Below are 115,343 nucleotides of genomic sequence, written 5' to 3' on the forward strand. Positions count from 1 at the left end.
TAAAACAAGCGGAATACTTGATGACCTTGAAGCCATGGGAATTGAGGAGGGCGATACAGTTGCAATGTATGACCTTCAGTTTGATTATTATAAATAAGAAGGTAGAATGTGAAAAGACTGATATTGGAGATTGTAATATGTCTGGTTGCTGCAGTACTTTTGATGGTCTTACACGAACTGTTTAAGGCTGTCATATTTGTACTGCTGCGTGTAAAAGAAAACAATAAGCAAAGCATAAAACGCAGAGGAATATGGAAGCTGTGGCGTTATATAGACCCAGTGGGACTTGTACTGGCTGTTACCTGCTATGTTCCGGTTTCTAAGCCGTTTATGTTCAGGATAAGGGATAAGAAAACAAATCTTATAATAGGAATAAGCGGTCTGGTGTTTCTTGCAGTAATATTTTTCGGGTCGGTTCAGATGCTTCACATTATTTACGGTACAAATGCAAATGTCACCGCTGCACTAAATAGTTCCGGGACTCGCAGGGCAGGCATATTGTTCTGGCAGTATATGCAGATGCTCAGTTTTGATTATTTTATCGTAAATCTGTTTCCGGTATCGACCTTTGATATGGGGCACATCATAGCCGGAAAATCTGCAAGGATATATCTAGGGATAATAAAAGCTGATACTCAGATAAAACTTCTTCTAATCCTGACGCTTTTTCTTAATCTGATAAATGCAGGCTATATGGGTTTTATAAAATTTTTGTCGCTGTTTATAGCTGTTTTGTGACTGAAAAATAAACTGTCTATAGTATTAAAAGGAGATATGAGAAAATGAGTAGTATATCTGTAAAACTGGAAGTGTTTGACGGACCTCTTGATCTGTTATTACATCTGATAGAAAAAAATAAAATAGATATTTTTGACATACCTATCGCAGAGATAACAAGACAGTATATGGAGATATTGTCGGCGTCAGAGACTGATGATATGGATGTTATGAGTGATTTCCTTGTTATGGCGGCAACACTTCTTAAGATAAAATCTAAGATGCTTCTTCCAGTTCAAGTTGATGAGGACGGAGAAGAGATAGATCCGAGGGCAGAACTTGTCGAAAGACTTTTGGAATACAAGACATTTAAATATGCGTCATATGAGCTTAAAGATAAACAGATGGACGCAGAAAAAATACTTTATAAAAAATCTACGATTCCAAAGGGAATAGCAGACTATAAGGAGACAGTAGATGTATCTGAACTTTTAGGGGATGTTACTCTGGCAAGGCTTCGCAGCATATTTAATGATGTTATGAAGAAGCAGATAGACAAGATAGACCCTATAAGGAGTAAGTTTGGGCAGATAAAAAAAGAAACGGTAAGTTTGCAGGACAGGATGCTCTATATTGAGGAGTATGCTATGAGACATAAAAGTTTCAGCTTCAGGACAATGCTTGAGAAAAATCCGGGCAAGACTATGGTGATAGTAACTTTTCTTGGAATACTTGAGCTTATGAAAGTTGGAAAGCTGCTTATCGTTCAGGAAAGGATTTTTGACGATATAAAGATAACATACAATAGTCTTGCACCTGATGTTGAGTATATACCGTCAAGTGCAGGGTAAGTTTGCACTTTAACAGGCATGGAGATTAGCGCGAAAAATCCATATATGTGAAAAATGTGTGCAGAAATGAGGGATAATATGGCTGTAGAAATGACTTTGCCGGAGCTGGAGGCAAATATAGAGGCGATTTTGTTTGTAATGGGTGAGGCAGTTGAACTAGAGAGGATAGCACTTGCGACCGGACAGGATGAAGATACCTGCCGCAAAGTTATACATAATATGATGGACAATTATTCAGAGAGAAACAGAGGAATACAGATAATAGAACTTGACGGAGCTTTTCAAATGTGTTCAAAACCTGAGACATATGAATCACTTGTCCGTATAGCTCATGTACCGAAAAAACATGTGCTCACTGATGTTTTATTGGAAACTTTATCTATTATAGCATACAAACAGCCTGTTACAAAGATGGAGATAGAGCATATAAGAGGGGTAAAGACCGATCATGCCGTAAATAAACTTGTTGAATATAATCTCGTGTGCGAAGCGGGCAGGCTTGATGCTCCGGGAAAACCTATTCTTTTTGCAACTACGGAAGAATTTTTGAGAAATTTTGGAATTGAGTCACTTGAAGATCTTCCGGTTGTAAATCCGGAAAAAATCGAAGATTTTAAACTTGAAGCCGAGGACGAAGTTCAGCTTCGGCTAGAACTTGAACAAGGATAAACCACCACTGGCAGAACGCAAAGCGGATTGTGATGAATGTTGTACCCGTGTGATAAAATATAGACTGCACATAAAATTAAACTCCAAAAAACATCTGTGATAAATATTATCACAGATGTTTTTGGAGTTTTTTAATCTGTTTATTTGTTTTTTTTGGCTTTTTTGTTTGAGGAGTTTGACGAAACAGTATTTTTTTTCTTGCCAAGTGTATCATCGACAAGATTTTCAATAATAGTTTTTTTGACCCATACATCAAAACTCAGCATACATATGAAAGCAAATTTTGAGAGAGTCTTTTTCTCATCTTCGTCACTTAATTCGGAGTACAATTTATTTGATTTGTTTGATTTTCTAATTATATCCCTAAGCTGTGAATCCATGTTTTCAAGTATGAGATTTACAATATCTGAATATATGTCATCCATTTTTTTTGAACCGTTTCCGTCAAAAAAGAGATTGCTTACCGGGTCTAATATATCCTTTATATCATTTATGGCAAGAAAATTTTTAAAATAATATATATATATCAGAAGAAGCATATGTTCTTTGGAGTATTTCTTTTTATTTGGCGGAGGCAGGAGATTATTTTTGGTATAATTGTTTATCATGGTCTTTGTGAGTATCTTATCGTCGTCAAATCTCTTGGAAGATACGAGATGTTCATCCATGAAAGTAGTCACCTGATCCATATAGAGGTCTATGTTTGGAATGTCCTCAGGTGTGATAAAATCTATATTCTGCATACTGCGAATAAGATCAAGTATTTCGCGGTTGTATTTTTCTTTTTCACGCATAATGCTCCTCGTTTCTGTTTTGTTCACCGATTTTGCCTGGTGTACTGTTTCAATGTTTTATTTTATTTTGAACTTTGCATTATTATATATTATTTGGCATATTATAGCAAGTAAAATGGAAATGGGACGTTTGTGATGTGTGTGACCGAATACGAAGCTGCTGCATATAAATAATATAAGATTAGTGTATGCAGGAGGCTTATCATGCATAAACATAAACATGGAAATAAAATGCAGACAAAGCCGGAGGCGAGAGAGCCTGTAGTATCAAAAAGACTTTCTGAACGATTTGACATACCGCAGGATATAATAGCAAAAGCACCGATGCTTCTGGCATACGGCAATAACAGATTATGTATAGATAATTACCGGAGCATCATAGAATATACAGAGGAGAGCGTAAAAATTCAGACAAAGCAGAAAAAGATATATGTAAAAGGAAGCAGGCTTGTTATAGCTTATTTCAGGGAAGATGAGATGTGTGTTCTGGGAAATATAAGCTCAATAGAATATCACTAAAAGTCTTATGAAAAACAAAAAATGCAGAAATGAGGAGTTGTATGGTACATAAAATAACCGGATGGATATTTGGGTTTTTAAATGTTTACATGGAATACGGTGAGTCAAGAAGGTTTATAAACCTTTGCAGGAATAACGGGATTGAGATATGGAATATAAGAGCAGATCGTGAAAAAGGAATAATATGGTTTTGCATAAGGCTTTCGGATTTCTGGAAATTACATCATATAGCAAAAAAATGTCATGTGTTTCCAAGAGTTTACAGGAGAATAGGTTTTCCTTTTCTTTTGACGGCAGCAAAGAAAAATATAAATATGGTTATGGGAATTGCCATTTTTTTTATTATGCTGATAGTGTTTTCGTCACGGATATGGGGTATAGAGATAAGTGGACAAAGCTATTATACAGAGGAAAATATAGTAGATTATCTCGATACTAAGAATATTTACTGTGGGATGTATGGTGGAAATATCGACCATGAAAAGATAGAGAAACAGATAAGAAAGCATTATGATGGCATAGGCTGGGTGTCAGTCAACAAGAAAGGAAGCAGGCTTTTAGTAAATGTAAGGGAAATGACAAAGGATAAGATTATAACAAAGAAGAAACCAGCGGATCTGGTCGCGTCGGATGATGGAAAAGTTATTTCAATAGTTACAAGTGCGGGAACTGCTAAAGTAAGAAAAGGCAAAAAAGTAAAAAAGGGAAAAGTGCTCATATCAGGGATAGTGCCGGTTGTCGGAGATAATGATGAAGTGATAAGAAAGTTAAAGGTAAGAGCAGATGGTATAGTTTTGCTTAAAAATGAAGAACTATATACGGATTATTATAAAAGAGTGCAGAAAATAAAGGAATATACCGGCAGAAAAAAGGTTGTTTATAAGATAACTGCATTTAAAAAGGATTTTTTTATACATAATCCATTAAATGATTTGGAAACTTCAAAAAAATGTGCTATACTTTATGATGGTGGATGCGTATGCCCTTTTTTGACAAAAAGATTTCCTGTTTCGTTTCGGAGAGTGACATTTGCAAAATATGCATATGTCAGGAAAAAATATTCACCTGATGAAGCTGCAGCAGAGCTTAAATATAAATATAAAGATTATATCCGCAAAAAAGAAAAAACAGGGTATAAGCTTGTTGACAGCAGTTTTATGGTTGATAGTGAAGGTACGGGATATAAGGCGACGGGAAAACTCGTGTGGCTTAAAAGACAGACGCATTATGAGAAAATCAGACAAAAAAGGAATATGAAAAATGGCAATAATGGAAACAGTTCTGGAAATACCGGCTGAACATGAGAGAAATATATTTGGAAATTTTGATTCAAATATAAAAAAGATAGAAAAAAATCTTAATGTGACTATGGTTGCAAGAGATGGAAATTTAAAACTTGTTGGAGAGGCTGCAAGCGTAAAGCAGGCAGAGAGCATCCTTATGGAACTGCTCGAACTTTCTAAGAGAGGAAATACCATAACAGAACAGAATATTAATTATATACTTGCCCTTTCGATGGAACACAGGGAGGGCGAGGTTGTTGAGCTTGACTCAGATATAGTGTGCAGGACGATACAGGGCAAACCGATAAAGCCTAAGACATCCGGACAGAAAAATTATATAGAGCTTATAAGAAAAAAGATGATCGTATTTGGAATAGGTCCTGCCGGAACAGGAAAAACATATCTTGCAATGGCTATGGCGATAGAAGCTTTTAAAAAGGATGAGGTCAATAAGATAATTCTTACAAGACCGGCTATCGAAGCGGGCGAAAAATTGGGATTTCTGCCGGGTGATTTACAAAGCAAGGTAGATCCGTATTTACGACCGTTATATGATGCCTTATATCAGATAATGGGTGCAGAAAGCTATCTTAGAAATACGGAAAAAGGTCTTATTGAAGTTGCTCCACTTGCGTATATGCGAGGAAGAACGCTTGACAATTCATTTATAATACTTGACGAAGCCCAGAATACAACACCGGCTCAGATGAAGATGTTCCTTACACGAATCGGCTTTGGCTCAAAAGTCATTATTACAGGGGATCTTACGCAGAAAGATTTGCCGGGAACTACAAAATCAGGGCTTGAACAGGCACTGGAGGTACTTGGAAAAGTTGAGGATATAGGATTTGCTTATCTGACAAATAAAGATGTCGTGAGACATCCTTTGGTACAGAAGATTGTATCTGCTTATGATGATTACGAGAAAAAGATGGAAAGAAGAAAGAAGATAAATGAATCAAAAGAAAATGAGCACAGAACGAACAGAAGGAAATAAATTTTCAAGAAGTAAAATTGTTTTTTGTGTCATATATGCAGCAATCCTTTTAGAAGCTGTCCTGATGGGAAAAATACAAGGTTTGGATTTTACGCAAAATCTTGTAAATATTGTGACGGCTGTTATATGTATTATACTTTTGCAATCATTTTATGAGCATGAAATTTTCAGGTGTACGAAAAGTAGAAACAGGGAAAATATATATTCAAATGTTCTTTATGCTTTTAATATAATCCTTTCGATATTACTAATCATTATAAACGAATATCTGTTTATAGGTTGTCTGTGGCTGGTATCAGTTGCAGTTATATCAGCTATTGATGGCATGAAGCACGGAACAGTATGCTATATTTTGTGCATTGTTCAATATTTATTGTATTCGGGTGAGTATGCGGGTGACAAAAATATACTTTTGTATTATGTGATAATCGGGGCAGCTATGGTTCTGATGTTTGCCGATAACACAATGCGGGAACTCGTATTTTCAGGCTTGTCACTGCCGGTATTTTCTGCTGTGTTTGTCATGGTAAGATATGGATTTGATATGCGAAAGATAAGTGCCGGTAAAGCATATGCGATAATACAGATTTTATCGGCAGTCGTTGTTGTGCTGATAACACTCGTAGTAAGGCAAACCATAGAGCAGCTTGAAAATGCCGGTGTATGTACAGTTTATGGCATAAAAAACAAAGAAACGGTGATACCAAAGGAAATTTTGAACGAGGACTGTGAGCTTATGTCAGAGCTTAAGAGTTTTTCTGAAAGGCTGTATATACATTCGGTGGCAGTAGGCAGAATGTCAGAAGGTGTCGCCAAGAAAATGGGATATGACAGTGCTCTTGCAAAAGCCGGAGGAATGTATCACGAGATTGGCAGGATAAAAAAGGATGAATTTGAAGATTTTGTAAAAATGACGGCTGAAAAGTATGATTTTTGCAATGCCCTGACCGGACTTATCATACAAAATTACAGAAAAAAACCTGAAAATAAAGAAACGGCGGTTGTTATGCTTTCAGACAGTATTGTCTCAATGGTGGATTATTTTGAAAAAAATACGGACAAGACCATGCCTGCAAAAGAAAAGATAATAGAAGGAATATTTCTAAACCGTTTAAAGAAAGGCAATCTTTCAGAATGTGATATTAGTGATGACGAGTTAAAGAAATTAAAGAAAGTATATGAAAACATTATGTAAAAATCGCAAGTATAAGATAATGATAGCGGAGGAATAAATGACTATATTAATGGAAGACGAACAGGAACTTGATATTGGTTTCGATTATGAAAATGTACTCAGGCAGGTTATAGAAAAGGCTTTAGAACTTGAAAAATGTCCATACGAGTGCGAAGTAAATGTGACTTTCACTGACAATGAGGGAATAAGAAATATCAACAGGGAGTTCAGGGAACTGGATGTTCCTACGGATGTACTTTCATTTCCTATGGTTGATTATGAGGCACCGGCTGACTATGGAATCCTTGAAAGTGACGATGCACTTGCAATGTATTTTAATCCTGAAAGCGGTGAACTATTGCTTGGCGATATTGTCATATCTGTAGAGAGGGCTTTTGAACAGGCAGAAAATTACGGTCATTCTATAAAAAGAGAAATATGTTTTTTGACGGCACATAGTATGCTTCACCTTCTCGGATATGACCATATGGAAGATGAAGAACGCATTGTCATGGAGAAAAAACAGGAAGAAATTCTTAATGCACTTGGGATAAAAAGAGATTGTTAAAGGGGAAAACGGTAATGGAAACAAGTAAGAACAATAAAGTGGCAAGCGGATTTCTTAAACAGGGAAGTATTTTGGCAGTTGCGTCAATACTTGTAAGACTTATAGGTATGATATATAGGATACCGATGGCAAATATAATCGGAGATGAGGGAAATGGTGTATATTCAGCGGCTTTTGAGATATACAATATTCTTTTGATAATTTCATCATATGGTATGCCTATGGCTGTTTCAAAAATGGTTTCGGCAAAAATCTCTCAGAAGCGTTATAAAAGTGCATATAAAATATTCAGATGTTCTATGACAGTTTCGATATGTACCGGCGGAATAGCGGCATTATTTGTATATTTCGGAGCAGACTGGATAGAGGCAAAATTCTTTTCTAAATACAGTGGTATAGCTGTACCTCTCAGGGTTTTGGCTCCTACAATATTTATAGTTGCGGTAATGGGTGTGTTCAGAGGTCTTTTCCAGGGGCACAGGACTATGCTTCCGACAGCAATATCGCAGATATTTGAACAGGTTGTAAATGCATTTGTAAGTGTCGGTGCAGCATATTTCTTTATGCGTGCACACAGTGCATCGCCAAAGCTGCCGGCATGGGGAGCTGCCGGTGGAACACTCGGAACCTGTATAGGTGCAGTGACGGCACTTATAATACTCTTATTTATATATATGATGTATCGTCCGGTTATGAGAAAGCAGGCAAAAAGGGACAGGGTTACAACAGGAGAGTCTCTTGTTCAGACATACAAAATAATTTTTGTGACGGTCGTGCCTATAATACTCAGTCAGACGGTTTATCAGTTAAGCGGAATAATAGATGTGACCATCTTTAACAATGTAATGGGAACACTTGGATATTCTGATAAAGTGGTTAAGACATTACAGGGAATATACAGTACAAAATACAGACTGCTTGTAAGTGTGCCTATTGCTGTTTCTACTGCGATAGCGTCCTCAATGATACCAAATCTTGTATCATCGGTGGCGGCGGGAGATATGGCAGATGCCAGAAAAAAAACAGATATGGCGATAAAGTTCAATATGATAATAGCATTTCCGTCAGCTATGGGACTTGCGGTTCTTGCAAGACCTATAATTACACTTCTTTTCCCGTCATCTGATATAAATACGGGAAGCATGATGATGCTGATAGGTTCATCATGTGTCATATTTTATGCATTGTCAACCGTGACGAGCGGAGTATTACAGAGTATAGATAAAATGGGACTTCCGGTAATTCATTCGCTTGTATCACTTATCATTCATATTGTGTTCGTATATGTGCTGCTTAGATGGACAAGTCTTGGAGTATATGCACTTGTTCTTGGCAATGTCACATATCCGCTTGTGGTGTGCTTCCTCAATGGAAGGTCAGTTGCAAAATATATGAAGTACAAACAGGAAACTACAAGGACATTCTGTGTTCCGCTGCTTGCTTCATTTGTTATGGGTATAGCAACATATGCGGTCTATAAAGTGTTTGTGATACTAACAAGTAAAGTATATATAGCGATATTTCCGGCACTTGTCGTGGCAGTTTCGATTTATTTTGCACTTGTACTTAAAATGCATGGGCTTAGCAGAAAAGAATTATATGAATTCCCTATGGGAAGAAGAATGGCGAAAGTTGCAGATAAATTTCATTTGTTAGGATAATTCCGGTGAAAGGCAGGTGACGTGTTATGAGAAAGATAACAAGGGAGGCAATAAAACAGTATGCGTCCTCCGACAGGGTTTATTACAGGGGAATGCGTTACTATGCTGCTCATGCCGTTTCAAATGTAACATGGAATGACAATTTAAAGCAGTATAAAGGAGTCGTAAAGGGCAGTAACCAGTATATAGTTACTGTTGCGGTTGAGGATGACGGAGACATACAGTATTCATGTAATTGTCCGTCGCATGTTAAATTGTCAGGAGCATGTAAGCATGTTATAGCTATGATGCTTTTTGTTGCTGACTATCAGCAGCGTGAAAATGCAAAAGTTAATTTCAACGAAGAAGACAGAGTGGCGTACAATGTGGTTGAATATTTCAGAAAAAGAGAATATAACCATCTTACACCAAACTATTTTCAACTAAAATTAAATATATCTATACCTGAATTTATGAAAAGTACAAATTCCAGGGCATATGTAAGTTTTGAAGCCGGTGAACATAAGATGTATAAGGTTTCAAATACGAAGAAATTTATAAATGAATATTATAATGAAGAGACAATAGAACTCGGCAAGGAGTTTCACTATGTGCCGGGTGAGAGTGCGTTTGAGGAAAACTCAGCAAAGATACTTGATTATCTTACGGATATATATGAGATACAGGAGACACTTGGAAAGACATATTATTCAAGTCTTTTTAAGCGGCAGGAACTTATATTGTCAAAAAAGATGCTGCAAAAGCTTCTCGACCTTTCAGAGAACATTGAGTGTGACATAAATATTTTTGGAAAAGAGTTTAAAAACATAAATATAGTAAAGGGAAATCCGGAATTGTCAATAGATATGCTGTTAGACAATAATATGCTGACTTTAAAAAAATCTGCTGACAATAAACTGATTTCTTTGTGTGAGGACGGAAGCATACTTTTTTATGATAATGCACTTTATCTGCCTGAAAAAGAGTTTGTAAGCTGCCTGTTGCCGTTTTATGTGCCACTCTTTATGCAGAACGGCAAAGAGATAGAGTTTAGAAGTGACAATAAGAACGGGTTTATTGAAAAAGTCCTTCCGGTAGTAAAAAAACATATGAATATTAATGTGCCGGATGAGATTAAAGATATGTATATAGTTGAACCGCTTGTTCCAAAACTTTATCTTGATATATATCACAACAGAAAAAAAGTATCGGTTACGGCGGTAGTCAAATTTCAGTATGGCGATTATGCAATAAATCCGCTTGAAGAAAATTATTCGGGAAAATATATTCTTGTCCGTGATAAAGAGGAGGAAGAAAGACTTACAAGAGTTTTATATGACCTTAATTTTAAGATAAATGACAGTTCTTTTATATTGAGGAATGAGGAAGATATTTTCAGTATGATGACTGACAACAGAAGCATACTGACCGATAATTTTGAAGTATTTTACTCAAAAGAATATAAAAACATAAATGTTAAAAAGATAGGCCATATGTCAGCGAACATAAGACTTAATACTGATATAAACCTGCTCGAAATGGATATGGAATATTCGCAGGTGCCAAAGGATGAATTGGAAGAATTTTTTAGGGCTGTTCATCTTAAGAAAAAGTATTACCGCTTAAAAAATGGTGCATTTATAAGCCTTGAGGATGATAAACAGAAAAAGACGATTGAATGGCTGGTTGAAAACAGCGTTGGGGATAGCAACGGGATTTTGAAATTCCAGGAAAATGCAGCGGTGTATATAGATGAAATAATGCCTGACAGCCAGAGCGTGGAGAGAGACGATGGATTTAAAAAACTGATTCGGGAGATAAAGAATCCGGGTGTTAGTGAGTATGAAGTGCCTGAATGTGTTCAGGCAAAAATGAGAGAGTACCAGGTGGTCGGCTACAGATGGCTTAAAAATCTTGCAAGATATAGTATGGGAGGTATTCTTGCAGACGATATGGGACTTGGAAAGACTTTACAGACCATAGTATATATATGTTCTGAACCCGGAAGTAAATCGCTTATCGTATGCCCTACATCTCTGTCATACAACTGGCAGGAGGAGTTTGAAAAGTTCGCTCCTCATATAAGGACAAGGATAATAAGCGGCGACCCAGAGGAGAGAAAAAGACTTCTGTGTGAGGACAGGGATGATTATGATGTGTGGATAACAACATATCCTCTTATAAGGAAAGATGCAGATTTTTTCAAAGACATAAGATATGACAATATGTTTATCGATGAAGCACAGTTTATAAAAAATCCGGCTTCACTTGGAGCAAAAGCTGTAAAATCGGTTGTCGCAGAGCATAGATTTGCACTTACCGGAACTCCTATCGAAAATACATTGTCAGAGCTGTGGTCTATCTTTGATTTTATAATGCCGGGATTTTTGTCAAGATATTCAAAGTTTGCCGAGCATTATGAAAAGCCTATTCTCAAAGAAAAAAATGAGAGCAGGATGCAGGAGTTAAAAAGACGCATACAGCCTTTTATACTCAGAAGAATGAAGAAAGATGTGCTTAAGGATCTTCCTGATAAGATAGAAACAAAACGTATATCTGAGATGACTGCAAAACAGAAAAAGATATATGGTTCTTATCTGTCAAGGATTCAGAGTGAGATAATGGATAACTCTGATATTCAGAGCGGAAAGGACAGGATACAGGTACTTGCGGCATTGACAAGGCTTAGACAGATATGCTGCCATCCGGGTACATTTATTGAAAATTATCATGGCGGCAGCGGTAAGCTTGAGCTTCTTATGGAACAGCTTCCCGATATAATAGAGGGTGGACACAGTGTTATCATATTCTCGCAGTTTACTTCAATGCTTTCGATTATTGCGGATGAACTGAGAAAAAGTGAGATACCATATTTTTATCTTGTCGGTGCGACAAAACCGGAGGAAAGAAAAAAATATGTAAAGGAATTTAACCGTGGAGAAGTCAAGGTATTTTTGATTTCCTTAAAGGCCGGTGGAACCGGTTTAAACCTTACAGGTGCGGACACCGTTATACATTTTGACCCGTGGTGGAATCCGGCTGTTGAGGAACAGGCAACAGACAGGGCATACAGGATAGGACAAAAGAGAAAAGTCCAGGTGATAAAGTATGTGACAAAAGACTCAATAGAAGAAAAAATATACGAGCTTCAAAAGAGGAAAAAAGTGTTGTCTGACTCGGTTATCGAAGCTGATGAACTGTTCGTGAACAATCTGACAAAAGATGAGATATTAGAGCTGTTTAAGTGATAGTCAGATTGATGCAGGATAAAAATTTAAAAAATGCTTGCAATAGATGATAAGCTGTGATAAAATATTGAATGTTGTTTGTGAATAGAGATATTCCTCTGTTACGGTTGTAGATATTACACAGAAGTATTAAGAATGTCAAAATAATTAAGGAGGTCACAAAATGAACGATATTATTAAAGCAATCGAAGATGCACAGTTAAAGTCAGAAGTAGCAGACTTTAGAGTAGGTGATACTGTTAAAGTTTATGCTAAAGTTATTGAGGGCTCGAGAGAGCGTATCCAGGTATTCGAGGGTACAGTACTTAAGAGACAGAATGGTGGAGCGAGAGAGACATTTACAGTTAGAAAGTTCTCTAATGGTGTAGGTGTAGAGAAAACTTGGCCGGTTCATTCACCAATCATTGACAAGATTGAAGTAGTACGCAGAGGTAAGGCAAGACGTGCTAAATTATTCTATCTTCGTGACAGAGTTGGTAAAGCTGCTAAGGTTAAAGAAATCGTTAAATAATAAAGATTGTCTTTTAAAGTGCACTTATCAAAGTGAAATAGCGAAAAAATTTAAAAGGGTTGTCCTAAGGACAGCCCTTTTTGGTTGTTGAAAAGAAAATTCAGCATATAATGAACAAACTAACCGAATGTTAAAACCTCTTTTGCTGCGATAAAAAAGAAAGTGCCCTATCGGGAGAATATGTAATAATCCCGATAGGGCGAGGTAAAAACTTATAAAAAAATAAAAAGTAATGAATGCGGAAAATGGGACTTGAACCCACACGTCGTTGCCGACACATGAACCTGAATCATGCCTGTCTGCCAATTCCAGCACTTCCGCATATATGTAATATTATACACAACACTTGTAAATCATATCAATTAATGACATAAATGTCAATAAAAAAAATAAAAAAAGCAGAAAAATGTAAAAGTTCAAAGAGTTATCACATTTGCAGTCTTGACTTATATTTTTTTTAAGATAGAATAGAAAGTAGCGTTTTATCACTTTGAAAGTGATTTGTGCGTAGAATACTTTTGGAGGAGCAACAATGAATTCAGCAAAGAAAGTTATGAATCAGCAGAAAGATAACAGTGAAAAAAAAGAAAATGTTACTGTTAAAGCTGCAACAGGCAAAAAGAAATTAGGTGTAAGTTCAGGCAGAAATGTCAAGGCAATCGTATTGAGTGCCATATGTATAGTTTTGGTACTTGTATTATGTATAGGTGTTGGCATACAGCAGTTAGGTCCTGAAGTTGCATTTACGGTCAACGGAACAAAAGTTACCATGGATGACATGATGTATCCTATTTATGAGAAAGAATCTTATTATCTTCCTTACGATGAGATGTATCAGGCATATATGGGAACTTCAGTATGGGAGTCATCATATCAGGGAAGTGATTCTAATGTACCATCAAGTGTATCAAACAAGATAGGTATCAAACAGGAAATCTTGGACAATGAAGAAGAATATGTGGTTCTTTATAAAGAAGCTGTAAAAGCCGGTTACAAGCTTACTTCTGCAGAAGAGAAAAAGGCTGAGAGCCAGGCGAAAAAAGCAATGAAAGGACTTTCATGGGTTCAGAAATTCCGTCTTAGTATGTCAAAGAAAAGACTTACAAAGAGATTTGAGAAAACTATTCTTGCAGACAGATATAAGTCAGACAGGCAGAAAGAGTTAAACAAAAAGGTTGATGAAACTTCGGTTATAAAGAAGATTTCAAAGAAAGATTACAGAGAGTATGATATTCAGTATTATGCAGTAGCACTTTCAAAAACAGACAGCAGTGGAAATACAAAGAAAGTATCTGCAAAAAAGAAACAGGAATATAAAACTGAGATAAACAAATACGCAAAGAAAGCTGCACAGGCAAAAGACTTTACAAAGCTTATCGGAAGCAAAGATAAGACAGATGTAAAATATGATAAGGCAGAATTTACAGAAAAGGCAGGCTGGTCATATCTTTCAACTGCAAATCTTAAAAAGGTTAAGGCTATGAAGAACGGAACTGTTTCACCGGTATTCTATGATGAAAAAGCCGGATATTATGTATTTGTAAAAATGATTGATAACAATTCAACATCAAGCTATCAGAAAGCCTGTGATGATGCAGTTAAATCTGCACAGACAGAAAAATATACAGAGTGGCTTAACAAACTTAAAGAATCTTATAAGATTAAAGTAAATGCAAGTGTATGGAACAATGTCGAGATAGGTTCTATGACAACTGAGATAGTAACTGCCGAGGATCTCCAGAAGATGAATGAGTCATCGTCAAAGAAATCATCGTCTAAATCGTCATCAAAGAAATCGACAAGTAAGTCATCAGGAAGCAGCAAATCATCAAAGTAATTTTATTATGTAATTAAAGGACCACTATTGCTGCTGCAAACAGCAGCATGGTGTCTGTACTATGTACAGATAAATGTCAGAGCATACAAACATATAAATGAAATGGAGGCACCGCAATGGGAAGTGTAAGAAGGATTTATGTTGAAAAGAAACAGCCATATGCAGTACATGCAAAGGAACTTAAAGAAGAAGTAAAGCGTTATCTTGGTATAAAGAGTATTAATAATGTCAGGGTACTTATTCGCTATGATGTTGAAAATCTTAGTGATGCAACTTATAAGCAGGCTCTTGGAACAGTATTTTCTGAGCCGCCAGTTGATAACTGCTATGAGAATGAATTTAAAAAAGCTGACGGAAGTTTTGTGTTTTCAGTTGAATATCTTCCGGGTCAGTTTGACCAGAGAGCAGATTCGGCAGAACAGTGTGTTAAACTTTTAAACGAGAAAGAAAATCCCGTTATCCGTTCAGCAACGACTTATGTTTTTGAGGGAGATATAGATGACCAGGATAAAGAGAAGATTAAAGAGTATTGTATCAACCCTGTAGATTCAAGGGAGGCTTCAGAAAATATTCCTGAGACACTTGTACAGGAATTTGATGAGCCGGCGGATGTTGCTATATTTGACGGTTTCAGACAGATGTCTGAGGACGAACTTAAGAAATTATACGAGTCTCTTAATCTTGCAATGACATTTAAAGATTTCCTGCATATTCAAAATTACTTTAAAAATGAGGAAAACAGAGAGCCTTCCGTTACGGAGATTCGTGTACTTGATACATATTGGTCAGACCACTGCCGTCATACAACATTCCAGACAGAACTTAAGAATGTTAAGTTTGAGGATGGTTATTACAATGCACCTATCGAAGCATCTTATGAGATGTATGAAGCTGCAAGAAAAGAACTTTTCAAGGACAGACCTGACAAATATGTTTCGCTTATGGATATTGCACTTATGGGTATGCGTAAACTCAAAGCTGACGGAAAACTCGATGATATGGAGGAGTCAGATGAGATAAATGCCTGCTCTATAGTAGTTCCTGTTGAAATAGACGGAAAAACTGAAGAGTGGCTTATCTTCTTTAAAAATGAGACACACAACCATCCGACAGAGATAGAGCCTTTCGGTGGTGCAGCTACTTGTCTTGGCGGTGCTATCCGTGATCCGCTTTCAGGCCGTGGTTATGTATATCAGGCTATGCGTGTGACAGGTGCGGCAGACCCTACGGTATCTATGAAAGATACACTTCCGGGAAAACTTCCACAGCGAAAGATAGTAACGGGTGCCGCAAAGGGATACAGTTCATACGGAAACCAGATAGGACTTGCAACAGGTCTTGTAAATGAGATATATCATCCAAACTATGTTGCAAAGAGAATGGAGATAGGTGCCGTTATGGGTGCTGCTCCAAGACGCAATGTTATCCGTGAAAATTCTGATCCGGGAGATATTATCATTCTTCTCGGAGGTCGTACAGGTCGTGATGGTATCGGTGGTGCTACAGGTTCTTCAAAGGCACATACTACAAAGTCTATTGATGTATGTGGAGCAGAAGTTCAGAAAGGTAATGCACCTACAGAGAGAAAGATTCAGCGTCTTTTCAGAAGAGAAGAAGTAAGTTCTATCATCAAAAAGTGTAATGACTTTGGTGCCGGTGGAGTTTCAGTAGCTATCGGAGAACTTGCAGACGGACTTAAAGTAAATCTTGACAAGGTACCAAAGAAGTATGCCGGTCTTGACGGAACAGAACTTGCAATTTCAGAGTCACAGGAGCGTATGGCAGTTGTAGTTGACAGTAAAGATGTTGACAAGATGCTTAAGTATGCCGAGGAAGAAAATCTTGAGGCAGTGGCAGTTGCCGAGGTTACAGAAGAACCTAGACTTGTGCTTTCATGGAGAGATAAGGTTATCGTAGACCTTTCAAGAGCATTCCTTGATACGAACGGTGCACACCAGGAGACAGATGTAGTTGTAACTATGCCTGATGAGAAAGCAAACTATTTTGATGAAAAGAAAGATACAACAGATGTAAAGAAAGCATGGCTTGATACATTATCAGACTTAAATGTATGCTCACAGAAAGGGCTTGTTGAGATGTTTGACAGTTCTATCGGTGCAGCGAGCGTATATATGCCATATGGCGGAAAATATCAGCTTACACCGACTCAGTCTATGGTCGCAAAACTTCCTATGTCAGAGGGCAAATGCGATACTGTTACGATGATGAGTTACGGACTTGACCCATATCTTGCAAGCTGGAGTCCATATCACGGTTCTGTATATGCGGTTATTTCTTCTGTTGCAAAGATTGTTGCGGCAGGTGGAGATTACAGTAAGATAAGATTTACATTCCAGGAATATTTCAGAAGACTTGGAGAAGATCCAAAACGCTGGGGTGAGCCTATGGCAGCACTCTTAGGTGCATATGATGCACAGATAAAACTCGGACTTCCTTCAATAGGCGGTAAGGACAGTATGTCAGGAACATTCAATGATATTGATGTGCCTCCGACACTCTGCTCATTTGCTGTTGATATTGCAAAGACCGGGGATGTAGTATCACCTGAACTTAAGAAAGCCGGAAATGTATTAGTTAAATTTGATATTGAAAAAGACAAATACTCACTTCCTGTTTATGATAAACTTATGTCACTCTACTCAAAGATAACAGATATGATAAAATCAAAAGTTATTGTTTCAGCATATGCCGTAGGTTTCGGCGGTATCTGTGAGGCTGTCAGCAAGATGGCATTTGGTAACGGACTTGGAGTAAAGATTGACGAGAGTGTAGACAGGGACGAATTATTCGCTAAAGAATATGGTTCTATCATAGCTGAAGTGTCAGCAGATGACCTTGATAAGATTACGGCAGAGTACAAGAAGATTGCTCTTGTAACAGACGATGCCGAATTTGTATATGGTGATGCAGTAATTTCAATGAAAGAAGCACTTGAGAACTGGACAGGCAAACTTGAGAGTGTATTCCCTACACGCTCAGATGTTGAACAGATTGAACTTGAGGACAAACTTTTCGATGCAAAAACTGTTTACACGGCAAAGAACAAGGTTGCAAGACCTAAGGTATTTATACCGGTATTCCCTGGTACAAACTGTGAATATGACACAACAAAAGCATTTGAACTTGCAGGTGCAGATGTAAAGACAGTCGTATTTAAAAACATGACAGAAAGCCAGATAGTAGAGTCAGTAAATGCATTTGAGGCAGCAATAAAAGAGTCTCAGATACTTATGTTCTCAGGCGGTTTCAGTGCAGGTGATGAGCCTGACGGTTCAGCTAAGTTTATCGCTTCTATTTTTAGAAATCCAAAGATTATGGAAGCAGTACATGAACTTTTACAGAAGAGAGACGGACTTGCACTTGGTATCTGTAACGGTTTCCAGGCTCTTATCAAACTCGGACTTGTACCATTTGGTGAGATAAAACCTCAGACAGCAGATGCACCTACGCTTACAACGAACAGTATAGGTCGTCATATATCTAAGTCTGTATATACAAAGGTTGTCACAAACAAATCACCATGGCTTATGAAAGCAGAACTTGGCGGAGTTTACGCTATACCTGCATCACATGGTGAGGGTCGTTTTGTAGCACCTAAGAATGTGATAGACAACCTGTTTGCAAACGGTCAGGTTGCGACAAGATATGTAGACCTTAACGGAGTTCCTACAATGGATGAGGATTACAATCCAAACGGTTCATATGCAGCTATTGAGGGTATCACGAGCCCTGATGGACGAGTGCTTGGAAAGATGGCTCATTCAGAGAGAATAGGTGACAGCGTAGCTATAAATATTGTTGGAAACCAGAACCAGCATATCTTTGAATCAGGTGTGTCATACTTTAAGTAGAGGTATTCTGCCATAAAAAGAGAATTTAGCATACAATGAGCAAGCTCATTGTATTGCCAATTATCTTTTTATGGATGAACTGTTACAAAAAATATAAAAAAATTAAAAAAAAGTGTTGACAAGCACAAGACTTTCATGTAATATATATCTTGCTTGCGGCGGACAGCTCGCAGGCAGGATAAATGCACGAGTGGCTCAGTGGTGGAGTATCGCCTTGCCAAGGCGAGGGTCGCGGGTTCGAATCCCGTCTCGTGCTTAAGATAAGATTTGAGTATCTAAAGATATTTGAGTTTAGTCTTACAATTACATATTCAAAAATGCACGAGTGGCTCAGTGGTGGAGTATCGCCTTGCCAAGGCGAGGGTCGCGGGTTCGAATCCCGTCTCGTGCTTGAGATGAGATTTGAGTATCTAAAGATATTTGAGTCAGTCTTACAATTACATATTTAAAAATGCACGAGTGGCTCAGTGGTGGAGTATCGCCTTGCCAAGGCGAGGGTCGCGGGTTCGAATCCCGTCTCGTGCTTGAGCTGAGATTTGAGTATCTAAAGATATTTGAGTCAGTCTTACAATTACATATTTAAAAATGCACGAGTGGCTCAGTGGTGGAGTATCGCCTTGCCAAGGCGAGGGTCGCGGGTTCGAATCCCGTCTCGTGCTTTTTGATTATTATAAGGGTGAAACATTTAAGTTTTGCCCTTTTTTCAAATCATTATATTATTTTATCCAAAAGAGATATCGAGAGTAAATTAAACTGGAATGGAGGATTAAAATGGTTGTAACAGAGTATTCACTTATAGGAGCGTTGCTTAGATTTTATCCTGATACGATAGAGGATTTTAAGGAGGTAGGGATGAACTGCGTTGGGTGTCAGTCTTCGGCAAAGGAGACTATAGGGCAGGCTTGTAATGTTCATTCGGTTGAAGTGAACGAACTTATCAAAAAACTGGATAAGAGGATTAACGGTTAATTCAGCATTGCAAAATATAATGCAGGTTGTGATGATTATCAGAATATAACAAAATAATACCGCTGGCACGCTTTCGCTATGCTGTCGCTCGCAGCAGTACATAAATCAGCAAAAAAGGCTGATTAAATACTGGCGGCGACGAAATACCGGCTAATATTATTTGTTATATACGGACAATCTTGTTAAGGAATGAGATACTTTTCAAATGAATTAAAGAAAGAAATGAGGATTGGTATGGGAAAGAAAAAAGACAAGAAGAAAAATAAAAAGAAAAAGGAAAATATTGATATGAGTATTAAAAAGAAAGTTTATGCTATATTGACGATTTTACTTATTGTGCTGGCAGGTGCATATTACTATGCATTTTTCCCTGCGATAAACATTCATCTGGAATCTTTTTGGGGGGCAGTGGTGGTATTATTTATAGCCCTCGGATGTATATTTGCATTAAATCAGCTCAAAAATGCAATGTCATCAAATGTTGTTGAAGCATTTAGGGAAAAAAAGATGTCATTTATGACAAGATTTTTCTGGACACTTGCTGTTCTTGCAGTGATTGTCTTTGTTATCGGCTCTGTGGCAGGTCTTAAGCTGTTCCGTGCAAAGTCATATTCTAATATGCTTAAAGTTAAGACTTACGATTTTGCAAAAGATATTGAGGAAACAGACCAGATTACAGATATAGCACTTATGGATACGGCGAGTGCTAAGATATTTGGAAACAGAAAGATTGGCTCACTCTCGGATGTTGTAAGCCAGTATGAGGTGGAGGATGCATATACGCAGATAAGTGTTGAGAAAAAGCCATTTAAGGTTTCTGCACTCAAATATGCAAGTTTCTTTAAATGGTGGAACAACAGAAGCAAGGGAATACCTGGATATGTAAAGATAAATCCGGTAAATTCAAATGCAGAGTATGTTGCACTTGACAAGGGAATGAAGTATGTTCCGTCAGCTTATTTTAATTATAATCTTGAAAGACATGTACAGCTAAAATATCCGACCAAGATAATAAGCGGTTATAATTTTGAGGTTGATGACAGCGGAAAGCCATATTATATCTGTCCGACGGTGACTGCAAAAATAGGTCTGTTTGGCGGTGTGGATGTAAATGGTGTTATAATATGTGATCCGGTGAGTGGCGATTGTCGCTATTATGGTATAAACAATATTCCAAGCTGGGTTGACAATGTTTACAATGGACATTTGCTTGAGAAAAAATACAACTGGTACGGAGTGCTTTCAGATGGTTATATAAACAGTGTGATAGGTCAGAAGGGCTGTAAGCAGACAACTGATGATTTTGGTTATAAGATAATCGGTGATGATGTGTGGATTTATACAGGTGTTACATCGGTAAATGGAGACCAGTCAAATATCGGTTTTGTTATGATGAACCAGAGAACATCCGAGGCAAAATACTATAAAGTATCAGGTGCGGAAGAACATTCGGCAATGTCTGCTGCAGAAGGAGAGGTGCAGGAAAAGGGATACAAGGCGTCTTTTCCGAGTCTTATAAATGTTGCAGGTGTACCAACATATATTATGGTATTAAAGGATGCCGGCGGACTTGTAAAAATGTACGCTATGGTAAATGTGTCGCAGTATAACATGGTTGCAACGGCAACATCACAGACAGAAGTTTTTACGGACTATAAAAAGATGCTTGCAAAGAGCGGAAAATCAGGTGATGTTGACAAACTCTCTGAGACAAAAGATATTGTTGTGTCTGATGTGAAATATATTGATACGGATGATGGAACAATGGTGTATGTTAAAGATTCGGATGGAGATGTATATAAGCAGGCATTTGCGGATAATGAACAGCTTATAAAACTGAATGTCGGGGATAGGATAGAGATTAAATATGAGCCGTCTGAGGATGGCATAAATTATATGACATCATATGAGTATATAGAAAAACAGGCATACCGTATAATTGAAAAAGGAGAAAACGGCTGATTGTTCTTGCACTGTATTGCATATGCAGGCAATGATTATAAATAGAAAAGACAGTTTATATATATTTAATAATTGTTCATAATTAGATACATTGTATTTTAGCCACAATGCGATAATATATAATATAGAAAGTCATACAAACGGTTTTTCCGACATATTATATAAGATTTTAATGTTGGGCAAATTAGAAGTATGGTAATTAACATATCGTTTTGAAAGGGCTTGATATTATGAGAGAAAAAATTGCCAGATTTATGCAGGGTAGATATGGAGTGGATCAGTTTAGTAACTTTCTGGTGATGGCAGCCGTTGTACTTATGGTTTTAGAGATGTTTATAAGAATTCCATTAGTGCGTATGATATTTAATACGGTTACTTTGGTTCTGATAGTATATGCTTATGTCAGGATATTATCAAAAAATATAAACAAGCGGTATGCGGAAAATGAGACATTTATGAGATATTACGGCAGGTTTAAAAATTTTGCCGCAAGAAAGAAAGCTCATATGGTACAGAGAAGAACACATCACATATATAAATGTCCGAATTGTAAACAGAGTATAAGAGTGCCAAAAGGAAAGGGTCGTATTGCCATTACCTGTCCGAGATGCAAGACTGAATTTATAAAAAGGAGCTGATATGCTTGTTTGGTTATATCATTCCAAATTATGATGAATTAAAAGTTAAAGAATTTAAACATTATCATGAATTTTATTGTGGATTATGTCAAAGCCTAAAAAAATATGCAGGGCTTAGAGGTCAAATATCGCTGACATATGATATGACATTTTTGGGATTGCTGCTTTCATCTCTTTATGAGGATGAGCCTGCAGATATGTCGGAGTGCAGGTGTGTTGCACATCCTAAAAAAAAGCATCGCTATGTCATATCAGAATGTATTGATTATGCGGCTGACATGAATGTTCTCATGACATATTATAAGTGCATGGATGATTGGAATGATGAAAAAAAATTTCTTAAAGTGGTTTATGGAAAATTGCTTAAGAAGAAAGAAAAAAGCATTGCATTACGCTATGAAGAAAAAACAAATATAATTTTGGAAAATCTTGCAAGTTTGTATATGGCTGAAAAAGCACAGAGTCAAGATCTTGATGAGGTATCAGGATATTTTGGGAAAATTTGTGAGGCAATATTTGAATATAAAAATGATGAATGGTCGGAAATTCTTAAAAAGATAGGATTTTATCTTGGAAAATTTATTTATCTTCTCGATGCGTATGAAGATATGAATGAAGATGAAAAAAAGGATTGTTACAATCCACTCATCAGGTTAAAGGAGCAGAAAAGGGAAAAATTTGACGATTATATGCATGATATATTTGTAATGATGATGTCTAAAGCCGGCAGGGCATACGACAGGCTGCCTATTGTCGAAAATTCCGGAATATTAGATAATATAATATATTCGGGAGTGTGGCAGAAATACAACAGGATATTAAGTGCAGCAGATAAGGATAACTTAAAAACTGACAATCCGGATTGGAGGAAAATATGATGGATCCCTACAAGGTACTTGGGGTATCACGTTCGGCTTCACAGGAAGAAATAAAAAAATCATATAGAAATTTGAGCAGAAAATATCATCCGGATGCCAACATAAACAATCCGAATAAAAAAGAGGCAGAAGATAAATTTAAGGAAATCCAGCAGGCATATCACCAGATAATGGATGAGCGTGAAAATGGAGGATATGCAGGTGGCTTTGGATACGGTGATGCCGGTAATAGTGGATATTATTCAGGCTTTGGAACAGGTTTTTCAAGTTCATCTGATAGTGAAAATGAAGAATACAATATGCACTTAAGGGCGGCTTCAAATTATATAGCAAACAGATATTATAGAGAAGCACTGAATGTTCTTAATCAGATGAACGAGAAGAATGGACAGTGGTATTATCTTAGTGCAATGGCAAATGTAGGACTGGGAAATGATATAATCGCACTTGAACAGGCAAGACAGGCTATGGAAATGGAGCCTGAAAATATACAGTATGTGACACTTGTAAGAAGGCTGGAAACAGGAAACATCTGGTATGAGGATATACATCATTCATATGACACTCCGGGGGAGGCTGATGGAGGGTTTTGTATGAAACTCTGTCTGACATATGCTCTGTGTAATTGCTGTATGAATGGTTCAGGATGGTTTATATAATGTGGATTTATAGTTTCAGATGTTGTCTGAAAAGATAAACCAAAATAAAAGATATTTATAAAGAAAGGGAAACTTATATATAATGAGAGAGATGACATTTAAAATGGAACGACCCGGTCTTGTAAAAGAAGGTGACAGTGTCCATGTAAGCGAAAAGAAAACAGCATTAAATTACAGTTATATAATAGAGCCGGCGGTAGCAATGTCCGGTTGTTTTAAAGTAAACGAGCGAATAGAGGACAGGGATGGAATCGTAAAAGAAATAAAACACACAGAACGCGGCTATTATGTAATCGTAGAATTTGCAAAATAAATGAATATATTTTTTAAAACTCTGTTGCATACTTGTATGCAAAACAGAGAGAGAAAAAATATATGAGTGAAACGAACAGCGAGGAAACCTGTTTACGAGCTGACATTTATTTTAGCTGAATATATTTTTTAAAACTCTGTTGCATACTTGTATGCAAAACAGAGGGAGAAAAAATATATGAGTGAAACGAACAGCGAGGAAACCTGTTTACGAGCTGACATTTATTTTAGCTGAATATATTTTTTAAAACTCTGTTGCATACTTGTATGCAAAACAGAGGGAGAAAAAATATATGAGTGAAACGAACAGCGAGGAAACCTGTTTACGAGCTGACATTTATTTTAGCTGAATATATTTTTTAAAACTCTGTTGCATACTTGTATGCAAAACAGAGGGAGAAAAAATATATGAGTGAAACGAACAGCGAGGAAACCTGTTTACGAGCTGACATTTATTTTAGCTGAATATATTTTTTAAAACTCTGTTGCATACTTGTATGCAAAACAGAGGGAGAAAAAATATATGAGTGAAACGAACAGCGAGGAAACCTGTTTACGAGCTGACATTTATTTTAGCTGAATATATTTTTTAAAACTCTGTTGCATACTTGTATGCAAAACAGAGGGAGAAAAAATATATGAGTGAAACGAACAGCGAGGAAACCTGTTTACGGGCTGACATTTATTTTGAATGAATATATTTTTTAAAACTCTGTTGCATACTTGTATGCAAAACAGAGGGAGAAAAAATATATGAGTGAAACGAACAGCGAGGAAACCAGTTTACGAGCTGACATTTATTTTAGCTGAATATATTTGACAAATTAAGGAGTAAAAAATGATAAAGTTTAATAATACGGCAGTAATGAATTTTGAAAATGCGATGCGTGGTGCAAGAAATCCGTTAAACAGTTGGGCGAGAAGCGACAGCAGTTATGATGAAAACGGAAACTTTGTTTTTGGTTCAAATGACCTCGATCTTGCAAAAAGGTTATGTCAGGCTGGAAATGACCACAGAAAATTTATAAGACAGATATTTATCTCGGTAGATATAACTGCACCTATTTACTGGTGGAAAGAGTACGATACATACAAGGTAGGTACAGTGGCAAATTCGACGAGTACCATGCATAAGATACACAGCAAGCCGTTTGAACTTGCTGATTTCAGCACAGACCATATGACTGACGAGGCACTTGATACGATGAAAGTTATGGTAGAGTCACTTGAAGAAATAAGACTTAAATATATGGAGACAAAAGATAAGGCACTTTGGTACAGTCTTATACAGCTTTTGCCTGAGAGTTATCATCAGATGAGAACCTGTACGATGTCATACGAAAATGCCATAGCAATGTATAATGCAAGACACAATCATAAACTTGAGGAGTGGCATACATTTTGTGACTGGGTATGTGAACTGCCTTATTTTATGGAACTGTTTCCGTTTATCAAAGACGGGAAGCAGGCTGAATGAGCAGAATGCTCATAAATGAGGATAGTGTTAAAAATTCATGTATGTAGGATTTTTATCTATGCTATCTGATGCAGATATGATATACACAAAAATAAAAGAAAAGATATGTACTCTCGAAATTCTTCGTTTTGACTAGTGTAATGGCATGTTGCTATTTAGTCAAATGATGCGGAAGAATGAGCCGTAGCGGGCTACGGCGATTGATGACAACGCAGCAAATGTAAATTCAAGCAAGTCATTTGGCTGAATATGAACATGTCACTACACTGGATACTGAGAGGACATAAGATAAATAAGGAGGACATAACAATGGTTAAAAAGGGAATTAAAGGACATGGAGAAATAGTGGTAACAGCAGCACTTTCGGCTGAGAAAATGGGCAGTGGGGTAATGGATGTATTCGCAACTCCTGCCATGCTTGCACTTATGGAAAATACAGCATATAAAAGTGTTTTGCCATATCTTAATGAGGGATGTGGAACAGTCGGAACAAAAGTAGATATAGAGCATATGGCTGCATCACCAGTCGGAATGAAAGTAGAGTGTGATACGGAACTTATCGAGGTAGACGGAAGAAGACTTGTGTTCAAGGTAGAGGCATCTGATGAAAAAGGTCTTATCGGAAAAGGAACACATGAGAGATTTATTATAGAGAGTGAGAAATTCCGTGAAAAGACATACAATAAATTAAAGAAAGATGAAGAGTAATCTAAGATAGCAATGCATATTTATATGCATTGCTATCTACTTTTGACCCTAACATCATAATAATTTAATAAATTTAGGTCTTGACCTAAAGGTAACTTTAGGTATTATACTTTCGTTAGCATGAAAATATCAGCTTAGGAGGAAAAATATGTATTTAGAAAAAATAAACGGACCTGAAGATGTAAAAAAATTAACTGATGATGAGATGATAAAGCTTGCAGCAGAGATGAGAAGTGCACTTTTAAAGAGGGCGAGTATCCACGGTGGTCATTTTGGACCAAACTTCGGAATGGTTGAAGCAACGATAGCACTTCATTATGTTTTTGACTCGCCAAAGGACAAGATAGTATATGATGTATCTCATCAGACATATCCGCATAAGATGCTTACAGGCAGAAAAGATGCATATCTTTATGAAGATAAATATAATGATGTTTCAGGATATAGCAATCCTCATGAAAGTGAACACGACTTTTTTACAATAGGTCATACATCAACTTCCATCAGTCTTGCATCCGGTCTTGCAAAGGCAAGAAATTTAAAGGGTGAAGACGGAAATGTTATAGCCGTTATAGGTGATGGCTCTCTAAGCGGTGGTGAGGCATTAGAGGGCCTTGATTATGCTGCTGAATTAGATGGGAACTTTATTATCGTTGTAAATGACAATGATATGTCTATAGCAGAAAACCACGGCGGAATGTATAAAAATCTTAAAAAACTCCGTGACACCAACGGAAAGGCAGAGTGTAACTTATTTAAAGCAATGGGACTTGATTATGTCTATGTAAATGAGGGAAACAATGTAAGAGCACTTATAGATGCGTTCACAAAAGTTAAGGACAGTAAAAAGCCTGTTGTTGTACATATAAATACACTCAAGGGTAAAGGTTATAAGCCGGCTGAGGAGCATAAGGAAGAATGGCATTACAATGGTCCGTTTGATATAGAAACAGGCAAGCCTCTCGGTGAGATGGAGGGTGAAGATTATTCCGGTGTTACTGCTGACTATCTGCTTAAGAAGATGAAACAGGATAAGTCGGTTGTTGCCATAACATCAGCAACCCCTACGGTACTTGGTTTTACTAAGGACAAGAGGGACGAAGCAGGAAAACAGTTTATGGATGTTGGTATTGCTGAGGAAACAGCCGCAGCCATAGCCTCAGGAATAGCAGTAAACGGCGGCAGACCGGTATGGGGTGTTTACAGCACTTTCATACAGCGTGCATATGATCAGATTTCACAGGATATATGTATCAACAACAGTCCTGCAACTATAGTTACTTTCTCAGGTTCGGTATATGGAATGAATGATGTGACTCATCTTGGACTTTATGACATACCAATGCTTAGCAATATACCAAATCTTGTTTATCTTGCACCGACAACAAAGGAAGAATATCTCGCAATGCTTGACTGGAGTATAGAGCAGACAGAACATCCTGTAGCAATCAAGCTTCCGGGAGGAGAAATGGTATCTGACGGAAAGCAGATAACAAAAGATTTCTCTGCATTAAACAAATATGAAATGACACAGCAGGGAAAGAAAGTTGCATTTATCGGACTTGGAACATTCTATTCTCTTGCCGTTGAGGCAGCGGCTGAACTTGAGAAAAAAACAGGTGTTAAGCCTACGGTCATAAATCCTTATTACATTACGGGAACAGACGAACAAATGCTTGAGGAACTTAAAAAAGAGCATGATGTAGTTGTTACGATAGAAGACGGAATTTTAGACGGCGGTTTCGGAGAAAAGATAGCGAGATTTTATGGAGACTCAGTTGTAAAGGTATTAAACTTCGGACTTAAGAAAGAATTTCCAGACAGATATAATGTTGATGAGATACTTAAGAAAAATCATCTTACAAAAGAACTTATCTTAACGGATATTATGAATAATCTGTAATTAAAAATTAAAATATAAAGTTCAAAATACATTTTGAACGGGACAAAAATTAAGTATTTATACTAAGTGTAATAAAAGGTGGCATATTAAAAATAATATATGCCGTCTTTTTTATGTATAGGAAAATGCTCGTAATGTAGAGTTATGCCGTGGCAAAAAGAAAGCAGCTTTGCTACTTGCAATAATTTTGTTGATATGAGAAAATAAATATAATTATTATGAATTATAGGTAGTCGGTACGAAAATAAAAAATTCATACTATGAACAAAATACAGTGCAAGAATGGAAAATAGTGTAAAAAATCCGTGCAGAAGTGAGGGGTAATATGAAAACTTTTTTATATGAAATGCATAAAAAAATTAATTTATATGTTTTATTTTTTGGTCTGATAATGATATTGCTGCCGGTTTCAGCCGCAAAAGCAGAAGAGCGGGAGATAAGGGTTGGCTTTGCCAATTCTTCAAAAATGATTTCAAGTGACACAGTAGGGCAGGATTCGGAGTATAAAACAGGCTATGGATATGATTATCTGCAGGATATTGCGTCATATACAGGGTGGACATATAAGTATGTTTATGGAGAGTGGAGTGAATTATTTGAGCTTTTAAGTGAGGGAGAGCTAGATATATTATGTGGTGTATCTTATAGTTTTGCGAGAAGTACACAAATGTATTTTTCACAAAAACCTATGGGTACGGAGGGATATTATATATATGTAAAAGGTGATAATGACGACATAACAGCGGATAATATAAAGAGTTTTGATAATAAAAAAATTGGAATAAATGCTGGAAGCGACAAGGTTGAAAAACTTAGGAATTGGATAATACTTAACGGCATAAATGCTGAAGTGATAGCAGCAGATGGATACAATGAACTTAAATCGGGGCTTATGTCAGGAAAGTACGATGCAATACTTGATACAGAAACTTCTGAAAATAATCAATTTATTCCTATTATAAAGATAGATGATTCGGAATATTATTTTGCCATAAGTAAAAAATATCCTGATATAAAGGATGAACTTGAAAAAGCACAGGATAAATTATTTTCATCAGATCCATATTATAATCAGAATTTACAATATAAGTACTATAGAAATGTAAGTGCAAGAAAAATACTGGATTCTGATGAAAGAAAATGGCTGAACAGACATATGTATATTAATGTAGGCTACCTTAAACATATGCTTGCTTTTTGTGATGAAGATGAAGAAACCGGAGAGCCTATAGGTGTGATAAAAACTATTTTTGATCAGTCGGTAAACCGCTTTCCGGGATTTAGCATAAAATATAAATATCACGCATATGACAATCTGACACAGATGACAAACGCTTTGAAAAATGAAGAGGTTGATTGTATATTTCCTTTCTATGGTGATAAGTGGTATGCCGACAAACAAAATTTTTCAGTTACAAGAATGGTTGTGGATTCTCCTATAGTTGCTGTATATAAAGAAAATTATACAGATAAGACAATGACAAGGATTGCCATAAAGAAGCAGTCAAATTATCAGAGTATATATGCAAAGATATATTATCCTAAAAGCAAAGTGATTATATATGATACGCCGCAGGAGTGTATAAAAGCAGTTAAGGACGGAGAAGTCGGAGCCACGATTTTTAGTGCATACCGTGTCGACCAGGTATTTAATCTGTCAAAATATGATGATTTAAAAACCGTAAACCTTTCAAGTACAGTGCCGCTTAGTATTGCGACAAACAGAAGCAATACAACTCTTGTGTCTATTCTTAACAAGATTGTGCTTCTTTCGGATGATTCTGAGATAATGCGTACAATGATGACATACTCAAATGCAAAGCAGAATTTTTCTATGTCCCAGTTTGTCAGAGAAAATGCTAATTTTATTATAATATGTATGTCAGTAACATTTCTTATAGTCATACTTTTATGTTCTGCACAGCTTAATCATGTAAAGAAAAACAGAGCAGAACTTGCACTGGCAAAGGAGGATGCAGAACGGGCAAATGATGCAAAATCAAATTTTCTTGCGAGAATGTCGCATGATATAAGAACTCCTATGAATGGAATTATGGGTATGACAAGGATTGCAAAAGAAAATGTCAGTGAGCCGGAAAAAGTAGAATTTGCACTTGACAAGATTGATAGTGCATCAAATCAGCTTAAAAATCTTATAAATGATGTACTTGACATGAGCAAGTTAGAGAGCGGAAAAACAATTCTGTCTTATGAGCCTTTTAATATAAATGATATAATAACTAATTTAAGGGATGTATTTTCTGAAGCAATTGCGGAAAAAGGAATAGAATTTGAAATAAAAAAACATAATATAATACATGAAGAACTTATAGGAAGTCCGTTGCATATTCAGAGGATTATCCAGAATATAGAAAGCAATGCTATTAAATACAATAAGCCGAATGGCAGCCTTAAGATAGAGATTGAGGAGCTTAATGCAATAGAGGATATGACAAGATTTCGTTTTACCATATCAGATACAGGAATCGGTATGAGTAGAGAGTTTACAGAACACTTATTTGAACCATTTTCAAGAGAAAATGACAATGCGGGTACAGAGTATATGGGGACAGGACTGGGAATGGCAATAACAAAAGAGTTGTTAGAACTTATGAATGGCACTATTTCAGTTGACAGCTGTCAAGGGGTTGGCACGGAGTTTGTTGTCGAGATTCCGCTTGACATAAATAAGAATATCAGTCCTGAAAAAAATGAGGAGAAAGTTTTAGATAACTTATCCGGTATTAAGATACTTTTGGTTGAGGACAATGAGATAAATGCAGAGATAGCAAAATATATCCTTAATGGTGCAGGGGCTGGCATAGAGCTTGCTAAGGACGGAAAAGAAGCAGTAGAGGCTTTTTATGCATCAAAAGAATACTATTATGATCTGATACTTATGGATGTGATGATGCCTGTCATGAACGGCTATGAAGCGACAAGACAGATACGCAGTCTTGACAGAAAGGATGCAAAAGAAGTCCCTATAATTGCGATGACAGCAAACGCGTTTACGAAAGATAAACAGGATGCCATTGAAGCAGGAATGAATGAACATGTGGCAAAACCGCTCGATATTAAACTGCTTTTGAGAGTGATTTCAAGATATAAAGATAAAATAAGTCGTTTCAGGTAACTTTTTTTGAATCACATAGGAATTGGAAATTGAATACACTGAAAAAAATGTCTACAATGAGAAAAAATGGATACATTTGATTTACATAAGGAGGACAATTAAATGGCAAATACAGATGTTGTTGAAAAGCAGCCATTAACTGAGGATTACCTCAAGAAGATGGACGCATACTGGCGTGCAACTAATTATCTTGGAGCAGCACAGCTCTACTTATTAGATAACCCATTATTACGTGAGCCTTTAACAATGGAGCATGTAAAGAAAAAGATAGTAGGACATTGGGGAACTGTTCCAGGACAGAACTTCATCTATGTTCACTTAAACCGTGTGATTAAAAAATATGATCAGGATATGATTCTTATCTCTGGTCCTGGACACGGTGGAAACTTCTTCGTTGCAAATACATATTTAGAGGGTACTTACAGCGAAGTATATCCTAACATCAGCGAGGATATGGACGGACTTAAGAAATTATGTAAGCAGTTCTCATTCCCAGGCGGAATTTCAAGCCATGTAGCTCCTGAGACTCCTGGTTCTATCAACGAGGGTGGTGAGCTTGGTTATTCACTTGCTCATTCATTCGGTGCTGTATTTGATAACCCGGATTTAGTTGTTTCATGTATTGTAGGTGACGGTGAGGCTGAGACAGGACCACTTGCTACTTCATGGCAGTGTAACAAATTCCTCAACCCTAAGACTGATGGTGCCGTTCTTCCTATCTTACATATGAACGGATACAAGATCAGCAACCCAACAGTTCTTTCTCGTATCCCACATGATGAGTTAGAGCATTTCTTTGACGGATGCGGCTGGAAGCCTTACTTCGTAGAAGGCAGCGAGCCAATGGATATGCATAAGAAGATGGCTGAAGCTCTTGACGCAGCTATGGATGAAATTAAAGCTATCCAGAAGGATGCAAGAGAAAACGGAAATACAAAGAGACCTAAGTGGCCTATGATCGTTCTCCGTACACCAAAGGGATGGACAGGCCCTAAGGTTGTTGACGGAAACCAGATTGAAGACTCATTCAGAGCTCATCAGGTACCTATTATGATGGATAAGCCTGAGCATCTTGATATGTTAAAAGAGTGGTTAATGAGCTACCATCCTGAAGAACTCTTCGATGAGAACGGAAAACTTATCCCTGAACTTAAAGCACTTGCTCCAACAGGCGATAAGAGAATCGGTTCTAACCCACACGCAAATGGTGGTAAACTTCTCCGTGATCTTCGTCTCCCTGACTTTAGAGAGTATGGAATTGATGTTCCAAAGCCGGGTGCAGTTGAAGCACAGGATATGATAGAACTCGGTGGATTTGTAAGAGACATCTTCAAACTCAACGAGGAAGAAAGAAACTTCAGAATTTTCGGACCTGACGAGACAATGTCTAACCGTCTTGGTAAAGTATTTGAAGTTACAAACCGTGACTGGAACGGTGAGAAACTTGATACAGACGAGTTCCTTGCACAGGATGGTCGTGTCATGGATTCAATGCTCAGTGAGCATATGTGTGAAGGCTGGTTAGAGGGATACCTTCTTACAGGTCGTCATGGATTCTTTGCAAGCTACGAAGCATTCATCCGTGTAGTAGATTCTATGTGTGCACAGCATGCAAAATGGTTAAAGGTTTGCAATCAGCTTCCTTGGAGACAGTCAATTGCTTCACTTAACCTTATCCTTTCATCAAATGTATGGCAGCAGGATCACAACGGATTTACACATCAGGATCCTGGATTCCTTGACCATATTGCAAATAAGAAGTCAGATGTTGTACGCCTTTACCTTCCACCGGATACAAACTGCTTACTTTCATGTTTTGATCACTGCATCAGAAGCCGTGACTATGTAAATGTATTAGTAACATCTAAGCATCCAAGACAGCAGTGGCTTACTATGGAGCAGGCTGTTAAGCATTGTACTCAGGGTATCGGTATCTGGGAGTGGGCTTCTAACGACCAGGGACAGGAGCCGGACCTTGTTATGGCTTGCTGTGGTGATACACCAACACTTGAGACACTTGCAGCAGTTACAATCCTTAGAAAAGCAATACCTGACATCAAGATTCGTGTAATCAATGTAGTTGACCTTATGAAACTTGAGCCAAATACAAAACATCCTCATGGATTAACAGATGCAGAATATGACGCTCTCTTCACAAAAGATAAGCCAATCATCTTCGCATTCCATGGTTATCATACACTCATCCATGAGCTTACATATCGCAGAACTAACCGTAACATTCATGTATATGGTTATCAGGAGGAAGGAACAATCACAACTCCATTCGATATGCGTGTTCAGAACGAGATTGACCGTTTCAATCTTGTTAAGAATGCTATTTCAGTTCTTCCACAGCTTGGAAACACAGGAGCATACCTTATCCAGCAGATGAACGACAAGCTTGTAGAGCACAAGCAGTACATCCATGAGTATGGTATCGACCTTCCGGAAGTAAGAGACTGGAAATGGGATTTATAGAATAGAATCAGAGTAATATCTGAAATGTGATATAAACAGAATACTAAAGATAAGGCAGGCAGACCATTTATGGTCTGCCTGTTTGTGTTTGTAAGATTAAAAATCAAATGTAGATTTCTAAAGATAGCGTTGTTTTTTATAAGGACAAAGTTTAATATGTTTGCCATCTGAAACTTTATTTTTTATATATAAAATTTTAGGCATTTCTTTTTAAACTGTGCCGGTGTGAGACTGTATTTTTCGGTAAATATCTTATAAAAATATCCTTTGTTGTGATAGCCTATCATTTCTGCTACCTGTTCTATGGTATAATCCGTAGTAAGCAATAATTTTTCTGCGTGTCTGAGCCTTAGAAGCTGTATATATTCAGTGTAAGTCATGCCGGTCTGTGTTTTTAGAAGTCTGTTAAAATAGTCTTTTTGAAAATGAAATTCCGATACGAGCATCTGTATGGAAATATCCGCAAGATTTTCGGTGATAAACTGTGTTATCTCTTCAAACAAAATAATGTTCATCTTTTTTCTAGTCTGTTTTGAGAGAGAAAAGTCATATTTCGTACCGAGTATCTTAAATATCCTGAGCAAAAGTCCCTGACAGATAAAAGGTGACGCATCATCATATTTTTTCAATTCATCTATAAGCGACATAAGCGTATTTTCAAGTTTTAAACAGCTTTCTTCGTCATGGGACGGTTTGAAATGAAGATATTGCTGTATGTTTTTCTGCTCTAAGATTGCCGTGTTCAAAAATGCGTTTATTCGCCCGGCGTTACTTAAATGGGTCATCATTTCGTTGAACATATGGCTTGTAATTCCTATAAAAAGTATCGTGGATGAACCATCATCGAGTATTTCCTGATGATGGCAGTTCTTATCTATCAGGCACAGCTCTCCCTTTTGGAATACATATTCCCTGCCGAGTATTTTCTGGTGATATTCACCGTCTATAACATAAAACAGTTCGAGATACTCATGTGAGTGCATCTGGGTACGCATACCGTTTGTAATGTTTTTTTCATATACAAAAGGGGTGGGAGATGGGACTATTGTAGAGGAAACGGTTCCGGAGGAATGAATATCCCATATAAGTGCAAAAATATTTTTACTGACAGACTGCGGATATGTCTTTACCTCGACTTCATGAGGTGAGTGCTCAGGACTTACTATATTAAAATTGGCATAATAATCGGGAATCTGTTTTTGATTATTTTTATTATATATAAGTTCTGTTATCTGTTTTTTTATATTATCGTTTTTAACCATAAAAGTCCTCTTTTCATACTTTCTTATGGTTTAAATCATAATTTTTTTGCTCTCATTCGTCAAGTATGTATATGATTTGATTTTAGTTGAAAAATATGTATAATAAATTAAGCAGGAGAAAATGAAAAGGAGGTATATATGAAATCATACATAGGAATTGGAAAAGGAAAGGTTGAGCTTGCGGTGGATGAAGCAGTCCGGGGAATAGGTTCGCCCGTGACGATCATATTTTTAAGCTCATATGCACAGATAAAAGATGTATCGAAAATTCTTCATGAAAAATTTCCCAAGACACAGATTATAGGTACTCTTGGAACAAAGCTTGCCAATGGAACATATGGTGATGATAATCTTGTTGTACTTGGACTTTATGAAGATGCTAAAACAGAGTGTGGTATCATAAGAGATATAAGCCTTTGCCCTGTAGCTTCAGTTGGGAAGATAAATGAAATGATAAGAAAAGTGTCGCCCGGCAGAGATAATACCGTATGTATAGAGTTTTGCACAAATGATGAAGAAAAACTTGTCACTACATTTAATTCATGTCTGGCACCAAAAGGAATAAAACTTGCAGGAGGAACAGTATTCGGGGCACCTGACGGCAAAAAGACAGTCGTATCATATAACGGAAAAATTTATGAGGATGCGTGTGTTTTTGCAATTATCAAAAATACGACCGGAAAAGCTGATGTATTTAAGGAAAACATATATGAAAAAAGGACGGACAAATATCACTTTGCAAACAGGGTTGACACAGCAAAAAAGGCAGTGATAGAGCTTGACGGAAGAGCTGCTGCCGATGTTTACAGTAATGAGGTGGGAGTGCCAAAAGACAAAATTGTTGAGAATGTATTTAATAATCCGATGGGGCGTGCTGTCGGTGATGAAGTTTATATTTCTTCGATGATGGATATGGATTCCAGAGGTGCATTATACAATTATAAGAGGATAAATAAAAACGATTGTATCTATTTCCTGTCGTTAGGTGATTATAAAAATATTGAGAAAAATCACAGAGAAGAAATCAGAAGATCATTTTCAAAGATTTCGCTTGTATTTTCTATTGACTGCATATACAGGTATCTTTTATATCAAAATGAAAAGTATTTTGGTACATATGCAAATGACATGGCATCACTTGGCGGTCATGTCGGAGTTATCGGTGGCGGAGAACAGTTTAATAACCAGCACGTAAACCAGACTATGGTATGTGCGGTTTTTGAGTAAAAATAGTGTACAGGAATGGTGATAGTATGTTTGAAAAAAAGAAAAATTATGAAAAAAATACATCAATAATGGAAAATGATGATGTTATGATAAATGACAAAAAGGCAAAAGTTAATGAATATCTTGATTCAATGGAATATATGAGCAAGGTTGTTCTTGAAAAGAAAGAAGCTCTTGCCGATGAGGAGATTAAATCCATAACGGAGATAGACAAGGTTAAGGGGGCTTATGAAGCCGTGCTTAATGATAACAGGTTGTTTAGTGAAACGATTGCAGATTTTGGAGACGAGTTCATAAATATTGAAAATATGTCCGGTGATTTTAGCAGCAAGATAAATAACATAAACAGACAGTCAGAAGATGCACTGGAGGACATGAATCTTCTGATAAGCGGCACGAAAGATGTTGAGGATGAATTTAAAAAAATCTCTGCAATATATGATGAATTCAGAATACGTTTTGATGAGATAAAAACTGCCATGTCAGGAATTGTTGCCGTGGCAAACAAGACAAATCTGCTTGCCTTAAATGCTTCTATTGAAGCGGCAAGAGCCGGGGAGCATGGAAGAGGATTTGCCGTGGTAGCCGGGCAAGTTACAGGACTTTCACAAAACATAAAAGAGCTTGTCTCTGAGGTAGATAAAAGTATTGAGGGATTGGAGAAAAGCTCAAAGCAGCTTACCGATTCGATAGACAATGCAAATGAGACATTAGCGACTACAAGAGAGCAGGCGAATACTACACAGAATGTATTTATGGAAATAGTTGAATCTGTTGCCAAGACACAGGATGACAGAAACGGTATAGCACAAGCTGTTGACAGATGCAGTGTTAAGGTTAATGACATAAAAAACAGCATTGAGTCAAATAATGAGCGATATGAGAGAGTTATGCAGCTGATAGATGGCTTTAAGAGTATGACTACGCAAAAGGGGTTTTTATATGAAGATATATCAAATATGATGGAGCAGGCAGAACCTCTTGTAAGAAAAATAAAAAAAGAAATACAGTGATGGATTTCGTATGCATCTGTTATCAGATGCAACATATGAACTGCTGGTTGATTTTGAAGTGACAAAAGCATCAAACAGTGAAGTTAAAGAAACCGAAAAGCTTTTAGATAACATAAAAGAAAAATATCCAGAGAAATATTCAGAATACCATTAAAGACAGACCCGCGTATATTTACAAAGGTGGCAAGAAATTCAAAGAAATGGAAAAGACTGTATAAAAAAAGAACAAGCATCGAAAGAGTAAACGGATGTATAGACCGTGATTTTCAATTTGAAAAGCATACGATAAGAGGATTGAAAAAAATGAAGATGTTCCTGGCTGTGACATTTATAATACAGCTTACATTAGCAAAAGCAAAAATAGAGTCAGGGATAACAAATGGACTGGCAAGATACACTGCATAAAATAAAAAAGCATATATAAACAGCAGAGACTGATATAAACTTTTCAGCGAATGGCGTTAGAGGCAGAGAGCCGTCCATGAGTCGGAAATTTTATATCAGTCTCTGCGTTAAAAAGCCACAGCGAAAATAATTCATTTTTGCTCTTTCTTGACAAAATATTAAAAACGAATATAATAATTGGTAGAACCAATTTATAATGGTTAAATATTTCTAAATTATTCAGAAAAAATAATAAACGAAAAGGAGCAATGATGAAATACTTAAAACAATTTCTTATTATTCTTGCAATCTCAATGATAGGTGAGATATTAAAATATCTTCTTCCGTTACCTGTGCCGGCGAGCATATACGGTATGCTCATATTGTTTGTCGGACTTATGACTGGAATTATCAGGCTTGAAAGCGTCAGGGAGGCGGGTAAATTTTTTATTGCCACAATGCCTGTTATGTTTATACCGGCAGGTGTGGGTCTTATGGCATCATGGGGAGTATTAAAACCTGTGCTTGTCCCGGTGAGCATAATCACGGTCGTATGCGTATTTACGGTAATGGGTGTGAGCGGTGTCGTTACACAATTTCTTATAAAGATTAAAAAGAACAGATAAAGGAGGCTCATCATGGGCAGTACATTAAATGAATTTTTTGAAATATCAGCATTTGCAGGAGTTACATTAAGTCTTTTAGCATACGCACTCGGTATGTTCCTGAAAAGAAAGACACATCTTGGGATATTTAATCCTCTGCTGGTATCTATCGCAGTCACCATAGTAGTCCTTCTAATAGCAGATGTTGATTATGACACTTACAATAAGGGGGCGTCATATCTTAGCTGGTTTCTGACACCTGCCACGGTCTGTCTTGCCATTCCTCTGTACGAGCAGATAGAGCTTCTTAAAACTCATTGGAAAGCCGTTATCGCAGGTATCCTGTCGGGAGTTCTGACAAGCCTTGTGACAGTGTTTGTTCTGTCAAAAATAATGTCATTGTCACACAAAGAGTATGTCACAATGCTTCCAAAGTCAATCACAACGGCTATAGGCATGGGAGTTTCCGAGGAGTTAGGCGGATATGTGACTATCACGGTAGCCGTTATTATAGTGACGGGAGTTTTAGGTAATATACTTGCTGATTTTATATGTAAGATATTTAGGATAACAGAGCCGATAGCAAAAGGACTTGCCATAGGTTCAGCATCCCATGCCATAGGAACGGCAAAGGCAATGGAAATGGGAGAGATAGAGGGAGCAATGAGCAGTCTTTCTATTGCTGTTGCAGGGATAATAACTGTTGTCGGGGCTTCTATTTTTGCCAATTTTATATAGTGTATTATATCTCACATTATGCACAAAAAAACGTGTGCAGAAATGAGGATTAACACTATCAAGCAGGCGGCAGACAATAAGATAACAATAACTTTGTATATTTAAAGACGGGAGGGAAAGAGATATGATAATAACTATAGGGAGAGAATGTGGATGTAAGGGTGATACTGTAGGCAGGGCACTTGCCAAAAAATTTAATATTCCATTTTATGACAAAAAGGGGATAAAGGAGTTGGCAATAAAAAGCGGTGCATATGACAGATATCCGAACTTTTTTGCTGAAAAACCTGTTAATTCACTTATATATTCGATAGCTTTAGAAGAGAGTGTGTCTACATATGATACGCCAAAGAAAGCTTTTGAAATGCTGCTTAAGGAAAATTCTTTCATTGTCATAGGCAGGGCATCAAATGAGGCATTTAAGGACAGAAAAGATGTAATAAGACTTTTTATAAGCGGTGATAAAAAAAGCAGAGTAAATTATATACAGAAAAAACATGGTATATCAGAGAGAAAAGCGGAAAATCTTGTGGATGAAACTGATGAGAGAAGGTCAAATTATCAGAGTTTTTACGCAGGGACAATCTGGGGATATTCAGGAAACTATGACCTTTGTCTTGATGTGACAAAACTTGGTGTTGACGGGGTAGTGGCTATGGTAGAACTTTATGTGGAAAGGATGGGGTATGCAGGAGACAAATAAACAGGAATATAAAAAAGTAATAGAATATATATGTGGTCTTTTGCAGGAAAATATATTAAAAGTCGGGGACAGACTCCCCGCTGAAAGAGTTATCGCACAGAAGTTATCAATAAGCAGAAATTCAATCAGAGAAGCTTTAAGTATGCTTAATGGAATGGGCATTGTTGAGAGGAGGCAGGGCTCCGGAAATTATGTTTCAAAAAATTCTGTTGGTGCGATACAGGATATGATACGCATAATGCTCACTATTGACAGCACCACAAAAGAAGAAATATGTTCGTTTAGAAGATATATGGACAAGATGGTGTGTATGGCAGTGTTTGATAAAGGTACACAGGAAAAGTGGAGGGTTACAATGCAGCTTATCCTTGAAAAAATGGAGATTGCCGGAAATGATGAGATTGCCCTGCTGGATGAAGATTTTCATAAAAATCTGATGCTTGCAACTGATAATTCATTCTGGATAACGATAATGGATGCTGTTATAGGTGTTTACAGAGAGTGGATAAATAAAGTGCTGGAAAAGTCAGATGCAGAGGATTACAAAAAATTATTGAAAAGCCATTCACTTATATTCAGCGGACTTGTAGAGAATAAAAGAGATTTATGTATGTACGCTATTGATATGCATTATGATATTATTGACAGACTACTGAAAAATGATAATCAATAAAATATTTGTTAAAAGAGAACTTGAATGTAAGAAATGCAAGGCTGAACTGTTACACTTGAATAGTAATATTAGTGTGGCTGAATGTGAAAATTAAACAGAGATATAAATGATTTGTAAATAAAACAGTTAGAATTGGAGATTCCGGTTTCATATATTTGATATATGGAGTGAATACCGAAAATTTGATTTTAACTGTTTTTTTTTAATTATATTTGATTAAAATAGTTTTTGATATTGTGAAATATGTGAAAAATATGTGAAAAAGCATAGATTTGTTTATGAAAATTTAAAATAATTGATGAAATTATAAAAAAAATATGGTAAAATATTTTATGTATTTGTGAATTAAATACTCAGATATTTGTATAAAATATACAAAATCTGATATATAATCTGATAAAAGAGAAGGAGAGAAAATATGAGCAAAGCTAAAATCAGTCTTGCGGGTGTGAGCAAGAGTTATATTTCTGAGAATGAAGTTACTCAGGCACTTCACAAGATAAATCTTGATTTTTATTTTGGCGAGTTCGTTGCGATAACGGGCGAGAGCGGTGGAGGTAAGTCCACGCTTCTTAATGTTATCGGAGGAATGACAGGTTATGATGACGGTGAGATGTATGTTGACGGTGAGCCTACATTTCAGTATGACGATGCAGACTGGGAAGAATACAGAAGAAGAAAAGTCGGCTATATTTTTCAGGATTACAGTCTTATAGGACATTATACGGTGCTTGACAATATCGTGAGCGGTCTTTTTGCGATGGGAAAGAGCAAAGAAGAAGCAGAGAGTCTGGCGATGACTTATATAGAAAAGGTTGGTCTTAAAGGATATGAAACACATCCTGCAAATGAACTTTCAAGTGGCCAGAAACAGAGATTATCCATTGCGAGAGCACTGGCAAAACAGACAGGAGTGATACTTGCCGATGAGCCGACCGGAAACCTAGACAGTGAGACAGGACTTTCGATAGTTAAACTGTTAAAAGAAATATCCAAAGAATGTCTTGTTATAATGGTAACTCACAATTATGAGCAGGTTGAGCCTTATGTGACAAGAAAGATAAGGCTTCACGAGGGAGTTATTATTTCTGATATACAGGTTCGGGAAAGCAAAGAAAACAAATCTGATGAAAAAGCAGGTACGGCTGATACAGGCGAAGTTGTAAGTAGCAGCGTCAGTACGGAAAAAAACGGAAAAAAGGAAACAGCAGAAAGTGACGAAGCAGCTAAATATACTGATACATGGTATGCAAAGTTTTTTGTAATGCTTAATTTAAAAACACAGCGTGCAAAAGCTATGCTGTTTACATTATTCCTTATTGTGGTAAGTGCCGTTTCATTTGTACTTATAGGTGAGCTTAATTTAAAGAGTGACGACATATGCACAAAAAATTATGATGGACTTGCATTTGCAAGACAGAGCGACAAGAGAATATCTGTCAAAAAGAAAAACGGTAAGAAGATAACTGCTGATGATATAAAGCAGATAAAAAAGATAAGATATGTAGAAAATGTGGATTCGTGTGATTATGCAAACGATATAAATTATTACATAATTGAGGACAGGGATTATGAAATGCAATATGGTATGCAGATAACACAGCGTGAGATCCAAGGTTCAGCTACACCTGCATTTTTGAAAGATGATAAATTTATGTTATCTACTGACTGTATCACTAAAGATGATCTCAAAAAAGGAGAGCTTCCTAAAAAAATGGATGAGGTAGTCATGTATTCTGATGACGATAAGCTTATAGGTAAAGAAATGGATTGTTATTTCTCCGCTTATAATATCTGGGATGGTGACGATTATATCAAATGTACGGTTAAGGTTACAGGTATTTTAAAGAAAAAGACAACTCAGGTATATTTTACAAAAGAACTGTGTAATATGCTTTCCATGAACCTTGATTCAAGTGATTTCAGATTACTTTATGATTATGATGTTTCAATGGGAGATTATAAGGCAAAAAGAAAATTTATACCGGTTATAAACAATGAACTTAAGGGAAATGAAGTGACTTTATCGAAAAACTTAAATGGAGATTATCCGGGAGATGGAAAGCATAAATTGAGAATTCAGAAGCTTGATGAGAACGGTAAGGCGGATGGTGATTATATTGAGGAAGAAATGGAAGTGCTTTCTAAAAAAAATGAGGACAGCAGAAATTTCATGGAAGTAAGCAGGGAGTTTTTCTATAAATATTATAGTCCTAAATATCTCCAGGCATCCGTGTATATTGCAAATTACGCAAAGACAGATTATATCTTAAAGAAACTTGAAAAAAGCGGATATTATGCAGTGAGCACTTACAGAGCAGGAGCAACATCTAAGAGTGACACGAAAGAACAGCAGCGTTTAGTTATAATAGGAATCTGCACGGCAGGTCTTGTGGTTATGTTCATAGCAGGATTTTTAATATTGCGTGCGATGATGACTCTCAATGTAAAAGAATATATCGTGTTTAGATTTATAGGCATGAAAAAAGGTGTGTTAAGGCGTATCAATTATATAGAGCTTGCGATATACTGTGTTATCGCAATGGTTGTTGCACTTGTGCTTGCTTTTATATTGAGACTGGCAGGAGTAGGTTTTATTACTGATATTACATGGTATTACAGATTTGGAACTTATATATGTTTTGTTCTATACAATATATTATTATGTGCAGTGACGGCTATGGGCTTTAATCACTATGTTAAAAGGAGGTTTCATCAATGATTCGTATAAATAATTTGAATAAATATTATAATAAAGGTAAAAAGAGCGAACAGTGTGCTTTAAATGATGTAAACCTCGAGTTTGGAAATACGGGGCTTGTGTGTATTCTTGGAGAGAGTGGCTCAGGAAAGACGACTTTATTAAATGCCATAGGTGGTCTTGATGATTTTTCCGGCGGTTCTATAGAGATAAACGGCACTAAGTTGACAGGTTATTCTCCTAAACTGACTGATGCCATAAGAAATGAACATTTCGGCTACATATTCCAGAATTATTATATCCTTAAAGATTACACGGTCGGCTATAATGTTAAACTTGCACTGAACAGATATGACCTTACTGAGGAGGAGAAAAACGAGAGGGTTGATTATATCCTTGATATGCTGGGTATTCTTAAATATAAGAAAAAAGTAGTATCAAAGCTTTCAGGAGGACAGCAGCAGCGTGTATCAATAGCGAGAGCACTTGTAAAAGCTCCGAATATAATACTTGCAGATGAGCCTACGGGAAACCTCGATGAAGAAAATACATTAAAAACGATGATGATACTTAAAAATATCTCAAAAGAGTGTCTTGTTATCGTTGTAACGCATGAAAAAAGAATTGCAAAATTCTTTGCTGACAGGATAATACAGGTATCAGACGGAAAAATAGTAAGTGATAAAGTAAATAATGCGACAGCTTATGAGAGAAGTGATGATTCAAATATTTATCTTAAGGAATATGAACAGGAAATTATTGATGATAAATATGCCGAATTTAAACTTTATCACAAAAAGGATGATATTCCTGAAAAGATCAGGCTTAATTTTGTGTTCAAAGATGGAAAGCTGTATATACAAAATCTCTCGGAAAATGACCTTGTCATTGCAAATGTCGAAAACGGTGTCCAGATACTTGACGAGGAAAGACCGTCACTTGATGCACAAGATGTTGATAATTTTGAATATAATCTTTCAAGGCTTGACGAAAAGAAAAATGCAGGACTTCCATTCAGGGAGATATGGCATATGGCGATGGCAAATATTGCGGCACTAGGAAAGAAACAGAGGTTTATGGTGATAATACTTCTTGTGTCGGCTATACTTCTTTCTATCACAACGGCAAAATATGTAAATGATAAAGTTATTGACGAGGCGGCAATAGTTACTTCTGATTCACACTGTCTTAAAGTAAATTTAGAAAACACTGATATATTTAACGAAGATGAACATATGGATATGCATGAGTTTATAAACAAATATTTAAATAATAAAAAATATGGTGATATAATATGTCAAAATACATCAGGTATGTATATTGAGGGAAGAACCTTTACACAGATTAAAAGTCAGGATATTAGTCTGTCAGATTTTTCATATATACCATATGAGCATCTTGACAAAAATAAACTGTTATATGGAAGAATGCCTGAAAAGAGAAATGAAGTAGTTCTCGATAAACAGCTTATTGATAAAGTTACAGAATACACAAGTGCAGTTTCGCTTATGTATGACGGATATGAGTCATATGTCGGTGCAAAACTCCACGGAAGTGATGCAACTGTAAAATACAAGGTTGTTGGAATAAGTGATATGGGTGAGCCGTCTGTTTACTGTAGTCCGAATGTAATACTTTCTCTTATGGAAAATACTACTCTGGTTGAAAGTGATGAAGAATTTAACAGGGAAAATGTTAAGGGATATAAAAAGGTTAAGCTTAAAGATAACGAGGTTCTTATAAGAAAGGGATTTGCGGATAGTGAAGGATATAAGATAGGAGATCAGGCGAATCTTGATGGTGATTATGTTATCAAGGGCACATTTCCGGACGGTCTTGGTGTCGATTATGTGATGTCTGATAAGGGCTGCAAAATGCTTATGTGTGAACAGATATATATGGATAACGCCTGCTATTCGTACACGGATAATATTCCTGAGACAAAGAAATATTACAAAAAAATAAGTTCAAAATATTTGGAAAAATTTGAGCCTGTAATGACCGTGCCGCATGATGACCAGATAAAGGAATATCTTGAGCAATATTCAACTGTTTCAGTATCAGGAAATGTCATCATGATTGCAGCGGCAGTTATCTCATTGATAATGATATATTTTATGATAAAATCAAATGCAATGTTGAGAAGCGAGGAGCTGACTGTTTACAGAATGTTTGGAATATCTAACAAAAGTATAATATCGGCATTTATATTGGAAATATATGCAATGGCATCAGTTACGACACTTCCGGCGGTACTTGTCACGGCAGGTATCATCAAGCTGATAAGCTTTGCACCGTCGTTAAATGTCGGTGTTATCTTCCCGTGGTGGGCAGTTGTGGGACTGCTTTTGTGCAACTATCTGGTATATGCCATTATCTGCATACTGCCGGTAAAATCAATACTTGCAAAACCACCTGCTGCACTCGACCTGAAATAATGCAGACAATTCTTGAAGAGCAAAACATTTGTTTTGCTCTTTTTTCATTGAATATGTTTTAGAAACTGTTACAAATCATCATGGTTTTGTAAAAAAAAGTGGGAATTAGTGAAGTATTTATGATATAATAAATTCGAATGTGCTCATATTTATGATACAATAATTCCAAAATCCGGATGCTTTGCATCTGTCGCATTTCGTGCTATATGATTTTGTTGTTAATAAATTCTAAATTTAGAATGTGGAGAGATGATTATATGCAGATAGATAACAGACTTATTCAAAAAGAAACAATATATTTCACTAACAACGGCTTTAAATTGTCTGATGTTAATTATGAAGCAGTAAAAGAAGCAGTGGATTCTCATAGTATGGTTGGATTTCTGACAGGATATTATGACGAAAGATTGACTATTTCAAGTGTGAGCGGTTTTTTTCTTGAAAATCTGGGCTATAAATATGAAGAGTTTATGGAGGCTTCTTCAGGTTCGCTTAAAAATATTTTTTTTGGCGAAAATCAGAGCTTTTTAGATGTCGAACGCTTTAAAAAGATTCACGGAACAGGTGAGGGAAGAATAGTCAGCAAGTCTGATGTACCGTTTTATGTGCGTATGTATAAAACTGATTCCGTAGATGAAAAAGGACAGAAGATGTGGGTGTTGTCCGTGCAGACTGACTGGACACAGCAGAACTTAAAACTTATAAACAATGTTTTAAAGTCTGGAATGTGGTACATGGAACTTAATGATAAAGATGAGATAGTCAGTGCGTTTTTTAGTCATGAATTTAGAAAAATGCTTGGCTATCATGATATTCTTGATTTTCCTAACAGATATGAAATGCTTGTTGAAACGATACATCCCGATGACAGAGATAGAGTAGTATCGCTGTTAAATAAAGTTATTAGGGATGAGAAAGAAACTTTAAAATTTAATTCGGACTGCCGTATGCGAATGTCTGATAAAACATATCAGTGGTTCAGATTTAATGCGGAGATAATAAGGAGGCGTGACGGTTCGCCTTTAAGGATGGTTGGAACATTTATAAATATTGAAGAACAACGGGCAAATGAGCTGTTCATTAAAAAGAGTGATGCATTCCATAGGGCATATACGGAGTCGAATATCTGCGAGTATTATGTAGATCTCAGGGAAAATACATTTGATTCGCTCAAAGTAGATGAGTCTATGCTTGGATTATTTGAAAAAAGTTCGACCTGGGACGAGATGATACATGAATATATAGACAAATTTGTCTGTGAGGAGGATAAATCGGCTGTTGAACTTATCTATAACAGGGCATATATGAGAGAAAAATTCAAAGAGGGAAATCACGAAATAAGCATTGAGTGCAATATTATTATTGATGGGAAAAAACGGCTTGTAAGAAATGTAGTTATACCTGGAGAAGATACTAGTTTTTCACATTATGCGATGATTTTTGTAAGAGACATAACCGAGGCAAGAAAACAGGCGGATGAAATATGTGAGATTACACGAAAGAATACTGTTATGAATCAGCTTTTAGATGGAACTATAAGACTGGTTGACTGTTTTTCAATGTGTGATATAAAAAAGAATACATATAAGGTATATGGTATGCTGCCAAGTGATTCGGAATATACACCGGTCGGGGAATACGATGAATTTATAGAAAAGATTACGGGGATATTCAAACCGATTTCAGAAGAAAAGACTTTAAAAGAAATCTTGTCCAGAGACTCTATAAGAAAAATATTTTATGGAAGTGATGATATATACAAATTTGAGTACAGCACAAATGATGAGACTGTATTTAAAAATATGGCGGTGATACCTCTTTCACATGATAAAAATGATAACATTGAGAAAGTTATGTTCATCGTGCAGGATATTACGAATGAAAAGAAGCTTGAAATAGCATCAAGAAAAGTTTTAAGGGAGACTTGTGAGGCTGCAAACAGGGCAAATAATTTAAAAACTGAATTTTTGTCAAATATGTCACATGACATCCGTACTCCTATGAATGCAATAGTCGGAATGACGGCTATTGCGGGGGCAAATATTGACAACCAGGACAGAGTACTAGATTGTCTGGGTAAGATAACTAAGTCAAGCAGACATTTGCTGGGTCTTATCAATGAGGTATTAGATATGTCACGCATAGAAAGCGGAAAAATGACATTGTCAGAGGAAGAATTTAATCTCGCTGAGATGGTTGACAATCTAATTGTCATGACAAAAAATGATATAGAAACTCATCATCATGAGTTTGAGGTGCGTATTGGCAAAATAGACCATGAAAATGTAATAGGTGACAGTATGCGTGTGCAGCAGGTTATCACAAATGTGCTCAGCAACGCGATTAAATATACTCCTGATGGAGGAAAGATTATATTTTCGATAGACGAAAAGGATGACCGCTCAAAAAATGTTGGATGCTACGAATTTACAATAGAAGATAATGGTATAGGAATGACAAAAGAGTTTCAGAAGATACTTTTTGAGCCGTTCACGAGGGCTGATGATAAAAGAACTACGAAAGTTCAGGGTACAGGACTTGGGATGACTATTGTCAGAAATACCGTAAATATGATGAATGGCAGCATAAAAGTTGATAGTGAGCCGGGTAAGGGCAGCAGATTTAAGATAACAATCTTCCTTAAACTTCAGGAGAAAGAAAATGACAGGGTCGAGGAATTGATAGACCTTCCTGTTCTTGTGGTTGATGATGACAGAATATGCGGTGAGAATGCCATTAATATTCTTAATGACATTGGCATAAACGGTAAATATGCGTCATCTGGTGATGAAGCAGTAAGGCTGACAAGGAAAAAACATGAGACAGGGGAGGATTATTTTTCTGTAATTGTTGACTGGAAAATGCCGGGAATGGACGGAATTGAGACAACGAGACAGATAAGGAAGATTGTGGGGAGAGATGTTACCATAATCGTGCTCACGGCATATGATTATTCAGAGATAGAGGAAGAAGCAAGAATGGCGGGAGTGGATGAATTTATTACAAAGCCGCTGTTCCGCTCAAGAATCCAGGATTTGTTTATAAATATTCTTGAGGGCAAGCCAAATGACTCGGCAAAGAATTATCTTTCAGATATTATGAAGCTGAATTATAAGGACAAAAAGATTCTTGTTGCAGAAGACAATGATCTGAACCGTGAGATAGCAAAAGAGATAATTGAGATGGCAGGGGTAAAAGTGGATACGGCTTGTAACGGAAAAGAAGCTGTTGAAATGCTTAAAAACTCTGATGCCGGGACATATGATATTATATTTATGGATATACAGATGCCATTGATGAATGGATATGAGGCTGCTGCCGCCATAAGAAATCTTGACGATAATGTTAAAGCAGCTACGCCTATTATAGCTATGACTGCGAATGCGTTTGCAGAGGATGTTATTCTTGCAAAAAATGCAGGAATGAATGAGCATATGGCAAAGCCAATTGATATAAACAAGCTTAATGATATTCTGAAAAAGTGGCTGTAATCTTAAAAAGATAAGAATTAAAGGAAATAAAAAAGATGTTATACATAATGAGACATGGAAAAACAGATTGGAATGAGCAGCATAAACTTCAGGGAAGGACAGACATTCCTCTTAATGATGATGGTATAAAGATGGCTGAAGCGGCGGCATTAAAATATAAGGATGTGCATTTTGATATATGTTACTGTTCACCGCTTAAGAGGGCAAAAAAGACTGCAGAGATACTGCTTGCCGGGCGTGATATACCTATAATCAGCGATGACAGGCTTGTTGAGATGAGTTTTGGAAAATATGAGGGAGTTAAAAGCAGTTTTTCAACAGATGCAAATAAATTAAAGTCATCTGACAGTCAGGTCAACATTTTGTTTGAAGCACCTGAAAAATATCAGGCACCTGATGACGGGGAGACTTTTGAGGAGTTGTTTAAGAGGACAGGCAATTTTCTTGATGAAGTAGTCAGGCAAAAGCTTGATGAGGGGAAAGATGTTCTGATAGTGGGACACGGTGCGATGAATTCAAGTATTGTATGCCGCATAAAAAATATTGGACTTGACCGGTTTTGGAGTGCCGGAATAGAAAATTGTAAACTTATGAAACTGATGTAAAGGTTATTCAACGATAAAAAAAGAATAAATAGGCTTATTACATTGATAATTATCTTTTTTGTGGCTGGGTTGTTACAAATAATTTTAAAATATTTAAAAAATGCAACAAAACAAAAAAAGTTCTGTGTATATATATGAAAAGAAATCTGGCTGTTATATATAAACTAATATTGCCGGAAAGATCAGATATAACACAGGGCTTAGTTTTTTGCTTTGCGGATAATGGGTGTATTCCATTTTAAATCTGATTATGATATGGGAAGGAAAAACGGATGAGACAGGATGATGATATACAGATAGTAAATCTTTTATTTGCAAGACAGGAATCCGGATTGAAGAAACTAGAAGAAAAATATAATAAGTATTGTCTTACAATAGCAAATAGGATTTTGTTTGATAATGAAGATTCAAAGGAGTGTGTAAATGATGCATGGCTTAAAATATGGAATTCAATTCCACCTAACAGACCTGAAAATCTGGCGGGTTATCTTGCAAAGATTGTAAGAAACCTTGCATTGAACTGTTATGAAAAGAAGCACGCTGCAAAAAGAGGAGGCGGACAGGTAGAGATGTCTTATGATGAACTTTCAGAATGTCTGGCAGGCAAGGGCAGAGTTGATGAAAATCTTGAAAAAAATGAATTGTCATGTATTATTTCAAAATTTTTGAAACAAAAAGGTGAACAAAAACGGACAATTTTTATACAGCGATATTTTTATTTTGCTGAAGTTTCGGATATAGCAGACAGGATGGGGATGAAAGAAAGCTCAGTGCGTTCAGCATTATCGAGGATGAGAAAAGAATTGAAAAACTATTTAGAACAGGAGGGCATAGCTATATGAAGCAGTTAGATGATGAAAAGAGAGAAAAATCAAAGAAGATAATTGACGCTATTGGCGGACTTCAGGATGATATGATCTCGAAAGCCAATCCTGAGAACTGGGAACAAGGTGTGTATATCGGAGAAAAGTCAGGGGAAAATAACAGCAATGATAGTTATGAGGATAAAAATAAGGTTGTTCTTTTCGGTGAATGGCTTCTAAAGAGAAGAAAAGCTGTGGCATTTGTTGCAACACTTTTTGTCTGTGTTATCGTGTCGGGAGTATGGAAGCTAAATTCTATGGATTCTAAAATAGAGGAAAAAGCAAATGATGGTGATAACTATGTGACAGAACAGACCGCTGAGCCTGAGAGCACTTATTATGTATGGGATGGAAAAAAGAAAAAACATCCAAAGAAAAAGAAAACAGGTAAACATAAAAAGACGGTTAAAAAAGGAAACCGGAAAAATATTACCACAAATAAAAAACATCCCGGAAAAAAAGATGTTGTGCCGGATCAGGATGAAGAACCTGCACCTACGATGAAAAGTTACAGTGAAGATAATGACACAGATAGAAAAAGAATGGGTGATGGTGCAGATGATAATGCCCAGTCTGACAATGAGCAAAACAGTACTGCACCGGAACAGACACAACAGCCGGACTCAAAGAGTGACAAGCCTGATAAAACAGATACAACTGAGTCTGTAATTGTATATAAAAATGACAGTGATGGAAATAGGACTGCTATTAGTATATCCGGCCCAGAATCAAAAAAAATACAAAATTTAATTGACGGAAAGAAGTTTTCTTCTGACTCAGACACAGAGGGATATGATGCCGTCATAAAATATAATGGAAATGAGTATTACTATGTTTCAAAGACAAAGATGCTCATTACATCAGGAAAAGGTGCAAAGCTGTCTGACAGTGAAAATGCAGAGGTTAAAAAAATATTAAAGATTGATTAACCTGAAAGGGATGAGGAGGCAATGACAATGGATTTGTGATTGACCGGGTTCAAAATGATGGATGCATTTTAGCTTTAAACCATGGATATGAGATATGAAAAATACTGAATAATTTGATAACCTCAGATTATTCAGTATTTTTTTCAACGGAAAAAGAAAAAAGTAATTGACCGTAGATAAATATCTTAGTAAAATATTAGGGACAATTATCAACAAAAACAGGAGGATAATATTAGCAATGAAAGAGACAAATGAAAAAAAGTCAGCCGGATATTCAAGTCCTTATGAATTTGAGGGAAGAATTCCGCTCTCACAGGCAATCCCGCTCGGACTTCAGCATGTAATGGCGATGTTTATAGGAAACCTTACACCGCTCATTATCGTTATGGGTGTCTGTGGACTTACGGCAGATGCAGGTTTTTCTGAACTTAGAACGGCACTTTTACAGAATGCCATGATAATAGCCGGAATAGTAACACTTGTGCAGATGTTTTCGATAGGACCTGTCGGAGGAAAAGTGCCTATCGTCATGGGAACATCTTCGGGATTTTTAGGTGTGTTAAATAATACCGTGACAGCTTGCGGTGGAGGTATTATTGCATATGGGGCAATTATGGGAGCCTGTCTTATAGGAGGTATTTTCGAGGGAATATTAGGAGCATTTTTAAAACCACTCAGAAAGTTCTTTCCTCCTATAGTTACCGGTTCTGTCGTAATAGCGATAGGACTTTCACTTCTTGGTGTCGGAATAAATTATTTCTGCGGAGGAAGCGGTAAGGCTGATTACGGCTCACTTCCAAATCTTTTCTTGGGATTTGTTGTTTTGATAGTTATCGTATTATTAAAACATTTTGCACCACAGAACAGTATCTTTTCTTCTTCGGCAATCCTTTTTGGAATACTTGCAGGATATATAGTTGCGGTCATAATGACATTTGTACTTCCAAATACGGGTGTTGATGCTGACGGGGCTAAATACACATATTCATGGGTAGTAAATTTTTCACAGGTAAAAGATGCAGCATGGATAGCAATTCCAAGTTTTATGGGATTTGGTGCACTTTCAGATGTTAAAATGTCATTTCAGGCAAGTGCAATCATCCCGATAGGCATCATGTTCATAGTTACTGCGATAGAGACAGTTGGAGATATATCTGCCTGTATCGAGGGAGGAATGGACAGAGAAGCAACAGATACCGAACTTTCAGGCGGTGTTATATGTGACGGTCTTGGCTCAGCGTTTGCGGCATTTTTCGGTGTACTTCCTAATACATCATTTTCACAGAATGTCGGACTTGTTTCAATGACTAAAGTCGTAAATCGTTTTGCAATATCTATGGGAGCAATATTCCTTATACTCTGCGGCTTTTGCCCTAAGATAGGAGCTATCATGTCAATAATGCCACAGTCTGTTTTAGGCGGTGCGGCAGTTATGATGTTTGCGTCAATCCTTATTTCAGGTATCCAGCTTATCACAAAAGAGCCTATAGGCAGCCGTGAGATAACAATTATCTCGGTGGCGATAGGACTTGGTTATGGTCTTGGAGCAACTACGGGTGCGACAGCACATCTTCCATATTATATACAGCTTATATTTGGTGGTTCAGGAATAGTACCATGTTCACTTGCAGCGATAATATTAAACATCTTATTGCCAAAGGAATCAAAGTCAGTGCGTAAGATGTGGGATATAGATGAGGAAGACTAAAAAATACTACTGATACATTTCATGCCACAATTTGCTTCTGAGCAAAATAAATTTTCTGAATAAAAGTAAAGAAGATGAAGTTTTAGAAGAACTGTATAATAAACAAATTGCTCAGAAAAGAGGATTAAAGTGAAAAATATAATATCAGTGATAGGAGCAGGCGGTAAGACAAGCCTGCTCCATAAAATGTCAGATTATTATCTTGGAAAAAAAGAGACAGTACTTCTGACAACTACAACGCATATGATGCTTGAAAAAGATACCGATATTTCATGTGATATTTTTAGCATCATTGAGAGATTAAAAAATGATAAATACTGCATGGCAGGAAAAATATGTGATGGCAGCAATAAAAAAATTCAGGCACTTCCGCTTGAAATACTTAAAGGGATAATGCCGTATGCAGACAATATTCTGATAGAAGCTGACGGAGCAAAGCATTATTCACTTAAATATCCGTTAGAAAGTGAACCTGTTATTTTTGAGTTTACTACGGATGTTTATCTTGTTTTAGGGTTGTGGGATATAGGAAAATATTGCAAAGATGTTATTTTCAGATTTGAGGATATGAGTTTTGAATTAGGGACAAAAGCTGATGAAAAGGTTACTTTTGAACATATAAAACAAATTCAGAAAGTATATGAAAAAAGGCTTAGAAAATTGGGATTTAAAGGAAAAATGCATTATATTTATTCAAAAAAGACAGATGATGGAATTGTATTTTTAAAGGAATAGATTATGATTAAAGATATATTTATAGTGTGCCGTGGTGCGGGTGACCTTGCGACAGGCATTATTCACAGACTTCACAGGGCAGGGTTTAAAGTGCTGGCACTTGAAACTAAAAAGCCTGCAGCAATACGAAGGCAGGTTTCGTTCTGCGAGGCAGTCTACGACAAAGAGATAACAATAGAGGGAGTTAAGGCTAGACTTATAACATCATTAGATGAGGTGGATGAGGTTATTAAACAGGGAGTTGTGCCGGTTATCATTGACCCTAAAGGAGAGTCGATTGCAAAATTAAGACCTGACATCGTGGTAGATGCGATAATCGCAAAGAAAAATCTTGGAACTTTTATGGACATGGCACCGCTTGTTATAGGAGTTGGTCCGGGATTTACGGCTGGGGAAGATGTTGACATAGTTGTGGAAACTATGAGAGGTCACAATCTCGCAAGGATAATAGATAAAGGGCAGGCTCTTGCAAATACCGGAATACCGGGAAATATAGGCGGTTATACAAGTGAGCGTGTCATTCATGCGGCGGCTTATGGCTTTATAAAAAATATCCGCCACATAGGTGATGTTGTAAAAAAAGGTGATGAGATAGCAAGGATATACGAGAAATATGATAATAATACTTCCGAGTCAGGATTTCAAGGAGAGTATGTACCTGTAAATGCAACAATATCAGGCATTATCAGAGGTCTTATCAGAGACGGCTTTGAGGTGACTGAGGGATTTAAGATAGCAGATATAGATCCGAGAGAGGGCGAGTTAAAAAACTGCTTTACAATATCGGACAAATCGAGAAGTATAGGCGGCAGTGTGCTTGAAGCGGTATGCAGCTATGTGTCGGGTATGTAGTTTATTTATGTTTTTCAGGATGGTAATGTGCAGAAATTATAAAGTAGACATCATCTGCAATAGGTTTTGCAAATGAGCTATAATAATGAGGATAAAAATGGATAAGAAAGAACTTACACATTTTAATGAAGCAGGCGAAGCACATATGGTAGATGTTCACGAAAAAGAGGACACATACCGTGTAGCAAAAGCCTGTGGTGAGATAAAAATGAATGAGGATGCATTTAATGCCGTGGCAAACGGGACTGCCAAAAAAGGGGATGTGCTTGGAATAGCACGCATTGCAGGGATAATGGGGGCAAAAAATAATTCAATGCTCATTCCGCTCTGCCATCCCATTGCCATGACAAAATGCGATGTGGATTTTGAACTTGACGAAGACAATAAGACAATAACAGCAATATGTATAACTGCCTGCGTTGGAAAAACGGGTGTTGAGATGGAGGCTCTTACAGGTGTGAGCACGGCACTTTTGACTATATATGATATGTGCAAGGCGGTCTGCCGCTCAATGGAGATAAAAAATATTCATCTGCTCGAAAAAGCAGGTGGAAAAAGCGGTCATTATGTTGCTGACCGCAATACAGATGTGAATAGTAGTGACAATTAATATCAGACGAGGTGAGATAATCTTATGTTGTACAGCGTAGGGATAATCACATTAAGTGATAAAGGCTCAGAAGGGATTAGGGAGGACATGAGCGGACCCAAAATAAAAGAACTCCTCCCAAAAGATAAGTACGAGGTTGTATCATATAAACTGCTGCCTGATGATGAACAGATGCTTAAGAGTGAGCTTACAAGACTTTGCGATGAAGTAAAATGCAATCTTGTCCTAACAACAGGCGGGACCGGTTTTTCAAAAAGAGATATAACACCTGAGGTGACGTTTAGTGTGGCAGAAAAAAATGCACCGGGGATAGCAGAAGGACTTCGTGCCTATAGTATGCAGTTTACAAAAAGAGCAATTCTTTCAAGAGGAGCATCAGTTATAAGAAACAGGACACTTATAATAAATCTTCCGGGAAGTGTTAAAGCAGTATCAGAGAGTATGGAGTTTCTGATTGGAAATATAGAGCATGGGCTTGATATTCTGCTCGGATATGACAGTGAGTGCGGAGGGAAACTTAAATGAAACTTGTAAAAACAACTGAAGCGGTAGGGCAGGTGTTGTGCCATGACATAACACAGATAATTCCCGGTGTGAAAAAGGATGCCGTATTCCGCAAGGGACATATTATAACAGAAGAAGATATACCGGTACTTTTAAACGTCGGTAAAGATATGATATATATATGGGAAAATGATGAGACAATGCTTCATGAGAACGATGCGGCAGAGATACTTTATCATATGACGGCAGGGGAAAATATGCATCCGTCCGAGGTAAAAGAGGGAAAAATAGAAGTAATAGCAGATAGTGACGGACTCCTTAAGGTTGACAGAGAAAGATTAAAGAAAGTCAATTCTTTCGGTGAGCTTATGATAGCGACAAGACATGGAAATACCGCTGTAAAAAAAGGGGATAAACTTGCAGGAACAAGGATAATACCTCTTGTTATTAAAAAAGAGAAAATGGAAAAGGCTTCTGAGATATGTTCGGATGCTCCGATATTAAAGATACTTCCGTTTACGATGAAAAAAGCGGCTGTTATCACGACAGGCAACGAGGTATTTTATGGCAGGATAAAAGACGGATTTACACCTGTTATCGAAAAAAAGATAAATGAATTTGGTGTAGAAATGGCATTTCATGAGACTTTTAATGATGATGATAAAAAGATAACTAAGGGATGTCTTGATGCTGTCAATGCAGGCATTGACATAATATTTTGTACCGGTGGTATGAGTGTTGACCCCGACGATAAAACACCTCTTGCCATAAAAAATACGGGAGCGGATATAATATCATACGGTTCACCCGTTTTGCCGGGTGCAATGTTTTTATTGTCTTATTATAAAAAAGATGACAGGATAATACCGATATGCGGACTTCCGGGGTGTGCCATGTATAATAAAAGGACTATCTTTGACCTGGTTCTGCCGAGACTTCTTGCAAATGATATGATAACATCGGATGAACTCGCATCATTAGGTGAAGGTGGATTTTGCTTAAATTGTGATGTGTGCACATTTCCAAATTGCGGCTTTGGAAAAGGGTGGTAATGTGCTTTGCACAAACTTGATATTTAAATCGTACAATGGTGGTGAAAAGTATGACGGATGGCTATGGAAGAAAGATTGATTACATGAGGATTTCGCTGACTGATAATTGCAATCTCAGATGCAGTTATTGTATGCCTGAGGGAAAGATTTCCGATATACATTATCTCCCTGTGGAAACCGTATTAAAATGTGTTGAGAGTGCTGTCTGCCTTGGGATAACAAATTTCAGGCTGACAGGGGGTGAGCCGCTTATCTATCCGGATATTGAAAAACTTATCGCAAAAATGAGAAATGTGAGTGGAGTAAATTTTATCGGAATTACCACAAACGGAGTTTTTCTAAGTGAAAAGGCTGATGTATTAAAAATGGCAGGGACAGACAGCATAAATGTGAGTCTTGATACCGTAGATTCTGATGAGTTTAGGAAAATCACGGGGCGGAACTGCCTTAAGAATGTTATCGATGGGATAGATGCCGCTTTAGATAGCAGAATTAAACTAAAAATAAATACTGTTCTAAGAAGTGAAGTTGATGTGCTGAAAATGACAGAGTTTGCAAATGACAAAAATATTGATATAAGATTTATCGAGCTGATGCCTGTAGGAATAGGAGAGAAAAATGATATTATTCCGAGAAAAGCTGTTATTGAAAAACTTGAAAAGAAATACGGAAAAGTGTGTGGAGTATCAAAAATGCATGATGAAAACGGACCGGCAGAGTATTATGCTTTCCGGAAACTAGGTGTGCGTGTAGGTCTTATTCAGGCGGTTCACGGTAAATTTTGTGACAGATGCAACCGCATAAGAATAACATCAGATGCAGGTTTAAAGCCATGCCTTGCCGATAGCAGAATTATAGATTTGAAAGAAGCACTTGACATCGGAAAAGATGAACTTACAAAAATTATGAGAAAGGCTATATATGAAAAGCCAAAATCCCATCATTTTGAAGATATTTTATGTGAAAAAGAAACTAAAACAATGAATATGATAGGAGGTTAAAAAGTTTGGGAAAACTTATTGCAATAAACATAAGCAGGGAGCGTGGAACTGAAAAAAAGCAGATTCCAAAAGTCAGGCTTATCAGGAATTATGGGCTTGATGGAGATGCACACGCCGGAAGATGGCACAGACAGGTGAGTCTTTTGTCATATGAAAAAATAGAGGAGTTCAGGAAAAAAGGTGCTAAAGTAGAAAACGGTGCATTTGGAGAAAATCTGATAATCTCAGGATTTGATTTTAGGAGTCTGCCGCTTGGAACACGCTTTAAAATAGGTGATGCCGTTCTTGAAATGACGCAGATAGGCAAGGAGTGTCATTCGCATTGCAAGATATATGAGCGTATGGGTGAATGTATCATGCCAAAAGAGGGTGTATTTGCAGTTGTCATAAATGGAGGTATGATAAATGAGGGTGATGAAGTAAAAATGCTTGAAGCTGATATGTATTTAAGTATAAGAGACAGGGATCGAGCTGAAAAGTCATTTATTGCTACAGTTGTATCAGGTGAGGCAACAGGACAGAAGGCCTACATTACAGATGGCAGAATAAGGGTAAGCTATGGTGACTATTTTACCGGTGATATAGTAAAAAAATTGTGTAAGACTTTCTGCGGTATTGATGATAACGGAAATAACGATGGCAGCAGTCTGGTTAAGATAGGGGACAATACATTATTTATCCAAAACATCACCGGCAGACCTAATCTTGTAATATGCGGTGGAGGTCATGTGGCAGAGGCACTTGTGAAGATGGCTGAACTTGTGGATTTCGACATTACCGTGATAGAGGACAGACCCATATTTGCTCAGAAAATACGCAGTCTTGGGGTTGAAAATGTTATATGTGATGACTATGTAAATGCACTGAAAACTATAGACAAAAACCGTGACAACTATTTTGTGTGCATGACCAGAGGACACAGATTTGACGAACAGTGCATTTTTGAGATTTTTAAGATGCCATATGCATATGTAGGGATGATGGGTTCAAAAAGGAGGTCGGTAATGGTAAGAAAAGACCTTAAAGAACATGGTATTGAGATTGAAAAAATAAATGAACTTCATTCACCAATAGGTCTTTCAATATGTGCGGCTACACCACAGGAGATAGCGTTGTCAGTTATGAGTGAGATAGTATATTGTAAAAATAAACATTGCAATAACGGCTCTGTTGATGATAATATTATTGATGAACTTGCAAAACAGTCTGATGAGCAGAGGATTTTATGTACCATTATAAGAAAAAGCGGCAGTGCTCCAAGAAATGTCGGAACGCAGATGATAGTAACTTCGGACAACCGAATTATAGGAACTATCGGAGGAGGATGTGCGGAGGCTGAAATTATCACGAGATGCAGGGACATTTTTAACGGCTTTGCAATGCCAATGCAGGAAACAGCATCAAAAAATGATGAGAATAAAAATAAGGCTGTTTGTCAAAAAGACAATTTTGCAAATAAACATTTTATAGGCAAACCTGAGATAATGGAAGTAAGTATGAATACTGATGATACTGAAAAAGAGGGCATGGTGTGTGGTGGAAATATAAGTGTTATGCTGGAGAGAATGTAGATTGATTAAAGGAAAAAATGAGTGTGCAGAAAAGAGGTTTTTATGTTTGATGTAAAGGAGATAAGTAAAAAAATAAGTGTATGCTGTGTTATAGCGGCACTTGTTACAGTGATGCTCGCAGGCTGCGGAAAGAAAAACGAGAACAGCAAAAAAACAGATATAACCATATTTGCTGCAAAAAGTCTTAACAGTGTTATGGATGAACTATGCAAAGAATACAACAAAGAGCATCCTGATATAAATTTCCACACAAATTACGACAGTTCAGGAACACTTATGACACAGATAAAAGAGGGAGCAAAGTGCAATGTATTCTTTTCGGCAGGTGTAGAGCAGATGGACGAGCTTGAAAAGGGATATGATGGCGGCAGTGTAGATAAGGATAGCCGCAAAGACCTTTTAAACAATCAGGTGTGCCTTGTAACATGGAAAGGAAGTAATACAAAAGTTAAGAGTTTTAAAGATATGTCAAAAGCAAAAAACATGGCACTTGCAGATGAAACTGTTCCTGTAGGACAGTACACAAGAAAGGCTTTGATAAATGCAGGTCTGGTATCAGGCGATAAGGAAAAGGCTAATGACTTAAAAGATACAGATATATCAAACGCACTGGGAGGTCTTGAGATAAACAGTTGTGCAAATGTAGGTGCTGTTGCGGCAGCAGTTGCAGAGGGTGCAGAGGAGATTGGAACTGTTTATTATTCAGATACCTTTGGATATGAAGACAATTTAGAGATAATCGAAAAACTCCCAAACAGCCTTACAGGTGATGTTATCTACCCTGTTGCATCACTTAAAAGTGATGATATATCTGACGCTGAATTTAATGCTTCAAACGAATTTGTAAAGTTTATGAGCGAAGAAAAGGCTGTAAAATTATTTGAAAAATACCATTTTTCTATGTCTTAGAAATGAGGTTTATTATGGATTACTCCCAGATTGATTTTAGTCCGCTTTGGATAAGTCTTAAAACCGGTATTGTGGCTTCACTGGTATCTTTTGTGCTTGGCATACTGGCAGCTTGGTTTGTCGTGAGCAGGCGTGGAAGAACAAGAGGTATATGGGATGGTATTCTTACAATGCCTCTTGTTCTGCCGCCGACAGTTGCGGGATATATATTGCTCCGTATATTTAGTACCAGACACAGCTTTGGAAATTTTGTAGATAAGGGACTTTCAATTCATGTCATACATACATGGCTTGGCTGTATCATTGCGGCTACGGTTATTGCATTTCCTCTTATGTACCGAAATGCCAGAGCGGCATTTGAACAGGTAGACGAAAATGTGATATATGCGGCACAGACGCTTGGTCTTAGTGAGTGGACAATTTTCTTTAAAATCCGTATGCCAATGGCAAAACCCGGAATTTTATCGGGGATTACACTTACATTTACAAGAGCACTCGGAGAGTACGGTGCAACATCAATGCTTGCCGGAAACATTGCAGGAAAAACCTCAACAATATCTCAGCAGATAGCGATGGTGATTCAGAGCGGTGATTTTAAAACGGCAGGTTTCTGGTGTATTGTGATAACGGCAATTTCGTTTATCTGTCTTGTTATTATAAATTTTATTACGGGTGACAGATAAGAAATCTGCAAGAATGAGGATTGATATGGCTTTAATAGTAAAGATAAGAAAAAGGCTTGATAATTTTGAATTAAATACGGATATACAGACAGATGACGATATACTGGCACTAAGTGGTGCATCCGGTGCGGGAAAGACTATGATATTAAAATGTATTGCAGGGATAGCAACACCTGACAGCGGTTATATATCACTGAACGGTCGTGTCCTTTTTGACTCGGAAAAAAAGATAAATTTAAAAGCTTCACTTAGAAAAACAGGTTATCTCTTTCAGGATTATGCTTTATTTCCTACAATGACGGCAAGAGAAAATATAAATATTGTTATGAAAAAGAAAAACCATGAACTTGTAGATAAGTGGCTTAGTGCATATGGGCTTGAAAAAGTGGCAGACAATTATCCTAAAAAATTGTCAGGAGGACAGAAACAGCGTGTTGCAATGATTCGTATGCTTGCATCAGACCCGGAGTGTATATTGCTTGACGAACCATTTTCTGCACTTGATGAACATATCAAAAGAAAAATGGAAGTGGAACTTATGGAGATGCTTGAAAATTTCCATAAGCCGATAATTTTTGTTTCGCATAACCGGGAAGAAATCTACAGATTTGCAGATAAAGTATGTTCCGTGGAAGATGGAATTGTAAGCAGGATATATGATAAAAAATATTTTTATTATAAACCTGAGACAAAAGCACAGGCAAAACTTGCAGGATGTCTAAATTTCTCGAACATAAGCTGGATAGATGAAAGTCATGTGAAAGCGGTTGACTGGGGTGTTACGCTTAAAGTTAAGGCAACAAAAGAAAGTGACTGGGAAAAATATCATAGTATCTGTATTTTTCAAAATGATATAAATATTGGAAAACATTCCTTTACGCATCAGAAAAAATATATTAAAAATGAAAATATAAATTCTGAAACAACAGGAATGTTTGAAGATACGCTAAATACCTTAAAGATAAAAAGTATCTCGCTGTCAGAAGAACTTTATAATACCTGCTGCCTTTGTGAGCTTGAAAACGGTGAGGTTATAACAATGATAAAGCCAAAAGAGAATCAGTTGTTTTCGGATAAATTGCAGGATAAATATATTGACTTACTAAATAATGTTAAAAAAATTACGGTAGCAAAAGAATATATACATCTTCTTAAATAACAGTTCAGCCTTGCATTTCTTACATTCATAAACCTGCCAGCGAGCTGTCAGTCGCTGCTTTGCAGCTTTTGTTTATTTCATTTCAGAAATGAAAGGCTATTCTACCATAAAAAGGTACTTAACAATACAATGAACAAGCTCATTGTATTGCTAATTATCTTTTTATGGCTGAACTGTTACCTTCTTAAATAAATTGAAGATGATTTCTGTTGCTGATATCATGTCAGGGGGGAATATATTAATGATATATCTTGATAATGCGGCGACTACACTTTACAAACCGCAAGCTGTATATGATGCTGTTATGCACGCAATGAAAAATTATGGGAATTCAGGCAGGGGGTATGGAGAGACATCACTTGAAGCATCAAGGTGTATATTTGAAACAAGAAAGTGCCTTACTGAATTTTTTGGCGGTGACAATGTCTCAGGTCTTATATTTACATCAAATGCGACCGAGGCATTAAATACTGTTATTCATGGACTTTTTAATGAGGGTGACACGGTTATTACCACAAACCTTGAACATAATTCAGTGTTAAGACCTCTTTATTATGCCGGTGAAAGAGGAGTTAAGGCAGACATTGTATCGTGCAGTGGTAATGGGATTGTTGATGCCTCTGGTATAGAAGATATGATAACAAAAGCTACAAAAGCAATCATCTGTACTCACGCATCCAACCTTACGGGGAATGTTGTCGATATAAAAAAGATTGGAGAGATTGCAAAAAAACATAATCTTCTTTTTATAGTGGACGCATCACAGACTGCAGGTGTACTGCCTATAAATGTCAGGGATATGAATATAGACATACTCTGTTTTACAGGACATAAAAGTCTTATGGGACCGCAGGGAACAGGCGGGTTTTATATAAGAAACGGCATAGATATAAGACCTTTAAAAAGCGGTGGGACAGGCATAAAAAGTTTTTTAAGACAACAGCCTGAGCAACTTCCTGAACTGCTTGAAGCAGGGACATTAAACAGCCACGGGATAGCAGGGCTTCTTGCCGCTGTAAAGGAGATAAACACTGTTGGAATTGACAAGATATACAATAAAGAAAACAGACTTATGCAGATATTTTATTCGGGTATAAGCAGGGTAAAAGGCGTAAAAGTCTATGGTGATTTCAGACAGGATAGAGTCCGCTGTCCGATAGTTTCATTAAATATAGGAACGGCAGATTCTTCAGAGATAAGTATGCTCCTTGAAGATGAATTTGGAATAGTCACCAGAGCAGGGATTCATTGTGCTCCGCGTATGCACGAATATTTTGGCACAAAAACACAGGGTATGGTAAGATTTAGTTTTTCGTATTATAATACAGAGGAAGAAGTGACGGCGGCGGCAGATGCAGTAAAAGAAATTGCTAAAAAGGTGGTGGACATATAATTTATCATGGAAGATATAGTTTTTTGTAAAGGCGGCGGATGTACCGCAAAACTTGGAGCAGATGTACTGAAACATATACTGTCAAAAATACCTAAAGGTGAGAAAGATATTTCACTTCTTGTCGGTTATGACAGCAGTGACGATGCGGCAGTATATAGAATATCAGACGATATGGCAATTGTTCAGACACTTGATTTTTTTCCACCGATGGTCGATGACCCGTATATTTTCGGACAGATAGCGGCGGCAAATGCATTAAGTGATGTATATGCGATGGGCGGTGAGGTAAAGACTGCACTAAATATAGTCTGTTTTCCTGAAAAAATGGACCTAAACATTCTTGGAAAGATAATGCAGGGCGGTGCAAAAAAGGTGAATGAAGCAGGTGCGACACTTGCAGGAGGTCATTCTATAGCCGATGACAGTGTAAAATACGGTCTGTCTGTTATGGGACTTGTAAATCCTGACAAAATATATGAAAATAATAAGGCAGAACCGACTGACATACTTATACTTACAAAAAAACTCGGTGTAGGGCTTGTGTGCAATGCACAGCGTGTCGGACAGGCTTTTAAAGGTTCAATGGATGAAGCAATAGAGTCGATGACTACACTCAATAAAAAAGCGTCTGAGATAAGCAGAAATTATGAAATCCATGCATGTACTGATGTGACAGGATTTGGACTTTTAGGTCATTTAAACGAGATGATAAATAACAGTGTATCGGTGGAGATTGACTCAATATCCATACCTGTTATAAAAGGTGCACTTCATTATGCCGAAGAATTTCTGCTCACGGCAGCAGCACAGCGAAACAGAAATCATGTCGCAGATAATGTGGATTTTTCAGAAAACATAACATTTGCGATGGAAGAACTGTTATTTGATCCGCAGACATCGGGAGGTCTTTTGTTTGCCGTAAAGAAAGAAGATGCACTGCCATTTTTAAAGGAATTAAAAAATGAGGGATTTCCGGCGGCGATAGTTGGTCATTTTACGCAAAAAAAAGAAAAAAATATTTATATAAAGTAACAGGAGATTGCAAAACTAATAATATGTTGTATTAATTGTGTGAATATAACAAATACTATAGTTCTAAAGTTAAGGAGAAAAAAGATATTATGATAACAATAAATGCAATGGGTGATACCTGCCCGATACCAGTAGTTAAGACAAAAAAAGCGATTGAGAAACTTGAAAAACCGGATACGATTGAGACTCTTGTCGATAATGAGATTGCTGTTGAAAATCTTAAAAAGATGGCTTCACAGATGGGGTTTGCAGTTTCAGACAGCAAGACAAGTGACTCCGGGTACAGTGTGAAGATAACTATAGATGATATTGATAAAATAAATGACAATAAAATGTCGGCAGCAAATGATAAAGCAACATCAGTTGCCAAAGCAAATTCTATAAAGACAGGTGCGGATGAGATGGTTTCCTGCAATATCAAAAACAGCGGTGAAAAAGTTGTAGTCATCAAGTCTGAATTTATGGGTGAGGGTGATAACGAACTTGGAAAAGTGCTTATCAAAGGTTTTATATATGCACTCTCGCAGCAGGATGAATTGCCTCAGACAATGCTTTTTTATAACGGCGGTGCAAAGATTACAAGTGAAGGCTCTGAGTCGATAGAAGATTTAAAGGCTTTAGAGGAAAAGGGTGTAAAGATATTTACCTGTGGTACCTGTCTCAATTATTACGGACTTACCGAAAAGCTCTGTGTCGGTGAAGCCACAAATATGTATGAAATTACTAAAAAAATGACGGAAGCATCACTTATAGTCTGCCCATAATATTATGTGCGAAAATTGTAAGAGAGAAAGACATACACAGCTTGTGATTTCATTCAAAAATACAACTGCTGCAATGGAAATGGAGAGCCGGGCAAAGAGTGAAAATATTTACGGCAGGATAATACCGCTGCCGTCAAAAATATCGGCAGGGTGTGGTCTTGCTTGGAAGACAGAGCCTGATATGAGAAATGAGACAATAAACTTCATGCAGAAAGAAAAAATTCAGTGGGATGCGTTATATGAACTGGATTTGTTTTAACACTAAAATCATAAGAGAAAGGAAAGAGATATGTTCTATTATAATCAGTATATAAGGGCAAAAAGCCTCGAAGAAGCATATGAACTCTACCAGAAAAAACAAAATTTCATTGTCGGCGGAATGCTTTGGACAAAGATGAAAAATACAACTCTTGGAACAGCGATAGATCTCTGTAAACTGGGGCTTGACAGCATAGAAGAAAATGAAAATGAGTTTCGTATAGGTGCATATGTATCATTAAGGGACATAGAAACAAATAAATCATTAAATAAATATGCGGATAATGCCTTTGCCAACTCCGTAAAAGATATAGTCGGTGTCCAGTTTAGAAATGTTGCAACGGTCGGCGGAAGTATATGGGGGCGGTATGGCTTTTCAGATGTTATGACGATATTTAGGGCACTTGGTGCTAAAGTGGAGCTTTTCCATGAGGGTATCATGGAACTTGATGACTTTGTAAAGCTGCCACGCACGGTGAGAGATATACTTGTGTCAGTAATTGTGCCAAAGGAAACTGAAAAGGTAGTTTATCTGAGCCAGAGAAACCAGTCAACAGATTTCCCGGTGCTTACCTGTGCCGTTTCAAAGGGAAAAAGAGGTACTATGGCTGTTATCGGGGCAACTCCATATATGGCTGAGCCTGTATATGACAGTGAAAATATATTATCTGTACCTACAGATGAAAATATTGAAAGATTTGCAGAGTATGTGGCACAAAATATCCGTTTTGGCAGCAATATGCGTGCCAGTGCCGAGTATAGAAAGATAATATGCAATGTTCTTGTAAAAAGGGCATTAAAGACGATAGTATCAGAAAACGAAAAGGAGGAAATCTGCTGATGGAAGTAAAGATTACATTAAATGGAAAAATGATAAAAGATACCGTAGACGCAGATATGCTTCTTATAGATTTTTGCAGGAAACATAAATGTTATTCGGTAAAGAGAGGATGTGAAACAGGAAACTGTGGTCTTTGCACGGTGCTTATGGATGGAAAGCCGATGCTTTCGTGCAGTATTCCTGTCGGCAGGGCAGACGGAAGATGCGTTGATACACTTGAAGGACTGGAGGAAGAAGCTAAAAAATTTACCGGTTATTTTGCAATGCAGGGTGCTGACCAGTGCGGTTTTTGCAATCCGGGATATATAGTTAATATAGTGGCACTTCTCCGTGAAAATCCTGATCCGACTGACGAGGAGATACTTGAGTATCTTTCGGGCAATCTGTGCCGCTGCACGGGGTATCAGAGCCAGCTTCGTTCACTCAGGAATTATCTGAACAGCAAAAAGGAAAATGCACCTATGCAGCTTGAAGCAGAAGTTTTTGGGGCAGACATCGGAAAGGAGTGGAAGAATGAGTGAATTTAACCGTGAAAGAAAAGATTATCATGCAGTAGGAAAAAGTATTCCAAAGAAAGACTCATCACAGCTTCTCCTTGGAAAGCCGGTATTTACCGATGACATAACACCATCGGACTGCCTTGTGGTAAAGCTTCTCAGAAGCCCTCATGCTCATGCCTTAGTTGAGGATATAAACACTGATATTGCAATGAAAGTACCGGGGATAGAAGCTGTTTATACATGGAAAGATGTTCCTGACAAGCGTTTCAGCATTGCAGGCCAGACTTTTCCGGAGCCGTCACCGTATGACAGGCTTATACTTGACAGAAGGGTGAGAAGTGTAGGTGATCCTGTTGCGATAGTTGCGGGTGAGAGTGAGAAAGCTGTTGATAAAGCATTAAAACTTATAAAAGTAAAATATCAGGTACTCGAACCTGTACTTGATTTTCACAAGGCACTTGACAATCCCATACTTGTGCATCCGGAGGATAACTGGATGTCATATGGCAATACGGGTGATGTTAAGAGAAATCTTATACACCATGAGGAAGATGAACATGGTGATGTAAATGCAGTATTTAATGACTGTGAGGAGATAATAGAGCATACCTGGCATATAAAGGCGGCACAGCAGGCTTACATGGAAACGATAAGGGCGTACTGCGAGATTGACAGATACGGCAGACTTCATTGCATAAGTTCAACGCAGATAGTTTTTCATATCAGAAGAATACTTGCAAATGCACTCGATATTCCAAAATCGATGGTGCGTGCGGAAAAACCACGCATAGGCGGAGGTTTTGGGGCAAAACAGACAGCCGTATGTGAAGTCTATCCGGCTTTTGTTACATGGATGACAAAAAAGCCGAGCAAACTTATTTACAGCAGAAATGAATGTCAGATAATATCTTCACCCCGCCATGAAATGGAAGTGACGGTTCGTCTTGGTGCAATGAAAGACGGCAGGATAAGAGCGATAGACCTTTATACGCTGTCAAACGGAGGAGCATACGGTGAACACAGCACAACGACCGTTGGACTTTCAGGCCACAAATCACTGCCGCTTTATACGGGCGGATGTGAAGCGACAAAATTTTCATGTGATGTTGTCTACACGAATGTTCAGGCAGCAGGAGCATATAGAGGATATGGTGCAACGCAGGGGATTTTTGCACTCGAATCTGCCGTAAATGAACTTGCGGAAAAACTTCATATGGATCCGGTTGAGATAAGGATGAAAAACATTGTAAGAGAGGGAATGTTCATGCCGGCATACTTTGGCGAGACAGCGAATGCCTGTGCTTTGGATAGGTGTATAGAGCATTGTGCCGCAAATTTCAACTGGGCTGAGAAATATCCGGTCAGGGATATGGGAAACGGCAAAGTCAGGGCAGCAGGAATGGCACTTGCGATGCAGGGGTCGTGCATCTCAAATGTTGATGTGGGTTCATGCACATTAAAACTTTCAGACGATGGAACATATAATATGATGATAGGTGCGGCTGACATGGGAACAGGCTGTGATACCATTCTTTCGCAGATGGCAGCAGAAGTCCTAGACTGTGATGCAGATAAAATTTCAGTTTTTGGTGCAGACACAGACGCATCACCTTATGATTCAGGTTCTTATGCTTCATCAACAACTTACATCACGGGAATGGCTACACAAAATGCCGCTTTAAAACTTCGTGAAAACATAATGAAGATAGGTGCAGGGCTTCTCGGCTGTTCTCCTGAAGATGTAGATTTTGATGGCGAAAAAGTGTATATGACGGAAGATGAAAAATCGGTCAGCCTTGCGGATATTGCCACAAAATCACAGGTAAACAATACTATCCCTGTCGATGTGACCGAGACATATTCATCACCTGTATCACCGCCGCCGTATATGGTCGGAATGGTTGAGATAGAGCTTGACAAAGAAACAGGAAGCGTAAAGATACTTGATTATCAGGCGGTTGTCGACTGTGGAATACCAGTAAATCCAAACCTTGCAAGAGTTCAGACAGAGGGCGGTATAGTACAGGGGATAGGTATGGCACTCTATGAAAATGTCACATATAGTGCAGAGGGAAAGATTGCCGAGAACAGCCTTATGCAGTATAAAATTCCAACAAGACTTGATGTGGGAAATATAAATGTTGAGTTTGAAACAAGCTATGAACCGTCAGGACCTTTCGGGGTAAAGTCGATAGGAGAGATAGTTATAAATACTCCTGCACCAGCTCTTGCACACGCAATATACAGGGCAACCGGAGTGTGGCACAGAACAGTTCCGTTCACACCTGAAAAAATCCTTATGGGGATGATTGATCCTGAGTGGAAAGAGATTGACCACCGTATCATATAGTAGTCTGGCGGCTGAGGTGAAAAGCTTCGACGGATTAGTCTATATTGATTGAACAGGGATATAGATAATAGTATTGACACACTTTGCTTATATAAAATTAAGATTGTTTCGCAAATATATAAAATCAAAAAATATGATACACATTATATATATGGCGGCTGGGAACAGCCGCCGTTTTGGAAGTAATAAACTCTTACATATCTGGCAGGGAAAAATGCTTTACAGACATACGCTTGATATGTTATCAGATATTGTAAGCAGCAGAAAAATAAATGAAGATATAGATTATGACATAACACTTACTGTTGTAACACAATACGACAGGATAATAGCTGACCTTGATGGCAGAAAAGATATAAATACCGTGTTTTGCGGTGATAGCAGGCTAGGTGCATCATATACGATAAAAGCAGGGATAAACAGTTTGATGGGCAGGTTGAAAAAAGACGACTGGATTTTGTTTATCGTTGCAGACCAGCCGTATCTTAGCGAAAAGACGATACATAAATTTATCGAGGCGGTAGCGAAAAATAAGAAAGAATTTTCTTCGCAAGATAAAAAAAGCGAAGATTACAAATTGCTTTTGACGAATGGTAAAAAAAATAATAATGATTATGAAAATATTTTGTCAGAAGAAAAAAACAGCAAAGATTACAAGGTATTTTCAGCAAGATATATGGAAAAAGCAGGCAATCCATGTATGTTCTCCTGTGAACTTATCCCTGAACTGTTGGAGTTAAGCGGTGACAGCGGGGGCAGAAAAGTCGCAAAAAGACATGAATGTTTTTATATAGATGTTGAAGACGAGAAAGAATTGTTTGATATTGACAGCGAAAAAGATATTTATATTTATTCTCAGAATTGATGTTATCAGTCAGTTATACACCAATTAACAGATTTTATAAGATTACATTCATAAGTGTAATAGTTCGGCTTTACATTTCTTAAATTTGCAAACTTGACTTATTGTGCTGTTAGCATATATAATATTTAATAATTACGAGATTAATAGGAGGATTTTGATAATGATCAAGCTTTACGACAACGGTGTATATCTTGTAAACGGTTCTGAAATCGTTGAGGATAATGCACAGGCTTTAGATGCCGTTTTAGCAAAAACAGGCAAAAAAGTCACTAAGGAAGAGGCAGCTAAGGGTACTATGGCTTATGGTATTCTTGAAGCACACAATACTTCAGGCAACATGGAAAATCTTCAGATTAAGTTTGACAAGCTTACTTCGCATGATATTACATTTGTAGGTATCATCCAGACAGCTCGTGCGTCAGGACTTGAAAAGTTTCCTGTACCATATGTTCTCACAAACTGTCATAACAGTCTTTGTGCAGTAGGCGGAACTATCAATGAAGATGACCATATGTTTGGACTTACCTGTGCGAAGAAATATGGTGGAATGTATGTACCACCTCATCAGGCTGTCATACATCAGTTTGCAAGAGAGATGCTTGCAGGCGGCGGAAAGATGCTTCTTGGTTCTGATTCACATACACGCTATGGTGCACTTGGTACAATGGCTATGGGTGAGGGCGGACCTGAACTTGTAAAACAGCTTTTGAACCGTACATATGATATTCCTATGCCGGGTGTCGTAGCAGTTTATCTTACAGGAAAGCCAAATAAGGGCGTGGGTCCTCAGGATGTGGCTCTTGCCATTATAGGAGCAGTATTTGGAAACGGCTATGTAAACAATAAAGTCATGGAATTTGTTGGTGATGGTGTTGCAAATCTCAGTGCTGATTTTAGAATAGGTATAGATGTTATGACAACGGAAACAACTTGTCTTTCATCAATCTGGACAACAGATGACAAGATAAAGGATTTCTATGATATTCACAAGCGTCCGCAGGACTTTAAGGAACTTAAGCCGGATGCAGTTGCTTATTATGACGGTATGGTATATGTTGACCTCAGCAAGATTAAGCCTATGATAGCAATGCCTTTCCATCCAAGCAATGTCTATACTATTGATGAGCTTAACGCAAATCTTATGGATATTCTTGACGATGTTGAGAAGAAAGCACTTGTAAGTCTTGACAATAATAAGGTTAAATATACTCTTAAAGACAAGGTTCACAATGGCAGACTTTATGTAGAGCAGGGTGTCATTGCAGGATGTGCAGGCGGTGGATTTGAAAATATCTGTGATGCTGCTGATATTCTCCGTGGAAAATATATTGGTGCAGATGAGTTCTCTTTAAGTGTTTATCCGTCAAGCCAGCCTGTATTTATGGAACTTGTTAAAAACGGCAGGATTGCAGACCTTATGGAGACAGGTGCTACTATACGTTCGGCATTCTGTGGTCCTTGCTTTGGTGCAGGTGATGTTCCTCCAAACAATGGACTTTCTATCAGACATTCGACAAGAAACTTCCCTAACAGAGAGGGTTCTAAGGTCACAAGCGGTCAGATAGCATCAGTTGCACTTATGGATGCACGTTCTATTGCGGCAACAGCAGCAAACAAGGGTTATCTTACATCGGCAGAAAATGTGGATGTAGATTTCACAAAGCCGAAATACTTCTTTGACAGCACTATTTATGAGAACAGAGTTTACAATGGTGTTGGAAAACCGGATTCTAGTGTTGAGATAAAATTTGGTCCAAACATCAAAGACTGGCCTGCAATGTCAGCACTTACCGATGATATTGTTATCAAAGTCGTTTCAGAGATACATGACCCGGTAACTACAACGGATGAACTTATACCATCAGGAGAAACTTCATCATTCCGTTCAAATCCTTTAGGACTTGCCGAGTTTACACTTTCCCGTAAAGACCCTGAGTATGTAGGTCGTGCAAAAGCAGTTGCAAAAGCTGAAAAGGCAAGAGTTGCGGGCGAAGATATATTTGCGGCATGTCCTGAAGTAAAAGATGTATTTGAAAAGATAAATGCAAAATTTGATGTTAAGCCGGAAAATACACAGATTGGAAGTATGATATATGCCGTTAAGCCTGGTGATGGTTCTGCACGTGAGCAGGCAGCTTCATGTCAGAAAGTTCTCGGTGGTTTTGCAAATATTGCAAAAGAATATGCTACAAAGAGATACCGTTCAAATCTTATCAACTGGGGTATGCTCCCATTTATCTATGATGAGGACGAGCTTCCGTTCAAGAATGGAGACTACATCTTTGTAAAAGATATAAAGAAATCAGTTGAAGACAAGATTGACACTATCAAGGCATATGTTGTCGGTGATGAAATGAAAGAATTTGAGCTTCATCTTGGAAAACTTACAGATGCAGAGCGTGAGATAATCGTTAAGGGATGTCTTATCAATTACTACCGTTCGCAGATGTAATTGTATCTGAGCTATATATTGAAATATAAAGAATGTCTGTGATAAAAGATATTTTGTCACAAATTGATACCATACATTGTCTATAAATGTGTGATATATGACTTTTAGTTTCAATACAGATAAATTTATAAATATTTAAAACTGTCATCCGGGATATATCTGATATATTTTGGATGGCAGTTTGTTATTTAAAAAAACGGAGAATATAAAAGATGAACAATATGAAAGTTAAATTTAAGAGCAGGCTTCTTATAAGTTTTCTCTTAGTCTCGCTTGTATTTTCGGGATGTCAGAATTTATCCGAGATAAGTGATAAATACAGCACTTCATCAGCGGGGTATGAAAGTTCTGTGAAAGACGACAGTTCAGAAAGCAGCAGTAATTCTAAAAATAATGCAATGTCTGGCAAGAGTGGGCTTACACATACCTCGTATAATGGTGAGCCGTACGGAATAATTTCAAATAACAAACCTGATTTTACGAATAAGCAAAAGAAAAGCACGCAGATATTTGAAAATTACAGTGAACTTGACAGTCTTGGAAGATGTGGTGCTGCATTTGCCAATATATGTAAGGAACTTATGCCGGCTACAAAACGAACAGGTATAGGTATGATAAAACCGAGCGGCTGGCAGACTGCAAAATATGCAGGTATAGTTGATGGCAATTATCTCTATAACCGTTGCCATCTTATAGGTTTCCAGCTTGCAGGAGAAAATGCAAATGAGAAGAATCTCATTACCGGAACAAGATATATGAATGTGACGGGAATGCTGCCTTTTGAGGATGAAGTCGCAGATTATGTAAAGAGAACAAATAACCATGTTTTATATAGGGTTACTCCGGTATATAAGGGAAACAATCTTGTGGCTGAAGGAGTTAAGATGGAGGGTTACTCTGTTGAAGATAAAGGCAGGGGAGTATGCTTTAATGTCTTTGTGTATAATGTCCAGCCGAAGATAACTATAGATTATGCTACAGGAAAAAGCAGTCTGTCGGGAGATAAGAGCGAAAATAGTTCGGTGTCTGACAGAAAGAACAGTTATTCGTCAGCACGAAAAAAGGTTTCAAAAGTTCAAAGATATATATTAAATACAAATACGAAAAAATTTCATCTGCCATCATGCAGCAGTGTAAATGATACGCTGATAAAAAACAGAAAATCTTTTAAGGGTGATAGGGAAAAACTTATCAAGGAAGGATATGAACCTTGTAAGAGATGCAATCCGTAAGCGGTCTGTTATTTTAAACTTGCGTATTATCCTAAAAAAAGATATAATTAAAACTTAGAAATGTAATGTATTCTCGGAGTATTCTGAATGAAGAATTTCGAGATGGATTTTTGATATACAATAACATTTTCGCAATACATACAAAGTATGTATGCGTACAAGGTGTGTGCGACGAGAAAATGGAAACAGTATATCAGAAATCCAGCCGAAATGACTCGTTTTGAGAAGATTCTGAGAGTACATATGTATAAAAAAGGAGAAAATTAATGGCAGCGGCTTCAAATAAAAGAATGACAAAAGAAAAAATTGAGGTCAACGATAAAAATAAAAAAGAAAATGAAAGTGTTTTTGAAAGCAATGCTTCAGGAAAAAGCAGACAGAAAACTTCGAGAGCGGGAGCTTCAAAAAAGGCAGGGCATCAGACAGCCGCAAAAACTACAACCAGAAAGAAAACACCGGTAAAGATAGATATTACACATCAGCGTAAAATTCAGGATGTGACTGAATACAGGGACAGGCTTGCATTTGAGACAGGAATTACACTTATTGTTATAGGAATAGTGGCAGTCTTTTTATATATCAGTTTCTTTGGACTTGGCGGAGTGGTCGGAAGAGTTTTTGGTGGAATTTGCTTTGGATTTTTCGGCTGGGCGGCATGGTTTATTCCTCTGGGGATATTTATAGGTTATATATTTACGATGGTAAACAGGGGTGACAGACGAGTTCCCAGAAAAATGGGAGGCATTATTGGAGCCTTTGTATGTATGCTGGCAATAACTGACCTTTTGACCGGAAAAGAGATTATAACTGAATACTATACTTCAAACCATGTTTTACATCATGGTTATTTTGAGTGCATGAATCTTACACTTCAGGATGTTCTTGAGAGTGGAAAGAGCAACGGTGGTCTTATTGGAAGATGGATAAGTTCATTATTAACAAAAGTATGTGGTTCTGTCGGAGCGTGTATTTTGCTGTTTGCACTTTTGCTGCTAAGTGTTTTTGTCTTTGAGGGCATTGAGATTATGGCGGCACTTAGAAAAAGAAATGCATACAGAGAAGAAATGGAAAGATTGTATGGAGAAGTAAAAGATGAAATTGATTTTAGTGAGCCGTCATATACCGTGCTTAGAGGAAAAACAGCAATTAGTCCGCTTGGTGAGCGAAGCAGGTGTAAAGAGGAAAAACAGGAAGAAACAGACATACGCAAAAAGTACAGCCATGCAAGTGAAAATAATATAAAAAGCAAGAACAAATTTGATTATGTTGAGAGAGTACGGGAAAATTCAGATAATGTTATGCAGTCGGTTGATCTTAAAATGATGGGAAAGTTTCTTGATGAACAGAAAAAGAAGCAATCCATTAAAGAAAAAACAAAAAAAGAAAATAAAATAAACAAAGCTGCGGATGTAAGTGAGATTATAAAGGACAGTAACGAAACAGAAAGTATAAGTGAAAAAAGCAGTGCAGATACACAAAATCAAAAGAAAGATACGATTTTAAAAAGCGGTAGCACACTTAATGCTGCTGATTTAAAATCATATGAAAAAAAGCCTGATAAAGAACCGATTCCAATATTCAGGGAAGAGATGAACCAGAAATTTGGTAGAGGTTTTGGGAGTAGTTTAAAACAGCAGGATTCTCCAAAAAATGAGACAATAGTAAATGAGAGTACCGCATATGAGAACTCTGCTTTTTCTAAAGATTATAAACCTGAAATAATAAAGGCGGACAAAGAAGAGGAAGAACGCAGGAAAGCAGCAGAAGAAGCGTCGGCAGCTTCTATGCAGGATTTTGAAACTCAAAAATATGACGATACACAAGTAGAAAAGCATTTTAAAGACGAAAACGATAAAGAGACAGCAGTAGACATCAATGATACTGCGGTAGAAAAAACAGAAGTGAATATGAGTGATGCGGCTGAAAAAGATAAAATGGAAGTCGGTGAAAATCTGTATTCATATGATACCACACAGGTAGAAAGTTATGATACACAGACAGATGTTGAAGCCGAAAATGTGAGTGCAGAGGAAAATAACGATGGCGATGATAATTATAATGATAATGCACTGTTTATAGAACCGAAAGAAGCGGTTTCTTATAAAAAGCCTGAAAGAGCTGATAAACACGGAAAGTTTGGCGGTGATGACTATGTTTCGGCATCAGAGTCATTTAATGCACTGAACAAGACAAAGGTGGAAGAACCTGTTATAGAGAGGGCATATGCATTTCCGCCGATAGAGCTGCTCGGTGAGCCGGTACACAATAATGATTCATTAAGTGACACTGAACTTAGAGAGACTGCTCAAAAATTACAGGATACATTAAAAAGTTTTAATGTTGATGTAAAAATGGGTGCTGTTACCTGTGGGCCTACAGTAACGAGATATGAGCTTTTACCTGAACAGGGTGTGAGAGTAAACAAGATTACCAAGCTCACTGATGATATAAAGTTAAGCCTTGCGGCACAGAGCATCCGTATAGAAGCACCTATACCGGGCAAATCGGCAGTTGGCATCGAGGTTCCAAATCCTACACCAAGTTCTGTTTATTTCAGGGAACTTCTTGAAGGAGAGGCATTTGAAAAAGCTAAGTCACCGCTAACTTTTGCAGTAGGTAAGGACATATCAGGAAAACTTATCCTTACAGATATAGGTAAAATGCCGCATCTTCTTATTGCGGGTGCAACCGGTTCCGGAAAATCCGTCTGCATAAATACGCTTATAATGAGTATTTTATATAAATCCGATCCAAATGATGTTAAACTTATAATGATAGATCCTAAGGTTGTTGAGCTTAGCGTATATAATGGAATCCCTCATCTTATGTGTCCGGTAGTGACGGATGCAAAAGAGGCAGCTGCAACTCTTAACTGGGCAGTTAGAGAGATGAGTGACAGATATAATAAATTTACGGAGCTTGGTGTGAGAAATATTGCAGGATATAATGATAAGATAAAGAAAGTTGAAAATCCTGAAAAGGCGGGCTTTGCAAAGATGCCGTACATAGTTGTTATAGTTGACGAGTTTGCCGACCTTATGATGGTTGCATCAAAAGATGTTGAAGATGCAGTATGCCGTCTTGCACAGCTTGCCAGAGCCGCAGGTATTCATTTGGTGCTCGCAACACAGCGTCCGTCAGTAAATGTTATAACAGGTACGATTAAGGCAAATATACCGTCAAGAATAGCATTTTCGGTATCATCTGCTATAGATTCAAGAACAATACTTGACAGGGGTGGTGCGGAAAAACTGCTTGGAAAAGGTGATATGCTTTTCTTCCCATCGGGTTATTCAGAACCTATCAGAGTGCAGGGAGCATTTGTCACGGATGAGGAAGTCAGTGATGTAGTCGAGTTCCTTAAAAATAACAATGAAGAACCTCAGTATAACGACAAGGTTACTGAAATTGTTGAGGATGAAACAAATGATTCAAAAGACTCTGACAGGGATTCAAAATCTGACAGAGATGAATATTTTGAGGAGGCGGGCAGATTTGTCATAGAGTCTGACAGAGCCGCTGCCGGACAGCTTCAGAGAAAATTTTCAATTGGATTTAACAGGGCAGGAAGGATAATAGACCAGCTTCATGATGCGGGAGTTGTAGGCCCGGCAGAGGGAACAAAACCCCGTAAGGTGCTTATGAGCAAAAATGAATTTGAAATGATGCTTGGCAATGCACCGGAGCCGGTATCTGACGAGGAGATAGATGCTATCTCAGAAAAATTCGGACAGGATTCGGAGAGATTTGTGCAGCAGTAAAGAAAACAGCTATTTATTATAGTACAGTTTAGAAAAGAGGAAAAAATGGGAAACAACATAAATGATGGATATGCAGACAGTAACAGGCTTTCGGATAAAGCACTGCTTATCTATAATGATTTTTTGCACAGCGGCAAATTTCTAACGCATTATAAATGGCTTAAAAACGCCGCCGAGACTTACGATATAAAGCTTGAACTCATGGGAAATTCCGAATTTCTGTGTTCGTATGGAACTTCTTTTGACAAAGAGCTTATCGAAACTCTTGAAAAATACAGGTTTATCCTTTTCTGGGATAAAGACATAAGACTTGGAAAGAAGTTCACGAACATATGCAAAAAGATTAACATTCCTATCTATAACAATATCCGTGCGATAGCTGACTGTGATGATAAATCTGCAACATATGAAAAGATAGGGCAGTGGAATGACTTGCACGATACTTTGGAGCAGATAAAAATGATTCCGACGATAGTTGCACCTATGACATACGAAAATATAGGATATACGGACATGAATTTTTTGGATAAAGTTGCTGAAAAGTTTGGTTTTCCGCTTGTGATAAAAGAATGTTTTGGTTCATTTGGTATGCAGGTATATATGGCTCATGATATGGATGAACTTAAAAAGAGAGTCAGTGATATAGGCGGAAAACCTATGATATTTCAGAAGTTTATAGAAAAAAGCAGTGGATTTGATGTAAGACTTCAGGTCGTAGGTGATGAAGTGGTGGCTGCAATGTACCGATATACAGATGATGGAGATTTCAGAGCCAATATAACGCATGGCGGTAAGATGAAAAGTTATGAACCGGATGCAAGTGAGATAAAGCTTGCGACTGATACGGTAAAGTCGTTAGGACTTGATTTTGCCGGAGTTGACCTATTGTTTTCAAATGGTGCAGATATGCCTGCCGATATGGTATGTGAGGTAAACTCAAATGCTCATTTTAAAAATATATTTGAGTGCACAGGCGTAAATGTTGCTGATGAAATAATGAAATATATAATGTCACACTGAAAATGCACACAAAAACATAGGTTTGAGAGAGTTTTTGATAAATATTACATTTATAATTAGAAATTAAAATTGTTTATATAAACAGAATGGAGAACAAGTGAAAACAGCATATATTATTTATTATGATAAAGAAGCTCAGAAAAACAGCGGTTTTATAGAAATGCTTATGACAGAGTTTTTTAAATATGATATAGTTTTAGAATATGTATCTTACGAAGTCACGGCTGCAATGTCCGGCGATGTGTTTAAAAACAGTTTTAATGATGCTGTTTTTGTTATAAACCGCACAAGGGAGTACAGGCTAAGCAAAAGATTTGAAGATATAGATATAAAAGTTTTTCATTCCTCTAAGATAACTGAACTTGGAAATAACAAATACAAGACTTACTGTTATCTGAAAGATTATTTTAAAAGAAAAGGTTTTGAACCTGAAAATCAAAAAGAATGGATAGCAGATACGGTTTTTGTAAAAGCCGATGAGCTAAAACAGACAATAGATAAATACAACGGAAATGATTTTGTGATTAAATCTGTTGACGGACACGGCGGCAGTGAAGTTTTTCTGTTGGAAAGTTGTGTATATGAAAAGCTTAAGGGACATGACTGCATTTTGCAAAAACGCATAGACAGTGACAGCAACGATATAAGGGTTTATATACTATTTGGCGAGATATATGCGGCAGTATTAAGACATGGAAAAGACGGTTTCAAGTCAAATTTTTCTCTTGGTGGAAGTGTCTCAGAATATTTCCCGGATGAAAAACAGCGTAATTTTATCGAAAATTTTATTGAAGCTTTCGGAAAGGATGAGCTTAAAATGGCAGGAATAGATTTTATACTTACAAGAGACGGCAGACTTGTTTTTAATGAACTGGAAGAAATGGTCGGTTCACGAATGTTGTATAATTGTTCAAAACATGATATAGTAAAAGAATATGTAGAACTTGTACAACGAAAATTAAATCTTTAATAATTGATACTTCATGCTCAATGTATCAGAAATTTAATTTCTATTGTACTGATTTCAAAAAATGAAGTAAATATTCTGCGATAATTACAGAATATTTAAGAGACAAAAATTATTTACAAATAAAATTGCAATATCTTATAAAATACGATGCTTATGGTATCAGTGTATTTTATGTGAAGACTATGCAGGAAAGAGGTTACAGGATGAAAAGTGATATTGAAATCGCACAGGAAGCGGAACTTATTCATATTCGCGAGGTTGCAAAACAGCTTGGGATTGCAGAAGATGACTTAGAGCTTTATGGCAAATACAAAGCAAAAATTTCAGATGAGCTTTGGGAACAGGTAAAAGACAGGGAGGACGGTAAGCTTGTTCTTGTCACAGCCATAAATCCGACACCGGCAGGTGAGGGAAAGACAACAACATCTGTAGGTATCGGTCAGGCTATGGCAAAGCTTGGAAAGAAAGCAGCTATTGCACTTCGTGAGCCGTCACTTGGACCATGTTTTGGTATAAAAGGCGGGGCAGCCGGTGGCGGATATGCACAGGTTGTACCTATGGAAGACTTAAATCTTCATTTTACGGGAGATTTTCATGCGATAACATCGGCAAACAATCTTTTGGCAGCTATGCTTGATAATCATATCAAACAGGGCAATAAACTCGGGATTGATACAAACCAGATAGTATGGAAACGCTGTATGGATATGAATGACCGTGTTCTCAGAAATATTGTGGTAGGACTTGGAAGACCGGTGGACGGTGTTGTTAGAGAAGACCACTTTATCATATCTGTTGCTTCAGAGATTATGGCTATACTCTGTCTTGCCGACAATATGAAAGATTTAAAAGACAGACTTGGCAGAATGATAGTTGCATACAATTATGAGGGAAAGCCTGTTACGGCAGCCGAGTTAAATGCGGTCGGAGCTATGGCGGCACTTTTAAAAGATGCTATCAAACCAAATATGGTTCAGACATTGGAGCATACACCTGCATTTGTGCACGGAGGACCTTTTGCAAATATAGCACACGGATGTAACAGCGTGCGTGCAACAAAGACAGCACTTAAACTTGCAGACTATACTATTACTGAGGCCGGTTTTGGTGCAGACCTCGGTGCAGAAAAATTCTTTGACATAAAATGCCGTATGGCAGGTCTTAAACCTGATGCGGTTGTACTAGTGGCAACAGTAAGAGCATTAAAATACAATGGCGGAGTGCCAAAAGATAAACTTTCAGAAGAAAATCTTGACGCATTGAAGAAAGGTATCGTAAACCTTGAAAAACATATCGAAAATGTTGCTAAATTTGGAGTTCCTTGCGTTGTTACACTCAACAGATTTGTGACGGATTCAGATGCTGAACTTGAATATGTAAAGAATTTCTGTGAGGAGCGAAATTGTGACTTTGCACTCTCAGAAGTATGGGAGAAAGGCGGAGAAGGCGGAGTTGAACTTTGCAAGAAGATTATCAACACACTTGAGACAAAAGAAAGCCATTTCAAACCGCTCTATGATATAAATCTTTCTATCAGAGAAAAGATTGAGACTATTGCAAAAGAGATTTACGGTGCTGCTAGTGTTACCTATGACGCAGCCGCTGCAAAATCCATTGACAGACTTGAAGAACTCGGTTATGGAAATACACCTATTTGTATGGCAAAAAATCAGTATTCATTATCTGATGATGCAAAGAAGCTTGGAAGACCTGAAAACTTCAATATAAATATCCGTGAGGTTTATGTTTCAGCCGGTGCAGGTTTTGTGGTTGCAATCACTGGTACTGTCATGACAATGCCGGGACTTCCGCTTCATCCGGCCGCTGAGAGGATAGATGTAAATGATGATGGAGTTATTATCGGATTATCATAAGTCTGACAATGTTTAGACACAATAAAAATGTATAATATATAAAAAACAAAATAACAAAATTGTCAAATTTCAAAAAGGTTACTATTATACAGCTATGTATGTGGTAACGAAAGACGAAAAGGAGTGCAGGTCTTTTAGAACTGCACTCCTTGAGTTTATCATAGGGAGGTTTTAGATGAAGTTTATCATTTATATAAAAGAAAGGACCGGTTTATTTTTGATGCTTATGGTAATCGGTGTAATCCTTTCTTACAGTGGAACGGAACAAGCATCGGCACAGAATGTATATGTTGATGACCAGGGCTTTTATTATACGGAAAATACGGATGGAACATTTAATGTTGCGGCATATCAGGGAGAGGGAGGTTCGGTGACTATACCTGAGCGTATTAATGATGGACAGGTTGTTTCGATTCTTGATGGAGTGTTTTATAAGAATTCTACTATTACAAATGTTTATATTCCGGATACGATAACAACCATAGGAATAGATGCATTTGGTTATTGTACTAAATTAAAAAGTGTAAGACTTCCGCAAAAACTCACTGCCATTCCTATGGAGTGTTTTGTTTATTGCTCTTCATTGACAAAAATCACGCTGCCGTCATCATGCAGCCAGATAGGATATAATGCATTTTCAGCCTGCAAAAATCTTTATCAGGTAAATGTGACAAAAAATGTTAAGTCGATAACATCTTCATCATTTACTGATTGCAATAAAAAAAGACTTACGATAGTTGCACCTAAAAATTCATATGCGGTAAAATATGCAAAAAAATACAGTATAATGACAACCACTTCAAAGGCTACAAAGCTTTCAAATAAAAGTAAGAGTATGATAGCAAAAGAAAAGTTTCAGCTTTATTTGTATAATCCGTCAAAGAGCATAAAATGGAAAAGTAATCACTCGTCGATTGCATCTGTAAACAGCAGCGGAAAGATTACCGCAAAAAAGAATGGAAAGGTTACCATAACTGCGATTTGCAATGGTAAAAGTTACAGTTGTAAGATTACGGTTAAAGCTAAAACAAACAGTTCAACATTGCGTGTCATATATAAGCAGTATGTAAAACCGGGCATGAGTGATTATGAAAAGGTAGTTGCCGCACACAAGTGGCTTATACAGAATGTTAAGTATGACAAAAGACTTTATACGACCGGAACAGTCCCTTATGTAAGCCATACGGCAAAAGGTGCGTTTAAATACGGAGTAGCGGTTTGTGATGGTTATTCAAAGGCATTTATGACGATTATGGAGCATTATAATATTCCGTGCATGATGGTAACCGGAGGTCAGCACGCATGGAATCTCGTCAAGATAAAAAATAAATGGTATCATGTTGACTGTACCTATGATGATCCTATTGTAAACTGGAGTTTTAATAATACTCATGTATATAAGACATATTTTTTGAAAACAGATGCGTATATGGCAAAGGACCATACATGGCTTAAAAAGTATTTTCCTAAGGCAAAATCTACATCAGTTGATAAAAATTATAGGACAAAATAGATTTTTAATAGTATGTTAGCTGTTATTGAAGCATATCAGGAGTGGGACAAGCTGCTTTACTGACAGCGAAAAAAACACCCCAAAAAGCATTGTTTATATGTAATGTTTTTTGGGGTGTTTTAATAAAAATATGTTTTTAATAATACTACCTGTATAATGTGATAATAAGCACATAAATGTGGTGCAGTATTAAGAGTATCTAATTAGTTTCCTTTAAATTTGGACTCGCAGTAAACACATCTGTATATTCTGTGTTCACGGTTTGTAAGCTTAAATTTGTGTGGAAGTTCCTGCTCTATGGATGTTATGCAGCGTGGGTTTTTACATTTTATTATGTTTGTTACCGTTTCCGGTAATTCAAGCAAATGCTTTCCGACTATTTTATTATCTTTTATAATATTGATAGTAATCTTATGGTCAAGAACTCCTAATACATTCAGGTCTATATTGAGATTACCCTCAATTTTGATTATGTCTTTTTTGCCCATTTTATTGCTTTTGGCATTTTTAATGATAGCAACCTGGCAGTCCATTTTTTCGAGATTGAGATATTCATATATCTTCATGGCTCCGCCCGGCTGTATATGGTCTATAACGATTCCTTCTTTTAAACCGCTGATATTAAGCATGGTATAATTCCCCTTTCTTTATTTTCTGATATGGTTTAGCATTTATCTTTAAGACCGAGCAATGTAATGATAAGTGCCATTCTTGCATATACTCCATAGTGAACCTGTTCAAAATAAACAGCTCTCGGATCATCATCGACATCAGTAGATATTTCGTTTACACGCGGGAGAGGATGGAGAACATACATATCATCCCTTGCCAGTTTCATTTTTTCACGGTCAAGTATGAAGCTGTCTTTTAATCGTATGTAATCTTCCTCGTTGAAGAAGCGTTCACGCTGAACCCTTGTCATGTAGAGAATATCAAGTTCAGGCATATATTTTTCAAGCTCATTAGTCTCTATATATTCAATATTCTTTGCGTCTAAGACTTCCTGTCTGAGATAATCAGGTATCTTCAGTTCGTTTGGAGATATGAGAATAAAGCGTACATTTTCATATCTTACCATTGCATTGATAAGAGAGTGTACTGTACGGCCAAACTTAAGATCTCCGCACATACCTATAGTCATATTGTCAAGACGGCCTTTGAGGGATTTGATAGTAAGAAGATCTGTAAGTGTCTGGGTCGGATGATTGTGACCGCCGTCACCTGCGTTTATAACAGGAATTTTAGAGTACATTGATGCAACTGTAGGTGCACCCTCTTTAGGATGGCGCATGGCACATATGTCGGCAAATGACGAAATAACTCTGATAGTATCTGCGACACTCTCTCCTTTTGACGCTGAGCTTGAATCAGCCGAAGAAAAACCAAGTACCTTACCACCGAGATTAAGCATTGCTGATTCAAAACTAAGACGGGTTCTTGTACTTGGTTCGTAAAATAAAGTGGCTAATTTCTTTCCATCACATACATGGGAATATTTTTCAGGATTCTGCATAATAGCTTGTCCTAAGGATAAAATTTCATCTAATTCTTCAATAGATAGATCAAGTGGACTTATTAAATGTCTCATGGTTACCCCCTATAAAATGTATTTTTCTAATTTTACTACAATGATTAAAAGTATTCAATAGTGATAAATAAAAAAATGAAAAAAATTGTAACAGCTCAGCCATAAAAATTGAATTTAATTTATTGAAATGGGAAATCTTATCAATAGCAGATATTGATTTATCAGAATGGTTAGTGTAAGCTAACTATCGAAAAGACTTGTATCAGGCGTACATGAATATAAGTCGGTGTTTTAGTTGGTAAAGTCGTTGCGTGCAGATGGTTCAATATCTGCTGTAATATATTTGCGGTATCAATTATATTCTGTTACAAACTAATAGCTATAGTACGCAGAAAAGAGGTAATGATGACATATTTAGAGATTGAAAAGGTAGTAGGCAGAGAAATTCTTGATTCAAGAGGAAATCCGACAGTTGAGGCAGAGGTTCATCTTATTGATGGAACAGTAGGCAGGGGAACAGCACCGTCCGGGGCATCGACAGGTGAATTTGAGGCACTTGAATTAAGAGACGGAGATAAAGAAAGATATTTAGGCAAAGGTGTCACAAAGGCGGCAGCAAATATTAACACAACAATTAATGATGTGCTTACCGGAATGGACGCATCAGATATTTATGCCGTTGATGCCGCAATGATAAAGGCTGACGGAACAAAGGGAAAGACAAAACTTGGTGCAAATGCTATTTTGGCGGTATCTATCGCCTGCTGCCGTGCGGCAGGCACAGCACTTGAAATTCCTCTCTACAGATTTTTAGGTGGAATTTCAGGAAATAAACTTCCGGTTCCTATGATGAACATCGTAAACGGCGGCTGCCATGCACTTTCGTCAGGACTTGATGTTCAGGAATTTATGATAATGCCTGTCGGAGCACCTTCATTTAAAGAGTGTCTCCGCTGGTGTGCAGAGGTATTTCATGCGTTAGCAGCTATCCTTAAGGAGAGAGGACTTGCAACTTCAGTAGGTGATGAGGGAGGATTTGCTCCTGCTCTTAAATCTGATGAGGAAGCTATCGAGACTATTCTTGAAGCCGTTAAAAAAGCTGGTTATGAACCTGGAAAAGATTTCCGCATCGCAATGGATGCTGCTTCATCTGAGTGGAAAACAGGTACAGTCGGAGAATATAAACTTCCAAAGGCTGGAACTGTCTATACATCTGAACAGCTTATTGAGCATTGGAAATCTCTTGTGGAAAAATATCCTATTATCTCAATCGAGGATGCACTTGACGAAGAGGACTGGGAAGGCTGGCAGAAACTCACAAAAGAACTTGGTGACAAAGTTCAGCTTGTCGGTGATGACCTTTTTGTCACAAACACTGAAAGACTTTCAAAAGGTATTAAACTCGGCTGCGGAAATTCAATCCTTATCAAGCTAAATCAGATTGGTTCTGTTTCAGAGACGCTTGAAGCAATTAAGATGGCTCATAAAGCAGGATATACGGCTATAAGTTCACATCGTTCAGGTGAGACTGCCGACACGACTATTGCAGACCTTGCCGTGGCTTTAAATACCTGCCAGATAAAGACAGGCGCTCCAAGCAGAAGTGAGCGTGTCGCTAAGTATAACCAGCTTCTCCGTATTGAAGAAGAACTCGGCGAGAGTGCGGTATATCCGGGAATGGATGCGTTTAATGTAAAATAAAATGTAGTGTTTCCGTCATAAAAAGTGGCTGGAAATACAATAAACTTATATAAATCAAAATCCACTCTTGAAAAAACAAAATAAAAGTAATAAGATAGGCAGGGGCAAAAAGTTGATTTTTGCTCTTGTTTGTCTTTGTATAGAAAAAAGGAAGGATAAAAACTTGTATTTTCGGATAATTAAGTGTTGATTTTATATATTTTGAAAGGATTTTGATAAAAATGAGTAGTGTTACAGTTAAGAAAAATAAACAGATGGATATGTTAAATGGAAGTCTGACGGATAAGATACTTATATTTGCGATACCTATAGCACTTAGCAGTATATTACAGCAGATGTTTAATGCCGTTGATGTGGCGGTGGTCGGAAGATTTGCGAGTAGTACGGCACAGGCGGCAGTCGGCGGAAACGGAGCACTTATAAATCTGCTGTTAAATCTTTTTATAGGGATTTCAGTCGGTGCAAATGTTGTCATTGCAAAATACATAGGACAGGGCAGGACTAACAGGATAAAAGGTGCGGTGCATACGGCAATGCTCATTGCATTTTTTAGCGGTATCATATTGCTTGTACTTGGTATCTCAGTTGCAAAGCCGATACTTGAGCTTATGGGAACACCTTATGATGTTATAGACCAGGCGGTGCTTTATCTGAGGATATATTTTGCAGGAATGCCGTTTATAATGGTTTATAACTTTGGGGCTTCAATATTAAGAAGTATCGGGGATACCAAAAGACCGCTTATCTGTCTTGTTGTTGCAGGAGTGACAAATGCCGCAATAAACCTTATACTGGTAATCGTTTTTCACATGGGTGTTGCAGGTGTAGGTATAGGAACTGTTGTTTCCAATATGATAAGTTCTTCTATGATAGTCTATTTCCTCATAAAAGAAAAAGACCCTATAAAACTTTATCCGAGAGAACTTAAGATACATAAGATAGAACTTATAAGAATGTTAAAGATTGGTGTGCCGGCTGGACTTCAGTCAATGGTATTTTCATTTGCAAATGTGTTTATACAGGCAGAGTTAAACAAATACGGTTCAGATGCGGTTGCGGGTTCGGCAGCAGGTCTTAATTACGAATATATAGCGTACTTTGTGATTTCGGCTTTCAATCAGGCAACGATGACATTTACAAGCCAGAACTTTGGTGCGAAAAAATATGACAGGTGCAAGAAAATATACAGAATAACAATGACACTTGCGGTAGCCGTCACCATAATAATGTGCGGATGTTTTCTGTTGTGGAAAGGATTTTTTATAGGGATATTCACATCAGAGCCCAAAGTAGCACATTATGCGTCAGTAAGAATGATGCGTCTTTTAAGCTTTTATTTCCTTATCCCTACATATGAGATAGCAGGTTCAACATTAAGAGGAATGGGATACTCTATGACACCTGCTGTTATAACGGTGTTTGGAACATGTGTTTTCAGACTTGCATGGATTTATACCGTGTGCAGAAAGTTTAAAGGTTTTGAAGTCCTGATGAATGTTTATCCGGTTTCATGGGTTATAACAGGCTCACTGGTGCTTTTGAGTTATTATGTCATAAGAAGAAAGGTATTTAACAACAATACTGCAGGATAATAACTCAGATTTAGCGGTATTTCAGATATTCAATAAATTTCTTTGTTGCAAGTGATGCGTTTTTGCTGCTTTTTAGTGCAAGACCTATCTGTCTTTTTGCCGGGACATTAAGAGGTCTTGTCACGATATTAAAAGGTTTTTTTTGCAATATAAGCTCAGGCAGGATACTTACACCGAGTCCATGTTCGACCATTGACATGATGGCATAGTCATCCCATGTCGTAAATTGTGTATTCGGTGTAATATTATTTTCCTTAAAGATTTCAGAGATTTCAGTGTTTTTATCTTTTTCAAGCAGCATAAAGGGTTCCTTTGAAAGGTCTTTCAAAGGAATTTTATCATATTTTAGAAGTGGATGTTTATTTGGCAGTATCGCAAGAAAAGCATCCTCCTCAAGAAAAATTGTTTCGATTCCAGGAGAAGCGGGCAGACAGATAAAACCGCAATCGACACGACCGTCTGTTATCCAGCTCTCTATCTCATCGTAATCACCGATAAGAAGTTCATATTCAATATTCGGATAATCCTTTTTAAATTCCATTATGATATTTGGAAGCCAGTAGGTCGCGACACTTGAGAAGGTACCTATTCTTATAATGCCTGATGAGAGGTCATTTAAGTTGTCGGCTTCCATCTGTAATCTGTCAAAATCATCACACAGTTTCTTGGCAAAAGGAAGAAGTCTTAATCCGTCAGATGTAGGTTTTACACCGGAATGGTCTCTTTCAAGTAAACACATATTCCACTCCTTTTCAAGGTCCCCAATCATTCTGCTGATGCCCGACTGGGAATAATTTAAAATTTCCGATGCTTTAGTAAAACTTCCATATTCAACTGTTTTGACAAACGACATATATTTCTGAATGTTCATTTCCATAATGGTATTTCTCCGTTCGTATTTATTTAACACTATCAATAAAGCAGCAGAGTGAATTGCAAATATCCGCCTGACTATAAGCCACTCGCACCGCAGATGTGAACAGTAACACTTTTTATCATAGATAAATATATATTTTGGAGATAATGATTGTCAAGTCTTTATCATGATGATAAATCGTAACAGTTCAGCCATAAAAAGATAATTGGCAATACAATGAGCTTGTTCATTGTATTGTTAAGTACCTTTTTATGGTAGAACTGTTACGCAGAAGCAGAAAATAACAAACTTGACATATCAAAAAAATGGTGTATTATATAAAATGCAACTTGGTTGCAAATGCAAATAAATTGCAAATTTAAAATTAAGGAGTAAAAGATTATGTTTGAAGTAATAGAAGATACACTTATCGATGGTGTGAAACTTGTACCGTTTTTATTTATCACATATCTTTTTATGGAAATTCTTGAACATAAAATGAATAATAATCTCAAAGAAAAGATTGCGAAAGCCGGAAAGACCGGTCCCGTATGGGGAGGCATTTTAGGTGTGATACCACAGTGCGGATTTTCAACAGCGGCGGCGAGTCTTTATTCGGGAGGTATCATAACAGTCGGAACGCTTATTGCCGTATTTATGTCAACCTCTGATGAGATGTTACCTATACTTATATCGAGAGAAGTATCAGTCGCAACAATATTGAGAATATTAGGTACAAAAGTGGTTATTGCAGTAATCTCAGGCCTTGTGGCAGAATATTTTTATCTAAAGATATTTATGAAAAAAGAAAGAGAACCGGATATTCATATAGTATGTGAGGAAGAACACTGCCACTGTGAAGACGGCTCATTTATTTCGGCAGTAAAGCATACTGTTAAGATTGCAATATATATTATCCTTATTTCATTTGTGTTAAATCTGATAACACATTTCTGGGGGATTGAAAATATTAAAGGACTTTTTTCGGCAATGCCAATGTTAGAACAGTTTTTGTCTGCCCTTGTCGGTCTTATACCAAACTGTGCTTCGTCTGTCGTAATAACTGAATTTTATCTTGACGGAGTTATAAGTGCAGGTGCGATGATGGCAGGACTTCTTGTAAATGCAGGAGTCGGTATGCTGGTGCTTTTTAGATTGAACAGGCATATAAAACAAAATCTTAGTATAGTAGGAGTGATGTATATTCTCGGAGTATTCTGGGGAGTTTTCATACAGATTTTTGGAATAACATTCTGACATCTTTATTATGAACTTTTTATACAGAGGATAGTGTGAAAAATCCATATATGCAGGATTTTAGCGTGGATAATCCGATTTTTCACACTCAAGATTTGTGTCTGCACACACTTGACACAAACCTGATATGCACAAAAATGCGTGTGCAGAAATGAGGATTAATATGCAGGGATATTCAACACCAAGCAGAAAAAGAATATTAGAGTATCTTGAAAAAAATAAAAACAGGACGGTCACGGCGGCTGATATAGAAAATTATCTTATCGAAAAAGAATGTGCCGTAAATAAGACAACAATTTACAGATTTTTAGACAAACTGATAATTGAAAAAAAGATAGTAAAATATGCCGCCGAAAAAGGAAAAAAGGCTACATTCCAGTATATTGAGGACGGACACCATTGCGAAAAACATCTGCATCTTCAATGTATAAAATGCGGCAGGATATTTCATCTTGAATGTGAGTTTATGGATGAGATAGCTGCACATATACAGAGTGAGCACGGATTTTTTATAGAATGTAAAAGGTCGATAATATATGGAACCTGCAGAGAGTGTGCTAATGCTCAGTCGTAGGTGTGAACAAGCGTTGTGAGTATGCTTTACATTGGAACAGTTCAATGATAAAATATATTTAACGCTGTCAGGAAAGTGCCACACTTTTATTGTGCACATCAGCTTGACTTACATTTTAGAGCATTGGAGGAACAGACTTATGAAGAAATTTGAACAGTTTAAAAGTGCATATGAGTCTATTGTGCGAAATAATAAAATTGGTGATTTTTCAGAAGTATATGTTTCTGCCATAACATCTGATTTTGACAGGCTGTTTGAGCTTGCATGGAAAACAATGAAAGAATATATGTATAAAAATTTAGGGATGCAGGCGGCAAAAACAGGCTCTCCAAAGGAAATCTTAAGTCTGGCTCACAATCAGGGGATAATAAAAGATGGTGCCGTCTGGCTTGAGATGCTGCAAAACAGAAATGATGATGCCCATATATACAGATTGTCGGTTGCCGTAATATATAAAAGCAAGATAGAAGAAGTATATCTGGGATATATGAAAGAACTTATAGATTATTTTAAAGATGTAATACCTGACGAACAGATACAGGCAGCAAAAGTGTCGGAGGATTTGCTTGAAGAATCAAAAATAAAAGGTGTTCCATTATGGGAGTTAGCCGTAAAAGAAGCAAAAAAACAGGATGTGTCAGTTGATTATATTGTCGAGCATTGGAAAAAGCCATAAGTTAAATAAAGTGTTATTATCTGTACTTAAGTATGAGCAGTAATGATAAATTGGAGGTTAAAAATGTCGTTAGAAGATGTTGATTTAGAAGCAGGGATATTATCGGATTTACAAAAACTGGCGGCAAAGTTTCATTTGAAAGAACTTATTATTTTTGGTTCAAGGGCTGATGGAACTGCGAGTGATGTTTCTGATGTTGACCTTGCCGTAAAAGGTTATGGTTCGCCGATGGTGCGGGCAGACTTTGAGGAAGCGGTTAAAAATCTGCCGGTATTACTTATGTTTGATATTGTTGATTATGACAGTATATTAGTCAGTGATGTTTTGCGAAAAGAAATAGATGAAAAAGGGATATTATTGTATCAAAATACATTTTAGATAGATCAGGAGGAAAACAACAATGAATTTTTATATGCCTACACAGGTGTTTCAGGAAAAAAATGCAGTAAAGAACAATGGTGCAAAGATTGCATCGTTTGGTAAGAAAGCACTTATAGTAACAGGTAAGTCATCATCAAAAAAGAATCATTCACTTCAGGATGTTATAGATGTACTTAACGAAAATGCAACGGAGTATGTTATATTTGATGAAGTTCCACAAAATCCGTCTGTTGAGCTTATAATGAAAGCAAGCGAGTTCGGAAGAAATGAGGGGGCAGACTTTGTTATCGGAATAGGCGGCGGTTCGCCGATGGATTCTGCAAAGGCGATAGCACTTATGATACAGAACAGGGATACGACAGAGGAAGTGCTTTACCAGAATTTAGAACTGCGTGCGATTCCGGTTGTTGAAATTCCTACAACCTGCGGAACAGGTTCAGAAGTTACACCGTATGCGATACTTACAAGACATGACAAAAACACAAAACAGAGTATCAGCCATAAGATTTATCCGGAACTTGCCTGCATAGACCCTGAATATCTTGCGGCAGCACCGGAAAGTGTTATTAAAAATACTGCTGTAGATGCCCTCGGTCATATGGTGGAAAGTTATTTTAACTCAAAGGCAACTGATTTTAGCAAAATGCTCTGTCAGTATGGAATTTCAGTATGGGCAGAAAATATTCCGGTACTTCTCGGCGAGGAGGCAGACTTTGAAGCATATGATTCGCTTATGCTCGCATCATGTCTAGCAGGAATGGCTATAACCCACACCGGAACATCAATTCCACACGGACTCAGCTATTATCTTACATATAACAAAGACATACCACACGGAAAAGCAGTAGGTTTATTCCTGCCTGGCTATCTTAAAGTCATTCAGAAGGAAATGCCTGACGAGGTAGCAGATTTCCTTGCAGTGCTTGGATTTGATGAATTAGAGCAGTTTGCATTTCTTATAAAACAGCTTCTCGGTGATTATGAGATTACAAAAGAAGATATAGAGAAGATGACGGACGAGATAATGGCAACACCTAGAAAATTAAATGCCGTTCCGTTTAAGGTTACAAGGGAAGATGTAGAGGATATGGCGGCCTATCTGGCTTAAATTTTTGGAAATGGAGAGATACGATGCAGCAGGATGAAATTATTTTGAGAAAAGGGATAGTACATATTCTTGATGGTGAGCTTGGCTATCCCGTTTATTCGGAGCAGCAGCTTGACATTACACCGGATCTTAACGAATTTTTTACCGGGCATATTTTTAAGATAATGTCAGGTGACGATATGAAGAAATGCTATTTTGATGAGGAAAGTTCTGATATTTACAAGCTGCTTAAAGATTTTTCGGAGGACGATTTTATAGATTTCAGCAAGGATATTACAAAAAGATTATACGATATAATGAACAGCAACCTCGCTATCCCATCAGCTGATCTTGCCGTTTTGTCGTTCAGTCTACACAGCGTTATGTATCTTGCCATTTTAAAAATGAATTATAAAGAGAGTTTTGTCCATATGACGCAGGCAGAGGAGAGCGGTAATGTAAACAGTATTATTAAATACCGCTCGACGCTCCCTGCATCTTCATCAAAACTTTCAGAAGCGGTTATAATAAACCTTGGCGATTATACGGTAAATATAATAGAGAAAAAATATGAGGTAAACGGAGAAAAATGTAATTATCTTTCGGAGCTTTATCTTAACTGCCATGCAGCTATGTCGTCCAAGTCAAAACTTGCTATAGTCACAAAAGCTGTTGAGCAGGTCAATAAAAAGCATTTTGAGGAAGAACCTGTTAAGCAGATGGAGGCTAAACGCATTATAAAGGAGGAAATCGAGGAGACAGGTGCGGTCAATGTAGAAAAGATAAGCGAAAAGCTTTATGGCAAAACTCCTGATATAAAAGAAGAATTTGATGCAAAAATGGAAAAATATCATATGGAAAAAGCCGAAGTAAAACCACAGAGCAGTGCAACGACAAAGAAATTTGAAAAACAGTTTTTAAAGACAGATACCGGAATAGAGATAAATATTCCAATGGAACAGTATCAGGACATAAACCAGGTTGAATTTATATCAAATCCTGATGGAACTATATCGGTTATGATAAAGAATATCAATAAAATATCAACCAGATAAAAATATAGTGATATTGTTTAAATTATGGGGTGGCTGATAATTATAAAACAGGCTTGGCTAATTATAAAGAGGATTTAGTTTTAAGCGATAGAGGATTTTTATTTAAAAAAATGCAAAATGGATTATTAGAAGAAGATAAGCTAAAAAGAATGGAGAAAAATAATGTTTCGTTTGTGGGCAAAGAAATTTAAAGACAACAGGATGTTAGATGATATTACGATAACCGACCCGTCAAAAGAGAAAAACAGAACAAAAAAGGTGTTTGACAGTCTGGACGAGGTATGCTATACATTTGACCTCGGTCGTCCGATATGGCTTGATAAAAATATAAAAGAATTTAAAAAGATGGATAAAACACGCTTTGACAGTGATAATTTTATCGAGGGAATAGATTTTGACTATCTGGAAATTCATGTTATAGAGGAAGACGAGATTTGGGAGTAAATATTTTTGAAATCGAAAATATTGTAAAAAGAAAAATATCCAAAATAATAAGACACTTCCATATACTTTTGGTCTGATACGGTAGTATTTGAGCATAGTATGTGGAAGTGTCCTTTTTATTAACATAAAAAACACTCCGTGAGGATGTGCATTTTGCGGAAAAGAAGTAAATGCTACGAATTCTGCTCAGGCGTGAAAGAGTCACAAGCGACTCTTTTTTTTGTGGAAAAAGTTGACAAATATTCTTAACTGGCATAAAATATGCTTGTTAAGAATATTTTTATAATTTCATATCAAATTTTAAGAAATAATACCAATAGGTGATTGCGAAACTAATTATATTTGCACAATTTAATCGCAGATTATGATAGTTTCGCAATCACCTAAAAAATACCAACACAGAAAGGAGACAAAAAAGATGAAAAAACAAAAAAATTACAGAAAGGTGGCTGCTGTCGGCAGATATTTTGCGATGGCTTTTGCGGTGGTGCTTTTATGTATGGTATCGCAGAGCATATCAACGATACACGCCGATGCAAAAGTGACTTTTGACATCACGGCTGACGGTGTGTTAAAAGGGATTGACGGCACGGCGGCAGTGATAAAAGTGCCTGATGGGGTTAAGGAGATAGATAGTGATGCTTTTTCAGGAAATAAAACTATAGAACAGATTATACTGCCTGACTCTGTTCAGATATTGGATAGTTATTGTTTTAATGGTTGTGAAAATCTAGCAATTATAAATATGCCAAATAGTATCAAAGAGATAGGTGACGGTGCCTTTGGAGGGTGTCGTAGTCTGCAGATGATAGACCTTTCTAAGACAAAAATATCAAGTATTGGAAAGTCAATGTTTGCTGGTTGTAAAACATTGACGGAAGTTAAGCTGCCTGACAGTATAAAAGTGATTACAAGGGGAGCGTTTTCCGGTTGTGCCAAGCTTGGCAAGATTAATCTTCCAGAGGGGCTTTGTTATATAGGACATGGTGCCTTTGATGGTACAAGTGCATTGAATACCATTGAATTTCCGGAGAGTCTTCGCTATATAGGTGGAGGTGCATTTTATAGCAGCGGTTTAAAAGGAACACTTAAAATTCCGGCGGGAGTTACAAATTTACAAGGCAACGCATTTGGACATTGTGGAGGCGTAAGTGAAGTTAAAATTCCTGACACGGTTGAACAGATACATGGCTCAGCTTTAGATTTTAAATATGACGCATCTAATGCAAAAGACCAGACATTTTTTATACCACCGTCTGTGTATTATCTCACAAGAGATAGTCTGACACCAAGGTTTGCCAATCAGGTTGAATGGCCTGCACATACTATTCAGGGTATAAAAGGTTCATATGCTTCAAACGCCACAAAGATACAGAATACATGGAAGTTCGAGGAAGTAGCATATAATTCCAAAGCAGTATTTGATGCAAGCGGCGGTAAGGTTGATACGACTTCAAAAGAACTTGTTAAGGGACAGAGTTTTGGTCTGCTCCCTACACCAAAGCTTGCAGGCTGGACTTTTAAGGGATGGTATTCCGATGATAAATTTAAGAGAAAGGTCGTGAGCACAACAATAGTAAATAAAGACAATTATACACTTTATGCAAAGTGGGAGAGAGAAGAAAAGACAAAGCTTGTCTATCAGGGAGAGGACTCTGACTTTGTTATTGAGGACGGCGTGCTTGAAAAATATCAGGGAAATGAACCTGTTGTTATCATACCTGATACAGTAAAAGAGATAGGATATGGAGCATTTGAGAAAGATAAAACAGTATTAAAGGTTATTATGCCTGACAGCGTAGAAAAGATGGAAAATGCTGTATTTAACGAATGTGAAAATCTTATGGAAATCAGATTTTCACACAGTTTAAAGGAGATACCGGCACATACTTGTTCAGGCTGTTTGGCATTAGAAAAGGTAATCATTCCTGAGGGAGTTACAACTATAGGTGATTGTGCATTTAATTCCGGAGATAGTCCTATGAGTTATTCGGAGATTAAATTTCCAAAAACATTAAAATCCATTGAAGGAGAGGCATTTAGCAATAATGACAGTGTTACTGAGATAAGTCTTCCTGACGGGCTTGAGTCTATAGGAAAATATGCATTTGAAAAAAATACATCACTTGTAAAAGTGTCTTTTGGTGACGGTATTACAGAACTTCCAAATGGTGTATTTTCATTCGATACAATTTTAAAAAATATTTCATTACCATATGGTCTTAAAAGTATAGGAAGATTTGTTTTTGATACGGATAAAAATATTGAAGAACTTTATATTCCTGAGACAGTTGAAAACATCCAAAGTTCTATGCTTAGAAATGTAAAGTCAACCGTAACTATATATAGTTCAAGACATGATGCGTCAGGTGATAACAGTGCAGCATATGATTATGTTGAGTCTGTTAATTCACAGGGCGGCGATTTGAAATGCAAATTTTCAGAAGTTCAGAAGGGAACAGTTTCTTTTGACTTAACTACGGCTGGTACAGGCTATGCTGATAAAACTAAGGCGATAGGTCACGAGTACGGTTCACTTCCTGTGCCTGAAAAAGACGGATATGATTTTGTCGGCTGGAGTGAGAGTGCTGACGGCAATAATATTATTACTGCATTTGACAGGTTAAAGACTCCGACAGTTACGCTCTATGCCATCTGGAGTAAGCAGGTGACGGAACAGGAGGGAACACCGACGAGAATTCCTTTAAGCAAGGAGGAACAGGAAAAAGATATTGTTTATACAGAGATAAATTCTGTTGCAGATTTCATTAAGATAAGAGAAAATCTTAGCGGCAATTATAAACTTATGAGCGATATTGACCTTTCAAAAGTTACAAAAGATGATAAAAATGTAGGAAAACTTGGCTGGATTCCTTTTGGATATGGTACTGACGGAAAGTGGCAGGGCTCATTCAGCGGTATATTTGACGGAAACGGTCACAGTATTTTGGGACTTACAATGAAAGGAAATACTGACGGTTCAAAAAATGGCGAGACACCTTATACTTCAACTGGTCTGTTTGGCAGAGTTGAGGGTGGAAAGCTGAAAAATGTAAACATAAATGATGCAGATATCACAGTAAGCAATGCCGCTACAGGATGTTGTATCCACACGGGGATACTTGCCGGATTTGTTGACAGTGACGAGGAGACAGGTGCAAATGCTTCTGTAGAGAATGTAAGCGTAAGCGGAAAAGTTATCTTCTCATCACCGAAACAGACAGTCGAGGAAAACCTTGCAGTCGGCGGAATTTTAGGATATGCAGGAAAGGCGGACATAACAAATTGCACAAACAACGCATTTGTGGGATATGAGTCAAAAGAACAGGAGATGCCTGTAAATCCTACATCGAGATTTCTTGGTGGAATTACGGGATATTTGCAGCGTGGAAATATCACATCCTGTGTAAATAAGGGAAATGTTGTATCATACCGCTGTTATTATGGTAATTATAATGCAGGTGGAGATATTATAGACAGTGCGTTGAGCGGACTGAATTGTTACAATGCCTCAGGTGGAATATGCGGTGTTGCCGCACAGGATGGACTTATACAGAAATGTTACAATATTGCAAAGGTTGATACTTATACAAGCAATACATATAAATTGTTCGACCTTACGACAAATTCATATTCAAATACTATGTCAGGCGGAATATGCGGAGCATTATATCTCAGCACACAGATAAAAAACTGCTACAATGCAGGTGACATACACAGTTATGTAAACAGAGACATAACTATTATTTCACCTGATGCGGGGGATAGTATTTTTGACTCAATTATGAAGAAACTTGACGAGATGACACCGACAGTGCCGTTCCAGAACGCGATAGCATATGCAGCCGGAATTGTGGGCTACTCGACTGGTTCATCTTCCGGATCTGTTGCATATTGTTTTAACACAGGTAAGATACAGGGCGATAACAAGCATACATACCCTATACTCTGCGGTTCAGTGCCGGTATTCTACTCAGTATATGAACAGCAGAAGGATTTAGAGGGCAACGACCTCTATACAAGGGGAGCAGAGTCATGTGATGACAAGAACTCAACAACAACAGCAAGAACAACTGATGAGTTAAAATCAGAAGATGCGTTCAGAGGTTTTGATTTCACAAATGTGTGGGTATCTGCCGAGGAGACTGGACTTTCATATCCTCAGCTTTATGACAATATGGAAAATGCGATAACAGATGTGAAATATCAGGCAGACGGACTTAAGACAGAGTATAAATATGGTGAAAAACTTGACCTCTCAGGACTTAAGGTATCGTATAAATTAAACGGAAAGACCATCACAAAGACCGTTCCTGACGACAAGGAATGTGATTATGACAGATTTAAAGAGGGTACGCAGAAGATAACAATAAATTATTGCAATGTGCCATACACATTTAATGTAAAAGTGGCAGAGAAACTTTATAAGGTAATATTCACCGACAGTGACGGAAAGACAGTTATTGCCGAACAGGAATTAAAGAAAGGGCAGGATGCCACGGCTCCTGAAGCACCTGCAAAAGAAGGCTATGAATTTACCGGCTGGGATAGAAGCTTTACAAATGTGACAAGAGATATAGTTGTAAAAGCAGTCTATACAAAACTTTATAAAGTAACATTTAAGTCAAAAGACGGTCAGACGGAACTTAAGGTTCAGTATGTAAGAAGCGGTGAAGCGGCAGAGGCACCGGAAGCACCTGAAATAGAGGGTTATACATTCTCACGCTGGAGTGATGACTTTACAAGTGTTTATCGTGATATGGTGATAACAGCTTACTATGACATAATAGCCACACCGAAACCGACAAAAACACCTGCATCGACAAAGACACCAAAACCGACGAGTACACCAAAGCCTACGGCAACGGTGAAGCCAACTAAAACACCTAAACCGACGAAAACACCTAAACCGACGGCGACAGTAAAACCAACAGGTACAGCGTCACCAAATGAAAGCTCAAATCCGGATGAGACAGTAAAACCAACGGAAACACCGGCTCAGACGGTGACACCTACAAAAAATCCAAATGCCACGGCATCACCAACAAAAACACCGCTTAAGAAAAATCAGACAGTAACACCTGTCAAAAATAACAAAAAGTCGGATGCTGCATCTTACAAAGTAACAGATGTAAAGAAGAAAACCGTAACATACAGTAAGACAAAGACAACATCCAAAAAAGCGGTAGTACCTGATACGATAACCGTAAACGGCACAAAACTTAAAGTAACGGCGGTAGGTGCAAGTGCATTTGCAGGAAACAAAAAGATAAAAACCGTAACATTAGGAAAGAACATAACAAAGATTGGTACAAAGGCATTTTACAAAGCAAAAAATCTCAGTAAGATAACAGTAAACGGAAATACCATAAAATCAATCGGAAAGAATGCTTTCAGCGGAGTAAAGAAAAACTGTAAGATAACAGTTCGGGCAAAAGATAAGAAACAGTACAACAAAATTGTCAAGCTGATAAAGAAAGCAGGGGCAAAGAAAGTTAAGTTTGCTTACAAAAAGAAGAAATAGGGCTTCGCTGACAAAGATAAGGCTTTTGACACGGAAGTTAGAAATTGCGAAAAATAAACTTTGAGTGTTGAAAGCCGGAAGTTAGAATTTAAGACCAGGCTTTTGATGTTGAAGTCTGAAATCGCAAAAAGCAAACCTTGAATGTTAAATGCTGAAAGTTAGATTTTAAGACTGGACTTTTAATACGGGAGTCTGAAATCGCAAAAAATAAACTTTAAATGATTAAGCAAGGAGTAGCATACTAAGAAAATCAACAGTGTGCTGCTCCTTTACTAACGTATAGAAAAATGCTCGTAATGTAGTGTGGATGCCAAGACAAAATGCTGGTTTTGCCCTTTTATATTATGGGGAAGGTAAGATTGATACTGTCTGACAAATTATGCACTATAGACTGGCTGCTGTGTTTTACAGCATTAAAATTTTTAATATTTTATCTAAAATCACGAAAATGATAATGGAAAATAAACAAAATTTCGTCTAAAGTTTTCAAATCTTATCAAATCTCATTATTTTGGGATTTTTATTGTGAAAAGTATACAAAAAATAAGGGACAATATGTGAAAAATACAGATTGAAATAAGTAAATATAATTGTTATTATCTCAAAAAAGAAATATTGATTTATTAAATATCGTGATGATAGGGATAACAAATGAACTTCCGGAAAAAGACGAGCGATATGAACTGCATCGTTTGATTTGTGCATTGCTTTCAAATCAAGTACAAGGAAATCAAAAATTTGATATTCTTGAGAAAGAGTATAATATTCCGACCAATACAGAGTTAAGAGAGGATGTGAGTGTTATGTGTAATCTGAGTTTAGGAATAGAAGAAAGAGCCGAGGCAAGAGGTGAGAATAAAAAAAGTGAAAAGGTTGTTATGAATATGTATAAAAAAGGTTATACGACAGAACAGATAATGGATATTGTGGAGTTGGGTGAGGAAGAAATAAAGGATATTATAAAAGCTAATTTACAAGCTGTCAAATAAAAAATCATACCAGTCTTGACAACTTAATAGCACAGGTATATACTGTATTTAATTTCAAGGCGGGGTGCGATTCCCCACCGGCGGTATTTTCATATTTGATGGATAAGCCCGCAAGCCTTTACAGGCATGATTTGGTGAGATTCCAAAGCCGACAGTATAGTCTGGATGAGAGAAATTAGATATACAGTTTATGTATAATATTTATTTTGATAGTATCAGATTTGATTATATTAAAATATCTTATAGAATTTATCTTATAAAAACCTTGAAATTTTTCAGGGTTTTTCTTTTTTATGTATAGTAAAATGCTTGTTCAGAAAAACCCCGTAAAAATTACAAAAGTGTGCATACTTTTTGATACATAAATGGAGGTATATATGGATGAAAAGTATATGCGGCGTGCTATAGAACTTGCCGCAAAAGGTGTCGGAAAGGTTTCTCCTAATCCTCTTGTCGGAGCAGTTATAGTTAAGGACGGCAAAGTGATATCAGAAGGCTATCATGCAAAATACGGTGCTCTTCATGCAGAGAGAGATGCTTTTTCAAAGTTAAGAGAGAGTGCAAAGGGAGCGGATATGTATGTGACATTGGAACCGTGCTGTCACTATGGAAAACAGCCGCCCTGCACACAGGCGATTATCGAGAATGGCATTAAAAATGTTTATGTTGGTTCTGATGACCCAAACGAGCTTGTTGCGGGAAAAGGCATAAAGCAACTAGAAGATGCCGGTATAAATGTTGTGATAGGAGTTTTGAAATCAGAGTGTGATGCTCTAAATCCCGTGTTTTTCCACTACATAACCCATAAAACACCATATGTCGTGATGAAATATGCGATGACGCTCGATGGAAAAACGGCGTGTGACAATGGCGAAAGCAAGTGGATAACTTCAGAAACGGCTAGAGAAAATGTGCAATATACTAGAAATGCACTTAAAGGAATAATGGTGGGTGTAGGAACTGTTATCAATGATAACCCAAATCTTACCTGCCGTATTGATGGAGGTGTAAATCCCGTTCGTATAATATGTGACAGCAATTTGAGAACACCAAAAGATTGCAACATCGTTAGGACTGCATTTGAAGTTCCAACTATCATAGCCACTGTTTCAGAAGATGAAAAACTTATTAAATTTTTTGAACAGCAGGGGATAGAAGTCCTAAAGACAGCAAAACAGGATAACAGAGTTGACCTTTGTGACCTTATGTTAAAACTCGGTGAGAGAAAAATAGACGGCTTGCTGCTTGAGGGCGGTGGAACATTAAATATGAGTGCATTAAAAGCAGGAATAGTAAATCACATTCAGGCATATATAGCACCAAAAATATTTGGTGGGAGTGGCATATACAACCCGGTGAAAGGTGAAAGCGTGGCGGTTCCGTCAGAGGCATATATATGTAAAAATATGAATATTACGCATATAGGTGATGATATTCTTATAGACTGTGATATTTAAAAGGCTGTTATGAAAACAAAATAATGAGTTTTATAATAAAAGTATATATAAGATATGTTTTAATAGTTAAAAACAGAAAGAAGTGATTAAAATGTTTACCGGAATAATTGAGGAAACAGGGAAAATAGAATCGGTTGCAAATGGTAATAAATCTGCCATTATTACGATAATTGCAGACAAAGTGCTTAAAGGCACTAAAATCGGTGACAGCATAGCGGTGAACGGAGTGTGCCTGACGGTTACTTCAATAAGCGGAAATAAATTTACGGCTGATGTTATGGCTGAGACGATAAGACGAAGTTCTCTTGGTACTTTAAAACATGGAAGCAAAGTCAATCTTGAACGGGCGATGGCAGCTGACGGCAGATTTGGCGGTCATATAGTGTCGGGTCATATTGACGGCACAGGAGTTATACGCTCACTGGAGCGTGAGGATAATGCCGTATGGGTTGAGATAGAGACACCTGACAAACTGCTCAAATATATTGTTGAAAAGGGTTCTATTGCAATCGATGGCATAAGTCTCACGGTGGCAAAACTTACGGATGACAGTTTTTCGGTATCGGTAATACCACACACTGGTGAGGAGACAACACTTCTTGCCAAGAAACCGGGGGATATTGTAAATCTTGAGAATGATATAGTAGGAAAATATGTTGAGAGACTGATGAATTTTAACACTTCACAAAAATCACCGTTTGACAACAAAACTGCCACAAGTACAAAAAGTAATATAACAATGGATTTTCTTACTGAAAACGGTTTTTGACACTATGCATAAAAATGTATGCAGAAAGAGAGGTTTAAAATGGACAATAAATTTAATACTATTGACGAGATATTAGAGGATATAAAAAACGGCAAAATAGTAGTCATGATAGATGATGAGGACAGAGAAAATGAGGGCGATGTGATATGTGCCGCTGAGTTTGCCACAAATGAAAATGTAAACTTTATGGCAAGTTACGCAAAAGGGCTTATCTGTATGCCAATGTCTGAGGAATATACCGAAAAGTTTTTGCTGCCACAGATGTGTGAAGTAAACACGGATAATCACTGTACGGCATTTACTGTTTCAATAGACCATGTTGACACAAAAACCGGTATTTCGGCATATGAGCGTTCAATAACGGCAATGAAGTTTGTTGAGGATGATGCAAAGCCGTCTGATTTCAGAACACCGGGTCATATGTTCCCATTAAAAGCAAAGAAAGGCGGTGTTTTGGAGAGAAACGGTCATACCGAAGCTACGGTGGACATTGTAAGACTTGCGGGACTAAAGCCGGTCGGACTTTGCTGCGAGATAATGAAAGATGACGGAACAATGGCAAGAACACCTGACCTTGTGGAGTTTGCTAAAAAACATGAACTTAAAATAGGAACGATAGCAGATCTTGTGCAGTACAGAAAAGAACATGAAGTTCTTGTGGAATGTGTTGCAAAAGCAAAGATGCCTACAAGATACGGTGAATTTACAATTTATGGTTATGTAAATAAATTAAACGGTGAACATCATGTTGCCCTTGTAAAAGGTGACATAACGGACGGAAAACCTGTTCTTTGCAGAGTACATTCAGAGTGTCTTACGGGAGATGCTTTAGGCTCTGCAAGATGTGACTGCGGCCAGCAGTATGACGCTGCGATGAAGATGATAGCAAAAGAGGGCAGAGGAGTATTACTCTATATGCGTCAGGAGGGCAGAGGAATAGGACTTATAAATAAGATAAGAGCCTATGAACTTCAGGATAAAGGGCGTGATACGGTCGAGGCAAATCTTGAACTCGGCTTTCCGGAAGATGCGAGAGATTATACGATAGGAACACAGATACTTGTAGACCTCGGTATCCATGAACTTAAACTTATGACAAACAATCCGTTAAAGGTTTACGGACTTGCGGGTTACAACCTTAAGATAGTAGAAAGAGTCCCTATTGAAATGGAACCCGGCAAATATGATATGTTCTATCTTAAAACGAAAAAAGAGAAGATGGGACACCTGCTAAATATATGATATAAGTATTATCATTTCACTAAGAAAAAATTTGCGAAAGCGTGCCTGCGGGATTATTTCTAATAGCCTCGCAATCATCACAACATAATTAGTTTCGCAATCACTTAATCACCTATTATAAAAATTAAAGATAAGGAGATAAAAATTATGAGAACATTAGAGGGAAATTTAGTTGCAGCAGAAGGAATGAAAGTTGGTATTATTGGAGCGAGATTTAATGAATTTATCGTTTCCAAACTTATCTCAGGTGCAAGAGACGGTCTTGTGCGTCACGGTGTTGAGGATGACAATATCACATTTGCATGGGTACCGGGAGCTTTTGAAATTCCTGTTATTGCTAAGAAAATGGCTATGTCAGGAAAATATGATGCCGTTATATGTCTTGGTGCTGTTATAAGAGGTGCAACAAGCCACTATGACCTTGTGTGCAATGAAGCTGCAAAGGGAATTGCAAGTGTATCACTTGAATCAGGGATACCGGTACTTTTTGGTGTTGTCACAACAGACAATATTGAGCAGGCGATAGAGAGAGCCGGAACAAAGGCAGGAAACAAAGGCTATGACTGTGCGCTTAGTGCTATTGAAATGGCAAATTTGACAAAACAGTTATAATCATCTAAAATACCCATAGCTATTATTGTTTAAATTTTTCACACCAAAGATTTGTGTCTGTGCACACTTGACACAAACTTGATTAAAAAATATGTGCAGAAATGAGGAATAAAATGTTTCAAAATTTATATCCCAGTGAGGATTATGACTCGGCGTACCAAATAGACTATGAGGGTTTTTATGATAAGGGTTATCGAGGAATACTCTTTGATGTTGACAATACTCTGGTGGAGCATGACCAGCCGGTTACGCTTCCTGCTATCGAGTTGTTTGAAAATCTCAAGGAGATGGGTTTTAAAACATGTATCATATCAAATAATAAGGACTATAGGGTGAAGCCGCTTGCTGATGCATTAGAGTCTGAGTATGTATATAAAGCCGGAAAGCCATCAAAAGCAGGCTATGAAAAGGGTATGGAGATTATGGGAACAAACCGTGAAAATACTCTTTTTATAGGCGACCAGATTTTTACAGACATCTGGGGGGCAAATAAAGCAGGTATTCATTCAATACTTGTAAAACCGATAGCAAAGCATGAAGAAATTCAGATAGTGCTTAAACGCAAGTTAGAAAAGATAGTGCTTGGCGAATACAATAAGACAAAAAGAAAGGCTCAGGCTTAGCATAATAACTGTTTAAGACTTAATAAAAAAGAGCAAAACCAGCTTAACATACAAAAATATAAAGAGATAGAAAAACATAGTATAATATTGCTTTTCTATCTCTTTTTGCCTGCCATATATAAAGTATTATGCAAGATAGTATTCTGCGGTATCAGTTAAATACAAAATTTTTATATCAAACATAGTGAAAATATTTATATATATTATGTATTATACAATATGCAGAAATCTCTCTACTTTTGCTGATATTATCCACGGTGCCGGCTGCTGCTTGAACATATTATTACTTTCTAAGGTTGATACACTTACCTGTATTATCTCAGGATTTATTATGCCAAAGGGTTCTAAAGTATTTTTTATACCTGCTGCCACCGTAAAATCAAGTGTATAGATTACTATACGGACTTTTGGATTTACCCTTATAAAATAATCGAGTTCCTGATCCATGCTTGCAGATGCTACCATAAAAACAACATCCGGTACGGGACAGTCTTTCATGGTTTTCTCATCGACATGGTCGACAATATTTATATTGTGCAGACAGAAGTGTTCGATATTGTCCTCAAGAGTGTTTCTGTCTGCACTGCTGTACTCGACGGCTGTGACATTGCCCTCAGATGCGAGCATAGCTGCTTCTATGGCGATACTCTCTCCACTTATAACACAGATATTATCCTGTGGTGCTATAGTCATTTTATTTAGAATGATAGAACGTATCTCACTTCCTACATAATGTATAGAGCCTTTTTGGAAAAGCTCATTTGAAAGTCCTATCTTTGCCGTATTTCTTGCGGCTTTATTGATTATCAGCATACCTGCTGATGCATTTATGCCACGGTTTATCATATCGGAAACTTTTTTGTGATAGATTTTGCCAATGGGGACATTGCCCTCGTTAAACCATACCTCACAATCACCAAGTCCTGCGTTCCAAAGACGATAAAATATATCATCATCGCCAGCCTTTGTAAAGACGAGTGTTGTCTTGTGGGCTTCGACTGTTGGAACAACATTTTTATTTTTTCTTGTAATATCAAGAATTTTTACATGTTCAAGGTCGATAAGTGTACCGTTTGAAAAAAAGTTAAGCCATGCAAGAATCGTTTCATTTGAAAAAGTGTTATTATCCATACCTTAAATTCACCTCATTGATATTTAATTTGAAAATTCATATTTAATTTGTGACAATTTTATAGTATAATCATATGATGTTAGGGTCAAAGCCGGATAGCAAGGTATGTTTATGTACAAACCCATATCCGGGGGATGACTAAACATCATCATGTAATCATGAGAAAATATGAATAATATATAAATTTCTCATGATTGGTAAGCTTGATTATTTTACAAATCTATATAATATCTGTAAATTTAAGAACTATTATACCACAGATTTGTAATGCTATAAACCCTGTTTTTAGGGTTAATAATGAAATAAACAAAAGCTGCAAAGCAGCGACTGACAGCTCGCTGGCAGGTTTATGAATGTAAGAAATGCAAGGTTGAACTGTTACATAATGTTTAAAACATCTGCCAAAGCTGATGGAAAAATAGCCGGTGATTTAACATTAACCGGCATAAAATTAAAATAACCGGAGGAATACAGATAATGAGTGAAAAAGTTGAAATGTGGGATATTTATGATAAAGATAAGAAAAGAACCGGACGCACGATGAAAAGAAATGACTGGTGTCTTGAGGAGGGAGAATACCACCTTACGGTTCTCGGTGTCATAAAAAGACCTGACGGAAAGTTTCTTATAACAAAGCGTGCAATGGATAAGGCATGGGCACCGGGCTGGTGGGAAATATCAGGCGGAGCAGCTATGGCAGGAGAGGACTCAGAGGATGCAATAAAGAGAGAAATCCTTGAGGAAACGGGGCTTGATGTAAACGGTGCCAAAGGCGGCTTTTTATTCTCATACCACAGGGAAAATCCGTCGGAGGGTGATAATTATTTTGTAGATGTTTACAGATTTGAAATGGATTTTACTGATTCAGATATAAAACTTCAGGATGCAGAGACAAAAGATTTTATGATAACCGATGTAAATAAAATTAAAGAATTTGCAAATGAGGGAATATTTTTACATTATGACAGCATTAAGGAGGCTTTTGAGTAGATATGCGTTACTATTATCCTGATTATTTTAAAGATTTTGTCTGTATTGGAGGAAAAGCCTGTTCAGACAGTTGTTGTCATATATGGCAGATTACCGTTGATAAAAAAACACTTAGAAAGTATAAACATGTTACCGGTGAACTGGGAAAGCGTATGGCAGAAAAGATAGACCAAAAGACCGGAGATATATGTCCACACGGTGAGGAAAACAGATGCGAATTTTTAAACGAGGACAATCTCTGCGACATTGTTGCCGAGCTTGGTGAGGATTACCTTTGTGAGACTTGTTATACGCATCCGCGTCATGAAGAGGTATATCCTGATGTGAGAGAGCGTTCACTTGCGATAACCTGTCCGATAGCGTGCAGACAGCTTCTGGAGAGAAAAGAGCCGGTACGGATAATTTATGAAGACACTGATGAGCCGGGCGATAAAGACAAGAAATTTGACTATGAACTTTTTGATGTTTTACTTAAAACAAGAGACAATCTTTTGAAATTACAGCAGGACAGAGAACTTACAATTTCACAGAGGATGGCTCTCTCTCTCGGAATATCACATGATATAGAAAGACGCATAAGAGCAAAAAGTTTAAGGAATAAAAATACCGGATTTTTAGATAAGCTGTTTGCAAAGAAAAATAGTTTTACTGATGAGGAATTAGGGGATATTGAAAAAATATTAAAATATTATAAAAAATCAGATGCATTTGAAAAAATGTGCAAAAATATCGAAAAGAGCGAGGAGTCTGACTGGTTTATGTTAGATGACGAGGAGGATAAGAAAAAAATACTCAGCGATATGATATTTACGCTTTGTACTATGGAAGCATTAAAACCTACATGGATTCCGTATCTTCAGAGTGTCCTCAATATAAGGCAGCAGATGGATAACAAGGAATATCTTGAGTCATATAAAGAATTTGAAGCAGTCACGGATGATATTGAGATAGAGCAGTTACTTTTTTATTTCACATATGTTTACTGCTGTCAGTCAGCTTATGACGGAGCACTTCTTGCCAAGATAAAGATGGCTGTTGTCAACACGCTTATCATAAAGGAATTGTGGTTTATGTGCTGGCTTGAAAATGATAAGACTCTTACAATGGAGGACAAGGTTGAATATGCCCATTGGTTTGTGAGGGAGGTCGAAAACTCCGATGAAAATATGGAACAGTGGGACAGCCTTATGCAGAGAAATCCAAGATTTTCACTTGATAATATTTTTAAGCTGCTGTAAAAATGATAAATGCTATTATAAAAATAACAGTCAGATATAAGACTAAATATTTTTATAATGTTTATATTCGTTTGAAAAAGGTATGCAGACCAGGATTTGCATTTACCTGTCGGAAGTGGTAAATTTAACTGGTCAGTTTATGATGACTGGTGCAAAAGTTCAGATATTACCCCATCTGTTCTTGTTGAAGTCAGAGGGTATAAAGATTTGGCTGAATCGGTAGATTATATGGAAAAGAACCATATATATCCGTTCAAATAAAAAAGAGCAAAACCAGCATTTTGCTTTTTAATAAAAAATATGAGGTGAATTATGATTTCTAGTGGTATGGTTAATTTGATAATGCAGATGGCGGTTCTCGGTTTTGTGATACCGTTCGTCTTTATTCTGGCATGGAAAGTAAGGACTAAAAAAAGTATAGTTCCGTCATTTGTGGGCATGGGAGTATTTCTTTTGTTTACTTTCTGCTTTGAGTCTGTTCCTAATATGATATTTCTACATACTAAAAATCCAATTTCGGAGTTTATAACCGGAAATGCCATTGCTTATGCATTATATGTAAGTCTGATGGCAGCAGTTTTTGAGGAGGCGGGAAGATTTGTCGCTTTTAAATTTTTCCTTACTAAACACACAGACGATAATGAGACAGCTATATCATATGGTCTTGGACATGGAGGTATTGAGTGTATAATAGCACTTGGTATTACACAGCTTCAATACTATGCCTATGCTCAGCTTATAAATCAAAATAAAATTGACACAGTCATAAATACATTGCCTGACAAGGCTTCAAAGACCGCAATGACGGAACTTATAAATGCAATAAAGGATATGACTCTTAGTGAAAGCCTGCTTGCAGGTGGACAGAGATTTTTCATAATGTTTTTGCAGGTAGCACTGTCTGTCCTTGTGTTTAAAGCAGTCAGGGAAGTTAATAACAACCGTTATATCGCTATTGCGATAGTATTACATACGCTGGGAAATATACCGGCGGCACTTTACCAGAGGGATGTGTGTCCAAGACTCGGTTCTGAACTGTTTTCCATAGCATATTCTATCGTGGTATGCATTTTTGCTTACAATGTATATAAGAGTCTGCCGAAAAAGAAAACTGTAAGCAAAGAAAAAGATTTTGATATTGCAGGAAAGAAACTCGGATGAAATACCGTGAGCGGCATTAAAAATATCTGTAAAATATTTTTGAGAAGGTATGTCAAAATAGTTTGTTGGAAAACAGATGTCAAAAATTAAGAATTTTGTAAAAAACATGTAAGGTTCACACATTGACAAAAATGGCAGAATACAGTTATTATAGTAGCTGGTGCATATTGACTCTTTAAATTCAGATATTTAAGGCAGAAATATTTTGGTGCATTATTTTAAATCAAAAAAATTTGGAAGGTTTATAAGATGTTATATAGATATTTTAGATTTAACAAAAAAAGAGTGGTGGTATTTGCAATACTTCTTATAATTATATTGAGCATACAGGTATTTCTTACCGGTTCTCTTATGTCAGAACAGTCAGTTACTACTGAGGCTGGTAATACAAACAGTGCCGTTATAGGAATTATTGACAACGAAGAGATAATAAGGCAGAAATTTTCATTTAACAGAAAGGTTGTGCTTTCACGTTTTGTTTTAAGTTTTGGTTCATTTGAGAGAAATGATGTTGGGGATACACTCCATATCCAGATGACAGATGGAAATAATAATATTGTATATAATACAGATATTTCAGTTGATAAGATTAAGGCAAATCAGGACTATCCGATAAAGATGGATAATACAGTTACGATTCCTAAGGGTGTTACCTGCTGTATAAGAATAACTTGCAGCTCTAAGGGAAATTCATATGCGGCAATTCCTACATTAAATACGACAAATCGTACTAATCCAAATACTTATATGTCAACACTTAAAATGCAGACACATGCAAAATCACTTAACATCCGTTATACATACCGTTTCAGGCAGGTGTACCCGCTGATTGTTATGTTGATTGAAATATTGATATTGTTTGTATTATGTTTTGAACATATATCAGATATGGCTGCTGTTTACAGAAAGAGATATTTAAGAGAACTTAAAAAGAAAAAACAGCATGAAAATACAGCCGGGAACGGTGAGCAGAAAAATGACAAAACTAAAAGTCAGGATGCCAAGATTAAATATTCTAAAAAGGCAATGTTTGACAAGGAAAAGGATAAGAAGAAAAAGGCATATATTAAAAAGCATAATAAAAAACAGGAGTATGGCAAAAAACATACATTTAGTGTTAAAGGCATTGTAAAATGGTGTCTTGCACACAAAAAATTTATTGTCATTGTACGAAAAGCGGCATTTGTCTTAAATCCGCTTATCGTATTTTTAATGCTTGAGTCAATGAACGGTTCGCTTGAACTTATGCGTCCGGGTGTGTGGCCGTTTACATGGCTGTTACTGTTTTCAATCGAGCTTCTGATATATGGTATATGCCGCAGGGCATCACTTTCAATGCTCATACTTAACTTTGTGATGTTCCCTATCGGTCTTGCAAACCTGTTTATTATGAATGTACGAGGAACACCTTTTTTACCGGCTGATATACTTGGTGTGGCGACTGCAACAGAGGTTGCTGACCATTATACATTCAGCTTATCACCGGCACAGTTTATAATAGTTCCGGCATTCTTTATATGGAATTTGTTTGTTTTCAGGATAGCAATTAAAAAACAGCCGAAAGAAACTCTTAAGATTAATATAATAAGAAGAGCTGTTCCTGTTTTTGCCGGAATGATTTTGATAGGTATAATGTATAATACTCCTATTCTTGAGGCGTGTAAGATTACTGATGATGTCTGGAATAAAGTGGGTTCATGCCAGAAAAACGGATTTTACATGAATTATTTTATAAACCTGCATTATCTTAAGGTTTCAAAACCTGCCGGATATTCACAGGAAAAGGTAAAAAAGATAATAGCTGAAACAAAAAAAGATAATATTACATCGGTAGAGGAGACTTCATCGAGAAAGGTTATCTCAAACAGTGACTTTAAGATCAATACGACTCTTAATGGCAAAAAGCCTAACATTATCTATATAATGAATGAGAGTCTTGCGGATTTTTCAAAAATAGGAAAAGTTAATTATAACAGAGATCCATTAGAGTTTATACACAGCATGAAAGATAATACTATATCAGGTCTTGATTATGTATCTGTTTTTGGAGCTGGTACAAGCAACTCTGAATTTGAAGCCATGACGGGAAATACAATGAAATTTTTCCCAAGTGGATGTAATGTTTATCAGCAATTTATGCACGACTCAACATATTCGATTTCACAGTATTTAAAGACTCTCGGATATGATTGTGATGCGATACATCCAAGTAGTGCTAAGAACTGGAACAGAATAACGACCTACAACAGTATGAAGTTTGACAAGTTCATATCTATAGATGACTTTAAAAACCCTGAGTATATACGCTATATCAGTGATAAAGAAAGTTATAAAAAGTTGATAGAACTTTATAACAAGCGTGATAAGAGTAAGCCTTTATTCTTGTTTAATGTAACTATTCAGAATCATGGAGGTTATCTTACAAATACAAACTGGAAAGAACCGGTAGAGGTTGAAGGCAAGTATTATACGGAAACAAATGAATATCTTTCTTCGACGAAAGAGTCTGACAATGCTTTTAAGTATCTTATTGATTATTTCAAGAAGCAGGATGAGCCGACGATCATATGTATGTTCGGAGATCATCAGCCTTCTATCGAGACAGAATTTTACGAGGAGCTGTTAGGCAAAAAACAGGATGAGTGGGAGATTTCGGATATTCAGAAAAGATATGCGACACCTTTTGTACTGTGGGCAAATTATGATATAGGAAGTGCGTCAGATGTAGTTATTGGCAATAATACTCTTGAAAATATGCTTTTAAAGGCAGCTGGAATAGAGCTTCCGACATACAATAAATATGTTGAAAAAGTGTCTCAGACTATCCCTGTCGTGAATGTAAACGGTTATATGGATAATGACGGTAACTGGCACAATTATGGAAGTGATGAGCCAGACAATATAAAGAAACTGCTTGACGATTATGATATACTACAGTATGGTTATTATAGTGATACTGATAAAGAAAAATTGTTTGGCAAATAAAATAGAGGTTTAAAAGACTTAAGTGGAGGTAGAAATGGCAACTGACAACAGTAATATTGAAAAATTATTAGATGAAATGAAGAAAAAACAGTCAAATGAGCTGGCAGCACAACTTACTGAGGCACTAGGAAAGGCATTTGTATATGTACCTGCAACGATGCCAAAAGATACAGATCCTGCAATATTAAAGAAGATGATGGAAAATCCCGGTGTTGAATCACCTATACCTGATGGAGCACAGCCACAGCCTTGTGTTCTCCAGAATGACAATGGCTCAAAGTTCTTTCCGGTATTTACATCAGAGGAGGAGATGGAGAAAGGAAAGGGTGTACCTAAGTTCCCTATCACATTAAATCTTCCTTTTAAAGCATGTCTTGATATAATGTCATCAATAGAGGACATTACGGCAGCCGTTATAAACCCTTTTAATCAGAATATTGTTATGAATGTATCAAGAAATACACCCGAAGAACAGAAACCACAGCTTACGGAAGCACAGCTTCATGCCGTTATCAGACAGCAGATGGAGTCAAGAGTATTCCCTCATAAGATACATACAGAGGGTGAGACATATATAGAAGATCTTTGCAAAAGACAGGGCGAATGTATTGTAGAACTTTTTGAAGAACCATATGCAGAAGCAGAAAATTGCCCATATAGTGCAGATGATTATGACTTTATGATATTAAATATCAGTGATACATTAAGGCTTATAAGAATAACAACACCAACAGATAAACAGTATCCGGAAATGGCTATATCAATCTTTATAGCATGGAATCCTGCTGAAAAGAAATCAAGATATTTTGCAATCATAAAAAGCAGAGATGGTGAACCGAATAAACTTTATGAAGTAACTGATGAACAGAAAGTTGAATCTCTTGGGGATGCTCCAGACGAAGGAATGGAACTCCAGAGCATTATTGATATTGCGACTGCAGATTAACAGAACGGCAGGCGGCAATCAGAAATTTGTTTACATTTATCAGTAAAAAGGGTAAGGTATGTTCTCGTGAGATATTCGCTATGGGAACTATAGAAAGGAAAAAAAAACAGAATAAACTATGATTATATATTTGATACGCCATGGCAGACAAAACAGTACGGATTGTAATGTAAATGTGCCATTATCGGCAGAGGGTATAAGACAGGCTGAACTTCTCGGCGAACGCATGAAAAATTATAAGATAGATGCACTTTATTCAAGTGACCTAAAAAGAGCTGTCGAAACTGCACAGGTTGCTTTCAAAGATTGTCCGGAGTTAGCAGATAATATCAAGATACGCCCGGGTATTGCCGAGATAGATTTCGGAAGTCTTACCGGAGTTCATGATTCAGAGGTAAAGCGTTTTTATAAAGAATATTATGAAGAACAGCTTAATGACTTTATGGAGGGAAAGAGCCAGAAAGGAACAGCACTCGATGAGGTAAATGAGTATGTCGGCGAATTTTTTGTTCCAAATGCAGAGATGTGGTATCCTGACGGCGAGAATGGTCCTCAGGTTTTAGAGAGAGTAATGCCGGTTTTGCATGAGTGGATAGACAGCGGAAAACAAAACATTGCTGTAGTTACACATGGTGGAGTTATCAGGATATTATTATGTGCATTGTTTGGTGGTGATTTCGCAAAGCGTCTTATGTTTGGTACATCACTGGAAAATTGTAGTATAACACAGATTCATTTTGACGAGAAAAAGCACGGCTTTTATCTTGACAGATTTAACGATTTTGCTCATTTAGAGAAATATCCTGAGCTTATGAGAAGTACATTTCTTGCACCAAATGGTGATATGTAACAGAGTGTCAGAGCAGAAAAAATCATAAAGAACAGATAAGTATTGTGAAAGATACGGTACATAAAAAATTCCTTGAGTTTCCATTAAAAGAAACTCAAGGAATTTTTTTAATATTTTTAACTTTGGCTACATTATTTGTTATCAAATAAAATCAGCACAAGCTAAGTGATTTATTTATCGTCAAGTTTCTCATATGAACCCTGTTTCATGGCACGAACCTTGAGAGAGAGACCAAAGAGGTTGATAAATCCTTCGGCATCTTTGTGGTTGTAAAGTTCACCTGTTGTAAATGATGCAATAGACTCACTATACATAGAATATGGAGAAGTTGTACCCATTCTGATGATGTTACCCTTGTAAAGTTTAAACTTTACTTCACCTGTGACATATTCCTGTGTAACTTTTACAAACGCTTCTAAAGCTTCACGCAATGGTGTAAACCATTTTCCCTCGTAGACAACATCTGCAAATTTGTTTCCGAGATCTTTCTTTACTGTATATGTATCACGGTCAAGGATGAGTTCCTCAAGCTGCTGATGAGCTTCCATGAGGATTGTGCCGCCCGGAGTCTCATACACACCGCGTGATTTCATACCTACGACACGGTTCTCAACAATGTCAACGATACCGATA

The 115,343-nt window shown here is 37.1% G+C and carries 95 protein-coding genes, 5 tRNA genes and 1 riboswitch (2 of these 101 running past the window's edge); of the genes, 92 read left to right on the forward strand and 8 right to left on the reverse strand.

Going from position 1 to position 115,343, the window contains the following annotated elements:
- From obgE to scpB, 4 genes are all read left to right on the forward strand, one after another.
- Positions 1-97, forward strand: partial view of a GTPase ObgE gene (obgE, locus tag DW721_RS04115; protein WP_118744920.1) — the 3' portion only. Its footprint begins 1,193 nt before the window's first position; the window shows 97 of its 1,290 coding nt (coding positions 1,194-1,290); its start codon lies beyond the left edge, outside the window; the stop codon is at positions 95-97.
- 11 nt (positions 98-108) lie between these two features.
- On the forward strand, positions 109-738 hold the full coding sequence (locus DW721_RS04120; RefSeq protein ID WP_118744921.1) for a hypothetical protein: 630 nt from the start codon (positions 109-111) through the stop codon (positions 736-738).
- A 44-nt stretch (positions 739-782) separates the two neighbouring features.
- Positions 783-1,568: a segregation/condensation protein A gene (locus tag DW721_RS04125; RefSeq protein ID WP_055942157.1), complete on the forward strand. Its 786-nt coding sequence runs from the start codon at positions 783-785 to the stop codon at positions 1,566-1,568.
- Between the two features lie 78 nt (positions 1,569-1,646).
- The gene (gene scpB / locus DW721_RS04130; protein WP_330672324.1) at positions 1,647-2,237 is read left to right on the forward strand and encodes an SMC-Scp complex subunit ScpB; all 591 of its coding nucleotides are present in this window, start codon (positions 1,647-1,649) and stop codon (positions 2,235-2,237) included.
- 140 nt (positions 2,238-2,377) lie between these two features.
- Here scpB and DW721_RS04135 read toward each other — a convergent pair whose 3' ends face one another.
- The gene (locus tag DW721_RS04135; protein WP_118744922.1) at positions 2,378-3,031 is read right to left on the reverse strand and encodes a DUF1836 domain-containing protein; all 654 of its coding nucleotides are present in this window, start codon (positions 3,029-3,031) and stop codon (positions 2,378-2,380) included.
- A 204-nt stretch (positions 3,032-3,235) separates the two neighbouring features.
- On the opposite strand from DW721_RS04135, the gene DW721_RS04140 reads away from it, so the two are divergent.
- The 8 genes from DW721_RS04140 (at position 3,236) to rplS (ending at position 12,971) form a co-directional block, all read left to right on the forward strand.
- On the forward strand, positions 3,236-3,550 hold the full coding sequence (locus DW721_RS04140; protein WP_022015273.1) for a YabP/YqfC family sporulation protein: 315 nt from the start codon (positions 3,236-3,238) through the stop codon (positions 3,548-3,550).
- A 41-nt stretch (positions 3,551-3,591) separates the two neighbouring features.
- Complete coding sequence (locus tag DW721_RS04145; RefSeq protein ID WP_182436201.1) at positions 3,592-4,848, forward strand: sporulation protein YqfD; 1,257 nt, start codon at positions 3,592-3,594, stop codon at positions 4,846-4,848.
- A complete protein-coding gene (locus DW721_RS04150) occupies positions 4,811-5,830 on the forward strand; it encodes a PhoH family protein (RefSeq protein ID WP_118744924.1) in 1,020 nt (339 codons plus the stop codon). The genes DW721_RS04145 and DW721_RS04150 overlap by 38 nt, the downstream gene beginning before the upstream one ends.
- Before the next feature lie 64 nt (positions 5,831-5,894).
- On the forward strand, positions 5,895-7,025 hold the full coding sequence (locus DW721_RS04155) for an HDIG domain-containing metalloprotein (RefSeq protein WP_182436202.1): 1,131 nt from the start codon (positions 5,895-5,897) through the stop codon (positions 7,023-7,025).
- A gap of 37 nt (positions 7,026-7,062) precedes the next feature.
- On the forward strand, positions 7,063-7,572 hold the full coding sequence (gene ybeY / locus DW721_RS04160; RefSeq protein ID WP_022015268.1) for an rRNA maturation RNase YbeY: 510 nt from the start codon (positions 7,063-7,065) through the stop codon (positions 7,570-7,572).
- A gap of 14 nt (positions 7,573-7,586) precedes the next feature.
- A complete protein-coding gene (locus DW721_RS04165; protein ID WP_055942135.1) occupies positions 7,587-9,233 on the forward strand; it encodes a polysaccharide biosynthesis protein in 1,647 nt (548 codons plus the stop codon).
- 26 nt (positions 9,234-9,259) lie between these two features.
- Positions 9,260-12,460: a DEAD/DEAH box helicase gene (locus DW721_RS04170; protein WP_118744926.1), complete on the forward strand. Its 3,201-nt coding sequence runs from the start codon at positions 9,260-9,262 to the stop codon at positions 12,458-12,460.
- A 163-nt stretch (positions 12,461-12,623) separates the two neighbouring features.
- Positions 12,624-12,971, forward strand: a complete 348-nt coding sequence (gene rplS, locus DW721_RS04175) for a 50S ribosomal protein L19 (RefSeq protein WP_055942130.1) — start codon at positions 12,624-12,626, stop codon at positions 12,969-12,971.
- 237 nt (positions 12,972-13,208) lie between these two features.
- Here rplS and DW721_RS04180 read toward each other — a convergent pair.
- Positions 13,209-13,292: transfer RNA gene (locus tag DW721_RS04180), tRNA-Leu, on the reverse strand.
- Positions 13,293-13,503: 211 nt separating this feature from the next.
- Here DW721_RS04180 and DW721_RS04185 point away from each other — a divergent pair.
- The 17 genes from DW721_RS04185 (at position 13,504) to DW721_RS04265 (ending at position 33,800) form a co-directional block, all read left to right on the forward strand.
- Positions 13,504-14,808: a hypothetical protein gene (locus DW721_RS04185; protein WP_118744927.1), complete on the forward strand. Its 1,305-nt coding sequence runs from the start codon at positions 13,504-13,506 to the stop codon at positions 14,806-14,808.
- Positions 14,809-14,924: 116 nt separating this feature from the next.
- Complete coding sequence (locus tag DW721_RS04190) at positions 14,925-18,680, forward strand: phosphoribosylformylglycinamidine synthase (protein WP_118744928.1); 3,756 nt, start codon at positions 14,925-14,927, stop codon at positions 18,678-18,680.
- Positions 18,681-18,864: 184 nt separating this feature from the next.
- Positions 18,865-18,936 (forward strand) — tRNA-Gly (locus DW721_RS04195).
- Between the two features lie 63 nt (positions 18,937-18,999).
- A tRNA-Gly gene (locus tag DW721_RS04200) sits at positions 19,000-19,071 on the forward strand.
- 62 nt (positions 19,072-19,133) lie between these two features.
- Positions 19,134-19,205 (forward strand) — tRNA-Gly (locus DW721_RS04205).
- 62 nt (positions 19,206-19,267) lie between these two features.
- Positions 19,268-19,339: transfer RNA gene (locus DW721_RS04210), tRNA-Gly, on the forward strand.
- 112 nt (positions 19,340-19,451) lie between these two features.
- On the forward strand, positions 19,452-19,649 hold the full coding sequence (locus DW721_RS04215) for a DUF1858 domain-containing protein (RefSeq protein ID WP_118744929.1): 198 nt from the start codon (positions 19,452-19,454) through the stop codon (positions 19,647-19,649).
- A 234-nt stretch (positions 19,650-19,883) separates the two neighbouring features.
- Positions 19,884-21,611, forward strand: a complete 1,728-nt coding sequence (locus DW721_RS04220) for a hypothetical protein (protein ID WP_118744930.1) — start codon at positions 19,884-19,886, stop codon at positions 21,609-21,611.
- Between the two features lie 230 nt (positions 21,612-21,841).
- Positions 21,842-22,249, forward strand: a complete 408-nt coding sequence (locus DW721_RS04225) for a hypothetical protein (protein WP_055942118.1) — start codon at positions 21,842-21,844, stop codon at positions 22,247-22,249.
- Between the two features lie 5 nt (positions 22,250-22,254).
- A complete protein-coding gene (locus DW721_RS04230) occupies positions 22,255-23,127 on the forward strand; it encodes a DUF5685 family protein (RefSeq protein ID WP_182436203.1) in 873 nt (290 codons plus the stop codon).
- Complete coding sequence (locus tag DW721_RS04235) at positions 23,124-23,786, forward strand: DnaJ domain-containing protein (protein ID WP_055942112.1); 663 nt, start codon at positions 23,124-23,126, stop codon at positions 23,784-23,786. The genes DW721_RS04230 and DW721_RS04235 overlap by 4 nt, the downstream gene beginning before the upstream one ends.
- Before the next feature lie 82 nt (positions 23,787-23,868).
- Positions 23,869-24,099: a hypothetical protein gene (locus DW721_RS04240; RefSeq protein ID WP_022015257.1), complete on the forward strand. Its 231-nt coding sequence runs from the start codon at positions 23,869-23,871 to the stop codon at positions 24,097-24,099.
- Positions 24,100-24,936: 837 nt separating this feature from the next.
- The gene (locus tag DW721_RS04245; RefSeq protein ID WP_118744931.1) at positions 24,937-25,575 is read left to right on the forward strand and encodes a hypothetical protein; all 639 of its coding nucleotides are present in this window, start codon (positions 24,937-24,939) and stop codon (positions 25,573-25,575) included.
- Positions 25,576-25,884: 309 nt separating this feature from the next.
- Complete coding sequence (locus DW721_RS04250; RefSeq protein ID WP_118744932.1) at positions 25,885-26,283, forward strand: thioesterase family protein; 399 nt, start codon at positions 25,885-25,887, stop codon at positions 26,281-26,283.
- Between the two features lie 148 nt (positions 26,284-26,431).
- Complete coding sequence (locus DW721_RS04255; protein WP_118744933.1) at positions 26,432-28,186, forward strand: 1-deoxy-D-xylulose-5-phosphate synthase; 1,755 nt, start codon at positions 26,432-26,434, stop codon at positions 28,184-28,186.
- 325 nt (positions 28,187-28,511) lie between these two features.
- The gene (locus DW721_RS04260) at positions 28,512-31,322 is read left to right on the forward strand and encodes a transporter substrate-binding domain-containing protein (RefSeq protein ID WP_118744934.1); all 2,811 of its coding nucleotides are present in this window, start codon (positions 28,512-28,514) and stop codon (positions 31,320-31,322) included.
- A gap of 102 nt (positions 31,323-31,424) precedes the next feature.
- Positions 31,425-33,800 carry a phosphoketolase family protein gene (locus DW721_RS04265; RefSeq protein WP_022014663.1) on the forward strand — a complete coding sequence of 792 codons (2,376 nt, stop codon included), beginning with the start codon at positions 31,425-31,427 and terminating at the stop codon, positions 33,798-33,800.
- Positions 33,801-33,982: 182 nt separating this feature from the next.
- Here the strand turns inward: DW721_RS04265 and DW721_RS04270 are convergent, their stop codons facing one another.
- A complete protein-coding gene (locus tag DW721_RS04270) occupies positions 33,983-35,062 on the reverse strand; it encodes a helix-turn-helix domain-containing protein (protein ID WP_118744935.1) in 1,080 nt (359 codons plus the stop codon).
- Between the two features lie 138 nt (positions 35,063-35,200).
- Here DW721_RS04270 and DW721_RS04275 point away from each other — a divergent pair, with 138 nt between their 5' ends.
- The 40 genes from DW721_RS04275 to DW721_RS04465 all read left to right on the forward strand — a co-directional run bounded on the left by DW721_RS04275 (position 35,201) and on the right by DW721_RS04465 (position 83,041).
- Positions 35,201-36,289 (forward strand): FIST N-terminal domain-containing protein, encoded by a 1,089-nt coding sequence (locus DW721_RS04275; protein WP_055942092.1) that lies wholly within the window; start codon positions 35,201-35,203, stop codon positions 36,287-36,289.
- 26 nt (positions 36,290-36,315) lie between these two features.
- The gene (locus DW721_RS04280) at positions 36,316-37,302 is read left to right on the forward strand and encodes a methyl-accepting chemotaxis protein (RefSeq protein WP_118744936.1); all 987 of its coding nucleotides are present in this window, start codon (positions 36,316-36,318) and stop codon (positions 37,300-37,302) included.
- A gap of 10 nt (positions 37,303-37,312) precedes the next feature.
- Positions 37,313-37,456 carry a hypothetical protein gene (locus DW721_RS15995; protein ID WP_182436204.1) on the forward strand — a complete coding sequence of 48 codons (144 nt, stop codon included), beginning with the start codon at positions 37,313-37,315 and terminating at the stop codon, positions 37,454-37,456.
- Positions 37,457-37,482: 26 nt separating this feature from the next.
- Positions 37,483-37,707, forward strand: coding sequence for a transposase (locus DW721_RS04285; protein ID WP_182436205.1), 225 nt, complete (start codon positions 37,483-37,485; stop codon positions 37,705-37,707).
- Positions 37,708-37,958: 251 nt separating this feature from the next.
- Positions 37,959-38,312 (forward strand): CidA/LrgA family protein, encoded by a 354-nt coding sequence (locus DW721_RS04290; protein WP_022014661.1) that lies wholly within the window; start codon positions 37,959-37,961, stop codon positions 38,310-38,312.
- 12 nt (positions 38,313-38,324) lie between these two features.
- Positions 38,325-39,029, forward strand: coding sequence for an LrgB family protein (locus tag DW721_RS04295; RefSeq protein ID WP_022014660.1), 705 nt, complete (start codon positions 38,325-38,327; stop codon positions 39,027-39,029).
- Between the two features lie 124 nt (positions 39,030-39,153).
- Positions 39,154-39,732 (forward strand): cytidylate kinase-like family protein, encoded by a 579-nt coding sequence (locus tag DW721_RS04300; RefSeq protein ID WP_118744938.1) that lies wholly within the window; start codon positions 39,154-39,156, stop codon positions 39,730-39,732.
- Positions 39,698-40,405: a GntR family transcriptional regulator gene (locus DW721_RS04305; RefSeq protein WP_118744939.1), complete on the forward strand. Its 708-nt coding sequence runs from the start codon at positions 39,698-39,700 to the stop codon at positions 40,403-40,405. Before DW721_RS04300 ends, DW721_RS04305 begins: the two co-directional genes overlap by 35 nt.
- A gap of 418 nt (positions 40,406-40,823) precedes the next feature.
- Positions 40,824-43,127: an ABC transporter ATP-binding protein/permease gene (locus DW721_RS04310; RefSeq protein ID WP_118499007.1), complete on the forward strand. Its 2,304-nt coding sequence runs from the start codon at positions 40,824-40,826 to the stop codon at positions 43,125-43,127.
- The gene (locus DW721_RS04315) at positions 43,124-45,544 is read left to right on the forward strand and encodes an ABC transporter ATP-binding protein (RefSeq protein WP_118744940.1); all 2,421 of its coding nucleotides are present in this window, start codon (positions 43,124-43,126) and stop codon (positions 45,542-45,544) included. The genes DW721_RS04310 and DW721_RS04315 overlap by 4 nt, the downstream gene beginning before the upstream one ends.
- 257 nt (positions 45,545-45,801) lie before the next feature.
- Entirely contained in the window at positions 45,802-49,035 is a 3,234-nt protein-coding gene (locus DW721_RS04320) for a response regulator (protein ID WP_118744941.1), read from the forward strand.
- A gap of 35 nt (positions 49,036-49,070) precedes the next feature.
- Positions 49,071-49,640, forward strand: a complete 570-nt coding sequence (locus DW721_RS04325) for a histidine phosphatase family protein (protein ID WP_022014654.1) — start codon at positions 49,071-49,073, stop codon at positions 49,638-49,640.
- Between the two features lie 272 nt (positions 49,641-49,912).
- The gene (locus DW721_RS04330; RefSeq protein WP_118744942.1) at positions 49,913-50,482 is read left to right on the forward strand and encodes a sigma-70 family RNA polymerase sigma factor; all 570 of its coding nucleotides are present in this window, start codon (positions 49,913-49,915) and stop codon (positions 50,480-50,482) included.
- Positions 50,479-51,432, forward strand: a complete 954-nt coding sequence (locus DW721_RS04335; protein WP_118744943.1) for a hypothetical protein — start codon at positions 50,479-50,481, stop codon at positions 51,430-51,432. Before DW721_RS04330 ends, DW721_RS04335 begins: the two co-directional genes overlap by 4 nt.
- A 238-nt stretch (positions 51,433-51,670) precedes the next feature.
- Positions 51,671-53,140: a nucleobase:cation symporter-2 family protein gene (locus DW721_RS04340; RefSeq protein ID WP_055942065.1), complete on the forward strand. Its 1,470-nt coding sequence runs from the start codon at positions 51,671-51,673 to the stop codon at positions 53,138-53,140.
- A 129-nt stretch (positions 53,141-53,269) separates the two neighbouring features.
- The gene (gene yqeC, locus DW721_RS04345; RefSeq protein WP_182436206.1) at positions 53,270-53,875 is read left to right on the forward strand and encodes a selenium cofactor biosynthesis protein YqeC; all 606 of its coding nucleotides are present in this window, start codon (positions 53,270-53,272) and stop codon (positions 53,873-53,875) included.
- A 3-nt stretch (positions 53,876-53,878) separates the two neighbouring features.
- Positions 53,879-54,727 carry a selenium-dependent molybdenum cofactor biosynthesis protein YqeB gene (gene yqeB, locus DW721_RS04350; RefSeq protein WP_118744945.1) on the forward strand — a complete coding sequence of 283 codons (849 nt, stop codon included), beginning with the start codon at positions 53,879-53,881 and terminating at the stop codon, positions 54,725-54,727.
- Positions 54,728-54,824: 97 nt separating this feature from the next.
- On the forward strand, positions 54,825-55,337 hold the full coding sequence (gene moaC / locus DW721_RS04355) for a cyclic pyranopterin monophosphate synthase MoaC (RefSeq protein ID WP_118744946.1): 513 nt from the start codon (positions 54,825-54,827) through the stop codon (positions 55,335-55,337).
- Between the two features lie 27 nt (positions 55,338-55,364).
- Positions 55,365-55,862 carry a MogA/MoaB family molybdenum cofactor biosynthesis protein gene (locus DW721_RS04360; RefSeq protein WP_118745112.1) on the forward strand — a complete coding sequence of 166 codons (498 nt, stop codon included), beginning with the start codon at positions 55,365-55,367 and terminating at the stop codon, positions 55,860-55,862.
- A complete protein-coding gene (locus tag DW721_RS04365) occupies positions 55,859-56,893 on the forward strand; it encodes a molybdopterin-binding protein (protein ID WP_118744947.1) in 1,035 nt (344 codons plus the stop codon). Before DW721_RS04360 ends, DW721_RS04365 begins: the two co-directional genes overlap by 4 nt.
- Before the next feature lie 50 nt (positions 56,894-56,943).
- On the forward strand, positions 56,944-57,894 hold the full coding sequence (gene moaA, locus DW721_RS04370; protein ID WP_182436207.1) for a GTP 3',8-cyclase MoaA: 951 nt from the start codon (positions 56,944-56,946) through the stop codon (positions 57,892-57,894).
- Between the two features lie 5 nt (positions 57,895-57,899).
- Entirely contained in the window at positions 57,900-59,465 is a 1,566-nt protein-coding gene (locus tag DW721_RS04375; protein WP_118744949.1) for an XdhC family protein, read from the forward strand.
- Between the two features lie 42 nt (positions 59,466-59,507).
- Positions 59,508-60,374 carry a molybdate ABC transporter substrate-binding protein gene (gene modA, locus DW721_RS04380; protein WP_118744950.1) on the forward strand — a complete coding sequence of 289 codons (867 nt, stop codon included), beginning with the start codon at positions 59,508-59,510 and terminating at the stop codon, positions 60,372-60,374.
- A 14-nt stretch (positions 60,375-60,388) separates the two neighbouring features.
- A complete protein-coding gene (gene modB / locus DW721_RS04385; RefSeq protein ID WP_330672322.1) occupies positions 60,389-61,057 on the forward strand; it encodes a molybdate ABC transporter permease subunit in 669 nt (222 codons plus the stop codon).
- Positions 61,058-61,082: 25 nt separating this feature from the next.
- Positions 61,083-62,216 (forward strand): ATP-binding cassette domain-containing protein, encoded by a 1,134-nt coding sequence (locus DW721_RS04390; RefSeq protein WP_182436208.1) that lies wholly within the window; start codon positions 61,083-61,085, stop codon positions 62,214-62,216.
- Positions 62,217-62,457: 241 nt separating this feature from the next.
- A complete protein-coding gene (locus tag DW721_RS04395) occupies positions 62,458-63,609 on the forward strand; it encodes an aminotransferase class V-fold PLP-dependent enzyme (RefSeq protein WP_118498985.1) in 1,152 nt (383 codons plus the stop codon).
- A 6-nt stretch (positions 63,610-63,615) separates the two neighbouring features.
- Positions 63,616-64,641 carry a selenide, water dikinase SelD gene (gene selD, locus DW721_RS04400; RefSeq protein WP_347560353.1) on the forward strand — a complete coding sequence of 342 codons (1,026 nt, stop codon included), beginning with the start codon at positions 63,616-63,618 and terminating at the stop codon, positions 64,639-64,641.
- Positions 64,642-64,730: 89 nt separating this feature from the next.
- The gene (gene yedF, locus DW721_RS04405; protein WP_118744953.1) at positions 64,731-65,405 is read left to right on the forward strand and encodes a sulfurtransferase-like selenium metabolism protein YedF; all 675 of its coding nucleotides are present in this window, start codon (positions 64,731-64,733) and stop codon (positions 65,403-65,405) included.
- A gap of 4 nt (positions 65,406-65,409) precedes the next feature.
- Positions 65,410-65,664: a DUF3343 domain-containing protein gene (locus DW721_RS04410; RefSeq protein ID WP_022014637.1), complete on the forward strand. Its 255-nt coding sequence runs from the start codon at positions 65,410-65,412 to the stop codon at positions 65,662-65,664.
- 30 nt (positions 65,665-65,694) lie between these two features.
- On the forward strand, positions 65,695-66,504 hold the full coding sequence (locus DW721_RS04415) for an FAD binding domain-containing protein (protein ID WP_118744954.1): 810 nt from the start codon (positions 65,695-65,697) through the stop codon (positions 66,502-66,504).
- Entirely contained in the window at positions 66,504-67,025 is a 522-nt protein-coding gene (locus DW721_RS04420) for a 2Fe-2S iron-sulfur cluster-binding protein (RefSeq protein ID WP_022014635.1), read from the forward strand. The genes DW721_RS04415 and DW721_RS04420 overlap by 1 nt, the downstream gene beginning before the upstream one ends.
- On the forward strand, positions 67,018-69,354 hold the full coding sequence (locus DW721_RS04425) for a molybdopterin cofactor-binding domain-containing protein (protein WP_118744955.1): 2,337 nt from the start codon (positions 67,018-67,020) through the stop codon (positions 69,352-69,354). Before DW721_RS04420 ends, DW721_RS04425 begins: the two co-directional genes overlap by 8 nt.
- 133 nt (positions 69,355-69,487) lie before the next feature.
- Positions 69,488-70,219 carry a nucleotidyltransferase family protein gene (locus DW721_RS04430; RefSeq protein ID WP_147355380.1) on the forward strand — a complete coding sequence of 244 codons (732 nt, stop codon included), beginning with the start codon at positions 69,488-69,490 and terminating at the stop codon, positions 70,217-70,219.
- Between the two features lie 160 nt (positions 70,220-70,379).
- On the forward strand, positions 70,380-72,671 hold the full coding sequence (locus tag DW721_RS04435; protein ID WP_182436209.1) for a hydratase: 2,292 nt from the start codon (positions 70,380-70,382) through the stop codon (positions 72,669-72,671).
- Between the two features lie 212 nt (positions 72,672-72,883).
- Positions 72,884-73,903, forward strand: coding sequence for a DNA/RNA non-specific endonuclease (locus tag DW721_RS04440; protein WP_243035940.1), 1,020 nt, complete (start codon positions 72,884-72,886; stop codon positions 73,901-73,903).
- A gap of 266 nt (positions 73,904-74,169) precedes the next feature.
- On the forward strand, positions 74,170-77,664 hold the full coding sequence (locus tag DW721_RS04445; protein ID WP_243035941.1) for a DNA translocase FtsK: 3,495 nt from the start codon (positions 74,170-74,172) through the stop codon (positions 77,662-77,664).
- A 45-nt stretch (positions 77,665-77,709) separates the two neighbouring features.
- Positions 77,710-78,684: a RimK family alpha-L-glutamate ligase gene (locus DW721_RS04450; RefSeq protein ID WP_118744957.1), complete on the forward strand. Its 975-nt coding sequence runs from the start codon at positions 77,710-77,712 to the stop codon at positions 78,682-78,684.
- Between the two features lie 97 nt (positions 78,685-78,781).
- Positions 78,782-79,654, forward strand: coding sequence for an ATP-grasp domain-containing protein (locus DW721_RS04455; RefSeq protein ID WP_118744958.1), 873 nt, complete (start codon positions 78,782-78,784; stop codon positions 79,652-79,654).
- Positions 79,655-79,857: 203 nt separating this feature from the next.
- On the forward strand, positions 79,858-81,528 hold the full coding sequence (locus DW721_RS04460) for a formate--tetrahydrofolate ligase (RefSeq protein ID WP_118744959.1): 1,671 nt from the start codon (positions 79,858-79,860) through the stop codon (positions 81,526-81,528).
- Positions 81,529-81,703: 175 nt separating this feature from the next.
- A complete protein-coding gene (locus DW721_RS04465; RefSeq protein ID WP_118744960.1) occupies positions 81,704-83,041 on the forward strand; it encodes a leucine-rich repeat protein in 1,338 nt (445 codons plus the stop codon).
- A gap of 203 nt (positions 83,042-83,244) precedes the next feature.
- On the opposite strand, the gene DW721_RS04470 is transcribed toward DW721_RS04465, so the two are convergent.
- On the reverse strand, positions 83,245-83,670 hold the full coding sequence (locus DW721_RS04470; protein WP_022015545.1) for an aspartate carbamoyltransferase regulatory subunit: 426 nt from the start codon (positions 83,668-83,670) through the stop codon (positions 83,245-83,247).
- Between the two features lie 35 nt (positions 83,671-83,705).
- Positions 83,706-84,629 carry an aspartate carbamoyltransferase gene (gene pyrB, locus DW721_RS04475; RefSeq protein ID WP_022015546.1) on the reverse strand — a complete coding sequence of 308 codons (924 nt, stop codon included), beginning with the start codon at positions 84,627-84,629 and terminating at the stop codon, positions 83,706-83,708.
- 345 nt (positions 84,630-84,974) lie between these two features.
- Here pyrB and eno point away from each other — a divergent pair, with 345 nt between their 5' ends.
- The gene (gene eno, locus DW721_RS04480) at positions 84,975-86,270 is read left to right on the forward strand and encodes a phosphopyruvate hydratase (RefSeq protein WP_118744961.1); all 1,296 of its coding nucleotides are present in this window, start codon (positions 84,975-84,977) and stop codon (positions 86,268-86,270) included.
- A gap of 221 nt (positions 86,271-86,491) precedes the next feature.
- On the forward strand, positions 86,492-87,862 hold the full coding sequence (locus tag DW721_RS04485; protein WP_243035942.1) for an MATE family efflux transporter: 1,371 nt from the start codon (positions 86,492-86,494) through the stop codon (positions 87,860-87,862).
- 10 nt (positions 87,863-87,872) lie between these two features.
- Here DW721_RS04485 and DW721_RS04490 read toward each other — a convergent pair whose 3' ends face one another.
- A complete protein-coding gene (locus DW721_RS04490) occupies positions 87,873-88,739 on the reverse strand; it encodes a LysR family transcriptional regulator (protein WP_022015549.1) in 867 nt (288 codons plus the stop codon).
- A 381-nt stretch (positions 88,740-89,120) separates the two neighbouring features.
- On the opposite strand from DW721_RS04490, the gene DW721_RS04495 reads away from it, so the two are divergent.
- The 14 genes from DW721_RS04495 to DW721_RS04560 all read left to right on the forward strand — a co-directional run bounded on the left by DW721_RS04495 (position 89,121) and on the right by DW721_RS04560 (position 105,408).
- Positions 89,121-89,975 carry a putative manganese transporter gene (locus DW721_RS04495; protein ID WP_118744962.1) on the forward strand — a complete coding sequence of 285 codons (855 nt, stop codon included), beginning with the start codon at positions 89,121-89,123 and terminating at the stop codon, positions 89,973-89,975.
- A gap of 163 nt (positions 89,976-90,138) precedes the next feature.
- On the forward strand, positions 90,139-90,549 hold the full coding sequence (locus DW721_RS04500) for a transcriptional repressor (RefSeq protein WP_347560354.1): 411 nt from the start codon (positions 90,139-90,141) through the stop codon (positions 90,547-90,549).
- 139 nt (positions 90,550-90,688) lie between these two features.
- Positions 90,689-91,225, forward strand: a complete 537-nt coding sequence (locus tag DW721_RS04505; RefSeq protein WP_055942001.1) for an HI0074 family nucleotidyltransferase substrate-binding subunit — start codon at positions 90,689-90,691, stop codon at positions 91,223-91,225.
- Between the two features lie 63 nt (positions 91,226-91,288).
- Entirely contained in the window at positions 91,289-91,603 is a 315-nt protein-coding gene (locus DW721_RS04510; RefSeq protein WP_022015553.1) for a nucleotidyltransferase domain-containing protein, read from the forward strand.
- A 22-nt stretch (positions 91,604-91,625) separates the two neighbouring features.
- A complete protein-coding gene (locus DW721_RS04515) occupies positions 91,626-92,714 on the forward strand; it encodes an iron-containing alcohol dehydrogenase family protein (protein ID WP_118744963.1) in 1,089 nt (362 codons plus the stop codon).
- A 23-nt stretch (positions 92,715-92,737) separates the two neighbouring features.
- A complete protein-coding gene (locus tag DW721_RS04520; protein WP_022015555.1) occupies positions 92,738-93,748 on the forward strand; it encodes a nucleoid-associated protein in 1,011 nt (336 codons plus the stop codon).
- A gap of 162 nt (positions 93,749-93,910) precedes the next feature.
- On the forward strand, positions 93,911-94,192 hold the full coding sequence (locus DW721_RS04525) for a hypothetical protein (protein ID WP_022015556.1): 282 nt from the start codon (positions 93,911-93,913) through the stop codon (positions 94,190-94,192).
- 418 nt (positions 94,193-94,610) lie between these two features.
- Positions 94,611-99,716 (forward strand): leucine-rich repeat protein, encoded by a 5,106-nt coding sequence (locus DW721_RS04530; protein WP_182436210.1) that lies wholly within the window; start codon positions 94,611-94,613, stop codon positions 99,714-99,716.
- Positions 99,717-100,306: 590 nt separating this feature from the next.
- Positions 100,307-100,705 carry a hypothetical protein gene (locus DW721_RS04535; protein ID WP_147355381.1) on the forward strand — a complete coding sequence of 133 codons (399 nt, stop codon included), beginning with the start codon at positions 100,307-100,309 and terminating at the stop codon, positions 100,703-100,705.
- Between the two features lie 46 nt (positions 100,706-100,751).
- Positions 100,752-100,886: riboswitch (FMN riboswitch) on the forward strand.
- 196 nt (positions 100,887-101,082) lie between these two features.
- A complete protein-coding gene (gene ribD, locus DW721_RS04540) occupies positions 101,083-102,162 on the forward strand; it encodes a bifunctional diaminohydroxyphosphoribosylaminopyrimidine deaminase/5-amino-6-(5-phosphoribosylamino)uracil reductase RibD (RefSeq protein WP_243035943.1) in 1,080 nt (359 codons plus the stop codon).
- 91 nt (positions 102,163-102,253) lie between these two features.
- Positions 102,254-102,931: a riboflavin synthase gene (ribE, locus tag DW721_RS04545; RefSeq protein WP_118744967.1), complete on the forward strand. Its 678-nt coding sequence runs from the start codon at positions 102,254-102,256 to the stop codon at positions 102,929-102,931.
- Between the two features lie 39 nt (positions 102,932-102,970).
- A complete protein-coding gene (locus DW721_RS04550) occupies positions 102,971-104,173 on the forward strand; it encodes a bifunctional 3,4-dihydroxy-2-butanone-4-phosphate synthase/GTP cyclohydrolase II (RefSeq protein ID WP_118744968.1) in 1,203 nt (400 codons plus the stop codon).
- A gap of 147 nt (positions 104,174-104,320) precedes the next feature.
- Positions 104,321-104,785 (forward strand): 6,7-dimethyl-8-ribityllumazine synthase, encoded by a 465-nt coding sequence (ribE, locus tag DW721_RS04555; RefSeq protein WP_022015400.1) that lies wholly within the window; start codon positions 104,321-104,323, stop codon positions 104,783-104,785.
- Between the two features lie 113 nt (positions 104,786-104,898).
- Positions 104,899-105,408, forward strand: a complete 510-nt coding sequence (locus DW721_RS04560; RefSeq protein WP_022015399.1) for a YqeG family HAD IIIA-type phosphatase — start codon at positions 104,899-104,901, stop codon at positions 105,406-105,408.
- 210 nt (positions 105,409-105,618) lie between these two features.
- On the opposite strand, the gene DW721_RS04565 is transcribed toward DW721_RS04560, so the two are convergent.
- Positions 105,619-106,539: a precorrin-6B methylase 2 gene (locus DW721_RS04565; RefSeq protein ID WP_022015398.1), complete on the reverse strand. Its 921-nt coding sequence runs from the start codon at positions 106,537-106,539 to the stop codon at positions 105,619-105,621.
- A 478-nt stretch (positions 106,540-107,017) separates the two neighbouring features.
- Between DW721_RS04565 and DW721_RS04570 the strand changes: the two genes are divergently transcribed.
- The 7 genes from DW721_RS04570 (at position 107,018) to DW721_RS04595 (ending at position 114,710) form a co-directional block, all read left to right on the forward strand.
- Entirely contained in the window at positions 107,018-107,530 is a 513-nt protein-coding gene (locus tag DW721_RS04570) for an NUDIX domain-containing protein (protein ID WP_022015397.1), read from the forward strand.
- Between the two features lie 2 nt (positions 107,531-107,532).
- Complete coding sequence (gene fliB, locus DW721_RS04575; RefSeq protein WP_118744969.1) at positions 107,533-108,768, forward strand: flagellin lysine-N-methylase; 1,236 nt, start codon at positions 107,533-107,535, stop codon at positions 108,766-108,768.
- 96 nt (positions 108,769-108,864) lie between these two features.
- The gene (locus DW721_RS16000) at positions 108,865-109,029 is read left to right on the forward strand and encodes a hypothetical protein (RefSeq protein ID WP_182436211.1); all 165 of its coding nucleotides are present in this window, start codon (positions 108,865-108,867) and stop codon (positions 109,027-109,029) included.
- Between the two features lie 51 nt (positions 109,030-109,080).
- Positions 109,081-109,929 carry a YhfC family glutamic-type intramembrane protease gene (locus DW721_RS04580; protein ID WP_022015395.1) on the forward strand — a complete coding sequence of 283 codons (849 nt, stop codon included), beginning with the start codon at positions 109,081-109,083 and terminating at the stop codon, positions 109,927-109,929.
- Positions 109,930-110,178: 249 nt separating this feature from the next.
- On the forward strand, positions 110,179-112,914 hold the full coding sequence (locus DW721_RS04585; protein WP_118744970.1) for an alkaline phosphatase family protein: 2,736 nt from the start codon (positions 110,179-110,181) through the stop codon (positions 112,912-112,914).
- Between the two features lie 34 nt (positions 112,915-112,948).
- Entirely contained in the window at positions 112,949-113,860 is a 912-nt protein-coding gene (locus DW721_RS04590; protein WP_118744971.1) for an SseB family protein, read from the forward strand.
- 118 nt (positions 113,861-113,978) lie between these two features.
- Positions 113,979-114,710 (forward strand): histidine phosphatase family protein, encoded by a 732-nt coding sequence (locus tag DW721_RS04595; protein WP_118744972.1) that lies wholly within the window; start codon positions 113,979-113,981, stop codon positions 114,708-114,710.
- Between the two features lie 170 nt (positions 114,711-114,880).
- Here the strand turns inward: DW721_RS04595 and DW721_RS04600 are convergent, their stop codons facing one another.
- On the reverse strand, positions 114,881-115,343 hold the end of the coding sequence (locus DW721_RS04600) for an argininosuccinate synthase (RefSeq protein WP_118744973.1). The gene runs 764 nt beyond the window's last position; the window shows 463 of its 1,227 coding nt (coding positions 765-1,227); the start codon falls outside the window, past its right edge; the stop codon is at positions 114,881-114,883.

Source organism: Clostridium sp. AM27-31LB (assembly GCF_003480745.1).
GTDB classification, from domain to species: Bacteria; Bacillota; Clostridia; order Lachnospirales; family Lachnospiraceae; genus Butyribacter; species Butyribacter intestini.

Bases quoted from the DNA above. Each gene is read 5' to 3' on its own strand.
- DW721_RS04520 (WP_022015555.1), top strand. From the start codon at position 92,738: ATGCAGCAGGATGAAATTATTTTGAGAAAAGGGATAGTACATATTCTT.
- DW721_RS04145 (WP_182436201.1), top strand. From the start codon at position 3,592: ATGGTACATAAAATAACCGGATGGATATTTGGGTTTTTAAATGTTTAC.
- eno (WP_118744961.1), top strand. From the start codon at position 84,975: ATGACATATTTAGAGATTGAAAAGGTAGTAGGCAGAGAAATTCTTGAT.
- DW721_RS04450 (WP_118744957.1), top strand. From the start codon at position 77,710: ATGGGAAACAACATAAATGATGGATATGCAGACAGTAACAGGCTTTCG.
- fliB (WP_118744969.1), top strand. From the start codon at position 107,533: ATGCGTTACTATTATCCTGATTATTTTAAAGATTTTGTCTGTATTGGA.
- DW721_RS04310 (WP_118499007.1), top strand. From the start codon at position 40,824: ATGAGCAAAGCTAAAATCAGTCTTGCGGGTGTGAGCAAGAGTTATATT.
- DW721_RS04470 (WP_022015545.1), bottom strand. From the start codon at position 83,670: ATGCTTAATATCAGCGGTTTAAAAGAAGGAATCGTTATAGACCATATA.
- selD (WP_347560353.1), top strand. From the start codon at position 63,616: ATGGAAGATATAGTTTTTTGTAAAGGCGGCGGATGTACCGCAAAACTT.
- DW721_RS04445 (WP_243035941.1), top strand. From the start codon at position 74,170: ATGGCAGCGGCTTCAAATAAAAGAATGACAAAAGAAAAAATTGAGGTC.
- DW721_RS04190 (WP_118744928.1), top strand. From the start codon at position 14,925: ATGGGAAGTGTAAGAAGGATTTATGTTGAAAAGAAACAGCCATATGCA.
- DW721_RS04235 (WP_055942112.1), top strand. From the start codon at position 23,124: ATGATGGATCCCTACAAGGTACTTGGGGTATCACGTTCGGCTTCACAG.
- yqeB (WP_118744945.1), top strand. From the start codon at position 53,879: ATGATTAAAGATATATTTATAGTGTGCCGTGGTGCGGGTGACCTTGCG.
- scpB (WP_330672324.1), top strand. From the start codon at position 1,647: ATGGCTGTAGAAATGACTTTGCCGGAGCTGGAGGCAAATATAGAGGCG.
- pyrB (WP_022015546.1), bottom strand. From the start codon at position 84,629: ATGAGACATTTAATAAGTCCACTTGATCTATCTATTGAAGAATTAGAT.
- DW721_RS04125 (WP_055942157.1), top strand. From the start codon at position 783: ATGAGTAGTATATCTGTAAAACTGGAAGTGTTTGACGGACCTCTTGAT.
- DW721_RS04240 (WP_022015257.1), top strand. From the start codon at position 23,869: ATGAGAGAGATGACATTTAAAATGGAACGACCCGGTCTTGTAAAAGAA.
- DW721_RS04215 (WP_118744929.1), top strand. From the start codon at position 19,452: ATGGTTGTAACAGAGTATTCACTTATAGGAGCGTTGCTTAGATTTTAT.
- DW721_RS04505 (WP_055942001.1), top strand. From the start codon at position 90,689: ATGAAGAAATTTGAACAGTTTAAAAGTGCATATGAGTCTATTGTGCGA.
- DW721_RS04305 (WP_118744939.1), top strand. From the start codon at position 39,698: ATGTGGAAAGGATGGGGTATGCAGGAGACAAATAAACAGGAATATAAA.
- DW721_RS04595 (WP_118744972.1), top strand. From the start codon at position 113,979: ATGATTATATATTTGATACGCCATGGCAGACAAAACAGTACGGATTGT.
- moaA (WP_182436207.1), top strand. From the start codon at position 56,944: ATGACGGATGGCTATGGAAGAAAGATTGATTACATGAGGATTTCGCTG.
- DW721_RS04140 (WP_022015273.1), top strand. From the start codon at position 3,236: ATGCATAAACATAAACATGGAAATAAAATGCAGACAAAGCCGGAGGCG.
- DW721_RS04330 (WP_118744942.1), top strand. From the start codon at position 49,913: ATGAGACAGGATGATGATATACAGATAGTAAATCTTTTATTTGCAAGA.
- DW721_RS04585 (WP_118744970.1), top strand. From the start codon at position 110,179: ATGTTATATAGATATTTTAGATTTAACAAAAAAAGAGTGGTGGTATTT.
- DW721_RS04390 (WP_182436208.1), top strand. From the start codon at position 61,083: ATGGCTTTAATAGTAAAGATAAGAAAAAGGCTTGATAATTTTGAATTA.
- DW721_RS04155 (WP_182436202.1), top strand. From the start codon at position 5,895: ATGGGAAAAATACAAGGTTTGGATTTTACGCAAAATCTTGTAAATATT.
- DW721_RS04320 (WP_118744941.1), top strand. From the start codon at position 45,802: ATGCAGATAGATAACAGACTTATTCAAAAAGAAACAATATATTTCACT.
- DW721_RS04225 (WP_055942118.1), top strand. From the start codon at position 21,842: ATGAGAGAAAAAATTGCCAGATTTATGCAGGGTAGATATGGAGTGGAT.
- modB (WP_330672322.1), top strand. From the start codon at position 60,389: ATGGATTACTCCCAGATTGATTTTAGTCCGCTTTGGATAAGTCTTAAA.
- DW721_RS04415 (WP_118744954.1), top strand. From the start codon at position 65,695: ATGTTCTATTATAATCAGTATATAAGGGCAAAAAGCCTCGAAGAAGCA.
- DW721_RS04220 (WP_118744930.1), top strand. From the start codon at position 19,884: ATGGGAAAGAAAAAAGACAAGAAGAAAAATAAAAAGAAAAAGGAAAAT.
- DW721_RS04425 (WP_118744955.1), top strand. From the start codon at position 67,018: ATGAGTGAATTTAACCGTGAAAGAAAAGATTATCATGCAGTAGGAAAA.
- DW721_RS04315 (WP_118744940.1), top strand. From the start codon at position 43,124: ATGATTCGTATAAATAATTTGAATAAATATTATAATAAAGGTAAAAAG.
- DW721_RS04255 (WP_118744933.1), top strand. From the start codon at position 26,432: ATGTATTTAGAAAAAATAAACGGACCTGAAGATGTAAAAAAATTAACT.
- DW721_RS04245 (WP_118744931.1), top strand. From the start codon at position 24,937: ATGATAAAGTTTAATAATACGGCAGTAATGAATTTTGAAAATGCGATG.
- DW721_RS04500 (WP_347560354.1), top strand. From the start codon at position 90,139: ATGCAGGGATATTCAACACCAAGCAGAAAAAGAATATTAGAGTATCTT.
- DW721_RS04295 (WP_022014660.1), top strand. From the start codon at position 38,325: ATGGGCAGTACATTAAATGAATTTTTTGAAATATCAGCATTTGCAGGA.
- DW721_RS04260 (WP_118744934.1), top strand. From the start codon at position 28,512: ATGAAAACTTTTTTATATGAAATGCATAAAAAAATTAATTTATATGTT.
- DW721_RS04325 (WP_022014654.1), top strand. From the start codon at position 49,071: ATGTTATACATAATGAGACATGGAAAAACAGATTGGAATGAGCAGCAT.
- modA (WP_118744950.1), top strand. From the start codon at position 59,508: ATGTTTGATGTAAAGGAGATAAGTAAAAAAATAAGTGTATGCTGTGTT.
- DW721_RS04515 (WP_118744963.1), top strand. From the start codon at position 91,626: ATGAATTTTTATATGCCTACACAGGTGTTTCAGGAAAAAAATGCAGTA.
- DW721_RS04410 (WP_022014637.1), top strand. From the start codon at position 65,410: ATGTGCGAAAATTGTAAGAGAGAAAGACATACACAGCTTGTGATTTCA.
- DW721_RS04495 (WP_118744962.1), top strand. From the start codon at position 89,121: ATGTTTGAAGTAATAGAAGATACACTTATCGATGGTGTGAAACTTGTA.
- DW721_RS04340 (WP_055942065.1), top strand. From the start codon at position 51,671: ATGAAAGAGACAAATGAAAAAAAGTCAGCCGGATATTCAAGTCCTTAT.
- DW721_RS04365 (WP_118744947.1), top strand. From the start codon at position 55,859: ATGAAACTTGTAAAAACAACTGAAGCGGTAGGGCAGGTGTTGTGCCAT.
- DW721_RS04510 (WP_022015553.1), top strand. From the start codon at position 91,289: ATGTCGTTAGAAGATGTTGATTTAGAAGCAGGGATATTATCGGATTTA.
- DW721_RS04440 (WP_243035940.1), top strand. From the start codon at position 72,884: ATGAACAATATGAAAGTTAAATTTAAGAGCAGGCTTCTTATAAGTTTT.
- DW721_RS04395 (WP_118498985.1), top strand. From the start codon at position 62,458: ATGATATATCTTGATAATGCGGCGACTACACTTTACAAACCGCAAGCT.
- DW721_RS04570 (WP_022015397.1), top strand. From the start codon at position 107,018: ATGAGTGAAAAAGTTGAAATGTGGGATATTTATGATAAAGATAAGAAA.
- DW721_RS04460 (WP_118744959.1), top strand. From the start codon at position 79,858: ATGAAAAGTGATATTGAAATCGCACAGGAAGCGGAACTTATTCATATT.
- DW721_RS04590 (WP_118744971.1), top strand. From the start codon at position 112,949: ATGGCAACTGACAACAGTAATATTGAAAAATTATTAGATGAAATGAAG.
- DW721_RS04250 (WP_118744932.1), top strand. From the start codon at position 25,885: ATGGTTAAAAAGGGAATTAAAGGACATGGAGAAATAGTGGTAACAGCA.
- DW721_RS04420 (WP_022014635.1), top strand. From the start codon at position 66,504: ATGGAAGTAAAGATTACATTAAATGGAAAAATGATAAAAGATACCGTA.
- DW721_RS04560 (WP_022015399.1), top strand. From the start codon at position 104,899: ATGTTTCAAAATTTATATCCCAGTGAGGATTATGACTCGGCGTACCAA.
- yedF (WP_118744953.1), top strand. From the start codon at position 64,731: ATGATAACAATAAATGCAATGGGTGATACCTGCCCGATACCAGTAGTT.
- DW721_RS04150 (WP_118744924.1), top strand. From the start codon at position 4,811: ATGGCAATAATGGAAACAGTTCTGGAAATACCGGCTGAACATGAGAGA.
- DW721_RS04565 (WP_022015398.1), bottom strand. From the start codon at position 106,539: ATGGATAATAACACTTTTTCAAATGAAACGATTCTTGCATGGCTTAAC.
- DW721_RS04270 (WP_118744935.1), bottom strand. From the start codon at position 35,062: ATGGTTAAAAACGATAATATAAAAAAACAGATAACAGAACTTATATAT.
- DW721_RS04465 (WP_118744960.1), top strand. From the start codon at position 81,704: ATGAAGTTTATCATTTATATAAAAGAAAGGACCGGTTTATTTTTGATG.
- DW721_RS04485 (WP_243035942.1), top strand. From the start codon at position 86,492: ATGAGTAGTGTTACAGTTAAGAAAAATAAACAGATGGATATGTTAAAT.
- DW721_RS04280 (WP_118744936.1), top strand. From the start codon at position 36,316: ATGTTTGAAAAAAAGAAAAATTATGAAAAAAATACATCAATAATGGAA.
- ybeY (WP_022015268.1), top strand. From the start codon at position 7,063: ATGACTATATTAATGGAAGACGAACAGGAACTTGATATTGGTTTCGAT.
- DW721_RS04550 (WP_118744968.1), top strand. From the start codon at position 102,971: ATGGACAATAAATTTAATACTATTGACGAGATATTAGAGGATATAAAA.
- DW721_RS04300 (WP_118744938.1), top strand. From the start codon at position 39,154: ATGATAATAACTATAGGGAGAGAATGTGGATGTAAGGGTGATACTGTA.
- moaC (WP_118744946.1), top strand. From the start codon at position 54,825: ATGGATAAGAAAGAACTTACACATTTTAATGAAGCAGGCGAAGCACAT.
- ribD (WP_243035943.1), top strand. From the start codon at position 101,083: ATGGATGAAAAGTATATGCGGCGTGCTATAGAACTTGCCGCAAAAGGT.
- DW721_RS04185 (WP_118744927.1), top strand. From the start codon at position 13,504: ATGAATTCAGCAAAGAAAGTTATGAATCAGCAGAAAGATAACAGTGAA.
- DW721_RS04335 (WP_118744943.1), top strand. From the start codon at position 50,479: ATGAAGCAGTTAGATGATGAAAAGAGAGAAAAATCAAAGAAGATAATT.
- ribE (WP_118744967.1), top strand. From the start codon at position 102,254: ATGTTTACCGGAATAATTGAGGAAACAGGGAAAATAGAATCGGTTGCA.
- DW721_RS15995 (WP_182436204.1), top strand. From the start codon at position 37,313: ATGCATCTGTTATCAGATGCAACATATGAACTGCTGGTTGATTTTGAA.
- DW721_RS04170 (WP_118744926.1), top strand. From the start codon at position 9,260: ATGAGAAAGATAACAAGGGAGGCAATAAAACAGTATGCGTCCTCCGAC.
- DW721_RS04290 (WP_022014661.1), top strand. From the start codon at position 37,959: ATGAAATACTTAAAACAATTTCTTATTATTCTTGCAATCTCAATGATA.
- DW721_RS04430 (WP_147355380.1), top strand. From the start codon at position 69,488: ATGATACACATTATATATATGGCGGCTGGGAACAGCCGCCGTTTTGGA.
- DW721_RS04165 (WP_055942135.1), top strand. From the start codon at position 7,587: ATGGAAACAAGTAAGAACAATAAAGTGGCAAGCGGATTTCTTAAACAG.
- DW721_RS04525 (WP_022015556.1), top strand. From the start codon at position 93,911: ATGTTTCGTTTGTGGGCAAAGAAATTTAAAGACAACAGGATGTTAGAT.
- ribE (WP_022015400.1), top strand. From the start codon at position 104,321: ATGAGAACATTAGAGGGAAATTTAGTTGCAGCAGAAGGAATGAAAGTT.
- DW721_RS04265 (WP_022014663.1), top strand. From the start codon at position 31,425: ATGGCAAATACAGATGTTGTTGAAAAGCAGCCATTAACTGAGGATTAC.
- DW721_RS04435 (WP_182436209.1), top strand. From the start codon at position 70,380: ATGATCAAGCTTTACGACAACGGTGTATATCTTGTAAACGGTTCTGAA.
- DW721_RS04275 (WP_055942092.1), top strand. From the start codon at position 35,201: ATGAAATCATACATAGGAATTGGAAAAGGAAAGGTTGAGCTTGCGGTG.
- DW721_RS04490 (WP_022015549.1), bottom strand. From the start codon at position 88,739: ATGGAAATGAACATTCAGAAATATATGTCGTTTGTCAAAACAGTTGAA.
- DW721_RS04580 (WP_022015395.1), top strand. From the start codon at position 109,081: ATGATTTCTAGTGGTATGGTTAATTTGATAATGCAGATGGCGGTTCTC.
- rplS (WP_055942130.1), top strand. From the start codon at position 12,624: ATGAACGATATTATTAAAGCAATCGAAGATGCACAGTTAAAGTCAGAA.
- DW721_RS04530 (WP_182436210.1), top strand. From the start codon at position 94,611: ATGAAAAAACAAAAAAATTACAGAAAGGTGGCTGCTGTCGGCAGATAT.
- DW721_RS04135 (WP_118744922.1), bottom strand. From the start codon at position 3,031: ATGCGTGAAAAAGAAAAATACAACCGCGAAATACTTGATCTTATTCGC.